Consider the following 115,343-nt stretch of genomic DNA (forward strand, 5'->3'; position numbering starts at 1 on the left):
TACGGCGCGGACACCCTGCGCATGTACGAGATGTTCATGGGGCCGCTGGAAGCCACCAAGCCTTGGAACGTAAGCGGCGTAGAGGGGATCTACCGCTTCTTGAGCCGGGTATGGCGCCTCTTCGTGGGCGAGAACGGCGAGCTCTCCGCCAAGATCGTCCGGGACGGGGAGACGACCGACTCCTTCAACCGCACGCTGCATAAGACGATCAAAAAGATTACGGAGGACTACGAAGCCCTCCGCTTCAATACGGCGATCAGCCAGATGATGATCTTCGTCAACGAGGCGTACAAGACCGAGGTGCTGCCGTTCGGGGCCATGGCCAGCTTCGTGCAGATGCTGTCTCCGATTGCACCGCACATCGCCGAGGAGCTGTGGGAGAAGCTGGGCAACAGCGGAGGCATCTCCTACGCCGCATGGCCCGTATATGATCCCGCCCTTACTGTGGACAACGAGGTGGAGATCGTGGTCCAGGTCAACGGCAAGATCGTCGAGCGCATTATGATCGGGAACGGCTTGGATGAGGCCGCCATGCAGGAGACCGCCTTCGCCCTCGACAAGGTGAAGGAAGCGACGGCAGGCAAGACCGTCCGCAAGGTCATTGCGGTTAAGGGCAAGCTGGTCAATATCGTAGTGGGCTAACCCTTTCGGGGTTATGACCACAAACAAAGCCTGCGAAGAACCCGTCCGTTTCGGGCGCTTCGCAGGCTTTTTTGCCGCGGCGGTGCGGCATCTCAATCAATGGGCTTCAGGAACATGGCCCCAACCTTCTCCAGATCCTCCTCGTACTTCGCATGGGTGATCCGGATGAGCCGGTTGAACATGCCGTCCAGCTCTCTCTCCATCAACCGGAGGCCTTCGGCGGTGATCCCTCCGGGCACGGCCACCCGCTTCTGGAGCGCCTCGGGGCTGAAGCCACCCTCGGTCAGCAGCTTGCCGGTGCCGAGCAGCATGTGGGAGGCCAGCTTGGTGGCCTGCTCATAAGGAATGCCGGTTTCGGCGACGGCGGAATCGATGAATTTCTGCAGCAGATGGGCGAAGAAGGCCGGCCCGCAGCTGGATATATCCGAGGTAATCCGGGTATGCGACTCGGAGATTCGGATGGGCTCGCTGATGGTGGAGAGAAGGGCCTCCAATGCCTCCTTATCTTCCTCGTCCATCCTCTCCCCGTACATGCACAGGGTGGCTCCGCCCAGCATGTAGTTGGTGATGCTCGGAATAACCTTGGCGATCCTGCAATTCAGCTGCTCCTCCAAATGCTGGATGAGCACCGGGGAAGTGATGGAGACCACGACCTGACTGGGCAAGGTCACCTTGCGGATCTCGTCGATGACCCGCTTGAATTCGACAGGCTTGACACACAGGAAGACCAGATCCGCTTCGAGAACGACTTCAATATTGGATCTGGCGGCCTGAAGGCCGGGGTGTTTCTCGGCCAATAGCTCCACTTTCGCGGCGGTCCGGTTGGCTGCCGTAATCTGCTCCGGACGGAGCGCTCCCGAACGGAGCAAGGAATCGATCAGGATGCTGCCCATACTGCCTGTTCCGATAAATCCCACCTTCATGGTAGAATGCCTCCTTAAAATATCTTTTTCATGTATATGAGGAATTTCAACGAATCATGACGGACTTTTTGGGGTTGATGCTCCATCCGATATGGAGTATACTGGGAATCAGCATACGAGCGGAAGCGCCGCCGTTTTCCTTGCCTAGGGCAGGGAGAACGGCTTTTTTTGCGGCTTAAGACGGGAGGAGAAGCGGGATGGAGCGGTGGAGGTGGCTCAGGCAGGCGGCCGTGCTGGCGGCCGTGCTGCTGCTATTGGGTGCCGCATGGTGGGGGATGCGGGTCGTGAAGGAGCGGGAGCCGTCAGCGGACTGGATCCCTGTGAACCGGGAGGTGGAGGCTCTCCTGAAGGAGGCGGAGGGGGAGGAGGACGGCTCGCCGGCCGTTATGCCATCCGCCGGTCCCTCTGCAGGGAAGCTGTCTGCCGGTGCGCCAGCAGGCAAGGGGCGGACGGAGGCCGATTCCGGCTTGATCGATCTCAATCATGCGGCGGTCTCCCGGTTGGAGGATCTGCCCGGGATCGGTCCGGGCAAGGCGAAGGCCATCGCCGAGTACCGGGAGCAGAACGGCCCTTTTCAGCAGCCGGAGGAGCTTATGAAGGTGAAGGGGATCGGACCCAAGACGTATGAAGCGTTGAAGGACCGGATCAGCGTCATGCCTTAGGATAAAGCATTAATCCGACTAAACATATAGATTTACAGAAATACATTTTTGTGAGAAAATAATACCAATCCAATTGACGAGGAGGAATCATTTTCCAATGTCCCAAGAGCGCAAGCTAGCCCCCGAAACCTTGGCCGTACACGCCGGCCAGCAGATCGACCCCACCACGCTTTCCCGCGCGGTACCGATCTACCAGACGACCTCCTACGGCTTCCGGGACGCGGACCATGCGGCCAACCTGTTCGCACTGAAGGAATTCGGCAATATCTACACGCGGATCATGAACCCGACTCAGGATGTGTTCGAGACACGCGTAGCGGCATTGGAAGGCGGCGCCGCAGCGCTGGCCACTTCCTCCGGCCAATCGGCCATCACCTTCTCGATCCTGAATATCGCCGGCGCCGGCGACGAGATCGTATCCGCTTCCAGCCTGTACGGCGGAACCTACAACCTGTTCGCGAATACCCTTCTCAAGCTGGGCATCACCGTGAAGTTCGTAGATCCGAGCAACCCGGAGAACTTCCGTGCCGCCATCACAGAGAAGACCAAAGCGCTGTATGCGGAGACCATCGGCAATCCGAAAGGCGACGTTCTCGACATCGAGGCCGTGGCGGCCATCGCCCATGAGAACGGCATTCCGCTGATCGTGGACAACACCTTCCCAAGCCCGTATCTGCTCCGTCCTATCGAGCATGGAGCAGACATCGTGGTGCATTCCGCCACCAAGTTTATCGGCGGCCACGGCACCTCCATCGGCGGCGTCATCGTTGACGGCGGCAAGTTCGACTGGGCGGCCAGCGGCAAATTCCCGGGCCTGACCGAGCCGGACCCGAGCTACCACGGCGTGGTCTACACGGAGGCCGTCGGACCGGTCGCTTATATCATCAAGGCGCGGGTCCAACTCCTCAGGGATATCGGCGCAGCCATTTCTCCCTTCAACTCCTTCCTGCTGCTTCAAGGCCTGGAAACCCTTCATCTGCGGATGGAGCGCCACAGCTCCAATGCGCTGAAGGTGGCCCAATATCTGGAGAAGCATGAAGCGGTGGAGTGGGTCAGCTATGCCGGCCTTCCGAGCCATCCTTCCTATGACTTGGCCCAGAAGTATCTGCCTAAGGGGCAGGGTGCCATCCTGACCTTCGGTATTAAGGGCGGCGTTGCGGCCGGCCGCAAGGTCATCGAGAACGTAAAGCTGTTCTCCCATCTGGCCAACGTAGGCGATTCCAAGTCGCTGATCATCCACCCGGCCAGCACGACTCACCAGCAGCTGAACGAAGCGGAGCAGGCGGCGGCTGGCGTATCGCCGGGCATGATCCGACTCTCCATCGGGACGGAAGCCATCGAGGATATTCTGTTCGATCTGGGACAAGCCATCGATGCGAGCCAAGGATAAGACATCATGCGAAAAGATTGGGATACCTACTTTATGGACATCGCCTTTATGGCTTCCACCCGCTCCCAGTGTCCACGGAGACACGTCGGGGCCGTCCTTGTGCAGGGCAAGAAGCTGCTGGGAAGCGCCTATAACGGCGCTCCCATGGGCGTAGCCGATTGTGCGGACGCCGGCTGCATGCTGGTCGAGGAGTACGAGGTGAAGCTGGTGGAGGGCAAGGAGGAGCTTGTCAAGAAGCAGCGCTGCATCCGGACCATCCACGCCGAGCAGAATCTGCTGCTCTTCACGGACCGCAAAGACCGGGAGGGCTCCACCGTCTATGTGACGGACCAGCCCTGCTGGACCTGCGCCAACATGCTGGCGAACAGCGGGATCGTGGAGATTGTCTACCATCGTTCCTACCCGAAGGACAGTGAGAAGGTCCGGAGGATGATGGAGGAGCGGGGGATCGTATTCCGGCATCTGGAGGAGTATACGCCTCCGGCCGGAAGCGTGGAGGAAGTTCAGAATTAATACGGAACGGATCAGGGAAGCCCCCTGCACGTGCTTAACGGCGCATGCGGGAGGCTTTTTTGGCTTCTACCGGGGAGGTTGATCGCGATGAAACGGCCGGCTGTATGGGCGGCATGTTGGTGGGCGGCGGGATGTGCGGCGGCCGCATGGGGAGTCGCACTGCAGGGCTTCTGGCTGTGGGGCTCCGTAGGTGCGGCGTTGATTGCGGGCATAGGGGCACAACGCGGCAGGAGAGGACGTGGTCCGGTGGCAGTACCTCTTCCCTATCCGGTATGTTCTTGGGGTTGGATCACGGCTGCGATTCTCCTCTTCGCAGGAGGGAACGGTCTCTATGTATGGACGGACGCAGCGAATGTGTCGGATGCGGCCCCGCCGGCCCTTCTTGCGGAGGCGGTGGCCAACGGTGAATACCCGGTTAAGATATCCGGTATGATCGGAACCCTTCCCGAGATGGATGGAGACCGGGTGACCTTCCGATTGGACTCGGATCATTGGAGCTGGGGAGAAGGAGGGGAGGAGGATGCGGATGAGTGGGTTGCGGTTACAGTCCGGCTTCAGGAGCAGGAGGAACTGGAGATGGCGTCTCGGTGGAAGAGAGGCGACCGGATCCGGTTGGAGGGGATCGTTCGGACTCCGGAACCGGCATCGAATTACGGCGGCTTCGATTATCGGGAATACCTGCACCGTCTGAAGATCCATTGGACCTTTACGGTCAAAGGGCTGGGTTCCGTCGAGACTGCATCCGCAAACCCGGATCCTTGGGAACGGCTGCTGCAGTGGAACGACCGGATCCGCTTGGCGGCGGGGAACCGGATCAGCCGATTGTTCCCTGCAGAAGAGGCGGGGTATATGAAGGGATTGCTGATCGGTACCCGGGAAGAGCTGGACCCGGAGCGCTTCCGGGAATTTTCCGGATTGGGGCTGACCCACATCCTTGCCATATCAGGCCTGCATATCACGGTGTTCGCGTGGGCCGCCGCCGGGCTACTCCGTCTGGCCGGAGCCACGAGGGAGACGGCAGGGCGAGCCCTGCTGCTGACCATTCCGCTGTATGTCTTGTTTACGGGTGCCTCGCCTTCCGTCATCCGCGCCGGTCTGACGGCCATGGCGGCGGTATGGTCCGGCGGCAGAGGGTGGAACAAGGACGCCTTGTCTTTTTTGGGCGCTGCGGCCCTGGCTATGCTGATCTGGAATCCGTACTCGGTCCGGGACGTGGGCTTTCAGCTATCGTTTCTCGTGACGGCGGGACTGATCGCAGCCGTGCCAAGGGTAACGGAGCTGCTGCCTGCAGGACCGCAGCTGGTCCGAAGCAGCTTTGCGGTGGCGTGGACCTCCCAAATAGTCTCGTTTCCTCTAACGGTCTTCTACTTTAACCAGTTTTCCCTGCTTTCACTCCCGGCCAATCTGATTCTGGTCCCTGTCATCAGCTTTGCGGTGACACCTCTGGGTTATGGGGCTCTGCTTGCGGGAAGCTTATGGACTCCGGTGGGACAAGTTCTGGCCAAGCCGGTTTCCTGGATGAACCGGTCTACCTTTGCGATTATCGGCCGACTGGACGGCTGGGAATGGGGAAAGCTGATCTGGCCCAGTCCGCAGGTGTGGTGGATCGGGATGTTCTACTTGTCGGCTGCCGCCGCCCTCTATTGTGCTTGGAGAAGGATGCATTGGAGCAAGCTGGAGAAGAGGGGGATCTGTCTGGCCATTGACGGTCCGCGCCTTGTTCGGCGGTACGGGATAGCGGCAGGAGCTTGCTTGATGCTCTGGACCGGCCTGCTCATATACGGGTATGCCCCGGACTGGATGTCCGGAAGCGGGGAGGGAACCGTGGCTTTTCTGGATGTCGGTCAGGGGGATTCCGCCTTGATCCGGAGTCCGGACGGCCGGACAATCCTGATCGATGGAGGCGGCACCGTAACCTTCCGGAAATTGGGGGAGGAATGGAAGGAGCGGCAGGACCCCTTCGAGGTGGGGCGTAAGACGGTCGTACCACTCTTGAAGAAGAGAGGGGTGCACCAGCTGGACTATATTGTAGTGTCCCACGAGGACACGGACCATATCGGCGGTCTCGCTGCCGTACTGGAAGAGATACCGGTGGGAGCCCTGCTGTTTAACGGAACCTTGAAGTCGAGCCCCTCCGCAAGCGCTCTGTTCCGCTTGGCCTTGGAGCATGGGGTGCGGCTGCTGCCCGTCCATGAAGGAGATACGCTCTCCATCGACCGGCGGACCCAGCTGTCCATCCTGAGCCCTCCGAAGCCGGATGGCGCACCGGGCATCATATGGGAGGAGGAGCAGAATGACGTCACGGTTGTCGCGTTGCTTCGAATGAATGGCGTCCGCTTTTTATTCGCGGGGGATATCGGCAGCGACGAGGAATCAAGCCTGCTAGAGCGTCTTCGGACGGCTGGCCCATCATCGGCAGTTGCTGCATTCTCTCCTGCAGATGTTCTGAAAGTCGGCCATCACGGGAGCAAGAACTCCTCCTCCGAGGAATGGCTGGCCTATTGGAGGCCTGCCCTGGCCGTCATCTCCGCAGGACGCAAGAATGTATACGGACATCCTCATGCCTCCGCCCTGGAGCGGCTGACGGCTGCGGGCGCTTCCATCCTCCGCACGGATCTGCATGGCGAAATCCAAGTGGCTGCCGATAGGGATGGAAGGATCCGAATTAGAACTAAGAGGACTTCCGTGCTTGCAGGGAATGCGGCTGGGTTACCGGTCCCGTCTACTGGCAGTACTCATACAGCAACTGTACCATAAGCTCCGGGCAGCGCGGGAACCCCTCCCGCCTCCTATCGCTCATCCCCCCTCCCTCCCCTAGTACTTCCCCATGCCCTGATTCTTGAGCTCCACACCTGATTCACCCTCTCCAGCAGAACGATCAACCGGTCTTTCTCTTCTTCTTCCAGAACGCGGACGAAGACGCTGTCCCGAAGGCTGCAGGTTATGGTACATCTCAATGAGTCTGGAAGGACTTGGTGATGCCGAATGCGCCAAAATGCTTTACAATAGAAGGGATAGTGTATAGATCCGTTATTTATTTACATTCGAAGACGGAACTTTCCAGACGGAACCGCGTATAAACTTTTTTCTAGGTGGAACTGCAACATTTCAGAACCCTGCACCGTTTATAAGGTTGCAAGAGAGGGGGACCCTGTGGTAGCCATAGACACGATAAAAGCCGCACAGGCCGGTGATCGGGAAGCGCTACTTACCCTTTTGCGAGAGATAGAGCCCCATGTATACAAGACGGCTTATTACATGCTGAATAATGAGCAGGATGCTTTGGATGTCTCCCAGGAGGCGCTGATCCGGATCTACACCAAGATCAACTCCTACGAGGAGAAGGCCCAGTTCAAGACCTGGGTGCAGCGGATCGTGACCAACATCTGCATCGATAAATTCCGCAGAGCCAAGCCCTCGGTATCCATCGACGAGCACGAGATGGTGTTCCGTGCGGACCATAATGTGGAGGATGAGGTGTTATCCGCTTACGTGGCCAAGGATATACAAGCGGCGATTGACCGCCTTCCGGAGCACCACCGGTCGGTGGTGGTGTTACGGTATTTGCAGGATTTTTCGTATAATGAGATTGCTGAAACGCTGGGACTGCCCATCAATACGGTGAAGTCGTATCTGTTCAGGGCCAGGCACCAGCTGCAGGGTATGCTCCAAGATTATCAGAAGGGCGGTGTGCGGGGATGACATGTCACGATATGATGGATCTGATGCAGCGTGATCTGGATTCGGACCTTACGTCCGGAGAACAAGAGACCATGCGCTCTCATCTACAAGGTTGCCCCGAGTGCGCTGACCTGTATGAGCGCTTGCGGCTGCTGTCCGACGAGCTGGCCCAGCTGCCGCAGGTGACGCCGCCGTACAGCATTGTGGATTCCATTCTTCCCCAGCTCGAAGGGGCGGGAGGGTTCGCAGAGCCGGGTGCGGCTGCGGAGCCGCCGATTCGCCAGGAGCCGGTTGCTGCCGAGCTGATCGCATACCGCAAGAGAAGGGGAATCATCTCTTGGAAGATCGTCACCGGTGTCGCCGCGGCCGGCATTGTGCTGGGCATGTTCATCTTCAACGGAATTCCGGGCCAGGTGAACGAGAAGACGGCTTCCGATCTGCTGGATCCCAAGAAGACGACTTCGGGGGCAGCCAGCGGCGGAGCGTTCAAGGAATCCCAGATAGGAGTCACTGTGGAGGGGGCTGCTCCTGCTGCGAGCACGGCGAATCAGGATGCGATCCAACCGAAGGTGTCTTCGGCACCGGCAGCAGAAGCGCCAGTGGAGAAGGGCAACGGTTCGTCTGCGGCGCCTTCTCCAACTGCAAGCTCAACGACCCATCCGGCCCGGGAGGTTACCATGGCGTCGCCAAATGAGAAGCCGGAGTCTTTCCCTTCCGCTCCTGCCGGGGCGTCCGAACCCTCCGTCGGACAGACAGGTCCCGCAGTGGACTCGAAGCAGTCGTACGGCGCACGTCAAGAATCCGCTGCAGCTCCCGCTTCAGAGACATCGCCTCCCTCTGCGGACCAGCATGAGGATACTTCCGCCCCGCAGGTTCGAACGGACCCGGATGCAGCCAAGAATGAGGCCAAGGCCAAGACGCTTAGCCCGACGCCGAGCCCGACTACTCCCAGCGAGATGTCTCTTATGGCGAAGAGCCAGATCCTGTTGGAGCCCATGGCTTCGGCAGACGGACGGTTCACCGCGCGGCTGGACCGGGATGTGGTTGTGGTAACGGCCAAGGATGGCTCGGAGTGGTTCCGTTCCAAGAACAAGCTGGAGCCCGGGGATATCCTGGCCTTCCAAGGCTGGACGGAGAGTGTGTTCCATTACTCCATCACGAAGCCGGACGGCAAGGAAACCGCCTATTCGATCACGGCTGAAGCCAAGACGGAGTCGACGCCTTGACCTGCTGCAGTTCCGCACCCACCGGTGTAGCCGGACCGATTCAATCCAAGGGATGAACCCGCAGATGCTGCGAGATCATCCCTTTGTTTGTGTGCCGGTCCGGAAATATTTTCGACAATCCGGCTTAAGATTTGGTAAGATGGAGTCCGAGGTGTTGCGAATTGGATTTGAAGTCGATCGTAAAGGAACTGGACAAGGGGACTCCCCGTCCGGTGTATGTCTGCTGCGGAACCGAGAAGTTCCGAATGCAGGAATTTCTTCAATTTGTGCTGAACAAATGTGTGCCCGAGGAGAACCGGGATTTCGCCGTCAGCCGCTATGATCTCACGGAAACCCCGCTGGATGACGTGCTGGAGGACGCGGGGACGATGCCTTTTATGGCAGAACGCAAGGTAGTGATTGCTAGCAACGCCTTGTTCTTGACCGGGGCGAAGGAATCCGGCAAGATCGAGCACCGGACGGAGAAGCTGCTGGAGTATATGAAGTTTCCAGCCGAATTCTCCGTGCTGGTGCTGACTGTGGATGCGGACAAGCTGGACGAACGGAAGAAGATCGTAAAGACGCTGAAGGATGCCGGGGTGGTCCTGACCTTCTCTCCGCTGACGGCGGAGGATCTGGCTCAATGGGTGAAGCGGAGGGCGGATTCGTTAGGAGTTACGTTCGGGCCCGGCGCCGTTGAAGCGTTCCTCCTGTCGGGGGGAACCAATCTGCAGTCTCTGTCCTCCGAGCTGGAGAAGCTGTCGCTCTACGCAGGCCGGGGCGGAACCATTACGGCAGAGACGGTGGAGCAGCTTGTGGTCCGGTCGACGGAGCAGGACGTATTCGTCCTGATCGATGACATCGTGCGGCTTCGCAAAGACCGGGCGCTGACGATCCTGTACGAGCTGTTGAAGCGGAGGGAGGAGCCGATCAAGATCGCCATGCTGATGACCCGGCAGTTCCGGATGATGCTGCAGGTGAAGGAATTGGAGCGGCAAGGCTACTCCCAGCAGCAGATGGCCGGGACGGTAGGCGCCCATCCGTACGCGGTGAAGATAGCGGCGGAGCAATCGAGACGGTTCAGCTTCCAGCAGCTGGCGGAGATCTTGTCCCAGTTGGGGGATATGGACTACGGCATGAAGAGCGGCAAGGTGGATAAGGTATTGGGCCTGGAGATGTTCATCTTGAAGCTGGCGGTATAAGGGGAAGAAAAAAAGTCCATGCGGCTTCAAGGAAGCGCATGGACTTTATTATGGCTGACGGAACCGCACGATCCAAGCTTACGCTTGGGTCAGGGCGTTCAGCTTCTTGGCCAAACGGGACTTCTTGCGGTTCGCAGCGTTCTTGTGAATCAGGCCCTTCGTTACAGCTTTGTCTAATTTCTTGGTTGCTGCAACCAGTGCGTCTTTTGCAGAATCAACGTTCTGGCTATTCAGAGCACTTTCTGCGGTTTTAACCGCGGTGCGAAGTGCGGATTTTTGGGAAGCGTTTTGCAGACGACGCTTTTCACTGACTTTCACGCGCTTAATAGCGGACTTAATGTTCGGCATTTCATTCACCTCCTACACGGCTATGCATCCTTGTTGGTTATTTCCCCTGGAAAAACCGACAGGGAAGCATCAACTATAGACAACTTTAAACATTCTACCATGAGGGTTGCCAAAATGCAATAGTGCTTGTTGGACTGTATAAGCGGTTCTTATCCTCCGCACACTATATCCGGATAAACCTGCAAATGGAAGGGAGACGTCTATGGATAAGCGTTGGGAGCTGCGCAAGAGCAGGTCCGGCCTGGACTGGGATCTGGATATAGATGAAGCGGCGGAAGAGAAGGCCATGTCCTCGACCCATACGGACCTGGCCCTTGAGGCCCGGGACCTGGCATCGAGAAGGTTGGGAACGGAGAACATTCCCGGCTTAATGTCGGAGGTGGACGAGGACGGGGACATCAAGGTGACCAAGATCCATGTGGACACGCCGGAGGCCGGCCAGAGAATCGGGAAGCTGCCGGGCCATTACGTCACCATCGAGGTGCCGGGTCTGCGGAACAAGGATACGGACCTGCAGGACCGGGTTGCGACGAAATTCGCCCAGGTGTTCGAGAGGTTTCTGGAGCACCTCCGGATTTCGAAGGACGCCAAGGTGCTGGTCATCGGGCTGGGCAACTGGAACGTCACCCCGGACGCATTGGGACCCTTGGTGGTCGAGAATGTGATGGTGACCCGGCATTATTTCGAGCTGATGCCGGACCATGTGAGTCCGGGCTACCGGGCGGTCAGCGCCGTAGCTCCGGGTGTGCTCGGCACCACCGGGATCGAGAGCAGCGAGATCGTGCAGGGCATCGTAGAGAAATCGAAGCCCGACCTGGTCATCGCCATCGATGCGCTGGCGTCTCGCTCGCTGGACCGGGTGAATTCCACGATCCAGATTGCCGACACGGGGATCCATCCGGGCTCCGGCATCGGCAACAAACGGAAGGGCTTGACCCGCGAGATTCTGGGCGTGCCCGTCATCGCCATCGGCGTCCCGACGGTGGTGTACGCTTCCACCATCGTGAACAACGCCATCGATATGATGCACCATCACTTCGCCCAGCAGACCTCCAACACCAAGGAGATTCTGGGCCTCCTCGACAACATGCAGGAGCAGGAGCGTCTCGCGCTGGTGAAGGAGGTCTTGAACCCGGTGGGGCACGATTTGCTCGTAACGCCGAAGGAGATCGACCAATTCATCGAGGATATTGCCAATATCATCGCCAGCGGTCTGAATGCAGCACTCCACGATGCCGTCGACAAGGATAATGTAGCGGCCTATACCCATTGAACGGTTCGAGAAAGCGTCAACCGACGTGAAACACACGCCGCCCCTCCAATCCGGAGCGGAGCGGCTTTTTTACGTCCTGCTTCCCCCATAAGCCTCGCATTAGGTCTTTCATTCTATCGCTTTCTTTTTACTTTCATCTCCAAATCGGCTATGATACTTGTTATATATTAGACAATCCATATGACACATACAGGTGGGGAGAACAGATGATGCCGCAAACGATCCTATTCGACTTGGATGATACGCTGATTCACTGCAACAAATATTTCGACGCCGTCCTGGACCAATTTGCGGATCTCTTGTCCGTCTGGTTCGGTGCCCATCGCCTCGGGCTGGAGGACATTAAGAAGAAGCAGCTGGAGATCGATATTGCCGGGGTGAACATCCATGGGTTCACGACCGATCATTTTCCCGTCTCGCTTGTGAAGACCTACGAGTATTTCTCCAACCTCTACGGCCGCGAGAGATCACAGGCGGAGGAAGAGGAGCTGCTGGCGCTGGGCAAATCCGTCTACGACCTGGAGGTAGAGCCGTATCCTTCCATGGTGGAAACGCTGGACCGACTTCAGGCGGACGGGCATCGTCTCTATCTCTATACCGGAGGCGTCACCGCACACCAGCATAAGAAGATCAAGTCCGTTCAACTTGAAAAATACTTCGGCGACCGTATCTTCGTCCGCCAGCACAAGACGGCCGAGGCCTTGGAGGAGATCGTCCGCGAGATGAGCTTCGACCGGAGCAGCACCTGGATGATCGGCAATTCCATCCGGACGGATGTGGTTCCGGCGCTGAAGGCCGGACTGAATTGCATTCACATTCCCGCGATCCAGGAATGGGAGTATAACAACGTGGAGATTACCGAGGAGCCGAAGGGCGTATTCCTCCGACTCCAAGCGCTGTCCGAGGTGCCGGACGCCATCTCCCATTCTATCGTCCGTTAATAAGACCGGGCGGCAGAGATTGCTAGCTTCGAAGAGGATCACTATCATGTAACGGCCGAGAAGTCTGTGAGAGAATCCGCAGGCTTCTTTTTTTATCGGTTCTATTCTTCCGAATGGATTCATAGATTGGTAGTGAACCAGTTGGAGGAGGAATCGACGATGAAACGGACGACGTTCACATTGGACCTGAGCAAATACCGCAAACTCACCCAAGCATTGGGAACCATGGGGAGAACCTATGCCCTGCTGTCGGCGACGACCCTTGCCGCCTTTCTGTTGGTGGTGGCCGTAGGCTATGGGCAGACCCGGATGAATGCCTCCCCCGCCTCCTCCATGAAGGGGCTGGCCGCTTCGGTATCCAACGAGTTTTTCCTCGATATGATGGGGCTGGAGGTCCCGCATCTGGCGGAGCAGAAGGACGCCGCCTCCACCTTTTCCCAGAAAAATGTGTTCGGCTTCATGTTCCGCATGCTGACGGATATTAACCTGAACGATCCCAAAACGCTGCTGGCCCGGGAAATTCCTGGGCTGGGCCTGGACAACTCCTACCTGCTGCGCAAGCCCAACGGTGCAGAGGTCGGCGAAGGTCCGGTGGAATACGCTCCGGCTAACACGCAGAACGGCGGGCAGCCGCAGGGCCCTGCGGGGCAGGGAGGTGTTTCGCCTGCCGCCACCGGCTCACCGGCCCCCTCCGCCACACCGTCGCCCGCAGCAAGCGGGGCGGCCACCGCTTCCCCGTCCCCGGCGCCTGCATCGCATCCGACGACCGACGGCAAGAAGGTGGTGCTGATCTACCACTCCCATAACCGCGAGTCCTGGGTGCCGGAGCTGGGGCTGTCCGACAAGGACATGAACAAGGCGCAGGATTCCAAGAAGAACATCACTCTGGTGGGCAAGGAGCTGGCTGACCGGCTGGAGGACAAGGGCATCGGAGCAGTCCACTACAATACCGACTATGCCACCGCCATCGACCAATACAACTGGTACTATTCCTACAAATACTCGTCGAAGACCGTCAAGGAAGCCTTCGCCGCCAACCCGGACATCCAATTCGTCTTCGACCTGCACCGGGATGACTCGACGAAGGATAAATCGACGCTGACTGTCGACGGCAAGAGCTATGCCAAGGTCTTCTTCATCATCGGGCAGAAGAACCCTAACTGGGAGAAGAACGAAGCCTTCGCCACTCAACTGCAGGAGAAGCTGGAGAAGAAGATGAAGGGCCTCTCCCGCGGCATCTGGGCCAAGAGCGCCCATGACGGCAATGCGGAGTATAACCAGTCGCTGTCCCCGAACAGCATCCTGATCGAGATCGGCGGAGTCTTCAACACGCTGGAGGAATGCAAGAGAACCGCAGGCGTTCTGGCAGACGTCATCTCCGACATGTATTGGGATGCAACCAAGGTGAACGCTCCTGCTCCGGCAGGAGCCAAAACGAATTGATCACGGGAGGATCCGATCATGAGAAGAATCCGGCCGGGCAGGCTGCTGCTGACGATCTTCCTATTGGCCTTCGCGGTGTTCTTCGGGCTGGATCTGGCAACCCGGGGGATGGAACGGGTGCAGGGCCCCGCCGAGCAGGTGGGCAAGCCGGCCGTCGTGGCGCACCAGCCCGAAACCCGGCCTGCTGCCGTGAAGCCGGCTGCCGCCAGCCCGTCTGCTGCGGCCGGAACTGCCGGTTCAGGCACCACGGGCAAGACGGCCTCCGCCGGAGCCGGTGCCGCATCCGGCCAGAAGGTGCAGGCGGCCTCCGCCCAGCCGGGGGCAAAGTCGCAAGCCGAACCGCCGAAGATCGAGGTGAAGGAGTCCTTCCTGAACCATCTGAGCAACCGGGTGGGCGACGCGCTTCACCATATCGCCAAGGCCATCATGGGGATGATCGTCTCCCTCTTCGACGCCCTGGTAACATGACCCGACGGGAAAACAGGCCCGCTTCCATTGATGACAATCCTTCGAACTGATATAATGATACATTGAATCATTTGTCGGGCATTTTTAGGAGGGTCACATGAAAGACATTCGGGCAAGACAGGAAAAAATCCGCAACTTCTCGATCATCGCGCACATCGACCACGGCAAGTCGACGCTGGCGGATCGGATACTTGAATATACGGGAGCCCTGACTCAGCGGGAGATGCAGGAGCAGGTGCTCGATCAGATGGATCTGGAACGGGAGCGCGGCATCACCATCAAGCTGCAGGCCGTGCGGCTCCAATACCGTGCCGATGACGGCGAGACATACATTCTGAATCTGATCGACACCCCGGGACACGTCGACTTCACGTATGAGGTCTCCCGGAGCTTGGCCGCCTGCGAGGGCGCCCTTCTGGTGGTGGACGCAGCCCAGGGCATCGAAGCCCAGACGCTGGCCAACGTCTATCTGGCCCTGGACAACAACCTGGAGATCATCCCCGTTATTAACAAAATCGATCTTCCGAGCGCCGAGCCGGAACGGGTAAAGGGCGAGATCGAGGACGTCATCGGCCTCGATTGCAGCGATGCCGTCCTGGCCTCCGCCAAGGCGGGCATCGGCATCAAGGAAATTCTGGAGCAGGTGGTCCAGAAGGTCCCCGCCCCAACGGGAGATCCGGACAAGCCGCTGAAAGCCTTGATCTTCGACTCTCACTATGACCCGTACAAGGGCGTCATCGTGTATGTCCGGGTGGTGGACGGTTCCATTCGCTCGGGCTCCAAGATCAAATTCATGGCCACGGACGCCGTGTTCGAGGTCATCGAGGTCGGAGCGTTCATGCCGCGCATGGGCATTGTGGATGAGCTCTCCGTAGGCGACGTAGGCTTCGTAGTGGCAGGCATCAAGAACGTGAAAGACACCCGAGTGGGCGATACGGTGACGGATGCGAAGAATCCGGCCGCCGAGCCGCTGCCCGGTTACCGGAAGATCAACCCGATGGTGTACTGCGGCTTGTATCCGATCGAGACCTCGGAGTACAATGACCTCCGCGACGCGCTGGAGAAGCTGGTGCTGAACGATGCGTCTCTGAAGTTCGAGCCGGAGAGCTCCACGGCGCTTGGCTTCGGCTTCCGCTGCGGCTTCCTGGGTCTGCTGCACATGGAGATCATCCAAGAACGGATCGAGCGTGAGTTCAACATTCCGCTGATCACGACCGCTCCTAGCGTAGTGTTCCGCGTGACGCAGACCAACGGCGAGGTGCTCATGATCGACAACCCGTCCAACTATCCGGAGACGGGCAAGATCGAATTCGTGGAAGAGCCGTACGTGAAGGCCTCGATCATCGTGCCGAAGGACTACGTCGGCACCGTCATGGAGCTCTGCCAGAACAAGCGCGGCGACTTCGTCAACATGGAATACCTGGATGCCAACCGGGTGACGCTGGTATACGACATGCCGCTGTCCGAGATCGTCTACGACTTCTTCGACCAGCTGAAGTCCAGCACCAAGGGCTATGCTTCCTTCGATTACGAGGTATCCGGCTACAAGCAGTCCAATCTGGTGAAGATGGACATTCTTCTGAACAACGACAAGGTGGACGCCCTGTCCGTCATCGTGCATCGGGACAAAGCCTATCAGCGCGGCAAGATCATCTGCGAGAAGCTGAAGGAGCTGATCCCGCAGCAGATGTTCGAAGTGCCGGTCCAGGCCGCCATCGGGCAGAAGATCATCTCCCGCGAAACCATCAAGGCCATGCGCAAAAACGTGCTCGCCAAGTGTTACGGCGGCGACATCTCGCGGAAGCGGAAGCTGCTCGAGAAGCAGAAGGAAGGCAAGAAGCGCATGAAACAGGTCGGCAACGTTGAAGTTCCGCAGGAAGCCTTCATGGCTGTCCTGAAGATCGACGAGTAAGAGAGACGAGAGACAGGAGTATCCCCGGGATACTCCTTTTCCATTAGAGGAGGACCCCCTGTGAGCGACTATAAGATGAAGCCGCCGACGGCGGTCTATATCCACATTCCGTTCTGCACGAACAAGTGCCATTACTGCGACTTCAACTCCTACGTCCTGAAGGGCCAGCCCGTCGGCGAGTACCTCGACGCGCTGGAGCGCGAGATGGAGGCTACCGTGAAGCGGCTGCCCCCGCGGCGGATCGAGACGATCTTCGTCGGAGGCGGCACGCCGACGGTGCTGACACCGTCTCAGATGGAGCGGTTCCTGCGGCTGACCGCCGACTATTTTGCAGACCGGGTAGACGATCTGGAATTCACCATGGAGGCCAACCCCGGGACCACGGATCCGGACAAGCTGGCCGTTATGCGGGAGGGCGGGGTCAACCGGATCAGCTTCGGCGTTCAGTCGTTCCACGACCCCCTCTTGGAGAGAATCGGGCGCATCCATCAGTCGGAGGACGTGTACCGCAGCCTGGAATATGCCCGAGCCGCAGGCTTCGGCAACCTGACGATCGATCTCATGTTCGGCCTGCCGGGCCAGACCATGGAGCTCTTGGAGGATTCCCTCGACCAAGCGCTGAAGCTGGACTTGCAGCACTATTCCATCTACGGGCTGAAGGTGGAGGAGAATACCCTGTTCCACGCCTTGTATCAAAAAAATCAACTCGTCCTCCCCGAAGAAGAAGTGGAGGCTTCCATGTTCGAGCGTATAATGGAACGGTTGGAGCGGGCGGGATACCGGCAGTATGAGATCAGCAACTTCGCCCGGCCGGGCTACGAGAGCCGGCATAATACGATGTACTGGCGCAACCGGGCGTATTACGGCCTTGGTGCGGGAGCGCACGGATACGCCGATGCGGAGCGCCACGTCAACATCAAGGGGATCCAACCCTACAACCAGGCGGCGATGCATAAGCTGCCCCGGCTGGAGGTCCATCCGGTGTCCCGGGAGGAGGCTATGGAGGACTTCATGATGGTGGGCCTGCGGCTCTTGGAGGGGGTCCGCCGGAACGATTTTGAAGACCAGTTCGGCGTCCCGATGGAAGCGGTGTTCGGCGGCATTATTCAGGATTTGACGGGCAAGGGACTGTTGGAGAAGACCGGGGTCGGCTACCGGATGACCCGTGAGGCCGTTCCCCTGGCCAATGTGGTGTTCGGCGCGTTCATCGGCTTATTGACCGGTTGAAATTTTGCTTGTAGGTTTATACGTCATGTTGTATATTTATTCATATCACAAATCGAGGACCAGGTGGGATGATAGATGACGACGATGGCGGTACTGTGCCGGCGGGCTACGCAAGAGGATGTGGAAGCCCTCTACTTGCTGATTCAGAAGTATGCGGAGAAAGGAATTATGCTTCCCCGCAGCCGCGAGACGCTTCTCGCCATCATCGATACCTTCGTGATCGCGGAGGCCGACGGCAAGCTGATCGGGTGCGGCTCCTTGAGCCGGCTGGGCAAGGATCTCGTAGAGATCCGCTCGCTGGGGATCACGGAAGGGTTCAAGGGACAGGGCATCGGCTCCCAGCTGGTGGACCGGCTTCTCGAAGAAGCCAGGCAGATGGGGGTTCCGACCGTCATGGCGCTCACTTATGAAGTGAAATTTTTCGAGCGGAACGGCTTCGAGGTCGTGCCGAAGGAGATTTTTCCGGAGAAGGTCTGGAAGGACTGCATCCACTGCAAAAAGCAGCATTGCTGCGATGAAATCGCCGTTCAGAAACGCCTGTGATCACTTGACACAGGCGTTTTTCTTTGCTATTTTTGTAGTATTGATTAGCACTCATATCGAGCGAGTGCTAACGACCCGAAGGTGACGGTCATGCAGGAGTCCATGCTGAAGGGGAGGCTGAAGCAGATGTTATCGGACCGACAGAAGATGATTTTGAGCGCCATTGTAGATGATTATATCCGTTCCGCCGAGCCCGTGGGTTCCCGCAGCATCTCCAAGCGGGGAGACGTGGGCTTCAGTCCCGCCACCATCCGCAACGAGATGTCGGATCTGGAGGAGCTGGGCTTCCTGGAGCAGCCCCATACCTCCGCAGGCCGCATTCCTTCCGAGAAGGGCTACCGCTATTACGTGGACCATCTGCTGCAGCTGTCCAAGGTAACGGCTCCGGATTACAATATGCTCCGGAGTTATTTTGCCGAACGGCTCCAGGAGGTGGAGCAGGTCATCCAGCAGGTGGCGACCATGCTGTCCGGATTGACCAATTATACGTCCATCGTCATGGGACCCGAGGTGTTCAATACCACGCTCCGGCTTCTTCAGGTGGTGCCGCTCAGCGATACCAGCGCCGTGGCCATCATTGTCACCAGCACCGGACAGGTGGAGAACAAGGTGTTCCAGATTCCCCAAGGTGTGCCCATGGGGGAGATCGAGAAGTTCGTGAACATTCTGAATGCGCGGCTGGCGGGAGTGCCGCTCCTGCATCTGCGTTCGAAGATGTATAACGAGATCGGGGAAGAGCTCTCCAAGCACGTCTCCGGCTACGAGGACCTGCTGAAGGTGTTCGAGGGCGTGGTGGACGACGACAAGGAAGACCGGATCTTCCTCTCCGGCGCCACCAAGATGCTGGCCCAGCCAGAATTCAAGGACGTGGAGAAGGTCAAGACGTTCCTGGAGCTTCTCGACGAGACACCGACCCTCGTCAAGCTGATCTCGTCCGCGCCCGATGGGCTGCAGGTCCGGATCGGCAGCGAGAATACGCTGGAAGCGATCAACAATTGCAGCTTGATTACCGCCACCTATGCCGTGGACGGCAAGACGCTCGGCACTATCGGGATTCTGGGGCCGACACGGATGGAGTACGGGAGGGTCATCGGCCTCCTGGAGCATTTCTCCAAGGATATGGCGGTTATGATGCAGCGTTGGTACAAATAAGCTTGGCGTTGTCCCCCGGGAGGGAGCCGTTTTGGCTTCCTTCCGATTTGGGCACAATGGGTAAGGTTGGCGCGGCAGCGCCCAAGCGACGGAATTTTTAAGGAGGTGAACACTTAGGTGAGCGATTCAATGAAAGAGGAAGTGGCCCAAGCGCAAGAGACGGAGAATGAAGCCGTTGACCATACAGAGGCTACATACGATGACCAGGAAGGCAAGACCGAGTCCGGCATCGGAAGCACCGAGCTGGAGGCGCTCCGCAAGCTTGCGGAGGAGAACCAGGAGCGTTATCTGCGGGCGCAAGCGGACTTCGACAACTTCCGGCGGCGTACTCGTCAAGAGAAGGAAGATTTCGCCAAATATGCGTCTTCCAAGCTGGTAGAGCAGCTTCTGCCCGTATTGGACAATTTCGAGCGGGCGATTCAGTCCAGCAGGGATTCGAAGGATTTTGATTCCCTTCTGAAGGGCATCGAGATGACCTTCCGCCAGTTGGACCAGACGCTGGAGCAGGAAGGCCTGAAGCGGATGGATGCCGCAGGACAGCCGTTCAACCCGGATTATCACCAGGCGATCATGCAGGTGGAGTCCGACGAGTACGAGGATGGCACTGTCGTCGAGGAAGTTCAACGTGGTTATATGTTCAAGGATCGAGTGCTTCGGCCGGCCATGGTCAAAGTGAAAGGATAATCGGGCAACCAACATTCGAAGGAGGACTTGAATCATGGGTAAAGTCATCGGTATTGACCTCGGTACGACGAACTCCTGCGTAGCCGTGATGGAAGGCGGCGAGGCAGTAGTTATCCCTAACCCGGAAGGCGCGCGCACTACGCCGTCCGTCGTGGGCTTCAAGAAGGACGGAGAGCGCACGGTAGGCGAAACCGCGAAGCGGCAAGCCATCACCAATCCGGACCGTACCATCATCTCCATCAAGCGCCATATGGGCACGAACCATAAAACGCAAATCGACAGCAACAGCTATACGCCGCAGGAAATCTCCGCGATGATCCTGCAGAAGCTGAAGGCGGACGCCGAGGCTTATCTGGGCCAGCCGGTTACCCAAGCGGTTATCACCGTGCCGGCTTACTTCAACGACAGCCAGCGTCAAGCCACCAAGGACGCCGGCAAGATCGCCGGTCTCGAAGTGCTCCGGATCGTCAACGAGCCGACCGCTGCAGCTCTGGCTTATGGCCTCGAGAAGGACAAGGACGAGATCATCCTGGTTTATGACCTGGGCGGCGGCACCTTCGACGTCTCCATCCTGGAGCTGGGCGACGGCACCTTCGAGGTACTGGCTACCAGCGGCGACAACCATCTGGGCGGAGACGACTTCGACCAGAAGATCATCGACTGGCTGGTAACCGAGTTCAAGAAGGAGCAGGGCATCGACCTGTCCAAGGACAAGGCGGCCGTTCAGCGTCTGAAGGATGCGGCCGAGAAGGCGAAGAAGGAGCTTTCCGGCGTCTTGACCTCCACCATTTCCCTGCCCTTCATCACGATGGTAGATGGCGTACCTCAGCACTTGGAGATGAACCTGACCCGCGCCAAGTTCGAAGAGCTGACCGCAGATCTGGTGGAGCGCACCATGGGCCCGACCCGTCAAGCCATGAGCGATGCGGGCATGAGCGCCAACGACATTCATAAGGTCGTGCTGGTCGGCGGCTCCACCCGGATTCCGGCCGTTCAGGAAGCCATCAAGAAGCTGCTGGGCAAAGAGCCGCATAAGGGCGTGAACCCGGATGAAGTGGTCGCTCTTGGCGCTGCCATCCAAGCGGGCGTCTTGACCGGTGACGTCAAGGACGTCGTACTGCTCGACGTCACTCCGCTGTCTCTCGGCATCGAAACCGCCGGCGGCGTATTCACGAAGATGATCGACCGCAACACCACGATCCCGACCAGCAAGTCCCAAGTCTTCTCCACCTATGCCGACATGCAGACCAGCGTCGAGATCCACGTCCTGCAGGGTGAGCGCTCCATGGCGTCGGACAACAAGACCCTGGGCCGGTTCATGCTGGGCGACATTCCGCCGGCACCGCGCGGCGTACCGCAGATCGAGGTGACCTTCAACATCGACTCCAACGGTATCGTCAACGTATCCGCTACGGATAAGGGCACCGGCAAGAGCCAGAAGATCACCATCACCTCCTCCAGCGGCCTGTCCGACGAGGAGATCGACAAGATGATGAAGGATGCCGAGGCTCACGCCGAAGAGGACCGCAAGCGCAAGGAGCTGGTGGAAGCCCGCAACAACGCGGACCAGCTGGTCTACACCGTCGAGAAGACCATCAAGGATCTGGGCGACAAGGTGGATGCCGGCGAGATCGAGAAAGCGAACGCTGCCAAGGACGCCGTCAAGAAGGCGCTGGAGGGCAACGATCTCGAAGACATCACCAAGGCAACCGAGGAATTGTCCCAAGTGGTGCAGCAGCTCTCCGTTAAGCTCTATGAGCAGATGGGAGCCCAGCAGCAAGCCGGCGAAGCCGGTTCCGCAGGCGCAGATGCCGGCGCGGCCCGCAAGGACAACGTGGTTGACGCGGATTACACCGTCGTGGACGAAGACAAGAAATAAGCCATGGGTTGACGGCCTGCCGTCTTAGCCTATAGGATGGATACAGCAAGGGCTTAAGACCAAAGCCGGGTTCACCCGGCTTTGGTTTTGCCATGCACGATGAGAGGAAGAAACCGGCGTTCTCCCGTTTCATCCGGCCGGCAAGAGCGGTTGGGCAGGAGGACTTTGGGGCGAGGTGAAAACGTGAGCAAACGCGATTATTATGAAGTGCTGGGAGTCGAGAAGGACGCAGGCGCGGACGAGATCAAAAAAGCGTTCCGCAAGGCCGCGCGGCAGTACCATCCCGATGTAAACAAAGCTCCCGATGCGGAAGAAAAGTTCAAGGAAGTGAAGGAAGCCTACGATGTGCTGAGCGATGACCAGAAACGCTCCACCTATGACCGGTTCGGCCATGTGGACCCGAATCAGGGTATGGGCGGAGGCGGCTTCAACGGTCAGGATTTCGGCGGCTTCGGCGACATCTTCGACATGTTCTTCGGCGGAGGCGGCCAACGGCGGAACCCGAACGCGCCTCAACGGGGCAGCGACCTCCAATACACGATGACGATTGAGTTCAAGGAGGCCGTATTCGGCAAGGAGATGGACATTACCATCCCCCGGACCGAGAACTGCGAGACCTGCCGCGGTACGGGCGCCAAGCCCGGAACCAAGCCGGATACCTGCGCTACGTGTAAAGGGAGCGGACAGCAGGAGGTCATCCAGAACACTGCCTTCGGCCGCATCGTGAACCGCCGTGTCTGCTCCGCTTGTAACGGACAAGGCACTACGGTGAAGGACCGCTGTACCGACTGTCACGGCGCAGGCAAGGTGAAGAAGCAGCGCAAGATTCATGTGAAGATTCCGGCCGGCGTCGATGACGGCGCCCAGCTCCGGGTATCCGGCGAAGGGGAAGCCGGATCCAAGGGCGGTCCTCCGGGGGATCTGTACATTGTGATCCGCGTCAAGACCCATGAATTCTTCGAGCGGGAAGGCGACGATATCTACTGCGAGATCCCGTTAACCTTCGCCCAAGCGGCGTTGGGAGACGAGATCGAGATCCCGACGCTGACCGAGAAGGTGAAGCTGAAGATTCCGTCGGGCACCCAGACCGGAACCTACTTCCGCCTGAAGGGCAAGGGAGTTCCGCGCCTCCGCGGCTATGGCCAAGGCGACCAGCATGTGAAGGTGGTCGTGGTCACCCCGACCAACCTGAACGACGAGCAGAGAGAGCTGCTGCGGCAGTTCGCCGGCATGAGCGGTGAGCACACCCACGACAAGCAGCAATCCTTGTTCGAGCGGATGAAGAAGGCCTTCCTGGGCGAATAGGGAGGATTAAGAGAGAGCCGTCTTCCGGTAATGCGGGAGGCGGCTTTCTCTGTTGGGCCGCGCCCTCTCCGCCGCATAACCCGTTCCGATTCAGCGAACCCTATCAGGGATCACGATAAGGAGGGATGCGCGAATGGCAAACGACAAGCAGATGAGCGAGCGGAGGAAACTTCCCATCACCAGAAGCGAAGATGTGGAGTTCTCCATGGAGCAGGCCGACGAGGACGATCTGGAGGCCATGGAGCGGATGGAGGCTGCCGACAAAAGGCAGGAGAATGACTGATGGAAAAGAACATTCTCGCTTACTTCAAAACGCCGGATGAAGCCGAAGAGGTGCTTCATAAGCTCCAAGCGCTGCGGGTCATCGACGCCCGGATCGACCGGGTGGCCCGGTATCCGGGAGACTCCCCGGCGGTGCCGCGGAATCCTTCCCAAGGCCAAATGACGGGCCTGGCCGGCTTGACCCAAGGCGCGACGGAGTCCAATGACAGCGTCGGAATTCTCATTGCGGCCGATCCGGCCGCAAGCGGCATGAGCGACGGGGGCGGAGGGGGTGTGACCGGCCGCGACATCCTCCTGACCGCGGTGGTGGACGAGTCCGTACACCACAAGGCACTCCGGCTCGTGGAAGAGGCCGGAGGTCTGGTGTAAGGCAGGATCCGGTGAAGGATCCTGCAAGGGCTCAGCAGCAAAGAAACCTTCTCCAGGTGAATCGGCGGGCGTGCCGGTCCCGGGAGAAGGTTTCTTTTTTTGGTGCGGTGAGGAGCAAGCCTCCCCTTAACCGGCCTGTTCCACCAGGCTGCGGTATTCCCGGTCCAGCGATGCGGCATCCGCCTCGCAGCGGCGGACCTCCTCCTCCAGCCGCTGGAGCATGACGGCGAGACGGCTCATCTGGTCCCGAAGCTGGGCCAGCGCATCCTTGATGCGGCCTTGGACGGCCAGGTCCACCAGGAAGCCGTCGAAGAAATAATCGGAGAACCGGAGCAATCCGCCGAGATCCAGCGTTTCCGCCGCATAGACCAGCTGGACGTCCCGCAGCTCCTCCTGGAACCGCATCAGCCGGTGCTGAGTGTTGTGGAGCTGGGCGATGCAGTCATCGATGCGCGAATGTTTCATGGAGGTGGAGAGAAGGCCGCCTCCCAGAAGGTCCCAAGTGCCCCAGCCTTCCGCTGACTCCAAGTACCGGATGGCCTGCATCAAGGCCTGGGAGGCTGAGCAGCCTTCCCGGTAGGCCTCCCTCCATTCCTTGAGCTCTAGTGTGGCGCGGCTTCTGCGCTCGGACAGGCCGTTCAGCTCCGTGGCCAGAGCGGGATCCAGCTGCAGGATGGCCGCTTCCTTATCGGCCAGGACCGCCTTCAGATCCCCCTCCGCGAAGCGTACGAAGCTCCATTCGATCCGGACGGACGACAGCTCCTGTTCGGCATCCTTCCATGCGGCCAGCACCTGATCCAGCTTCAGCTTGGCTTCCAGCATCTCGGTGCGTTCCTTCGCGAGCCGTTCTTCCTTGCGCCCGGTGAGGGATGCCCAGAAGGCGGTGAAGGTCATCCCGGTCAGCTCCTCCACATCGGCGGTTTCCAGGGCCAGATGATTCTTCCAATGCTCCGCCTTCTCCTCCAGCTCCGCCATCCGCGCTTCCAAGAGCCGAATCCGGTCCCCCAGCTTCTCCTTGGTCCGCAGCCGTTCCCTGCACTGCTCCAGCTTGCCGTTCCATTCCTCCAGCATAGGCTCACCTCTAATTCCAATTTTTTCAAGAATGATGGAATATACGCTTTTTTGCCACCGGGGTTTCGGTTGTAGTAAAATAAGGGAACGTGCGGCCAAAAAGGGCGCCTGTGAGAGAACGAGGGAGGAAACCTGATCTTATGCGTTGGCATGAAGTGACCGTCCACACGACGGAAGAAGCGATAGAAATGATATCCAATTTCCTGCATGAATTGGGCGCCGGCGGCGTCACCATCGAGGAGTCCGGCACGCTGAACAAGGAGCGCGACACCTCTCTGGGACAGTGGTACGAGAAGCCGCTGAACGACATTCCCGAGGGACGGGCCGTTATTCAGGGCTACTTCCCCGAGGGCACCGGGATGGAGGCCATCGTGGAGAACCTGAAGGAGCGGGTCGAAGAGTTGAAGGAGTACGACATCGACACCGGCAATCCGACCTACGCCATGCGTGAAGTGGACGACGAGGACTGGGCCAACGCCTGGAAGCAGTATTTCAAGCCGCTCCGCGTATCCGACCGTCTGACCATCAAACCGACCTGGGAAGAATACGAGGCCTCTCCGGGAGAGATCATCCTGGAGCTGGATCCGGGCATGGCCTTCGGCACCGGTACACACGCCACCACCGCGCTGTGCCTCCGTACTTTGGAAAAGGTCATTCAGCCCGGCGACGAGGTGATCGACGTCGGCACAGGCTCCGGCATTCTGTCCATTGCGGCGGCTAAGCTGGGGGCCAAGCATGTGCTGGCCTTGGACCTGGACCCGGTGGCTGTGTCCAGCGCGACGGAGAACACCAGACTGAACGGACTCGAAGAGCAGATAACCGTCGTGCTGAGCGATCTGCTCCAGGCGATCCGGACCCAGGAGAAGGAAGGCGCCGTTATCCATGGCGTCACGCTGCCGGTACGTGTGGTCGTGGCGAATATTCTGGCGGAGATCATCCTGCTGTTCGTCGACGACGTGTACCAAGCGCTCCAGTCCGGCGGCGTATATATCGCCTCCGGCATCATCAAGCAGAAGCAGGACGTGGTGGAGGAAGCCCTGGTAAAGGCGGGATTCGCCATCGAGCAGCGCTACGAAGAAACCGACTGGGTGGCGTTGGTCGCCCGGAAACGGTAGGTGAGCGATGACCAATCTGTTCGGATTTCCTCTGGATGAGCTTCCATTCCTGTTCCTGGTCGTCGTCATCGCCTTCACGCTCCATGAGTTTGCCCATGCCTTTACGGCGGACCGGTTCGGGGATCCCACTCCCCGGTCCATGGGCCGCGTGACGCTGAACCCCCGTCCCCACATGGACGTGCTCGGCGTCATCATGATTTTCCTGGCGGGCTTCGGCTGGGCTCGGCCCGTGCTGGTGAATACGAGCTTTTTCAAGAAACGCCGGCTCATGAGCATCATCGTCTCCCTGGTCGGGCCGCTGTCCAACCTGCTGCTGGCGCTGATCGGGGTGCTCGCGGCCTTCCTGCTTCATCAGATGCACGTGTACGACGGGCTCTCCCATGGCGCCGAGCTGGCCATCGTGACCTTCCTGCGCCTGCATATTACGATCAACCTGGTGCTCTTCCTGTTCAATCTGCTGCCGCTGCCTCCGCTGGACGGCTACCGGATTCTGTATGATTTCCTGCCGGCTTCGGCCCGGGCCAAGCTTCAAGGCGTCGAGCAGTGGGCCGTGTTCATCTTCCTGCTCCTGGTCTTCATCCGTCCGTTGAACGCGGTGACCATCGGACCCTACTTGGGCCTCAGCAACGATATCCTCATCAGCATGAATGACCTGTTCACGGGCATCTTCGGGGATCACGGGCAGCTGTTCCGGATTTTCCGCTGACATGCCAACAATCGGTTCTGGTCAATCCTCGGAAGAACGTGTATATTGTAATGTGGAGTTTTGGCGAATTACGGCGTTTGGTGCGCCGGCGAGAGAAAGGCGGCAATGAGCCATGCAGCGATATTTTGTGGCGCCGGAGGAGCTGGCGGGGGACCGGGTCCGGATCACGGGGGATGACGCCCACCATCTGGTCAAGGTGATGAGGGCGGAGCCGGGGGAGGAAATCATCTGCTCCAACGGGCTGGACCGGGAGGTGCTGGCGCGGATCGCGTCGGTGGACCGGAATCTGGTGGAGGCGCAGGTGGTCTCCGAGCTTCCCATGGACCGCGAGGCCGGAGTGGAGGTCTGGATCGCCCAGAGCCTTCCCAAGGGTGACAAGCTGGAAACCGTCATCCAGAAGTGCACGGAGCTGGGGGCGGACCGCTTCTTGCCGTTCGTCTCGGAGCGCACCGTCGTCCAATACGATGAGAAAAAAGAAGGCAAGCGGCTCGAGCGCTGGCGCAAAATCGCCAAGGAGGCCGCCGAGCAGGCCCACCGCAACCGGATTCCGGACATCGGACAGCCGGTCTCCTGGAAGCAGCTCTTGAAGCTGCTTCCGGAAGCGGACCTCTCCTTGATCTGCTATGAGAAGGAGAGCGGGCTGTCCTTCCGCCCGCTTCTGGCGGAGGCCCGGAGCCGGGGACCGGAGGGGCGGCGCCCGCGCATCCTGGTGCTGGTCGGGCCGGAGGGCGGATTGACCGAGAAGGAAGTGTCGGAGGCCGTCCAAGCCGGCTGTCACAGCGTGAGCTTGGGGCGGAGAATCCTTAGGACCGAGACCGCCGCCATGGCCGCGCTCGGATGTATTATGTACGAATATGGAGAGATGGGGGGCTAGGTGCTTATGGCAACAGTAGCGTTTCATACGCTGGGATGCAAAGTCAACTTTTACGAAACCGAAGGCATCTGGCAGCTCTTCAAGAACGAAGGGTATGAACAGACCGACTTCGAGAAGGCGGCGGATGTGTACGTCATCAACACCTGCACCGTCACCAACACCGGGGACAAGAAGAGCCGGCAGGTGATCCGCCGGGCGATCCGGCGCAATCCGGAGGCCATTATCGCCGTGACGGGCTGCTACGCCCAGACGGCCCCGATGGAGGTCGCCGCCATTCCGGGCGTCGACATCGTCATCGGCACCCAGGACCGGGACAAGATCATTCCGCTGGTGAAGCAGTACCAGGCGGAGCGGCAGCCCATCAATGCGGTCCGCAATATTATGAAAACCCGCGAATTCGAGGAGCTGGACGTTCCCGAATTCACCGACCATACACGCGCATTCCTGAAAATTCAGGAGGGCTGCAACAATTTCTGCACCTTCTGCATCATTCCCTGGTCCCGCGGACTGCTCCGCAGCCGCAAGCCGGAGAGCGTGCTGGCCCAGGCCCGCCAGCTGGTGGCGTCCGGTTACAAGGAGATCGTGCTGACCGGGATCCACACCGGAGGCTACGGCGAGGATCTGGACGGCTACAACCTGGCGAAGCTTCTGCGTGACCTGGAGCAGGTAGACGGACTGCGCCGTATCCGGATCAGCTCCATTGAAGCAAGCCAGATCACCGAAGAGGTCATCGAGGCGCTCAAGAGCTCCGAGAAGCTGTGCCGCCATCTGCACATCCCGTTGCAGGCAGGTGATGATACTGTGCTGAAGGCCATGCGGCGGAAGTACACCACCGAGGAATACGGCCGCAAGATCGAGCAGCTTCATGAAGCCATGCCGCAGGTGGCTATCACCACCGACGTCATCGTCGGCTTCCCCGGCGAGACGGAGGAGATGTTCGAGAACAGCTACCGGTTCATGGAGCGGATGGGCTTCGCCGAGATGCACGTATTCCCTTACTCCAAGCGGACCGGAACGCCGGCAGCGCGAATGGAGAACCAGGTGGAGGAGGACGTGAAGAACGAGCGGGTCCACCGCCTGATCGCCCTGTCCGAGCGGATGCAGCTGAAGTACGCCCAGCCGTTCGTCGGCCAGGTACTGGAGGTCATTCCCGAACGCGAGAGCAAGGAAAACTCAAGCAGCGGCATGCTGATCGGGCACACCGACAACTATATGAAGGTGGCGTTCGAAGGGCCGGAGGAGCTGTACGGCCGTCTGGTCAAGGTGAAGCTTACGGAAGCCGAAGCCGGCCTGTGCAAGGGCGTCTATGTCCGTACGGTCGACGAGGAGGAGCTGGCTGCAGTGGCGAACAACTAGGGGGCTGCCTAAGCCTATGCCGACTGGAAACGGCTGCATTGACGATCCAATCTTTTCTCGCTATGATGAATGGACAGCGTTGATAGGATTTCATTTCCGGTTCCGGGGATGAGATCCTTATTGTTTAGAGGAAGACAATAATGCCGCATACTACAATGGAGAGGATGGGGAGAAGTGAAAGAGATATCCGCCGGAGGCGTGGTGTACCGGATACATGAAGGGCGTCTCCAGGTGCAGCTCATCCAAGACCGGTACGGAAAAATTACGCTTCCCAAAGGCAAGATGGAAGAAGGGGAAACCATTCCTGAGACGGCGCTCCGGGAGATCCGGGAGGAGACCGGGATCGTGGGGAGGATCACCGCGCCTTTGGAGGTTATAAAGTATCAATACCAGCTGCCCCAGGTAGGACTTGTGAACAAGGAGGTTCATTACTTCCTGGTGGAGGCGGTGGGAGGCAAGCTGCAGCCCCAGGTGGAGGAGATCCGGGGCGTGGAATGGCTGGAGCCGGGCGATGCCTGGCGCAAGCAGAAGAAAAGCGGTTACGCAAATAACGATTCCGTGCTTCACAAAGCACTGATCGAATTAGGATACGAGGTGGATCCGGCATGAACGCCATGGACAAAAAAGAAATCGCATCATTTATCGACCACACGCTGCTGAAGCCTGACGCAGGACGGCAGGGGATCGAAAAGCTGTGCGCGGAGGCCCGGGAGCATGGGTTCTTCAGCGTTTGCGTCAACGGCATATGGGTGCCGGCCTGCAAGGACCTTCTCAAGGGGTCGGACGTGAAGATCAGTGTGGTGTGCGGCTTCCCGCTGGGAGCCAATGACCCGGATGTCAAAGCCTTCGAGGCGGCGAAAGCGGTGGAGCAGGGCGCCAACGAGATCGACATGGTGCTGCAGATCGGGCTTCTGCTCGAGGGGCGCCATGGGGAGGTGGAGGAGGATATCCGCCGGGTCGTAAAGGCTGTAGAAGGCGGGGCCATCGTCAAGGTGATCTTCGAGACCGGGTTCCTGAACGAGGAGCAAAAGGTGACCGCTTGCAAGCTTTCCGAGCAGGCGGGGGCCCATTACGTGAAGACCTCCACCGGCTTCGGTCCGGGAGGGGCCACCGTCGAGGATATCCGCCTGATGCGGGCATCGGTGTCCTCCACGATCGGCGTGAAAGCTTCCGGCGGTGTCCGCGATCTGGAAACCGCTCGGAAGATGATCGAAGCGGGAGCCACCCGGCTGGGCACCAGCTCCGGCGTTGCGATCGTGAACGGTCTGGCAGGAGCCGGAGGGTACTAAAGCCGGATTAAAGGCGAGTGGCGGAATGCGTTGCGGCGCCTGCCACAGTGCCGCCGCTTACGCGGCCGGAGGTGGAGCCTCCTTCAGTTGAATGCGGTGCAGGGCGGGCAGGTAGCAGACGGGCAGGGCCAGGATGGAGCAGACGATGTTGAAGACCGTCTGGGCATGAGCCACTTGGCCTCCCGCATTCTCTGCAAAATGCCGCGTGAATCCCTCCAGCAGATCGATGAACGGATAGAACAGCAGAGCCCCGCCCACATTCAGCAGAATGTGGGACCATGCCACGTAGACCCCGAATCGGGTTCCGCCGATGCTGGCGATCAGGGCGGTGACGCAGGTGCCGACATTGGCGCCGATAACGATGGCGATGCCCAGCTGGGGGCTGATGGCGGAGATGCTGGCCAAGCCCATGGCCATGGCGATGGTGACCGCTCCGCTGTGTAGGATGGCCGTGAGCACGGCGCCGGCCACGATGCCCCACAGCAGGCTGCGCTGGGCGTGCTGGACGAACCAGGCCAGGAATCCCCGGGATTGCAGCTCCGGGAGGATGCTCTGCATGACCTGCATCCCCAGCAGGATGCAGGCGAAGCCGAAGAAGGCGATGGGCAGAAGCCGGAACGGACGGAGCTTCTCCGGTCCGGAGCGGCTGTCGGGAATGCCCATGGCGATGAACCATACCGCGGCGGAGATCAGCATCAGCGGCAGAGCCAGCTTGTTCAGGTTCAGGCCCACCAGCTCCGTGGTGATGCAGGTGCCGATATTGGAGCCCAGGATGATGCCTAGCGTCTGTGGGAACCGCATGACGCCCGCATTGACGAGGCCGATGGTGATGACAGTGACGGCGGTGCTGCTCTGCAGGACGGCCGTAATTCCGGTGGAAGTCAGCATTCCCCGGGCAGGGGTCCGGGTGAAGCGCTCCAAGGCTGTCTCCAGATAACGGCCTGCCCAGCTGTGAAGCGCCCATTCCATGGCCTTCATGCCGAAGAGGAAGATGGCCAGCCCCACCGTCATCGGGATCAGAATATGGTTCAGCATGTACGGCAGCTCCTTTACGGTGGCTTGTGGGATAACAGGTTGTACTACATATGTATGTCAAGCTTCGTCCGGACATGTTCCCGCCCGGATGCGGCGCGGAATGAAAATCCTATGGGGGAACCGAGCAGGGGAGTCGTGAACCATGGCAACGGTTGTGTTGGAGAAGAAGCGCAAGAAGCGGCTGGAGGAGGGGCATCCCTGGATCTACGCCAATGAGATCGAACGGGTGGAGGGGGAGCCTGCGCCGGGCGGCCTGGTTCAGGTGAACAGCCACTCGGGCCAGTTTTTGGCTGTGGGGTATTATAACGAAGCGTCCCAGATCCGCGTCCGGGTCGTCTCCTACGAGCCGCTGGAGGAAATGTCGAAGGCGTTCTTTGTGGAGCGGTTTGCGCGGTGCAAGGAGCTGCGCGGGCGTTTTTTGGGGGAGGCGACGGCTTACCGTGCAGTGTACGGGGAGGCGGACTTCCTGCCCGGCCTGGTGGTGGACCGGTTCGGGGACGTGCTGGTGGTCCAGATTCTCTCTCTGGGCATGGACCGGTGCCGGGAGCAGCTGGTGGAGGCGCTGGTGGAGGTCTTCCGTCCATCGGGCATCTATGAGCGCAGCGATGTGCCTGTCCGGGAGCTGGAAGGTTTGGAGCAGCGGAAGGGGCCTCTGTACGGGGAATGTCCCCGTCACGTTACCATTCGGGAGAATGGGCTGTTGTTCGAGGTGGATATCGTCGAGGGTCAGAAGACGGGGTATTTCTTCGATCAGATGGTGAACCGGTCGCTCTTGGAGCCGCTTATGAAGGGCTGGGGCCGGCGGAGCGGGATCACCCTGCAGGAGGCGGAGGTCGACGGCGTCCGGGGGCTCCATCCGGTCAACGCCAACGGCAAGGTGGTCCAGTTCCCTTACTGGGACGGAGCCTCGGTGCTGGAGTGCTTCTCCCATACGGGGAGCTTCACGCTGAACGCCTGCAAGTACGGCGCCAAGAAGGTCACCTGCCTCGACATCTCCGAGCACGCCATCGAGTCGGCGCGCCGGAACGTGGCGCTGAACGGTTTTGAAGACAGGGTGGAGTTCGTGGTGGCGGATGCCTTCGAATATCTGCGGTCCCAGTCCAAGGGTGTGGACGAGCGCAAAGCCCGGGCCGCCGTCGGTTCGGGAGGCCAGAAGGTGGATACCTCGAAGAAGCTGGAGGGCGGCCGGACCTGGGATGTGGTCATCCTGGACCCGCCGGCCTTCGCCAAGACCCGGGGAGCCGTGGAGGGCGCCTGCCGCGGATACAAGGACATCAACCTGCACGGGCTGAAGCTGGTCAACGAGGGCGGATTCCTGGTCACGGCCAGCTGCTCGTTCCACGTCCGGCCGGACCTGTTCCTGGCGACGATCCAGGAGGCGGCCAAGGATGCGGGGAAGATTCTCCGTCTCTTGGAATTCCGCGGCGCTGGCAAGGATCATCCGCAAATTCTCGGGGTGGAGGAAGGGAACTACCTGAAATTTGCCATCTTCGAGGTGCGGACGAGAAAGGGGTAAGCGGACTGGCGTCCGTTCCATTCCCTGGATTCGGTGTTGACAAGCCCTGCGGTGAGGGTATGATAGAAGAAAAGATTGGAAAGGGGACTTGAGACATGTTAAGCGATAACCTGTTGAAGGAATTAAACGAGCAGATGAACTTCGAGTTCTACTCGTCCCACGTGTATCTGGCCATGGCTGCTTACTGCTCCTCTGAGAGCTTGGACGGCTTCGCCAACTTCTTCATCGTGCAGGCGGAGGAGGAACGCTTCCACGCCATGAAGATCTACCGCTACATCAACACGGTCGGCAAGCGCGCCGTCATCGCCGGCATGGAGCAGCTCCACAACGACTATGAGTCGGTGCTGGACTGCTACAAGAAGGGCCTGAAGCACGAGAAGGAAGTGACCAAGCGCTTCTACAAGCTGATGGACATCGCCATGGAAGAGCGCGAGCATGCCACCATCAACTTCCTGAAGTGGTTCATTGACGAGCAGGTGGAGGAAGAAGCCAACTTCGACAACATCATTCAGAAGCTGAAGCGCATCGAGAAGGACAGCAACGCCTTCTACATGCTGGAATCCGAAATGGCTCAGCGGACCTTCGTGCCGCCGGCAGAATAAACCGCGAACATGCAGCAGCCCTCTCTACCGGTCGGATGATCGGATGGAGAGGGCTGTTTCGTTATGCCTCGTACTTCTTCAGCACGAGAACGGCATTGTGGCCGCCGAAGCCGAAGGAATTGGACAAGCCGGTGCGCAGGCCGGGAGCGGGGCGCGGAGAGGGGCCTACCACATCCAAGCCGATGGTGGGATCCGGGTGTTCCAGGTTCAAGGTGGGCGGCAGGAGGCCTTCCTGGAGCGACTTGATGAGCACCACGGCCTCCACCGCGCCTGTCGCACCCAGCATGTGGCCGAAGGACGACTTGTTGGCCGTTACGGGCAGCCGGCCGACATGGGACCCGAACAGCCGCCGGAGGGCGGAGGCTTCGGCCGCGTCCCCCACATCCGTGCTGGTGGCATGGGCGCTGACCGTGTCGATCTCTTCCGGCCGCAGCCCGGCGTCAGCCAGTGCGGCGGCCATGGCACGGTAAGCCCCTTCGCCGTCGGGGTGGGGCGCCACCATGTGGTACGCGTCGGAGGAGGCGCCGTAGCCGATGACCTCCGCATGGATGCGGGCGCCCCGGCGGCGGGCGTGGTCCAGACCCTCAACCACCAGGATTCCAGCGCCCTCCGACATGATGAAGCCGTCGCGGTCCGTATCGAAGGGGCGGCTGGCCCGGTGGGGCTCGTCATTGCGGCGGGAGAGCGCCGTGGCGTTGCCGAAGCCCGCCAGGGCCAGCTCCGACAACGCCGCCTCCGCTCCGCCGGCTACCACCACATCGGCGCCGCCCCGCTGGATCAGCTTGAAGGCTTCGCCGATGGCCGTATTGCCGATGGAGCAGGCCGTTACCGGCGACATGGTCGGCCCCATGGCGCCCAAGAGAATGCTCACCTGGGCGGCGGCCATGTTCGTGATCATCAGCGGCACCATGGTGGGACTGACCCGTCCGGGACCACGCTCCAGCATGGTCCGGTGGTTCTCCAGCAGAGTGCCGATGCCGCCGATGCCGGAGCCGATGTAGACCCCTACACGGCCGGGATCCAACGAATCTCCGACGCTCTCACCGAGGTCCGCATCCCGCCACGCATCGTAAGCCGCCGCCACGGCGAACTGGCAGAACCGGTCCATCCGGCGGAGCTCCTTCGGTCCGAACCGCCCGATCGAAGCGGGCTGGAAGTCCCGCACGATGCCGCCGATCCTGGTTTTGTAGGCGGGGTCGCCGAGCTCCTCCCAGGCGGTGATGCCGCTTCGGCCCTCCAGCATATGCCGCCACAAGGTCTCGGGCTTGTCGCCAAGAGGAGTGACGATGCCCATACCCGTAATGACCACTCGTTCCATATAGATAACCTCCCTATTGTTCCTGCTCGTGATATTCCATAGAATGCCATGAATCATATCCTATTACAAGTTGTTGTTTATCCTGGTATAATAGGTGCCAGGATACATAGAGCTCGTCAGATAGAATGAACCGAAGGCAGGAGATCCTTATGAGCACGGACGCCGCGCGGTTATCCGCATTATCGGAATTTCTAAAGATTCACCGGGCCAAGCTTCAGCCGAACGCCGTCGGTTTGCCCCCCGGATTGCGGCGCAGGACGCCGGGGCTCCGGCGGGAGGAGGTGGCCCTGATCGCAGGGGTCAGCACCACCTGGTATACCTGGCTGGAGCAGGGGCGGGACATTCAGATGTCGCTCCAAGTGCTGGAGCGGATTGCTTATGCGCTGCAGCTGAATGAGGAAGAGAAGAAATATATGCTGCAGCTGGCCGCAAGCCCCCGGGCTGAAACCCAGCCGGATGCCGCGGAGGAGCCTACGGGCATGACGGAGGCGCTGGAGAGCATTGTGGCGGGGATGAACTTTCCGGTCATCGTGTCGGACCGCAGATGCCATATTGTCGGCTGGAATAGGGCGGCTTCCGCCGTTTTTCTGGATTTTGGGCAGGTGCCGCCCGAGAGCCGGAACATGATCCGGCTCTTGTTCAGCAGAAAGGAGCTCAAGGCGCTGGCCGTGAACTGGGAGGATTTCGCAAGAGGATATATCTCGATGTTCCGGTCTTATTACGGCAAGTATGTAGGGGATGACTGGTACGGCGGCTTCATCGGGGCGCTGTGCGGAGAAAGCCAGGAATTCGAGCGTCTCTGGAGGGAATATGACGTGAACTCCGCTCCAGAGGTCAGTCTGGAGTTCCGGCACGCCAAGGCGGGGAGGATGCTCTTCGAGCTGACCTCCCTGCAGGTGCAGGGAGGCTCGGATCTCCGGTTCAGCATCTACACCCCCGCCCCCGGTACGGACACCGGCAGGAAGATGGACTATCTCTTGCGCCGCTTCTCCAAAGCGTAGAGGTCGTCGTCCAGATTCTGGACGCGCTCGGCCAGCAGGGCGCGGGCATCCGTAATGGCTTGGTTGTACACGGCGGGTCCCACAGCGGTAATCATAAAATCCAGCAGCTGCTCGGCTGCCAGCTGTCCCAGGGTTTCGCCGCGCTCCTGCTCGAAGTGGCGGATGATGTCATCGACAATGAACTCCCGGGCTTCCCGGGGCAAACGGATATTTAACATGCAGGCAAGGCCTCCTATCAGGATCTTCCTTGATTCTAGCACACATGTGTTCGTATGGAAACGGTTGTGGTACAATACGGCTATCGATCGGCATCGGATAGGAAGACCGGAGGCGAAGGACGCCGCCGGATCGCGTCAACAGAGAGGGGAAGGTCCCATTGGGCATACGGTATTTGATCGGCCGGGCGGGCAGCGGCAAGAGCACCCGGTGTTTGGAGGAGCTGCGGGAGCGGCTTCTCCGGGAGCCGGACGGACCTCCGCTGGTGCTGCTGGTTCCCGAGCAGGCCACCTTCCAGGCGGAGTTCGCCCTGGTCACGACGCCGGGCATTCATGGGCTGCTGCGGGCGCAGGTGCTGAGCTTCCGGCGGTTGGCCTGGCGCGTCATGCAGGAAACGGGAGGAACCGCTGGCACCCCCATCGACGACCTTGGCAAAAAGATGCTGCTCCACAAGCTTCTGCACCAGCATAACGGAAATCTCCGGATGTTCCGGGGAGCCCACGAGAAGATGGGCTTCGTCGAGAATCTCCATGCGCTGTTCAGCGAGCTGCAGCGCTACCGGGTGGGGCCGTCGGATCTGGAGGCCCATGCTTCCAAGCTGGAGGGCAAGGTGCCGGAGCATGCCACGGCCGTGGCGGACAAGCTGGAGGAGCTGCTGCCCGTGTACCGGGACTACGAGGAGATTCTGACCCAAGAGTACCTGGACGGGGACCGGTTCTTGACGCTGTTGGCGGAGCGGGCGGGCGACTGCCCCTGGATCCGGGAGGCAGAGGTCTGGATCGACGGCTTCAACGGTTTTACCCCCCAGGAGCAGGCTGTGGTGGAGTCCCTGATGGAGCATGCGGCCCGCACGACCTTGACGCTGACTCTGAACCGGCCCTATGCCGCCGGGGAAGAGCCGCACGAGCTGGACTTGTTCCATCCGACGGCGACGACCATGAGGAAGCTTCAGGAGACCGTCCGGGACCGGAATCTGCCTGAGCCGGAGGTGGAGATTCTGAAGGAGCCCGTGCCGCCCCGGTTCCTTGCCAATCCGATGCTGGGGCACCTGGAGCGGCAGTATGAATACCGGCTGACCGCAGCACGGAAAGGCTATCTGCCCGCCGGGGGAGAGGTTCCAGCCGTCGCCATCCATGCCGCAGCCAACCGTCGCGCCGAGGTGGAAGGGGCAGCAAGGGAGATCGTGGGCCTGGTTCGAGACGGTGGCTTGCGGTACCGTGACATCGCCCTTAGGGTCCGCAACATCGAGGACTACGGCGATCTTCTGGAGACCGTGTTCGCCGACTACGGGATCCCCTATTTTATGGACCAGAAGCGGTCGGTGCTGAATCATCCGCTGGTGGAGCTGATCCGGTCGGCGCTGGAGGCCGTCATCCGGAACTGGCCTTACGATGCCGTATTCCGCTGTGTGAAGACGGAGTTTTTCCTTCCGGTGGAAGAGGAGGCGGAAGCCTCCGGTGCCGTGGAGAGAGCGGATCTGGACCGGCTGGAGAATTATGTGCTGCAATATGGCATCCACGGCCACCGGTGGCTGGATCCCCGGAGCTGGGAGCTTCGTCGCCAGGTGTCCTTGGAGGAGGACGGGACCGGCGAGGGGGCGTTGACCGCTGCCGAGCGGGAGGCTTCCCGCCGGCTGACAGCTGCGGCGACCGCCGTGACGGAACCGTTGAAGCGCCTGCAGGACGGTCTCCGCCGGGCCGGGACGCTGACGGAGATGGCAGAGGCGCTGTTCGCCATGCTGGAGGAGCTTCGGGTGCCGGAGAAGCTGGACCGCTGGAGCGCCGCCTGCATTGCCTCCGGACGGCCGGAGAAGGCTCGGGAGCACGCCCAGATGTGGGAGCTGGTCATGGAGGTTCTGGATCAGATGACCGGACTTCTGGGCGGCGAGGACGTGAAGCCGGAGCTGTTCGCCAAGCTGATGGACACGGGGCTGGAGAGTCTCCGGCTGGGGCTGGTGCCTCCGGCGATGGACCAGGTGCTCATCGGCAGCATCGACCGGACCCGCTCGGCTCAGGTGAAGGTGGCTTATGTGCTGGGCGTGAATGACGGCGTGCTGCCCAAGAAGATGAAGGACGACGGCATCATTGCGGAGAATGAGCGGGAGTTCCTTCTCGCGCAAGGGGTGCCGATGGCGGACAGCAGCCGCAGGAAGCTGCTGGACGAGCAGTACCTGATCTATACGGTGCTGTGCGCCCCGTCGGATAGACTATGGATCAGCTACCCGCTGGCGGATGAAGAGGGCAAGACCCTGCTCCCCTCGGAGGTCGTGAAGCAGGTGAAGTCGCTGCTGCCCACCTTGAAGGAAGGGATGCTGCTTCAGGAGCCGGATCCGGGAGCTCCGGATGCGGAGCAGAAGGAATACGTCGTACGTCCCGGCCGGACCGTCTCCCGGCTGGTGGTGCAGCTGAAGCATCTGCTGAAGGGCACTGCCGTGTCGCCCGTCTGGACGGACGTCTATCAATGGTTCGTGACCCGTCCGGCCATGCGGGAGCTCCTATGGACGCCCTCACGTTCCCTGTTCTACTCCAACGCGGAGGCGCCGCTCACGGATGAGGTATCGCTGAAGCTCTACGGAGAGCGCCTGCGGGCCAGCGTATCCCGGATGGAGCGTTATGTGGCCTGCCCATTTTCCCAGTTTGCCTCCCATGGGCTGAAGCTGGCGGAGCGGCGGATCTACCGTCTGGAGGCGCCGGACATCGGGCAGCTGTACCATGCGGCCTTAAGCGGGCTGGCCAAGCAGCTGTCGGAGGAGGGACGCCATTGGGGCAGTGTGACCGAGGAAGAGTGGATGATGCGCGTGAACCGTATCGTGGATGAGCTCTCGCCCAGACTGCAGCACGAGATCCTGTCCAGCACTCCCCGCTATCAGTACATGGCCCACAAGCTGAAGGGCATTATCGGCAAAACCTCCGCCGTGCTGGCCGAGCACGCCCGGAAGGGCGAGTTCGTGCCCGTCGGCCTGGAGGTGGGCTTCGGACCGGGCGAGGCGTTGCCCTCGCTGACTCTGCCGCTGCCCAACGGACGCACGATGGAGCTTATCGGCCGGATCGACCGGGTGGACCGGGCTTACGGCGACAAGGGCATGCTGCTGCGGATTATCGACTACAAGTCCAGTCCTACGGCCCTGCGGCTGGCCGAGCTGTACCACGGCTTGTCTCTGCAGATGCTCACTTACCTGGACGTGGTGCTGACCCATGCCGTCCGCTGGCTGGGGGAGCCTGCCAAACCGGCAGGCGTGCTCTATTTTCATGTTCACAACCCGCTCTTGAGTGTCAAAAACAAGCCTGACCCCCTTCAGGCCCAGGCCGCGGTCCGCAAGCAGTTCAAGACCAAGGGCCTCGTCTCGTCGGACCTGGAGACCGTGCTCCTGATGGACGGCTCCCTGAAGGAGAAGGGGGGCCATTCGGAGCTGATCCCCGTCTCGGTCAAGAACGACGGAACGTTCTACAAGAGCGCCTCCGTGGCCACGGACGGCCAGTGGGACCGCCTGCGGAGCCATGTCCGCGGAGCGGTGAAGCAGATCGGCACCGAGATTACCGGCGGGCGCGTGGCGGTGGAGCCGTACCGCATGGGCAAGAAGACCGCCTGCACCTTCTGCTCCTACAAGGCCGTCTGCCAATATGACCCGCTCTTCGACGGGAATGCTCCGCGTCCGATGCGGGCTTACGGCAAGGATGAGGTCTGGCTGGCGCTGGACGAAGCGGCGTCGGAAGCGGAAGGAGCACGGAAGGATGGAGGAACGGACGATGAACCCGACGGGAGGCGATAAGAGGATGAACGAAGAACCACGGAGCTATGACGCGGAGGCGGCATCTGCCCCGGCCGGCGGGCTCCTGGCAGGGATTCCTCCGAAGCCGGAGGACAGCACCTGGACGGACGGCCAATGGCGGGCCATCGTGCGCGAAGGGACCAACCTGCTGGTAGCGGCCGCTGCCGGCTCCGGCAAAACGGCGGTGCTGGTGCAGCGCATCATCCGCCGGATCTCCAACGAGTCGGACCCGGTGGACGTGGACCGTCTGCTGGTGGCCACCTTCACCAAGGCGGCGGCCAGCGAGATGAGGCACCGGATCGGTGCGGCGCTGGAGGATGCCCTCTTCAAGCGGCCCGACTCCGATCATCTGAAGAAGCAGCTGGCGCTCTTGAACAAAGCGTCCATCACGACGCTTCATTCGTTCTGTATGGAGGTTATTCAGCGCTACTTCCAGATGATCGATCTGGATCCGGGCTTCCGCATCGCCGATGAGACAGAAGCCGACATTATGCGGCAGGAGCAGCTGGAGGCGCTTCTAGAGGAGCGTTACGGCGAGTCGCCGGACGGTCACCCCTTCTGGCGACTCACCGAATGGTTTGGCGGCGACCGATCCGATGCGCCGCTTATGGGCTTGCTGCTGCGCTTGTATGACGCCTCCCGAAGCCATCCGTTTCCGGAGAGGTGGCTAAACCGGCAGGCGGAGCTCTTCGAGGCGGCCGGCTTGGCCGGCGAGTCCGCCGAGTCCGAAGAGGCTGGCGGCATCCCGGAGCAGGAGCTGCTGCGGAACCCGTGGTTCATGAGCCTGATTCGAGACGTCAGGCTGGAGCTGGAGGGGGCTGCTGCTCTCCTGCTGGAGGGCCAGCGCATCTGCGGCGAGCCCCTCGGGCCGGCTCCTTATGCTGCCAATCTGGAGGAGGACCTGACCATGGTCCGGGAGCTGTTGGAGGCATCCGGGCAGGGGTGGAGAGCGCTGCATGAGGCTTTTCAGCGATTGGCCTTCGGCAAGCTGAAGGCCTGCAAGGCCGATTCCTGCGATAAGGAGCTTCAGGAGCAGGTCAAGGAGCTGCGCAAGGGAGCCAAGGACAAGCTGGAGAAGCTCCGGGAGGAGCTGTTCGTGCGCACGCCGGAGGAGTACTTCCGGGAGCTGGCGGAGACGGCCCCTCTCCTTAGAGAGCTGGCCGTCCTGACGGAGGATTTTGCGGAGCGCTACCAGGCGGCCAAGACGGACAAGGGCCTGGTTGATTTCACGGATCTCGAGCATTACTGCCTGCGCATTCTGGGCGAGCCTGATGGGGAGGGAGGGCTGCGGCCGACCGCCGCCGCCCTGGCCTACCGGGAAGCCTTCGTGGAGATCATGCTGGACGAATACCAGGACACCAACCTGGTTCAGGAGACGATCGTGTCCCTCATCTCGAGGAAGACCCCGGGCAACCGCTTCATCGTCGGCGACGTGAAGCAGAGCATCTACCGGTTCCGGCTGGCCGAGCCGGGGCTGTTCCTGGAGAAGTACCGGAGCTATGCCGGACCGGGGCAGCAAGGAAAGGCGGAAGGCGAGCGGATCGATCTTGCCCGGAACTTCCGCAGCCGGCGGCAGGTGGTGGACGGCGTCAATTTCCTGTTCCGGCAGATCATGCGCGAGACGGTGGGCGAGATGGAGTACGACGCCGATGCGGAGCTGGTCTGCGGCGCCAGGTATCCCGAGGCCGGGGACGGGGAGGATCCGTTCCTTCCAGAGCTGGTGCTGATCGACCGGGATACACCGGGCGGCTCCAGGGGAGATTGGACCGAGGACGGCGGGGAGTCCGGTGACGATGATGCTTCGGGAGCGGGCTTCGATGCCGCCGAGGAAACGGAGGAGCCGGAGGCCGCCCAAGCGGAAGCCCGTTATATAGGGGAACGAATACGAGAGATGATGGGATTGGACGGAGGCGTGCCGTTCCTCGTTGCCGAGAAAAACGGCACGCAGCGTCCGGCTCAATTCCGGGACTTCGTCATCCTGCTGCGTGCAACCCGGGCGATGGGACCGGTGCTGATCGAGGAGCTGGGGCTCCTGGGCATCCCCGCCTATGCGGACGTCAGCTCCGGATATTTCGCCGCCACGGAAGTGGAGACGGTCCTGTCGCTCTTGAAGATCATCGACAATCCGCAGCAGGATATCCCCCTGGCGGCGGTGCTGCGGTCCCCGATCGTGGGCTTGAATGCCGACGAGCTGGCGCGGGTCCGCCTGGCGGACCGGAACGGCAGCTTTTATGATGCGCTGCAGGCTTGGGTCCGGGAGGCGGGCAACCGACTGCAACTGCAGGAGCAGGGTCTTCTGCATCCGGTCCCGGGCCAGGAAGCCGGCGGGGGGATGACAACCGGCGGCGTAGTCCTGCCCTTCGGGCAGCTGGAGCTGTTCCCGCCCGGCGGAGAGGCTTGGGACGAGGTGGCGGCAGCATCGGCGCCTGAAGTCCCCGAGCCTTTGACCCCGGAAGAGGCGGTCATGGCCGATAAGCTGCTCCAATTCGAGCGGAGGCTGTCGGTTTGGCGGGGGGAAGCCCGCCAAGGCTCCCTTTCGGAGCTGATCTGGAGCGTGTATCGGGAGACCGGATATTTCGATTATGCGGGAGGGCTTCCGGGAGGCGTCCAGCGACAGGCCAATCTGCGCGCGCTGTATGACCGGGCCCGCCAGTACGAATCCACCTCCTTCCGGGGATTGTTCCGGTTCCTCCGCTTCGTGGACCGGCTCCGGGAAGGCGGCGGGGACCTGGGTACAGCAAGGGCGCTGGGCGAACAGGAGGACGTGGTGCGGATCATGTCCATCCACAAGAGCAAGGGCTTGGAGTTTCCCGTGGTCTTCGTGGCGGGTATGGGCAAGATGTTCAACCTCATGGATCTGAACGGGTCGTTCCTGATCCACAAGGAGCTGGGCTTCGGGCCGAAGTATACGGACACGGAGCTTCGCGCCGTCTATCCCATGCTTCCACAGCTGGCGATACGCCGCCGCATGCGCATGGAGACGCTGGCGGAGGAAATGCGCATTCTGTACGTGGCCCTGACGAGACCGAAGGAGAAGATGATCCTTCTAGGGGCGGTGGTCTCCTTGGAGAACAAGCTGAAGAAGTGGGCGCGGTCCCTCGGCAGCGAATCGGCCTTCCTGCCGGATTATATGCTGGCGGAGGCGAAGAGCTACCTGGACTGGGTCGTACCCGCGGCCATGAGGCATCCGGGAGCGGATTTCCTGCGGGAATGTGCGGGAGATCCGGTCCATATGGGACGCCGCCTGTTCGCCGGCGAGACGTCTGCCTGGAGCTTCCGGATCCTAAGCGCGATGGCATTTACCGGCAAGGCCGGAGTTGAATCGGTGGAAGGCAGCGCTGCACCGGTGGATGCCCCAGCAGATGGGGATGCGCTTGCGGAGGCCGTTCGACGGTTGGTACCGCTGGAGAGGGCAGCCTCCGGCTTCGCGGATGAGCTGGACCGGCGGTTGTCCTGGAGCTATCCGTATGCCGCCGCCTCCGCCATGCTGACCAAAACCTCGGTGTCGGAGCTGAAGCGGCTTGACGCCGCCAAGGTGTGGAGGCTGTCGGAGGATTCCGCGGAATGGGAGACGCCGCTGCATCCTGCCCTGGAGCATGCGGCAGGCGAAGCGCGCCGGAAGCAGCCGGACGTCTTGTACCGGCTGCCAAGGTTCCGGAGCGGCCGCAAGCTGTCGCCGGCGGAGATCGGGACCTTGTACCATACCGTGATGCAGCAGGTGCCGGCCGGTGAGATTCTGGATGAGAACCGCGTCGAAGAGCTGCTGCATCGTCTGGAGGGGAGCCGGATTCTAACGGCTGCGGAACGGGAGGCCATTGATCCTGCCGTTATCGCGGCCTTCTTCCGGACGGAGCTGGGACGGCGGCTGGCCGCCTCGCGCAAGGTGCAGCGGGAGCTTCCCTTCAGCTTCGGCCTCCGTGCCGGGGATGTCTACCCGGATTGCGAGGCGTCCGCAGCAGAGGAGACCCTGCTCATCCAAGGGGTCATCGACTGCCTGTTCGAGGATCCGGAGGGGCGGCTCGTGCTGCTGGATTACAAGACGGACCGGGTCGGAGCGCTGGATGACGAGGCTCTGGCAGACCGGTACCGGATTCAGCTGGAGCTGTACGCCCGGGCAATTGAACGGATCTGGAAGCGCCGGGTGGATGAGAAGGCGGTCTATTACTTTGACGGGGCCCGGATCATCCGGTATTGACATATGCCGCCTCCGTAGGGATCACCCGCCGGAGAGGGCTAGCTTGGGGGAACAAGGATAAAGGGGGAACTGCGGTGCGTATTCTGCATACGGCCGATTGGCATTTGGGAAGAACCTTGGAGGGACGAAGCCGCCAGGCCGAGCAGGAGGCGTTCCTGGACGAGCTGGCGGAGATCGTGCGCCGGGAATCCATCGATCTGGTCCTGCTCGCCGGGGATATCTATGACAGCGTGAATCCGCCTTCCATGGCGGAGAAGCTGTTCTATGACAGCCTCTCCCGGCTGGCGGAAGGAGGCAAGCGGCATGTGGCCGTCATTGCCGGCAATCATGACAGCCCGGAGAGGCTGGCGGCCGCCGATCCATTGGCGGAGCGGCATGGGATCCGGCTGTGGGGGCTTCCCTTGACCGGCACCGTGGAATACGGGATCCCGAGAACGGGGGAGCGGGCGGTACTCTATCCGCTTCCGTATCCGTCCGAATCCAGACTCGGGGAGCTGCTGGCCGACGAAGCGGACGAAGCCGTGCTCCGGAGCGCTTATTCGGACCGGATCCGATCCGTGGTACAGCGTGCGTCCCTCCGGTTCCGACCGGACACGGTCAATCTGATCATGAGCCATCTGTACGTGCTGGGCGGCTCCGAAACCACCGAGGTGGAACGCCCCATCCAGGTGGGGGGCGCTTATACGGTAGACCCGTCCGCCTTGTGCGCAGGTGCCCATTATACGGCCTTGGGCCACCTGCACCGTCCCCAGTATGTCAAGGCGGACAGCCTGATCCGGTACTCCGGCTCCCCCTTGGCTTACAGCTTCTCCGAAGCGGGCCAGGCCAAGTCGGTGACGATTCTGGATGCGGCTCCCGGATCGGACTCGCTTCCTCTGCTGACGGAGCTGCCCTTAAGCTCCGGCCGTCCTTTGGTGGAGTGGAAGGCAGCGGAAGGGATCGAGCAGGTGCACCGCTGGCTGGACGAAGGCCGGGACAGCCGGGCCTGGATCGATCTCACCGTACGGCTGACGGAGACCTTGTCTATGGATCAGCTGCAGGAGCTCCGCAAGCGGCATGAGGGGATTATTCACATCCGGCCGGTGTACCCGGAGATGGAAGCGGAGGAGCTGGGCGCCGTGCGCTCGCTTCCGCTGAACGAGCTGTTCCGGCGCTTCTACAGCCGGCAGACCGGGGGAGCCGAGCCGGATGAAGAGCTGGTGCGCCTGTTCCTGACGCTTCTTCACCCGGAGGAGCGGGAGGCGGCCGCAGGAAGGGAGGAGACGCCATGAAGCCGGTCCATCTGACTTTGGCGGGATTGCAGAGCTACCGGGAGAAGCAGGAGGTGGATTTCCTCCGGCTGTCCGACGCGGGCGTATTCGGCATCTTCGGGCCGACCGGCAGCGGCAAGTCCTCCATTCTGGATGCCATAACCCTCGCCTTGTACGGCAAGGTGGAGCGTGCACCCGGCGGAACGCAGGGAATCATTAACCAGGTGGAGAACGTCTGTACGGTAAGCTTCACCTTCGAGCTGAACGGAGCGGGAGGCTCGGAGCGGTACCGGGTGGAACGCCAATACAAGCGGACGGGTGACGTCTCCGCCAACCAGAGCATGTCCCGGCTGATCCGTCTGGAGAACGGGGGGCAGACGGTTCTCGCCGATAAGGCCAAGGATGTGGACAACCGGGTCCAGGAGATCCTGGGGCTGTCCATGCAGGATTTTACCCGGGCGGTGGTGCTGCCCCAAGGGAAATTCGCCGAGTTTCTGTCGCTCAAGGGCGTGGAAAGACGCCACATGCTGGAGCGTCTGTTCCATCTGGAGTCGTACGGGGATGCGCTTGGAGCCCGAGTCAGCGCCCGGCTCCGGGAGACGGACATGGCCGTCAAGAGAGCCGAGGCGGAGCAGCTGGGCTTGGGCGACGCTTCGGCGGAGGCTCTGGAGGCAGCGGCACTCCGGCTCTCGGAGGCGGAGGCGGCTTTTCAGCGGCAGCGCACCGCGCTGGAAGCTGCCGAGCGGGAGGCGGAGGAGCGCCGGCGCTTGTGGAAGCTGGAGCAGGAGAAGGCGCAGCTCACCGAAGACGGGAGGATATTGGAGGAACGGGAGCCGGAAATGGCAGCTCTCCAGGAGAGGCTGCGGCTGTCCGTCTCGGCGGGCCGGGTCGGGCATTTCTTAAACGAGTGGGACGCGGCCCGGTTGGCGATGGAGGAAGCGGATTCCCGGCTGTTGGCGGCGCAGTCCGCTTACGCGGAGACACAAGCGGCCTATGCCGCCAGACAAGCGGATTACCAGGCTGCCAAGGAGGCGCTGGAGCAGCAGGAGGAGCCGCTGCAGCGGCAGATCGAGAGCTTAAAGCGCTCGCTGGAGCTGCATGCGGAGATCCGGTCGCTCGGTCAGGAGACCGTGGAGCGTACAGCCCGGGAAGCGTCTCTCCGCGCTGCAGGGGAAGAAGCGGAGGCCGCCGCTTTGAAGGAGCAGCAGCAGCTTCAGAAGGGGCAGGCTCTGCAGTCGGAGCTGAAGCTTCGATTGGCGGCGCTGGAGCTTCCAGGCGGCCGCAGAGAAGAGCTTCAGGAGGCTCGAATGGGCCTGCAGAAGACGGAGCATCTCCGCAGCCAGCTGCGGGAGGCGGAGACGGAGCTGCGGGAGGCGGCAGCCAAGCTGGAGCCCGTCAGGGCAGAAGCTGCCGGTTTGGAAGCCCGTTCGGAGGAGCTGGGCCGGGAGGACGCCCTGCTTCGGGAGTCCGGGCTAGCCTTGCATGGCAGCATCACGGAGAGCATCCGCGCAGCGGAGGCTTTGCAGATGGCCTGCGGCTTGGCGGAGGCGGAGGAGCGGCGGCAGGAGCAGGAACGGTACCGTGCAGCGCTGGCCGCCAATCTGGCGGCGGCGCTGGCGGACGGGGAGCCCTGCCCGGTTTGCGGCTCCTCCCATCACCCCGTTCCGGCGGTGCATAAGGGTTCCGCAGGCCCATCGGAGGCCGGAAGCGTCCGCACGGAGGAGTGGAAGCAGCTCCAGAATACCGCTGCCGGCAAGGTGCTGGCGCTGAAGCAGCTGCTCGGCACGATGACCGGTGATTGGAGCCGCATGGAAGAGCCCGCCGGGCAGACGGAGTTGGAGTCCGCTTTCCGAGAGGCTGCAGCCGCATCCGCCCTGGAGCCTTCCGCTCTCCGGTATGAAGATGCAGCCGTCCTGGCCGCCTCGATGGAGGACAGGGAGGAGCAGCTCCGGCGTCAAGCCGGAGAATGGAGCCAGAGGGTCCGGGAAGCCGGGAGCGCCAAGCAAGTTCATCAGAACCGCAGGGCGGAGCTAGGCGCCAAGCGTGCTGCCATGGAGTCGGCGTTGCAGGCTCAGGAGGCCAAAACGAAGACGCAGCGGCAGCAATTGGAGCAGCATCAGACGGAATGGAGCCGGCGTTACCCCGACCGGAGTGAGGATACGCTTCAGGAGGAATGGGAGAAGCTTCAGGGGATTCTACGGGAGCAGGAGGAGCTTCGGAGCCGGTTGGACAAAGCGGAGCCCTACTTGACCGCCCAACAGGAGAAGCTCAACCGGCTGAAGGAGGATTCCTACCGCTTGGAGCGGGAGCTGGTGCAAGCCGCGACGGAGCGGCGGGAACGGGAAGCCCTCTTGGAGCAGAAGCAGATGCGGTTGACGGCGGAGCTCGGCGAGCCGCTGTCGGAGGAGGAGACCCGGTCCCGCTGGAGCCTTGCAGGCGACCGTCTCTTGCAGCTGAAGCGGGCGGAAGAGGAGGGGCGCCAGCACATCGGCCGGCTCCAGGAAACGCTGCTTCAGATTTCAACCGGCCTCGCAGCGGCTCAGCAGGCCCAGACCTCTTGCAGAAGCGCCTTGGAGCGGGCGGAGGCCAATGGCCGCCGGGAGCTGGCGGAGGCCGGCTTCGGCAGCGGAGAAGAGGCTCGTGCGGCGCTGTTGACACCGGAAGCAGCCGTCCGGTATGAAGAGCAGGTTCGGCTCCACCGGGAGCGTATGCTGGAGATCCGGACCCGGCTTCAACGGCTGGAATCGGATTTGGCCGGCAAGACCGTGACGGAGGAAGCGTGGAGGTCCGGCGAGGATCGGCTTGCAGCCGAGAGACAGAAGCACGAGGAGGATTTGGCTGCCAAAGCCAAGGCAGAGCGGGACATGGAGGAGCTTCAAGAGAAGCACGCCCGATGGGAATTGCTGGAGAAGGAGCGGGCGGAGGCCCAGACTGTTCTGACGCGGCTGCAAAAGCTGCAGTCCGTGCTCCGAGGCAACGCCTTTGTGGAATTCATGGCAGAGGAACAGCTGTCCCAAGTCAGCCGGGCCGCCTCCGAACGGCTGGGTCAGCTGACCCGCCGCCGGTATGCGCTGGAGACTGACTCTAACGGTGGATTTGTTATCCGTGATGACGCCAACGGCGGTCTGAAGAGACCGGTAAGCACCTTGTCCGGCGGCGAAACCTTCTTGACCTCGCTGTCCTTAGCGCTGGCTCTCTCCGCTCAAATTCAGCTGAACGGCAAGTATCCCTTGGAATTCTTCTTCCTGGATGAAGGCTTCGGAACGCTGGACCCGGATCTGCTGGAGACCGTGGTGCATGCGCTGGAGAAGCTTCATATGGAGCAGCTGACGGTCGGTGTGATCAGCCACGTGCCTGAGCTCAAGTCCCGGCTTCCCCGCAGGCTGGTGGTGGCGTCTTCATCCACCGGAACGGGCAGCCAGATCCGGTTCGAATCGCTGTAGCCCGTCACGTCAACTGTGTCTCCATAACGCAAAAAGCTCCAATCCCTTCTTGCTGGGATTGGAGCTTTTGTTATGCCGGGGTAGAGATTCCGTCAGGCTCGGTATAGGTAATGCGGATCCATTGCTCCAGGATATCCGCTGCCATTGGCTTGCCGACCAGGTAGCCTTGGATCTCGTCGCAGCCCTGCTCCTCCAGATAATGGAGCTGCTCAGAGGTCTCGACGCCTTCGGCGGTAATCTTGAGCTTCAGGGAATGGCCCATGGCGATAATGGCGCGGACGATGGCGTCATCGTCAGTGTCTGCGTGGATGCCACTGATGAAGGACTTGTCGATCTTCAGGACGTCCAACGGGAACCGCTTCAGATAGCTCAGGGAGGAATAGCCGGTGCCGAAGTCGTCAATGGCGATGGTCATCCCCATTTCCTTCAGCACCTTCAGCATCAGGATGGCATAATTGACGTCCTGCATGGCCGCGCTCTCCGTCAGTTCCAGCTCCAGGAGATCGGCGGTCATGCCGGTGGAGCGGAGCGCATTCTGGATGATCTCGGGCAGCTCGGTCTGACGGAACTGGCGGGCTGACAGATTGACGCTGACCTTGAAGAACGGAACGCCCTGGTCCGTCCACCGCTGACGTTGGGCGCATACCTTGCGGAGCACCCGTTCCCCGATGGGGACGATCAGACCGGTCTCCTCCGCCAGAGGAATAAAGTCCACCGGGGAAATCATCCCACGCTCCGGATGAATCCAGCGGACGAGGGCTTCCACACATTCCAGCCGTCCGGTGGACGTATCCACCCGGGGCTGGTAGTAGACCACGAACTCGTCCCGGTCCAAGGCATGGCGGAGCATGGTTTCCATCTTGATCCGCTCCATACCGTCGTTGCGGGAGGGAGCGGCGTAGAATTGATAATTGTTGCGGCCATGATCCTTGGCCAGATACATGGCGGCGTCCGCATTCCGCATCAAGGTGTCTCCGTCATAACCGTTATCCGGGGCGATGGAGATGCCGATGCTGGCGGTCACATACACTTCATGCAGCCCTAGCGAAAATGAGGGAATGAACTGCTTCAGCAGCTGTTCGGCCAGCTCGGCGGCTTCGTCGGTGGTCTTCATCTTGGGGATGAAGAGAGCGAATTCGTCGCCGCCCATCCGGGCCAGCATGACATGCTTGGGAAGAATCGAGCGCATTCGGCTCGTGATGCCCTGCAGCAGCTGGTCGCCGAGCATATGGCCCATGGTATCGTTGATATACTTGAAGCCGTCCAGGTCCAGGAACATGACGGCCAGCATGTTGGATTGGCGGTGGAGATCCGACAGGCTGCCTTGAAGCTTCTCGGTGAACATGCGCCGGTTGGGCAATCCCGTCAGGAGATCGTAGAAGGCCATCCGGTTCAACCGGTCCGCCGTCGGTCCGATAAAGCTGATACAGAAGATGATGCCCAGAAGATTGAGCCAGGATTCTAGAGACCAGAAGGACTTCGTCTGCTGGAAGACCCCGAATAGAAGCAAATCCGCAAGACACAGTAAGCTGAACAGAAGCGACCGTCTCATTCCAAGCTCGAACGCATACAAGGAAACCAGGGGCAGGATCAGCCAGGTCGGCGAAACCGGCCCGTCCCATACGGGAAGGGTAAAAGCGGCTCCTAGCAGCATAAAATCCACGAGCGAGAAAAGAACGGGCGTGGCCCTGCCGGCCAAGCTGAAATACGGCTTGCCGGAGGCGGATAACCAGATCAGCATGAGGGACCATAGCAATGCGATGCCGGAGATGGTCAATAGAATCGTGTCTCGGTTGCTATGTATGTACAACGCGGCTAGAATGCCGGGCAGCAGAACATGGCCCACGGAGAACACTTTACCGTTTTTGAAACTCATGGATGCACCTCGCCGGTAAGGTTCATAGTGCTTAGGACTCAAAACCCAGTATACCCGATAATTCGACGTAAGACTACGAAATTCCTGTGTAAGCGTTCTTTTATTTATAGAATTTATGAACGTTTGTCCTGCAAGAAAGCGATTACAGGTCGTGTTAAAGAAATGTTCACTAACTAATGAAAAGTCCCCGGGGGTACAATGAAGTTAATTAGAATGACTGCAAGCAAGGGAACGTCATCATCCAGACATGCTTTCTTTTAAGGAGGAAATTATCATGGCCGCTTACTTAACACCCCAAGAAATCGCCGAGTACACAACGGAAGCCGGTTATAGAAAAGCTACATTGCCGCTTCACACCACCCTGGCACTGGGCTTCGCAGCCGGAGCTTTCATCGCCCTCGGATTCCTGCTCGATATCCGCGTGATCGCCAGCGCGCCGGCCGCGTGGGGCAGCTTCGCCAACTTCATCGGAGCCGCCGTGTTCCCAGTGGGGCTTATTCTGGTCCTGATCGGAGGCGGGGAGCTCTTGACCGGCAACATGATGGCAGTGCCGCTGTCCCGGTTCTCCGGCAAGATCAAGACGTATATGTGCCTCCGCAACCTGATTCTGATTACACTCAGCAACTTTGCCGGCGCCATGTTCGTCGCTTACTTCTTCGGACACGTGGTGGGGCTGACGGAAACCGGGGCCTTCCTGGCCAAGACCGTAGACATCGCGGAGCATAAGGTCCATGATTCGTTCCTGCAGGCCTTCATCTCCGGCATCGGCTGTAACTGGCTGGTGGCGCTGGCGGTGTGGCTCTCTTACGGGGCCAAGGACATCACCGGCAAAATCTTCGCCATCTGGTTCCCGACCATGGCCTTCGTGGCCATTGGCTTCCAGCACGTTGTCGCCAACATGTTCGTCATCCCGGCGGCGATCTTCGCCGGCCATCTGACCTGGGCCGACTACTTCACCAACTTCGTGCCGGTATGGCTCGGCAACCTGGTGGGCGGGGCCATCTTCGTAGGCGGTATTTACTACCTGGCCTATCTGAAGAAGTTCGAAGCTCCGGTTCAATCCCATGCCGTATCCCGGGAGCCGAATCCCGCGCTGAAATAACAAACGCATCCCAAAAAGCCTCCAACCGCGAACAGCGGCTGGAGGCTTTTTGATGTGTCTTTATTTCACTTTGGCCGTATCTTCAAGGAGAAGCTTCGCTGCGTTGCGCGCGCTGGAGAAGGCCCGTTCGGCCAGCTCGCCCTTACCTATGCAGCCATCGCCGCAGAAGAAGAACGGCACGTTCTCGACGCGGACGGGGAGAAGCTCGTTGCCGTCTATATTTTTGACGCTGGAGACCATGGCCTTCTTGGATACCCGCTTGACGGTCAGAGCCTCCCGCCAACCCGGATAATACTTGTCGAACAGAGCCTCCATCGCTTCCTGCTTGTGGTCCAGATACATCTTGCGGGCCTGGTCGTTATCGAATTCATCGTTGAGATAAGCGATACCTTGCAGCAGCTGCCCATTCTCGGGAACGAGAGAGTGGTCCGTAGCGGACACGTCGGTAATGAACATCTTCTCGTCCATATCGCTGATGTAGTTGAAGGGGCGGGCCACCACCTGGTTCAAGCCCACGTCGTACACCATGACTTCCGTCGGCTTGCTGTCTTGGTATTTGTCCATGAACGGCTCCCATGGGGTGCCGCGGAGGAGCTTGACGACCTGCTGGACCGGCATGGCGAAGACGACTTTGTCGAATGCTTCCTCGCGCTTCTTGGTCTTCAGCACGAATTTGCGGTTCTCGTAGCGGATGCTGTCGACGCCTTCCTGGAGGGAGATGTCCCAGCGTCCGGAATCCAGGATCTTCTGCTGGAGCTGGTTGGTGATGACCGCCCAGCTGCCGATGACGTAGTTCACGGGACGGTTGGAGAGGAACAGGTTATGGTAATATTCGCTGATGACCGTCCCCGGCACCTTGCGGGCATCCTCCGGCGAGATGAAGAAATTGGAGCAGACCAGGTGCTCCCACAGCTCCTTCAGGTCCTCGTCGGCATCGGATTGGTCCAGGTAGTCCCCGAGCGTCTCGTAGCTCTTGATATTATGGATCTGGGCGATGATGGCGGCCACTTCGCCGACGAAGCGAACCTTCTGTACGGGAGTCAGGAGATCGGTCTTCACAATGTTCACAAAATCCAGCGGAGCCGGCGTCAGCTGCCCGTTCTTGGAATATACGACGCGGCGTTTATCCACCTGCTTGCTGCTGAAGCTCATCTGGAGCTCCTTCTCCATCACGCTGATGTTATGCCGGTCGATGCCGTAAATGGCGTGGGCCCCGTAGTTCAGGGTGAAGCCTTCCTTCTCGTAGGTGAAGGCGCGGCCTCCCAGCTGCGGACTGCGTTCGAACAGAATTCCTTCCACTTTCTCGCTGTCGGACAGGTAAGCGGCGGCGGTCAAGCCGGCCAGGCCTCCTCCAATAATGGCAACTCTCATTTTCGGTTCCTCCCGTATGCTTCCGTGAAGCTTATATAGTGTTGCAGGGGCGATCATGAATGGGCTAGGGCCGCTCTCATCCACGTTGCGGAGTCCGGCCCATAGAAGAGCCAGGTTGCTCTGCAGCAGCGCGGCCAAGTCCGCATGCTCCGTGGTGCACCAGCCGAACAAGGTGCCCGCATAGACGGAGACGAGAAGCTCCACCTTGCGCGGGTCCGGCAGCCAGACCAGGAGATGCTTGCGGAGCAGCTCGAAGGGCTGCACCCGGAGCGGGTCTGCACCGGTCTGAAGGGACAAGGTGGTCAGGGAACGGATCAAGCTCCGGTACCCCGACAAATTAGACGCCAAGTCTAAAAAGAGGCGGTTGATGTGCCCTTCCAGGGAAGGGACCTTCGTCACAGGCAGCTGGGACCATTCCTGGATCAGCTCCGCCTGGCGGTTCGACATCTCTTGAAGAATCTCGTCCTTGCCCTTGAAATAGTGGTAAAAAGTTCCCTTGGACGTTCCGGTGGCCGCGATCACTTCATCGACGGATACGTTCTCGTACCCCTTCTCCATAAACAGCCGGAGGGCGGTCTCGATCACGGCGTCCCGCTTCCTTCGTGTGCTCTCTCTCATGAATGATATAGGAATCCCACCCATATTCGTGACGTTCCGACTCTATTATAGAACGGCTCCCCGACCCGCGTCCAGCCGATATTAGACTGACGGTCTAATTTATTCTGCAGCTGGGCGAGAGCCCTTTTTTTCCTAACCGCGTACTGTAAAAAAATGGCCGCATATCATGGTGGTAGATGGGCGGAAAGCCCGATTCGGGGAGGAATTCCAACATGATGGTACACGAGGCTCATGCCATGTGCATGGAGCATATGGGACGGTATGTGCGGATTCAGATGCATGACGGGATGGTATTCGACGGGGTCGTGGAAAAGGTGGACGAGGAGCATGTCTATATCGCATGTCCGGAGACGGAGGCCGGAGGAGAGGAGGAACGTTATCTGCCTTATCCCGGCTATGGTCCGGGTTTCGGGCCGTTCCTGCCGCCGTATCCCGGCTATGCGGGTTACCCGTATGGCTACTACCCCCGCTTCCGCCGCTATGCCCTTCCCTTGGCCGGGCTGCTGGCATTGTCCCTCCTGCCCTACGGCTACTATTACTGACCGGTGCCGAACCGGTCCGCACAAGCCCGGCGGCCGAACCGCCGGGCCGTTTTGGGGCCCGGGTTGGACGGGCCCGGCTTTTTTCGATATGATGGGGATATTCCAATCATACGGAGGTACCAGGACCATGGATTGCATATTCTGCAAGATCGTGGAGGGTGCGATTCCCTCGAAGAAAGTTTACGAGAACGAGCATGTGCTGGCGTTCCACGATATTCAGCCGGCTGCGGCGGTGCATGTCTTGATCATCCCCAAGAAGCATATCCCCACCATGAATGACGCGGCGGGAGAGGACTTTGCGCTGATCGGCGAGATCCACAAGGCGGCTCAGATTGTCGCCAAGGAGCTGGGAATCGCGGACAGCGGATACCGGCTTGTGAACAACTGCGGCAAGGACGGCGGTCAAGTGGTTTTCCATATCCATTACCACCTGCTGGGCGGCGAGAAGCTGTCAGCTTTGAACGTTCGAGACTAGGCAGTTCATGGTATTTCAGATGTTAGGTTGACACCCGGAATACCCTTCATCTATAATGTAGTTTGATAACCGTCTGCTTTTTGGACACGGTCTGTTCGGAGGGAGGGAAATCTGGTGTCAGAAACTCGAGTACGCAAGAATGAAACAATTGATGCAGCACTCCGTCGCTTTAAGAAATCCATCGCGAAGGACGGCGTGTTAGCAGAGGTGAAGAAGCGTAAGCACTATGAGAAGCCTAGCGTTAAGCGCAAGCTGAAGTCCGAGGCGGCTCGTAAGCGGAAGTTCTAGGAGGAGCCTTCTTTCATGAGCTTAAACGACCGATTGAACGAAGATATGAAGCAGGCGATGAGGAGCCAGGATAAGTTCAGGCTTTCCGTAATCCGAATGGTTCGTTCGTCGATTAAGAATATAGAAATCGATCAGCGAAAATCTTTGGATGACCAAGAAGTCCTTGACGTTCTGAATCGTGAGATCAAACAGCGCAGAGATTCCCTCCAGGAATTCGAGAAAGCAGGCCGGGACGACCTGGCTGACCAATTGAAGCAGGAACTCGCTATTCTTGCCGATTACATGCCGCAGCAACTGAGTGAAGATGAAGTCAAAGAGATTGTACAACAGACCATCCATGAAGTCGGTGCTTCCTCAAAAGCGGACATGGGCAAAGTAATGAGCGCGTTAATGCCTAAAGTGAAAGGGCGTGCCGATGGCAAGCTCGTCAACCAGATTGTGCAGCAATCCTTGGCTTAACTCCAATTTTCCAAACAACGAACGCTCCGGTATTATGCCGGGGCGTTTTTTGTTTTTGGGTCCTTCGGTGAAACGAAGCGGGTTATGCTACGTATGTAGAAGCATGAGTACCATCCCATTAGAGAAAGGGAGGATGCCGATGGGAATCGGACGCGGATTGATCCGCGGGGTGCTGCTCCTGTTCGCCGCGGCGGCGGGACTGCTGCCGGCGGCCCAAGCAGGCGCGGAATCCGGCAGCATGGCACAGCCGGTGTATGTCATTCCGGCGAAGCAGACCATCGAAAACGGACTTCAGCAATTTTTGGAACGGGCATACAAGGAAGCGGAGGAAGCCAAGGCCTCCTACGTGATCCTGGAGCTGGATACGCTCGGAGGACGTGTGGATTCGGCGCTGGGTATCGGTCAGCTGATCCGGAACAGTACGGTGCCAACGGCAGCCTACGTGCGGGGGAAGGCCATCTCCGCCGGCAGCTACATCGCGCTGAACGCCAACCGCATCTACATGGAGCAGGGCAGCTCCATTGGGGCGGCCGCCGTGGTGGATCCCTCCGGCAAAGAGGTGGACAGCGCCAAGGTCATCGCCTTCTGGTCCGCTGAGATGCGAAGCGCCGCCGAACTGCGCGGCCGGAATCCGGACATTGCGGTCGGCATGGTCGATAAGAGCCGTGAGGTCCAGGTGCCCCAGCTGGGCAAGACGTACGCGAAAGGCGAGATCATCTCCCTGACGGCGGAGGAAGCATTGAAGACCGGATATTCGGACGGTACCGCAGGCTCACGGGAGGAGATTCTGAAGCTGCTCAAGCTGGACGGAGCCCCGGTCGTAGAGATTCATCCGACCTTCGCGGAGAAGGCGGCCGGATTCTTGACCCAGCCAGCCGTCATGACGCTGCTCTTCATGTTGGGCCTGGCCGGCATCGCCATCGAATTGTTCGTCCCCGGCTTCGGCTTGCCGGGTATTATCGGGGTCGGCAGCTTCGTGTTGTACTTCTTCGGGCATTATGCCGCCGGCTTTGCGGGGGTGGAGGATGTGGCCTTGTTCGTCATCGGCCTGGTGCTGCTGGTGGTGGAGATCTTCGTGCCGGGCTTCGGGATATGGGCGATCGCAGGAATCATTGCCTTGATGACCGGAGTCCTGATGGCGGCGTACGATTCTTCAGAAGCGGCCAAATCGTTGGGCATCGGCTTCGTACTGGCTCTGGTGCTGGCCGGAATCGTCATCTACGCCTTCCGTAAGAGAGGAGTGTGGAACCGGTTCATCCTCCGGGAGGCGCTCACCTCGGATCAGGGCTTCGTATCCCAGCCCGTCAGAGAGGATCTGGTCGGAAGGACGGGACGCACCCTGACGCCCCTGCGTCCGGCCGGTACCGCCGCCATCGGGGGAGAACGGATCGACGTGGTGACCCTTGGCGGCTTTATTCCGCAAGGGGCTTCCATCCGAGTGGTCAAAGTAGAAGGCGGCCGGATCGTGGTCGGCGAAGCGGAGAATTCCTAAACAACCGTTTTACAGATGAGAAGGAGGAGTTTGTCAGCTTATGGAACCTATGGTGATGTTCTTCGTTATCGCGGCACTTGCTCTTGTTGTGCTGTCCGTGTTTTTCAGCTTCTTCCCGGTGATGCTGTGGATATCCGCCCTGGCATCGGGTGTCCGGGTCGGTATTATCACGCTGGTGGCTATGCGGCTGCGCCGGGTTATCCCGAGCCGGATCGTCAATCCCCAGATCAAGGCGACCAAGGCAGGACTGGGGCTTAATATCAACCAGCTCGAAAGCCATTATCTGGCCGGCGGCAATGTGGACCGGGTCGTCAACGCTCTGATCGCGGCCCAGCGTGCCGATATCCCTCTGGGCTTCGAGCGGGCTGCTGCCATCGATCTGGCAGGCCGGGACGTTCTCTTGGCCGTTCAGATGAGCGTCAACCCGAGGGTTATCGAGACTCCCATCGTAGCGGCAGTTGCCAAGGACGGCATTGAGGTCAAAGTCAAGGCGCGGGTCACGGTACGCGCCAATATCGACCGACTGGTCGGCGGCGCCGGTGAAGAGACCATCATCGCGCGGGTTGGCGAGGGTATCGTCACAACCGTAGGCTCCAGCAGCTCCCATAAGGATGTGCTGGAGAATCCGGACTCCATCTCCCGCACGGTACTGGGCAAAGGACTTGATGCGGGCACGGCCTTCGAGATTCTCTCCATCGATATCGCGGACGTTGACGTGGGCAAGAACATCGGCGCCCATCTGCAGACGGAGCAGGCCGAGGCGGATAAGCGCATCGCCCAGGCGAAGGCGGAGGAGCGCCGCGCGATGGCGGTCGCCCATGAGCAGGAGATGAAGGCCAAGGTCGTGGAGATGAGGGCCCGGGTGGTGGAATCCGAATCCCAGGTGCCGCTGGCTATGGCGGAAGCCCTTCGCCAGGGCAAGATCGGGGTCATGGACTACATGAACCTGAAGAACATCGATGCCGACACTCAGATGCGGAGCTCCATCGGCAAGGTGAATGATCCTGCCAAGCCCGAGAAGGAATGAGCATGACGGCGAAGACGGGCAGGAGGTGACGGCATGGAGAGCTTGCTGCAGTGGATCGGCAAAAATCCGGGGGTCCTGGTGATCCTCTTCGCTTTGGCAGGACCCTTGTGGGGCTATATCCGCCAGTCGTCGCGGGGCGGAGCGGGCCGGGGGCCCGCTCCTATGCCCAGCTTCGGGGGAGGACCCGGCGAACGGAAGCCGCCGGAGGCCGCCCCTTCGATGGGAAGCGGGCAGCAGGAGCCGGAGGTGTGGGCTGAGAAGGCACTCCGCCGTTATCAAGAAACGGCGGGTGCCGGGGAAGGAATTACCATGGAGGGGGAGGAGAGTCCCTCTTCCCGAAGGGCACCGGTGACCAGCACCGCATCGACCCCTCCAAGGCCCGCAGGACCGGCACAGCCGACGCCGGCGGCTGCCGGAGGCGTTCCCGCGCCGGCAGGAGAGGAAATGGTCCGCGCCGTGGTCTGGGCGGAAATTCTGGGACCGCCAAGAGCGAAGAAGCCCTACGGGCGGCCATAAAACGATTTAAACACAACCATCGGTCAGCTTTCGAGCTGAGCCGGTGGTTTTTTGTTTTGGGGGACAACCATTTCCGTTCGGGGCCGGGACGCTCATATTTGGGCCTGCAGCCGCATAGTGTGTAAGGATACGAGGTCTCTCTTTGTGTTCCAACCAGGCGTCAGTCCGGGCAGGAACGGGTTAATCGAGCTTGGGAGGTAGAGCCGACGCATGCGCCGTTTCCGGAAAAAGATCAACCACTGGACCACCAAAATCTTGGACGTACCGCCTGATATCACCATGGACCTGCCCCGGCTGACCATGATCGGCAATATGAGGCTGTACATCGAGAATCATCGGGGTGTGCTGCATTTTTCTGACCAGCACTTGAAGCTGGCCTTATCGAAAGGATCCTTGGAGATCCGCGGAGCCAATCTGGTGATCCGGACGATCATGCCGGAAGAGGTGCTGGTGGAGGGCGCCATACTGGAGCTGAAATATATCCAATAGAAGGGTGATGAACATGCAGCCACATTTCGTCAGATCCATAAGGGGATATGTTACGGTCACGGTTCGGGGCAAGGAGCTGGAGAGCTTCTTGAACCGCGCCGTCACCCAGGGCTATACCCTGTGGGACATTCGTCGGACAGGCCTGAAGGAAGCCCGGACCAATATTCTGATCCGTGACTTTTTCCGGCTTCGCGCGCTCTTGAAGGAGACAGGCTGTCGGGTCCACGTGGAGAAGCGCCGGGGCTTCCCCTTTTTTCTCGGCAAGCTGGAGAAGCGGAAGTTTTTCGTGGCGGGACTGGTCGGCTTCTTCGCCGGCATCTATTTGCTCTCGTCGGTCATCTGGCAGGTCCGGGTGGAAGGCAATGAGACGATTGCGACGCATGAAATTCTGCAGGCGGCGGCGACGCAGGGGATCAAGCCGTATCAGTGGAAGTTCCGGCTGAAGCCGATGGAGGAGCTGGCCCGCGGGCTCCATGGACAGCTTCCCAGCGTCTCCTGGGTCGGCGTCGAGCGGCAGGGGACCCGGATTACCATCCGCATCGTGGAATCGGCCCGTCCCGAGCAGCGCGAGCTGTTGAATCCCCGCCATCTGGTGGCGTCCAAGAGCGCCGTGGTGACCCAGGTGACCTCTACCAAGGGCAAGCCGGTGGTGGAGCCGAACCGGTATGTCCGCAAAGGGGACGTGCTGATCTCCGGCATCATCGGCGATGAGACGAACAACCAGATCGTTCCGGCGGAAGGAAAGGTCAAGGGGATCGTCTGGTACGAATCGAAGCTGGAGATTCCGTTGACCCAGCAGTTCAAGACGTATACCGGGGAGAGCTACAGCAAGCAATATGTCGTGTTCGGAGGCCGCGCGCTGCAGCTCACGGGCTACGGCCAAGAGGGGTACGGCACCTCCGAATCCGAATCCGACCGCAAAACGCTGGGCTGGAGGCAGTATGTTCTGCCCGTAGGGTGGCTGAAGGAGACGATCCGGGAAACCAAGGAGGAGTCGGTTCCGCTGGACGAGTCCGCCGCCCGTTCCGCCGGCATCGAGAGAGCCAAGGCCGACATCCTGATGAAAGCCGGGCAGGAGGCCCGGTTCGTCTCGTACCACGTGCTGCAGGACAAGGTGGAGAACGGGAAGATCAGCATGCAGGTGCTCTTCCAGGTGGAGGAGAACATATCGGAGGAGCTGGCCATCGTGCCGGGGCAATAAAAAGCGAGAGACCCATGCCGGACAGGCATGGGTTCGTCCGTTGTCTCCAGCCCTTCAAATCCTACCAAAATTTGCGTACAAGCACACATATACGCTACAATTTAACGTATACTTAAAGGGAATCTTTCACCTGGAAGCAGGCGTACAACAAGGAGACTGAGGCCATTTGACTGACAACAAGCTGGAGCAAACGATCAAGATTCAAGTGAAGGACACGAAGGAAGCCATGGCCCTGTTCGGGCCTCAGGATAAATTCCTCCATATGATCGAAGAGGAATACACCTCGCGGATCTACTCCCGTGACGAGGAGATTGCGGTTCAGGGCCCTGCCAAGGAGACCGAGTCTCTGAAGCAGCTGTTCGAGGTGCTGCTGGCTCTCGTCCGCAACAACTATCCGTTGTCGGAGCGCGATGTGTCCTATGCCGTCGAGTTGGCCAAGCAGATGAAGGCGGATCAGCTTCTGGAGCTGTTCAAGGGCGAGATCGCCGTTACCCACCGGGGCAAGCCCATCCGCGTCAAGACCATCGGCCAGAAGCGGTACGTGAATCAGATCAAGAAGCAGGATATCGTGTTCGGCATCGGCCCGGCCGGTACGGGCAAGACGTATCTGGCCGTTGTTCTTGCTGTCGTGGCTCTGAAGGAAGGCTCGGTGAAGCGGATCGTGCTGACCCGGCCGGCTGTAGAGGCGGGAGAGAATCTGGGCTTCCTGCCAGGGGACCTGCAGGAGAAGGTTGACCCTTATCTAAGGCCATTGTATGATGCACTTAACGACGTGCTGGGCCCGGAGCAGGTGGCCAAGTCCTTGGAGCGCGGCCTTCTGGAGATCGCTCCGCTGGCCTATATGAGGGGCCGGACTCTGGACGATTCCTTCATCATCATGGACGAGGCTCAGAACTCGACTCCCGAGCAGATGAAGATGTTCCTGACCCGATTGGGCTTCGGCTCCAAGATGGTCATTACGGGAGATGTGACCCAGATCGACCTGCCCAAGGGCAAAAAATCAGGCTTGGTGGAAGCCAGCCGGATTCTGAAGAATGTGGAGGAAATCGGATTCGTTCATTTCGACGAGCAGGATGTGGTGCGCCACTCCCTCGTTCAGAAGATTATCGTCGCCTATACGGAAGACGCAGAGCGGAACGGATGAGCTGAGCCGGTCCTACCGGTCCGGAAGGCTGCAGCGTAGAGAGAAAGGCTGGGGGCAGTCGCAGGTATGGGAAGGGAATGACGTTCCATGGTCCGTAACGAAGTGTCGGTAAAGGGGAAACTCAGTTATTGGCAGGGGGGATGGAGGTACTCCGGCACCGTGCGGCTATTGCTGTTCGTGTTGCTTGGGGTGCTGTTTTACATTTCCCTCTCCGGCAAGCTGGTACCCGAGACGTATGATATTGAGCCGAATACGGTGGCCGAATCCACCATCCGGTCTCCGGTCCAGCTTCAGCTGGAGAAGGAGACACTGAAGGCGCGGGAGGATGCCGCCGCCAAGGTGCCGCCGGTCTATCAAGCGGTATCCTTGAAGAACGAGACCCTCATCGACAGCCTGTATGAGAAGCTGCTCCAGAACAACGCCGACACCAGTCTGGCTCTGGAGCTGAAGGTTAGTCTGTACAAGGACTTATTTCCTTCCTTATTGAAAGATTTCATCCGCCAGACCTCGACCGGACTGTCCCGCAACAGCTTGAATACCGGGAAGCTGGCCACGGAAGCCGAGGCGCGGATGACGGAGCAGATCTACAAGCTGCCGGAGGAGTCCTATTACAAGCTGCCGAGACTTACGAAGGAAGATCTGGCGGCCATGCAGCTGGTCACGGTGGAGATCGTCCAGAAGCTGACCACGGAGCAGATCCGGGACGCCGCCTCGGCTAGGACCAAGGTGACGGAGCTGGTGAATTCCTCCAATCTCACGAAGAATACCCAGCGGGAGCTGGTTCAGGAAATCGCCCGCTTCGCCATTATGCCGAATACGTTCTATAACGAGGCGGCCACCGAGGAAGCGAAGACCAAGGCCCGGGAAGACACTCCGCCGGTCTACATCAACAAGAACGACGTGGTGGTGGAGAAGGGCGCGCTGATAACCGAGGAGATCTATCAGCGGCTGGAGAAGCTCGATCTCTTGAAGGACAAGCGCAATTATTGGCCCCAATTAGGCTTGGTTCTGATGACGGCGCTGTTCGTGGTAGGCTTCCTGATCAATATCCGTCAGGGCAGTTCCCAGGTCAGCACCACCAACAATGCGCAGATGCTGCTTCTGCTGGTGGTGCTGGCGGCGCATCTGCTGGTGCTGAATCTGGTATCCATGGCGCAGTCGCTGGAGTATCCGTTCATCGGATATCTGGCCCCCGTATCGATGGGCACCATGATGATCGCGCTCCTGATGAACACCCGGCTGGCTTTCCTGACGGGGGTGCTGACGAGCGTCGTATCCAGCATCATCTTCAATAACCAGACGGATATGCTGTTCGATTTCCGGTACGGATTCGTGGCGATGGTGATGAACTTTACCGCGGTGCATTCGCTGCATCGTGCAAGCCAGCGTTCCTCGATTCTCCGGGCGGGGATCATGGTGTCCCTGTTCGGTCTCTTGTCCATGCTGGTTCTGTTCCTCCTGGATATTCACTACACCGTGAAGGACATCACGTTCGCCAGCTTCTTCATGTTGGGAGGCGGCCTGCTGACGGCGGTTCTGGTCATCGGGCTGATGCCGTTTTTCGAAACCGCATTCGGGATCCTGTCCCCGCTCAAGCTGGTGGAGCTGTCGAATCCGAACCATCCTCTGCTGCGCAAGCTGCTGACGGAGACGCCGGGGACGTACCATCACAGCGTCATGGTGGGCAACCTGTCCGAGGCGGCGGCGGAGGCGGTGGGGGCCGACGGCCTGCTCTGCCGGGTCGGGTCCTATTACCACGATATCGGCAAGACGAAGCGGCCCAGCTATTTTATCGAGAACCAGCAGAATATCGAGAATCCTCACGACAGCATCGACCCGTCGCTCAGCAAGTCCATCATTGTGGCTCACGCACGGGACGGGGTGGAGATGCTGAAGGAGTACAAGATTCCGAAGCAGATCCGGGATATTACAGAGCAGCATCACGGCACGACGCTCCTGAAGTATTTCTACATCAAGGCCGTACAGCAGCTGGGTGAGGATTCGGACAAAAAGGTGCCCGAGGAAGATTACCGTTACCCGGGGCCCAAAGCCCAGACCAAGGAAGCGGCTATCGTCGGCATCGCTGACAGCGTGGAGGCCGCCGTCCGCTCCCTCCGGAATCCGACCATTGAGCAGATCGACTCCATCGTCCAGAAGATCATCAAGAGCCGCCTGGATGACGGACAGTTCAACGAGTGCGACCTGACTCTGAAGGAGCTGGATACGGTTGCGAAGGCACTGAAGGAAACGCTGCTCGGCATCTTTCATTCCCGGATCGAATATCCCAGCGATTTGCCCAAAAACCATGAGAACAAAGGATGATCCCATTGAATCTGTATTTGGAATGCGTCAACGATCAGGAAGCCTACGAGATCGGCGAGGTGCTGCTCGGCAAGCTGAAGCAGCTTCTGGCTCTGGCCGGCGAGCAGGAGGGCGTGGATTCCGGTGAGTTGGCCTTGAGCTTCGTGGATGACGAGACCATCCACCAGCTGAATAAGGAGTACCGGGGCATGGATAAGCCCACGGACGTGCTCTCCTTCGCCATGACGGAGCGCGGCGACGACGAGCTGGAGATCCACTACGGCGACATGGAAGTGGAGACCGTGGAGCTGGAAGGGCTCGAAGGCGAGGAGCTGGACGAAGGCACTCCCGTGTTGGCCGAGCCCCTAGGGGACATCATCATCTCCGTGCCGCGGGCCATCGCCCAGGCCGAGGATTACGGGCATTCGGTGGAGCGGGAGATCGCCTTCCTGTTCGTTCACGGCTTCCTTCACCTGATCGGGTACGACCACGAGACCGAAGAGGACGAGAAGAACATGTTTGCGAAGCAGGAGCAGATCCTCTCGAAGGCGGGGATCACCCGTTGAATCCCTTGGTCCGCTGGTTAAAAAGCATGCGCTATGCCTACGAAGGACTCCAATACGCGCTGACGACGCAGCCGAACATGAAATTCCACTTCTTCGCGTCCTTCGCCGTGCTGGTATCCGCTCTGTTCTTTCGCTTGCCGCGGACCGACATTCTGCTCTTGCTCCTGGCGATCACCTTGGTCATCGTAACGGAATTGATTAACACCGGGATTGAGAAAACCGTCGATCTCGCCATGCCCGAACGGCACCCGCTCGCCAAGATCGCAAAGGACACGGCGGCTGCCGCGGTACTGGTGACGGCGGTTTTTGCGGTAGCGGTGGGCATCGCGGTCTTCTACGGTCCGGTGGAGCGATGGATCCGGCACCGGGAGCATCCCGAGGTTCCGCTGTCCATCGGGTCGGTCTGGCTCTATCTTACGCTCGTCGTACTGGCGGTGATCGTGGCGGAGACCCGGTTCCGGAACAGCGACCGGCTGCGGCCCAGCTTATGGATGGCCGTCTCCGTGTCCGTCAGTATGCTGATCACGCTCAAAAGCGGGGACACGTTGGTGGGGCTCTTAGCCTTCGGCATGTCGGGCATGTTCTTGGTCATGCTGTACGAGAAGCAAAGCCGGTCGCTGCCGGGCTTGGTCTTCGGCGGACTGATCGGCGCGGCGCTGACGGTGCTGTCGTATTATTTGGGCCGGTAGGTCCGGGAACGTCATAAGAAGCACGCCTGACAAGGTTACCTATTCGGAGGGGACGAACATGGTGAATCCGGAGCTCGTATCGGAGCTGCTGAAGCAAGCCAAGCTAGCAAGAGAGAAAGCATATGTGCCTTATTCGCGGTTTAAGGTGGGCTGCGCCCTGATGGATACGGAGGGACGGATCCATCACGGCTGCAATATCGAGAACGCCGCCTTCGGACCGACCAACTGTGCGGAGCGGACGGCTCTCTTCCGCGCCGTGGCGGACGGGCATACGCCCCGTTCGTTCTTGGCCTTGGCCGTAGTTGGGGATACCGACGGGCCCATCTCGCCCTGCGGCGTCTGCCGTCAGGTGATGAGCGAGCTGTGCGCTCCGGATATGCCCGTCTATCTGACGAATCTGAAGGGTGACGTGCAGGAGACCACCGTGTCGGCGCTGCTGCCGGGAGCCTTCAGCCCCAGTGATTTGACGTAATGAAATGCCCATACAGAAAGGAACGACACCATGTCCAAGAGCTTTAAATCCGGCTTCGTCTCCATCATCGGCCGCCCCAATGTGGGCAAATCCACTCTGCTGAACCAAGTGATCGGGCAGAAGGTTGCCATCATGTCAGACAAGCCCCAAACCACGCGCAACAAGATCCATGGCGTATACACGACGGAGCAGTCCCAGATCGTATTCCTGGATACGCCGGGTATCCATAAGCCGCAGTCCAAGCTGGGCAACTATATGATGCAGGTGGCGGAGGGCACGCTGAACGAGGTGGACGCCATCCTGTTTCTGGTGGACGTCAGCGAAGGCATCGGCGGCGGGGACCGGTTTATTATCGAGCGCCTGAAACCCGTCAAGACGCCCGTGATCCTGGTGCTGAACAAGATCGATACGATCCATCCCGAGAAGCTGCTTGAGATCATCGTGCAGTACAAGGACCTCTACAGCTTTGCGGAGATTATCCCGATCTCGGCCAAGACGGGAAGCAACGTAAACACGCTCCTGGAGCAGACGGTGAAATATTTGGATGAAGGCCCTATGTATTACCCGGCCGACCAGGTGACGGATCATCCGGAGCAATTCGTATGCGCCGAGCTAATCCGGGAGAAGATTCTGCACCTGACCCGGGAGGAGATCCCGCACTCCATCGCGGTGCAGATCGAGGATATGAAGGTGCAGGAGAACGGATTGGTGCACATCATGGCCGTCATCTTCGTCGAGCGGGATTCGCAGAAGGGCATCGTCATCGGCAAGCAGGGCGCTCTTCTGAAGGAGATCGGCAAGCTGGCCCGCAAGGACATCGAGACCCTGCTGGGCTCCAAGTGCTTCCTGGAGCTGTGGGTCAAGGTCAAGAGGGACTGGCGGAACCAGGAGCGGGTCCTGAAGGATCTGGGCTTCCGGCACGATTAACCAAAAACAAAATATGCCAGAACTTGCTTCGGATACGCCGAAGGGATTCCTCCCATCCTATTCTCGAGGGTAACACTTCACCGACCGCGAAGAGAGGATGGTACAAATGAGAGACTTCACTTGGAACTATTTTTCGATGACGGGAGATGTGAATGCTTACCTGCTCTACAAAGAAATGTCCCCCACCATGGTTCAGGAAGATCTCACTGAAGAGGAACCCGAGCCCGAACAGGCGGAAAGCGCAGTATGAAGCGGGTCCTGCACACGGGAGCGGATCCGGATGCTGTACAAAGTGGAAGGTATCGTGATCCGGAGCATGGATTACGGAGAAGGGCATAAAATCATATCCGTTTATACCCGGGAAGCCGGAAAAATGAGCGTGATGGTCCGCGGAGCGAAAAAGCTGAACAGCCGCTTCGGAGCCATCACGCAGCTTTTTACATACGGACAATTCGTCTTCTATAAAGGGAACTCCGCCATGGGCAATCTGAATGCGGGGGAAATCATCGACTCCCATCAGAAGCTCCGGGAGGATCTGATGAAGGGTGCGTACGCCGCGTACATCGCCGAGATGGTGGAGAAGCTGACGGGGGAGAATGAGCCCAACGGCATGCTCTTCACCCAGTTGGAGGCCGCGTTCGGCGGAATCGGCGAAGGAAAGCCGCCGGCCTTCATCGCTCATGTGATGGAGATGAAGATGCTGGGGCTCTCGGGCTACCTGCCGGAGCTGGACCAATGCGTCTCCTGCGGACGGACTGAGGGGGACATGGCGCTGAGCTTCCAGGGCGGAGGCCTCCTGTGCCCCTCCTGCAGAGGCCGGGATCCTCAAGCTCTGCTGCCGGGACCGGGCACATTGAAGCTGCTGCGCCTGCTCCGCCATGTGGATCTCCGGCGCCTAGGCCAGGTGGAAATGAAGCCGGCCACCGAACGGCAATTGAAGCAATGCATGCGGGGATTGACTGATATGTACCTGGATTCTCGATGGAAGTCCCGTTCCTTCTTGGATCAGATGGAGAAATACGGAATGGGCGATTAGCCTTGGGCTTGTTGAAGACCTGCCGGAAGCGAACCGGGATTTGACATCGGGATAGGAATTTGTTACTATCTGGGGGAATGAATCGAACTTTATGCGTTGATGGAATCAGTAGCCGACCAAGGTTGGATCTCAGCGAACCGGGAACAGTGGAAGCCCGGCATCCGGCAGGACGGCGAACGGCACTCCGGAGCATATTTTCCCCAAAAGCGGGCCGGCAAGCAGCCGGTCAAGTAGGGTGGAACCGCGGGAACTGTCCAACCAGCTCTCGTCCCTACGTCCAGCCGATCGGCGGGCGTAGAGGCGGGAGCTTTTTTGCGTTCATCCGGAGATCATCCCCTATCCGGCCGAACCTCTAAGCAGGGGAGAATCCAATCGGGAGGTAGAAGCATGAACTTTCAGAACATCATTCTGACCTTGCAGCAGTTCTGGTCGGAGCAAAACTGTATTCTCGTCAACCCGTACGACGTGGAGAAGGGGGCAGGAACCTTCAACCCCATGACCTTCCTGCGGGCCATCGGCCCAGAGCCGTGGAACGTGGCGTATGTCGAGCCTTCCCGCCGTCCGACGGACGGCCGTTACGGAGAGAACCCGAACCGCCTGTACCAGCATCATCAATTCCAAGTAATCATGAAGCCCTCTCCGGATAATATCCAGGAGCTCTACCTGGAGAGCTTGAAGCGTCTGGGCGTCGATCCGCTGGAGCACGATATCCGCTTCGTTGAGGACAACTGGGAAGGCCCGACACTCGGAGCCTGGGGACTGGGCTGGGAGGTATGGCTGAACGGCATGGAGGTCACCCAGTTTACCTACTTCCAGCAGGTGGGCGGCATCGATGCGAATCCGGTGGCCGTAGAGATCACTTATGGTCTGGAGCGTCTGGCGTCCTACATTCAGAACAAGGAAAACGTGTTCGACCTGGAGTGGGTGGACGGCGTGACCTACCGCGATGTGTTCCACCAGCAGGAATACGAGCATTCCAAATACACCTTCGAGGTGTCCGACACGAAGATGCTTTTCACCCTCTACAACATGTATGAGGAGGAGTCCAAGCGGGCGCTGGAGCAAAAGCTGGTGTACCCGGCCTATGATTACGTTCTGAAGTGCTCCCATACCTTCAATCTGCTGGATGCCCGCGGAGCAATCAGCGTGACGGAGCGGACCGGCTACATCATGCGCGTGCGGAATCTGGCGCGGCAATGCGCGCAGACTTATCTGGAGGAGAGGGAACGCCTCGGCTTCCCGATGCTGAAGAAAGGAGTGGTGAGCAATGGCTAAGGACTTGCTGCTAGAGATCGGGATGGAGGAGATTCCTTCCCGCTTTATCCGTGCCGCTGTGGAGCAGCTGGCCGACAAAACCTCCAAGTGGCTCTTGGAGTCCCGCATCGACTTCGGCGCCGTCCGTCTCTATGCCACTCCCCGCCGCATCACCGTATTGGTGGAAGAGGTGGCCGAGAAGCAGAAGGATGTCTCCGAAGAGGCCAAAGGGCCTTCCCGGAAGATCGCGCAGGACGAGAGCGGACAGTGGACCAAAGCGGCTTTGGGCTTCGCCAAGAGCCAAGGCGTCCTTCCGGAGCAGCTGTACTTCAAGGAGCTGGGCGGCGTCGAATACGTCCATGCGGTGAAGAGCAGCTTGGGTGTGGAAACCGCAGGCGTGCTGACCGAAGGGTTGACCACCATCATCCAGTCCTTGAATTTCCCCAAGAATATGCGCTGGGGCAGCTATGACATGCGCTTCGTCCGTCCGATCCGCTGGATGGTGGCGCTGTTCGGCCAAGACATCATCCCGATCACTCTGGCAGGCGTAACGGCCGGGCGCGTGACCAAGGGACACCGGTTCCTGGGCACGGATACGGAGATCGGAGCCCCTTCCGAATATGTGGCTAAGCTGAAGGAGCAATATGTGTTCGCGGACATCTTCGAGCGGGAGACCCTTATCCGCAACCAACTGGCTGCTCTTGCTGCCGATAAAGGCTGGACCATCCCGATCAAGGAGGACCTGCTGGAGGAGGTACTGTTCCTGGTGGAATTCCCCACCATCCTGTTCGGCACCTTCAACCCGGACTTCTTGAACATTCCGCAGGAGGTGCTCATCACCTCCATGCGTGAGCATCAGCGCTACTTCCCGGTGCTGAACGCCGAAGGAAAGCTGCAGCCGTTCTTCGTCACCTTCCGCAACGGCAACTCCAATGCCCTCGAGCAGATCGCCAAGGGCAACGAGAAGGTGCTCCGTGCCCGTCTGTCCGACGCCAAGTTCTTCTATGAGGAAGACCAGAAGCTGCCGATCGCCACCGCCCTCTCCAAGCTGGAGACCGTTGTCTTCCACGAAGAGCTGGGAACCGTGGGCGACAAGGTCCGCCGGATCGTCAAGGCAGCCGACGGCTTGGCCCGGCTGGCCGGAGCCGATCAAGGAACCGCTGCATCGACCCATCGGGCGGCCGAAATCTGCAAGTTCGACTTGGTCACCAACATGGTCTATGAATTCCCTGAGCTGCAGGGCTTGATGGGCGAAGATTACGCTCGGAAGGCCGGCGAGCAGGAAGCCGTGGCCAAAGCAGTGAACGAGCACTACCAGCCGCGCTTCTCCGGCGACGCTTCCCCCGCATCCTTGACGGGAGCACTCGTCAGCATCGCGGACAAGATCGACACCATCGCGGGCTGCTTCTCCATCGGCATCGTGCCGACCGGCTCCCAGGACCCATACGCGCTGCGCCGCCAAGCGGCCGGCATCATCCAGATCCTGCTGGACCACAAGCTGCCGGTTAAGCTGTCCCAGCTGTTCGAGCTGGCCATCGGCATCCATGAGGAGGCCCATCCGCTGAAGCGCTCCAAGGATGAGATCAAGAAGGATCTGGCGGACTTCTTCCTGCTCCGGATTAAGAACGTGCTGAACGAGAAGCAGGTCAGATACGACATTACCGACGCCGTAACCGCTGCCGGCATCGATGACGTGAACGGTCTGGTGCGCCGCGCCTCCGTCATCCGTGACGCCGTCACGCTTCCGGATTTCAAATCCGCCGTCGACGCCTTCAACCGGGTGTCCAACCTGGCCGCCAAGGCGGAATCGGATCAAGTCGATCCGTCCGTGTTCGCCGACCCGACGGAGAAGAGCCTTTACGCAGCATGGCAAAGCGCACACAGCGAATTCGTCAAGCAGCTGGACGCCGGGGACGAGCAGGAAGCGCTCCGCACGCTGGCGGGACTGAAGGAGCCGATCAACGCCTTTTTCGACGCCGTGATGGTCATGGCCGAGGATCTGAAGGTGCGCAGCAACCGGCTGGGACTCCTGTCTCTCCTGGCTTCAGACGTGAAGCGTCTGGCTGATTTCTCCAAGCTGGTATGGTAGGGGGCACCCGAAGTTGACGTCCATTCATAGGAACCAAACCGTGTATGTCGTCTCCGACTCCGCGGGTGAAACGGGCGAGGCCGTCGTGAAGGCGGCCATCGTCCAGTTTTTGCCGGCCACGGTGGACATCAGGAGATCTCCCTTCATTCATGACCGGGAAGGCATCGACCAAGTGGTGGAATCGGCCCTGGCGAGCGGAGGGGTTATCGTCTTCACCCTTGTCATTCCGGAGCTTCGCGATTACTTATTGGAAAAAGCGTTATCCTGCCAAGTCATCTGCATCGACCTCCTGGGTCCCATCATCTCCAGCCTGGAGAAGGCGCTGAATCAGCAAGCCAGGCACGAGCCCGGTATGATCCACAAGCTGGACGAGGGTTACTTCCGCAAGGTGGAAGCAGTTGAATTCGCCGTAAAATATGATGACGGCCGGGACCCGAACGGCGTCCTGAAGGCGGACATCATCCTGACCGGCGTATCCCGCACCTCGAAGACCCCTTTATCCATGTACTTGGCTCACAAAAGCTACAAGGTCGCTAACGTGCCCCTTGTTCCGGAGCTGGTGCCTCCGAAGGAGCTGTTCACGGTCAATAAGAGCAAGATAATCGGATTGACTATCAATCCAGACAAGCTGAATGAAATCCGGGTGGAACGCCTGAAGGCTCTGGGACTGGCCGAGAATGCCAACTACGCCAAGGTTCAGAGAATCCGGGAGGAGCTGGCCTATGCGGAGAGCGTCATGAAGAAGCTGGGCTGCGTCGTGATCGACGTATCCAGCAAGGCTGTGGAGGAAACCGCCAGCCTCATCATGGAACGAATCGGGCTCAAATAGTCAAGCTTTTTTTGGACAGGAGCAGGATTTTTTATTTCCCCATCGTATATAATATTACGGTAGTGCAAAAGAAGGAAAAACGGAGAGATTCCATTGGCCGAAACCCCAAGGATCATCGTGGACGCCGATGCATGTCCGGTGAAAACGGAAATTGTCGATGCCGCAAGGCGCTTCGGCGTGCAGGTGCTGATGGTGGCCTCCTTCGACCATCGCCTGCAGGAGCAGGACGGCGTTACGGTCGTGCAGGTGGACCGTTCCGATCAATCCGCCGATTTATACATCGCCAATCACATCGCCCGTCAGGATATCCTGGTTACCCAGGATTTTGGTCTTGCCACCATCGGCTTGGCCAAACGGGCGGTTGTTTTGTCCAACAGGGGGCAGGTGTATTCGGACCGTACCATCGGGTTTCTTCTGGAGACCCGGCACGAGCAGGCGAAGAGAAGGCGGAGCGGACATTACGGCAAAGGCCCCAAGCCCTTTACAGACGAAGACCGGCGGGCATTTCTACAAACTTTGACAAAAGTTTTATCCGCTTTGCAGGAGAATTCTCCGGAAGAGCGAATAAGTAATACTGGTCAAACGGATTGAAGGTGACAACGCTTTGAGCCGACGGATTCCGGATGCTGTCATTGAAGGCATACTGAAGCATTATGATATCGTGGACGTGGTGGGGCGATATGTGCACCTGTCCAAGCAGGGCCACTATATGAAGGGGCTGTGCCCTTTCCATTCGGAGAAATCCCCGTCCTTCACCGTAACGCCCGAGAAGCAGATTTACCATTGCTTCGGCTGCCATGCCGGAGGCAATGTCATTCATTTCATCATGGGAGTCGAGACGCTGTCCTTCACCGAGGCCGTGCGCCAGCTGGCGGAAGAGGCCTCCATCCCGGTGGACTGGGAGCCGGTGTCGGAGCAGCAGACCGAACAGCAGCGTGAAGCCAAGTCGCTGTATGAGGCGTACGAATTCAGCGCCAAGTTCTACAATTATATTCTTCTGAACACGGAACAGGGCAAGACGGCCCTCGACTATCTGCGAAGCCGGGGAATGAATGACCGCCTGATCGAAGCCTTCCAGCTGGGGTACTCCCCCAACATGCGCAACAAGCTTGCGGAGATTCTGGAGAAGCGCGGTTACGACCTAATCTTGATGGAGCGCGGAGGCCTTCTCTCCAGAAGGGATGACGGCTCCTATGCGGATAAGTTCCGGGACCGGGTCATGTTTCCCATCCATGATCAGAAGGGGAGGATCATCGCTTTCGGCGGAAGAGCCATGGGCGATATCCAGCCCAAGTATATGAACAGCCCCGAAACGATGCTCTTCAACAAGAGCCGCAACATGTACAACTTTCATCAAGCAAGGGCCGCCATCCGCAAGACCCGATCCGTAGTTCTGCTGGAAGGGTATGTGGACGTGATCAAGACCTGGGAAGCCGGAATCGTCAACGGCGTAGCCTCTATGGGCACAGCGCTGACGAGGGAACACGCTTCTTTGCTCCGCCGCAATGCAGAGCAGGCCATCATTTGTTACGACGGCGACAATGCCGGACAGAGTGCCGCCTACAAGAGCATTGATCTGCTTGAGAAGGAAGGCATGCACGTGAAAGTGGCCTATATTCCGGGCGGTCAGGATCCTGATGAGTATATCAGCCAGTACGGCGGAGAGCGATTCAGGAGAGAGATCATTGAAGGGGCATATACATCATTGAAGTTCAAGCTCCTGTACATTCGGCGGCATTATAACCTGCAGGATGTGGACGGCAAGTTCCGGTATATCGAAGCGGCGCTCAAGCTGGTGGCCGAGCTGGAATCTCCGGTGGAACGCGAACATTATGTGAAGGAATTGGCCTCGGAATTCCCCTACGCATCGGATAACTTCATGCAGCAGTTGAACGGATACCGCCAGGACCTGCTCAAAAAACGGCAGCCGGGGGATAATCCAGACATTTCGTGGAATAATGTTATAAATAATGGGAATCCCAAGGAAAAAATCAAAGCCGTTCCCGCTCACCTGAAGGCCGAAGCAGCCCTGATCGCGGCTATGCTGCATGATCGGGAGGCTGCCGAGCAGGTTCAGGATCAGTTGGGGGAGCAATTCTCATCCGAGCTTCACGCGGCGCTTGCCGCTTACTTATATGCTTATTACGCCCAAGGCTTCGACCCGGACGTAAGCCGGTTTGTCGCAACGCTTCAGGATGAACGGCTGGAGCAGGCCGCTACCTCCCTATCGATGGAGGATTATACGCCTGTCCTGAGTGCTCTGGAGCATTACATCCTAACCGTGAAGCTATATCCGCAGCTGAAGCAGTTGAAGCATCTGGAGGCGGAAGCCGGCCGTATCGCCGACCCTTTGGAGGCTGCGAGACGCATACAAGAAATCAGGAAAGAAATTCAGGCCCTAGAAAAGCAGTTGAAATCGTTGTAGGTTATCGAGACCAATGATTCTAGGGGGGAGGGAGTAGGAGAAATGGCGAACGATCAACACACGGAGCTAGAGACAGAACTCACATTGGACCAGGTGAAGGAACAACTGATTGAAATCGGCAAAAAACGCTCCTCGCTGACTTATAAGGACATCATGGAACGGCTTGCACCCTTCGATCAGGACCCGGAACAAATCGACGATTTCTTTGAGCAGCTTTCCGAGCTCGGCATAGAAGTAGGGAACGAATCCGAAGAGGATGACATGCCTTCCATGTCCGCGGATGATCAGGAGCACGACGAATTCAATTTCGACGATGACCTGTCCCTTCCCCCGGGCATCAAGATTAACGATCCCGTTCGGATGTATCTGAAGGAAATCGGTCGTGTTCCTCTGCTCTCGGCTGAGGATGAGGTGGGGTTGGCCAAGCGGATCGAGAACGGGGACGAGGAAGCGAAGCGCCGTTTGGCGGAAGCTAACCTGCGGCTCGTGGTCAGCATCGCCAAACGGTATGTGGGACGCGGCATGCTGTTCCTGGATCTGATTCAGGAAGGCAATATGGGCCTTATCAAGGCTGTCGAGAAATTCGACCATACCAAGGGCTACAAGTTCAGTACCTACGCCACTTGGTGGATCCGTCAGGCCATTACCCGTGCTATTGCGGACCAGGCCCGTACCATCCGGATCCCGGTGCATATGGTAGAGACGATCAACAAGCTGATCCGGGTTTCCCGCCAGCTGCTCCAAGAGCTGGGACGCGAACCCACGCCTGAGGAGATTGCCAAGGAGATGGATCTCAGCACCGATAAGGTGCGTGAGATTATGAAGATTGCTCAGGAGCCGGTCTCCCTCGAGACCCCGATCGGGGAAGAGGACGATTCGCACCTGGGAGATTTTATCGAGGATCAGGAAGCGCTGGCTCCTGCGGATGCTGCAGCCTACGAGCTTCTGAAGGAACAGCTGGAAGATGTGCTTGATACGCTTACCGAGAGGGAAGAGAACGTGCTTCGCCTGAGATTCGGACTGGATGATGGCAGAACGCGCACTCTGGAAGAGGTTGGCAAAGTGTTCGGGGTTACGCGGGAGCGGATCCGCCAGATCGAAGCCAAGGCTCTGCGTAAGCTTCGTCATCCTAGCCGGAGCAAGCGGCTCAAGGATTTCTTGGAATAAAACGGTGTTACATGGACAGCCTTGCCGAACCGGCGGGGCTTTCTTTTTTGTCCGGATCGTTAACAAATCCGCCATGATATTCCGATATAAGGTCTGAAGATGGTGATGAACAGTTCGGGGTGAAGGGTAAGCATGGATCAGGAGAAACGCAGGATCATCGTGTCCGAGATTGAGCATTGGCGCCGCAGCAAGCTGCTGCCGGGGCAATACTGCGATTTTTTATTAAATTTATATCTGGATGGAGAGAATGAAAAGGATAAGGAAAAGTCCGTCTTGGGCATATCCAGCGGCTCCGTTAAGAACAGCAGCGCCAAGGTGTGGTTAACAATATTCGGAATTTTGGGGCTGATTTCCTTTCTTGGATTACATTTTACATCTTTTCATTTTTGGATGCAAACCGGGATTGCGGCGGGCTTGATCTCCATTCTGTACATGATCGGCGGCGTGCAGCGTAACAAGCAGCCGGGCTTGTCGTATCTGGCCTTCGGGGCGGGCTCCATCCTTCTGCTCCTGGCAGGAATCTATCTCCTGTCCGACAAGGGCTATGACGGGACGCCGGTGATGCTGTATGTGGGCTTCTGCAGCATGATCTGGATTCTGACCGGGATATTAGGGCGCATGCCCGTCTTTCATTTTGCCGGTTGGGTCGTATTGTTCTTGATTTATGCCCTGGTTTTAAGGCACAATATAACGGATATCGATTGGATCGGACTGGAGCTCAGCTGGGTGCCGGTCAGCCTGGTGCTCGTCTGGCTCGGCTGGCTGTTCCATCATGTCAACAAGCAGATCGCCGCGGTCCTGCTCCTTACCGGAGCACTGGGATGGTTCGGTGCCGAAATCTACGGATTCGGCGTGACGGAGCTGCCCGGCAATCTGCTGCAGCTGCTGCTTCTGGCGAAGCTGGCCGTAATCTGCGGCGTCTTGTTCGGTTTGCGAAAAAAATGGATAGAGTGGGTAATGTAAATGATTCCATTGTCGAGAAGGCTCCGGGCCATAGCGGAGCGGATTGAATCGGGGAGCAGGTTGGCCGACATCGGGTCGGACCATGCGCTGCTTCCTGCTTTTTTGGCACAGAGGGGAACGGTTTCGTTCGCCGTGGCGGGAGAGCTGAACCCCGGTCCCTTGGAGGCCGCCCGGAAGCAGATCCGGGATTCGGGACTGGAACGGATGGTGTCGGTTCGCAAGGGCAACGGGCTGGAGGTGATCTCCCCCGGTGAGGTGGATACCATCAGTATCGCCGGCATGGGCGGCAATCTGATCGTGGAGATCTTGTCCGCCGGCCGAGAGAATGGCAAGCTGGAGGGAATCCGGAGGCTGGTGCTGCAGCCCAACGTCGGAGAGGACACGCTTCGCCGCTGGCTGCGTGCGAACGGCTGGAGTCTCCGCTCCGAGGAGATTCTCGAGGAAGACGGCAAGATCTATGAGATTCTGGTGGCGGAGCGGGCGGCAGAGGAATCGGACCGTACGGATATGGACCTGTACGGCGAACGCCCCTGGGAGGGCTTCGGATCCTTAACCGAGCAGGACCTGTACCGGTTCGGTCCGTATCTGGTGGAGAGCGGGAATTCCGTCTTCCGGGAGAAGTGGCTTCGCGAGATCGCCAAGCTGGAGCGGATCGCCGATTCGCTGGGCCAATCGGAGCTGGAAGAATCGAGGACCAAGCGTCAAGCCGTGGTGGAGGATATCAACCGTTTGAAGGAGCTGATCGCATGCTGGCCAAAGGGCAAACCGTCATCCAATTGATGGAGGAGCTGGCTCCCAAGCATTATGCCGTTCCCGATGATAAGATCGGTCTGCAGCTCGGAAGTCTGCGGCAGGAGGTCCGCAAGGTGCTGGTCACCTTGGACGTGACGGAGGAAGTGGCCGAGGAGGCCATTCGGGAAGGAGCGGAGCTCATTATCGCTCACCACCCCATCATCTACCGTCCCTTGTCCCACCTCCAGTCCGATACGCCGGCCGGGAGGTTGTACACGAAACTCATCAAGCACGACATTGCCGTCTATATCGCGCACACGAACCTGGATGTGGCGGAGGGCGGGGTGAACGATCTTATGGCGGAAGCCCTGGAGCTCACGGACCTGCGGCCGCTGGAGGAGATACATACGGAGAAGCTGAAGAAGCTGGTCGTCTTCGTGCCGGAGACTCATCATGCGCAGGTGCAGCAGGCGGTATTCGCCGCGGGAGCCGGCTGGATCGGGCGGTACAGCCACTGCTCCTTCAATATCGAAGGGAAAGGAACCTTCCTGCCCCAGGAAGGCACAGACCCCTACATCGGGCGGCAGGGCCGATTCGAGCAGGTGGCTGAGATCCGCTTGGAAACCATCGTTCCCGAAAGTGCGGAAAAGCGAGTGGTTCAAGCCATGCTCAAAGCCCACCCCTACGAGGAGGTGGCCTATGATCTGTATCCCATGGATCTGAAGGGCCGAACCTTCGGACTCGGGAGGGTCGGCAAGCTGACGGAGGCCGTTACGCTGCGGGAAATGGCGGAGCAGGTGAAGACCGCCTTCGGCGTGCCGTTCCTGCGGATGGTGGGGAGCCCGGACCGTCCGGTGCGCAAGGTGGCGGTCTTGGGCGGTTCCGGCAGCAGGTATACGCGTCACGCTATCTTTGCCGGAGCCGATGTATTGGTGACGGGAGATATCGATTACCACACGGCCCATGACGCCTTGGCGGCGGGGCTGGCCATCCTGGATCCGGGACACAACGTGGAGAAAATCATGCGCGGCGGCGTAGCGGAGTATCTGAACAAGCGGCTGTCCGAAAAAGGCTACGAAACTGTGGCTTGCCCCTCCCGGGTGGATACGGAGGTATTCCGGTTCCTGTAGAGGCAGCGGAATCCGGGACTGGCAGCATCCGAGGGGTTGTGTTTGGCTGCGAATGACGGTATACTAACTGATGTCACAGGGAAGTTTGACAGACAATCGCCGGCGGCTTCATGCCGCGGGAGGAAAGTCCGGGCTCCACAGGGCAGGATGCTGGATAACGTCCAGTCAGCGCGAGCTGAAGGATAGTGCCACAGAAACGGACCGCCGATGGCCCTTCGGGGATCAGGCAAGGGTGGAACCGTGGTGTAAGAGACCACGAGGAGATATGGTGACATATGTCCTGGTAAACCCCATCTGGAGCAAGACCTAGAGGAACGCAGGGGCTTCGCGCCCCAGCCTTAGCCCGAGGCGCGTTCGGGTTGGTCGCTGGAGCCGTGCAGCAATGTACGGCCTAGATAGATGATTGTCACTTCAACGGTGGGAGGGTAGCTCCCGTTTCGACCACTGGAAGTACAGAACCCGGCTTACGGCAAACTTTCCTTAGCTGTTACGAGAGAACCCCCATTTCCGCATATGCGGAGATGGGGGTTTTTTAGTTGGTTGGAGTTCTTTATGATTCTTTATTTTTTCTTCACGAGGGCTTTAGATCCCTCCCTTATGCTCTTAACCATACGGATGAGAGATATGAAGGAGGACACGGATGATGAAAAAGAACCTTGCTCCCCATACCTTGTGGAGTGTGACGGCAATCCTGGGTCTGGCTATCGCGAGCGGCTGCGGGAACGAAAGAGAAGGGGTGGAACTTCCTTCGGCGTCCCCGATAGGTTCGGCCGCAACAGCTTCCACACCAGCGGCACAGACAACCACCAGCCCCTCGCAGGCCGCGCAGACGAGTCCCGGAGCCGCGGCGGCAGGGCAAGTCAGCCCTAGCGTCCCGGCCGGCACACAAGCGTCTCCAAGCGCCACCCCCGCAGCGTCTGGCAGCAGCTCGACCCTGGCTGCCGCTCCGGGCTGGCCAGCTTATGAGCCGTCCGACGCCATCCGGAAGGAAATCGGACAGGCGGCTCATGACAGCGGCCTCTCCACCGTTTGGTTCCCCGGACATATTCCGGCAGAAGCGGGAGAGGCGAAGGTGAAGACGGGGCCTAACAGCTTGATGATGCTGAATTACGAAGGCTTCACCGTGATCGAATGCCCCAAGGAATTCAAGGGTGTGGCCTTTGCGTTATCCTTCTCCTTCGAAGGGAAGGCAGGAGATGAGCCCATTCCGATCAAGGTGAAATTTCCCAAGGGCGAGCAAACCGGGCTATACATGAAGAAGGATGATACTTATCTGGCCGTCGTCAGCAAGGAGATGGGAACCGAGGATATCCGCAAGCTGCTGGAAGGCATGAAGAAGCTCTAACCCCAAGGAGGCCCGACATCATGAATGAGACCAAGGTGACACGTGTTGCTGCTCCGCGTACGCGTTTTCTGGCAGCCCTCCTGGCGGCCGGACTCATGCTTGTGCCGCTGACCGGCTGCGGTCTGGGCGGCGGCAAAAAGAAGGAAGCATCCGCTCCGGCCGAGCCGAAGGTGGTCGCGGTGGAGACCGCCACGGTGGCGGAGGGTGAATTTGCGAACAGCGCTGCATACAGCGGTATCCTAACGGCGGCCTCGACCAGCCAGGTATCCTCCAAGATTGCGGGCCGCGTGGTCCAAACGATGGTGAATCCCGGCGATCGCGTGAAGGTGGGCCAGCCCCTCGCACGGATCGATACATCGGCCCTTCAGCAGCAGTTGACTCTGGCGGAGGCGGCGGCCCAAGTGACGGAGGCTCAGGCGGAGAAGGTGCGGCAGGACCTGGAGAACGGCCGGCTGACCGCCGAGAAGACGCTTCAGTTGCAGGATGCGCAGACGTTCAAGACCCAGTCGGAGCTTGCGAATGCCGTCGCTTCCGCCAAGCAAGCTGTGGCGGTGTCGGAGGCCCAGCTCGCCAAAGCGAGGAGGGACCGGGAGAATGCCATCACCTCCGCCAAGGAAGCGGTGGAAGCGGCGGAGCTCCAGCTGGCCAAAACCGCCGCGGATGTGGAGAATGCCATTGCCGCCGCGCAGATGAATACCGGCGGTCTCATCCAGACGATGTCGGCGGCTCAAGCCGCGGCTTCCAATGCGGCGGCCCAGCTTCAGCTGCAGGTAACCCAGGCCTCCAATGCCTACACAGCGGCCTCGGAAGCCTATGAGAAGGCGGTAAGCGAGCATAACGCGGCAGCCCTCCCCACCTTACAGGCGAATATGGATTCCGCCAAAAACAAACTGGAGCTCCTTCAGCTCCAGCTCCAACAGGCCCAATCCACCGTTGCTCCGGCTGTGGCCCAGGCCAATGCCCAGTATATGGCCGCCTACGCCCAGCTGGAGAACGCCCAGAAATCCCAGGCCGTCAAGCTGGCCGAAGAACAGGTGGAGATCCAGAAGCTGCAGCTGGCCACCGTGGAGTCCGCAACGGTGGAGGTGGCGGAGCGGCAGGTGGACCAGGCGCGGACGGCCCTGGACAACGCCATCAAGTCGCAGCCTGCTGCGGATAAGCTGACGGCGGCCCAGAAGGCCCAGGCGGAGCAGGCTTACGCCAATACGGGATCCACCGGCGCCCTTCAGGTGGTGGAAGCGCAGAAGAACCAAGCCGGCGCCAACGTCCAGGTCCTTCAAGAGCAGCTGAAGGACGGGGTCCTGCTCTCTCCGGTGGAGGGGATCGTCCAGGCGGTCCTAACGCCGGCCGGACAGAACGCCACCGCGCAGAGCCCGGTGGTCAGCATCGTCTCGATGAAGCCGGTCCAGGCGACGGTTAACGTGCCGGAAACCGATATCGGCACCCTTCAGCCGGGAGCGCCCGTTCTGGTATCCGTTCCCGCCGTGAACGGCGAATATCAAGGAAAAGTGATGGGAATCAAGCCAGGCATGGATACCGCCACCAAAACCTACGGGGTCATCGTGAAGCTGGAGGCCGAATCGCCTCTATTGCTGCCGGGCATGTACGTTCAGGTCAACCGGCCGTCGGCTCCCCACAAGGCGGTGCGGATTCCGGCGGATGCCGTCCTCCGGCAGGGGGAGAGCGGTGCCGTCTATGTGGTGGAGAACGGGAAAGCCGTCAAGCGCAAGGTTCAGACCGGCGTATTAACCGGCAGTGCCTATGAAATTACCGAAGGTCTGAAGCCCGGGGAGCAGCTGATCGTCAAGGGACAAACCTTCGTGACGGACGGCAGTCCGGTTCAAGTCATCCCCGCGGGAACGGAGGGGCAGAAGCCATGAATATCGCCCGTATCTCCATCCAGCGTCCCGTAACGCTTCTGATGCTGATGGCCGCCGTGCTGCTGGCCGGTACCTTGGCCATACTGGGCCTGCCCGTGGATTTCTATCCCAAGCTGGACATCCCGACCGCCAACATCAGCGTAGCTTGGACCGGCGCTTCTCCGGCCCAGGTCGAAAGCCAGATCACGGAGAAGGTGGAAGCGGCGGTAGCTGCCGTGCCGGATGTGACCTCCGTGACGTCCATCTCCCGTACCGGAACCAGCGTGGTCACCGTGCAGTTCGGATACGGAACGGATATGGACCAAGCGGCCTTGGCCATCCGGGATAAGATGGACCGCGTCCGGAGGCAGCTGCCTTCCGATGCGGAAGCGCCCATCGTCACGAAGGCCGACCCGTCCAGCCTTCCGGTGATGACGCTGGCGCTGCACGGTGAGGTGGGCGTGGCGGAGCTCCGCCAGCTGGCCGAAACGGCGGTGGCGCCGGCTATTCAACGGGCGGACGGAGTCGCTTCGGTTCAGGTGAACGGCGGAGTTGCCCGTCAGATTCTCGTTGAGGCCAACCCGGAGCAGCTGGCGGCTTACAGCATTCCGATCACTACGCTCGTCACGGCGCTCGGCAACGAGAATCTGTCCTTGGACGCCGGAACGGTGGACAAGGGGAGCCTGTCGGTTCCTCTTCATTTCAGCGGCGAGTACCAGTCCGTGGAAGAGATCGGGGAGACCCGCATCCCGGTCGGCAAGGGACAGTTTGTTCCGCTGAAGGAGCTGGCCACTGTGCAGGATACCTTCCAGGAGACAACCCAGGCCGTCCGTTTCAACGGAGAACCGGGCGTCAGCCTGGCGGTGATGAAGCAGTCCGACGGCAATACGGTAGAAGTCTCGAAGCAGGTGCAGCAGGCCGTAACGGAGCTTGCAGGCGACCTGCCGCCGGGTGTCCGCATCAGCACCGTGTCCGATCAATCGGTATTCATCGGACAGTCCATCTCGACGGTCATTGAGCATACGGTGCTGGGCGGCGCCTTCGCCGTGGTCATCCTGCTGCTCTTTCTGGGCCACTTCCGGGCTACCTTGATCATCAGTCTGGTCATACCGGTCTCCGTCATGGGAACCTTCGGACTCATGTCCGTCTCGGAACAGACGCTGAACACCATTACGCTGGGCGGACTTGCATTGGGGCTCGGTTCCTTAGTGGACTTTGCGGTGGTGGTGCTGGAGAGCATCTTCCGCAAGCGGAGCCAAGGCTATTCGGCCAAGGAAGCGGCGGAGCTGGGAACCAAGGAGGTCGGTCTTGCGGTAACCGCTTCGGCCCTCGCGCAGATCATCGTGTTCCTTCCGACCCTCTTCATTGCGGGTTTGGTCAAGCAGATCTTCATGCCGTTAGCGCTGGTCGTCATCTTCAGCCACATTGCGGCTCTGGCCGGAGCCGTTACCCTGGTGCCCATGCTGGCGGTATACCTGCTCCGTAAGGACCTGGATCACGGCTCCTCCAAGGGCTTCAGCCTGAATCCTCTGGTTTGGTTCGGCCGCCTGATGAACGGAGTGACACTCGTCTATGCCTGGATTCTGAAGGGGGCGCTGAAGCAGAGATGGGTGGTATATCTCTTGACCGGCGTCATTCTGGCGGCATCGGTACCGCTGCTCCGCCACGTGGACCGGGAGATGCTGCCGAAGACGGATGACGGCCAGATCCAGATCTCCGTTCAGGCTCCGGCGGGAACGGCGTTCGAGGTAACGGACGCTCTGGTGAAAAAGGTCGAGGATCGGGTGGAGCAAGTGCCGGAGCTGGAGCGGCTCTCGGTCACCGTCGGATCCTCCGGAGGAAACAACCAGAACGTCTCCGCAACTGCAGGCGGCGCTTCCGTTCAGATACAGCTGCTCCCCTTGGCGGAGCGCTCCCGGAGTACGGAAGCCGTTGCGGAGGAAGTGCGCAAGAAGCTGTCGGACATCCCCGGTGCGAATATCCGGGTGTCCGTATCCTCCTCGCTGAAGCTAGGCGGCGGAGGCGGAGGCGGGGCAGACCTCCAGGTCAATCTGTACGGTCCGGACATGACGGTGCTGAAGACCCTGGGCGAGCAGGTAGCTGCCGCCGTATCGGAGGTGCCGGGCACCCGCGACGTAGTGAATACCCTTGGCAACGGACTTCCGGAATACGAGCTCCGCATCGACAGGGAGGCAGCGGCCTTCTATGGCGTCACCACCAAGGAGGTGGCCGCCGCCCTGCGTACCGCCTACCAAGGAGCCGTCTCCACGCAATATAAGGCGGGAGACGATCAGATCTCCGTCCTGGTGCGCTATCCCAAGACGTACACGGAAGAGGTAGAGAACCTGAACCGGCTGACCCTGATCTCAGCTTCGGGCACGCAGGTGCCGCTGAGCCGGGTTGCCAGCGTGGAGGTTGGAGAGGGACCGGTCCAGATCAAGCGGGAGGATCAGGAGCGTACCGCATCCGTCCAGGCATCGGTGTTCGGCAGCGCGTCCGGAACCGTGGCCAAGGACGTGAAGGCGAAGCTTCAGGAGGTGGCTCTCCCGGAAGGATACCGGGCGGAGCTGGGAGGCGAGCAGAGCCAGATGGCCTCCTCCTTCAAAAGCCTCGGTTACATGCTGATCCTGTCCGTCGTTCTGGTCTATATGGTAATGGCCGGGCAATTCGAGTCCATGTCCAGTCCCTTCGTCATTCTCTTCTCGCTGCCTCCGACCATGACGGGCGCCTTGCTGGGCTTGTATCTGACCGACAGAACGCTGAATATGAGCTCTCTGATCGGCATGGTCATGCTGGTGGGCTTGGTGGTGAACAACGCCATCGTACTGATCGATTGTACGATCGAGAGGCGCAAGGAGGGCATGGACATCAAGGAGGCGCTGGTGGAAGCCGGCAAGGTCCGGCTGAGACCGATTCTGATGACCGCCGGCGCTACGGTGCTCGCCATGCTCCCGCTGGTCATCGGCGGAGGCGAGGGCAGCGAGAGCCAGGCTTCCATGGCGACAGTCGTATCCTTCGGCTTGACCCTCTCCACCCTCGTTACCTTGATCCTGGTGCCGGTAACCTACAGCTTGCTGCACAGCATCGGCTCTCTCTTCCGCTTCCGGAGCCGCACCGGCTCCGTTCCCGGAGGCCATGGCTCTGCGGCGGGCCTCTAGCGGCAGGCTTCTTCCGAAAGGTATAATAGGTGCATCCAAGAAATCGGAACGGGACTGCAGGGAAGAAGGGAGCCGCCTATCATGCATAAGGTGCTTATAGCCGACGATGACCGGGACATTGTCCGCTTGATCGCAGACAGTCTCCAGGAAGAAGGCATCGACACGGTGCTGGCCTACTCGGGGACCGAGGTGGTGGCCTTGGCAGAGGAGCCGGGCCTGTCCCTGCTCATTCTGGACATCATGATGCCCGGAATGAACGGGCTGGAGGTATGCAAGAGGCTTCGGGAGAAGCTGAGGATCCCGATCCTGCTCCTGAGCGCCAAGGACCGGGACCTGGACAAGGTCGTGGGCTTGGAGGTCGGGGCGGACGATTATATGACGAAGCCCTTCAGCATCGATGTGCTGGTCGCGAAGGTCAAGGCCCATCTCCGGCGGGAGGAGCGCAGCCGGGCCGCCGATGATCCGGAGGCGCCTCTCCGATGGGGCGAGCTGGAGATCAGGCCTTCGACCTTCGAGGTCTTCAAGAACGGCAGCCGGATCGAATGCTCCACCAAGGAGTTCCAGATCCTGATCTTTCTGGCATCCCACCCTAATCAGGTGCTGAGCCGGGAGCAGATCTACGATGCGGTCTGGGGCTTCGGCGAATACGGGGAGCTGAATACCGTTACGGTCCATATCAAGAATCTGCGTGCGAAGCTGGACCCGGACAACCGGTACATCGTCACTGTCTGGGGAGTAGGGTATAAGTTTACGGGAGGCCGGATCGTGTGAAAATCAGTCTGAAATACCGGATATCCCTGGTTTTCCTGGCCGTAATGGCCCTGTACACCCTATCGATTCTTCTCTATTACCGGATGGTGATCATGGAGCAGGCGGCAGTGGATATCCGCAACTTCCGCGATCACTTCGCGGCGGGGAACGCCGCGGTATCGGAGGCGGCGGGCCGTCTGTGGAACGACAAGGCGGCCTTGGGAGCCAAGCTGGAGGAAGCCTCCAGAGCCAACGGCGTGTCCTTGAAGGTCTATGACCTGACGGGAGCGGAGGTGTTCCGGTATGACTATGACAAAAGCGGCATTTGGACCTTCACGGCCAAAGAAATCGTCAAGCGGGAAGACAAGGCCGTCGCCTTCCTGGAGGTGCGATATCCCATCCAGATCCGGGACATTGTGGCCCACGTGCATTCCATCGCCAATCTGCTGACGGTGTCGCTTACGGGCATGGGAGTTTCCTTCCTGGTCCTGGTCATCTACATCCACTTCGAAGTGGTGAAGCCGCTTATGAGGCTGCACGGCAGCATGAAGCTTGCCAGGATCGGGGACATTAACCCTCCGGATGGGGGAGGGCGGAAGGATGAGATCGGCGATCTCATGGCTAATTTCCGAAGCATGGGCGAACGGCTGGAGAGCACCCACAAGGAGCAGACGGATATGATCGCGGCGATCTCCCACGATCTGCGGACCCCTCTAACCTCGATCATCGGATATGTTGAGCGCTTGGGCTCCGGGAAGATCCGGGCCGATGAACGAAGGCAGGAATACTATGCGGTTATCCGGCAGAAGGCTAAGGATATGGAGAGGCTGATCGTGGATTTCGCTTCCTTCTCGCGGAGCGAAGCCGAAGCGGCCCGGCCGTCCGCAGAGCGGGTTCACGTCAAGCCGTTCTTCGACAGCCTCTTTAAGGAGTATGCCATGGAGCTGGAGTCCAATCATGCCGAGTTCACGTCGGATTCCCGTCTGCCGGAAGGAATCGTGGCGGAATGGGATGTGAAGGGACTCCGGAGAATCGTGGCCAATCTGGTGAACAACGCTATGGCCTACACCAAGCCTCCGGTCCGGATTCATATGACGGTCAAGATGGGGGAGAACCGGCTCCTATTCACGGTGGAGGACAATGGTCCGGGAGTGCCCGAAGCCGAGAGGCAGCACATTTTCCGGCGGTTCTACCGGGTGGATCCGTCCCGTTCCCGGGAGAACGGAGGCACCGGGTTGGGCCTGGCCATCTGCAAGAGCATCGCAGAGGCCCATGGCGGTTCCATCACCGCCTTCGACAGTCCCCTGGGGGGCTTGGGCATCCGGGTAGCTCTGCCGCTCTCTTGACAAAAAGCCGGCTTCGAAACGCCAGCATGCGGCGTTTCGAAACCGGCTTTTTTGGGGTACAGGGACGAAACAGCGGTCAGCTGCCGTATTTTTGTGCGATCCGGTCCATTTCACGCTCCAGCCATTCCGGCCAATAGCTGAGCGCGTTCCTGCTCTGCTCCGCCATCTGGAGCGCCCTCACCACATCGATCTGGCCGTAGCCGAAGTGCTTGTCCTTGCCCGGAGTGCCGATATCCTCCGCGGAACGGCGCATGATGTCCATGACCTCCGTGTTCTTCAAGAGGGGATTGACCGAGCGGATCAAGGCAGCCAGCGCCGCCACATGGGGGCTGGCCATGGAGGTGCCGGACAGCGCCGCGTACTGGTTCTGCGGATAGGTGCTCGGGATGCTGACCCCCGGCGCAGCGACGTCGATGTAATCCCCGTAATTCGAGAAGGAAGCCTTATTCTTCTTCGAATCCGTGGCGGCCACGGCGAATACCTCCGGATAGGCGGCCGGATAGCCCGGACGTTCCGTATTGTCGTTGCCGCTGGCTGCGATCAGGACCACATCCTTGTCGTAGGCGTATCTCACGGCATCATGGAGGAACTGGGCGTCCGCATAGTTGCCCAGACTCATGTTGATGACCTTGGCCCCATGGTCCGCCGCCCAGATGACGCCCTGGGCTACGGCATAGGTGCTCCCTGACCCGGAGGAATCCAGCACCTTCACGGGCAGGATCGGGTTGTACCAGGACATCCCCGCCACACCCTCGTTATTGTTCACGAGAGCCGAGATCACACCGGCCACGTGTGTACCGTGGCCAACGTCATCATCGGGGTCGGAGCGGCCCTGCGACACGACGTTCACACCCGGCAGAAGCCGGTCCTTCAGGTCCGGATGATCCAGATCGACGCCCGTATCCACCACCGCCACCTTCACGTCCTCGCTGCCCTTGCCAATGCCCCAGCCCTGCAGGGTTTCGATGATGGGCAGGTTCCATTGGTAGCGGGAATACAGCACGTCGTTCGGGCTGGCGCCGGCATTGGCGCTGCTCTCCGTTTGGCCGTATCCGCCTGCGGCACCCGATCCCCCGGCGCCGTTGGATTGGGCGACCGCCTTATCGTTGGTCAGATACAAGTAGTGGGGCTCAGCATACTCCACATTCCATTTTTTGAAATAATCCATCATCTGCTGGGCTTCCATACGGGCGGATTCGAACACGTAGGTGTAGCCCAGCTTCACGGCCGGTCCGGCGCCGATCTCCGATTGGATGCGGCGCAGGTCTTCATCGGAAGGCGGAGCCGAAAACTTCACGACCACCTGGTTCTTGTGGTAATGGCTCGTTCCTTCGTTCTCCTCCGGATGGTCCACCGTCACGTCCCGAAGGGTGTCCGTATCAACGGATTCGATCTTGAAGTGGCCCTCGGCCGGGTAGGGAACCACCCGCAAATTCTTCATCTGGTGCTCCCGGACCTGGTCCAGAATCTGCTGGTGTACGACGCCTACCAGGGCGCCCTTGCCGTCATCCGTTGGAACGCCCATGACGAAGTAGGTTCCGGTACCGGTGGCGAGTGGAGGGGATTGGACCACCTTGCCGGCAGGCGCCTCCGTCAGCGCACGCTGGAGATCAACAGCTGCCGCCTTGTCCGCTTCGTCCGTCACCTGTCCGACCTCGACCCGCCGGCGGTCGGAGGAGCCATCCCCGGAGCGGAGGTAGATCAGCTTCTTCATATGGGGATGCTCGGCCTGAAGCGCCTGAAGAGTCATCTTGATCTCGGCTTCCCCGGAGTGGGGGGCGATCCGGCCCGACACGGTCTTCAAATCCAGGAAGCACTGGTTGCGGCACAGCTCATCCGTCGCAGCCATATCGTCGGTTACCAGCGCTTCCTTCATCTTCACTTCCTGCTTGGGCGTCACATTCCGCTCATCCGGCTGGCCCGACTTGTCTCCATCTCCCCGCGGGAGCAGGAGAAACGCCAGCAGGACCAAGCCGGCAATGATTCCAAATCGCTTCAACATCCGTCATTCCCTCCCGATTTCGGTTCCCGGCAGTTTGCCATTCAGGTGTAGGGTTGGAACGGCCCCTTCTTTTTATGCAGAGGCAGGCCTTATTTTCATGTTACCTTTCCAATAGGTTTGTGGTACGATAGTGATATCCATCATGGCTCTAATCATGCCGTTCATTGTTTAAGGAGGACTTTATTTTCTATGGCTAACCATAATGTCAAGAACCTGTGCGAAACCACACGTATGAAGCTGAAGGAAGTCATCGCCAAGACCGAGCTGTTCCTGAACCACAACTCCCTGGAGCAGCTGAACAACGAGGGCGACCAAGCCATGGAAGAGTTCTACCGGGCCTATCTGCAAGACACCCGCCATCTGCTGGTATTTTCCGAAGTGGCCTATGAGAAGCTGGGCGTCAGCCTCCGCCGTCCGCAGTTCAACGTGGATTATTCCGAGAAGGTTCTTTATGACGTATACCACAATTGCGTGAATAACTTCTTCTATCCGAAGAACGAGTGCTATTCCGAGGACGGCCGTTATGCGTACACAGGCCAGGACGCCATCCGCTTCCGCAAGAAGCCGAGCCGGACGGTCCGGGACCTGACCATCGAGCTGTCCAAGATATTCGAAGAGCTGCGCGAGGACCTCTCGTACTACGAGACGGATTACATTACCCAGCGCCGTATGCAAGGCGAGAAGATCTGATTGAATTCCACAAGGGGATGCCGGAAGCGGCATCCTTTTTCTTTTGTCAGGAACGGGTATATATTCATGGCGCGTCAGGCGCATAGCAAGGGGGGGTTGGGGCAACAATGGGTAATGGAGGTGATAATCATGCCTGAAGTAAAATGCTCAGTTTCCAACTGCTCTTATTGGGACAAAGGCAACATCTGCGGCGCAGACCTGATCATGATCGAAGTGGACAAGCACGCCAACGCGAAATTCGATGCCGAATTCGCCGGCGAAAGCTTCGACAGCGAGCACAAGGATGCAGCCAATGCCTCCAAGGAAACGTGCTGCCACACCTTCAAACCAAAAAATGCGTAACACCAGGTAAGCGAAGAAAGCTTCCTGCCGGCCTTAGCGGGTACGGAAGGGAGCTTTCGTCTATTATTCGTTTATTCGAAGGAGGATCGCCATGGACGAGCACAACGCAGAGCACGATGCTTTTCCTTCGGAGAACCGAACACCGGGGGCCGGAGGTGCGGAGCTAAGGGCGGACGGCAACACAAGCGAGGCCGAAGCATTCGCTTTCGAGCAGCCTGATCATGAAGAAGCTTGGGAAGAGGAGAGCATTCCTCTGTCCGGTGAGATCAACGCAACCGACACTTTCATCACGGGCGAATCGTTCCGGGCCGATCCGTTCCAGGACCTGGAGGAATTCTCGGAGCCCTTGGATCTGTCCGCTGACGACCCGTTCGATCCGTACCGCAAGGACGAGGAGATGCGGGAGAACGCCCTTTCCCGGAAAATCGCAGGGGCCAGCACGGAATTCGCCGGAGAGCTGAGTCCTTCGCCAGGGTATCACCCGTCCCTGATGATCAACCGGCAGGAACGGGACGGCCGCTTCCAGGCTGCGGACAACGGCGGGATCCAGGAGGATGTGCCGGAAGGGAACAAGACCTTCGGCTGGATCTCCATCATCCTCGCCATCGCCTCCTTGTTCTACTGGCCGATGGTATTGGGACCAGCCGCAGCCGTGGTGGGCGTGATCGCCTACTTCAGCGGCAACCGGGCGTTGGGCGTGTGGTCCGTTGTACTGGGTCTGGTAGCCATCGCCGCCGCTATGTTCCTAATTCCGTATTATTCGTAATTGAAGGTCCAAACAGCTCCCATCCCCTGTCAGGTCCGGGGAATTGGGGGCTTTTTATTATGCAGAGGCAAGGCGACTTCAAGCATTTCCATGATTTTTAGCGCTTCTAACAAAAATATAGCCGAACATTTGTGATTGTGCATGTTCATAAAGTTTTGTATTGACATTGTTTCTAACTTAAAGCACAATGAAAACTATGAAAACACCCGATAAATCCGAACGAAACCGATAAAAACTCGAGTTTTGTCCGTAATGTTCGGATTTAGGCCCAGGGTGCAGCGACTTAAAGACGCACGATCGGCTGCCCGCCGCGTGAACCGTCGCTCATACCAAGGAGGAGAGTCATGAATCGGAAGAGTGGAGTAGTCAAGTTAAGTCTGGCGCTGTTGTTTGGAATGAGCACGCTGTTGTCTGGCTGCGGAGACAAGAAGGAAGAGAGCGGTGCAGCAAGTTCTTCGCCGGCAGCTTCCGCCGGAGCGGCAACTGCGGATGCGGCCAAAAAGCCCCGCGTGGCTTTCGTTTACATCGGGCCTCCTGGCGACGGCGGCTATACGTACCAGCACGACCAAGGCCGGCTGGCTCTGGAGAAGGAGCTGGGCATCAAAGCGACCTTCGTCGAGAACGTTCCGGAGAGCGCGGACGCGGAGCGCATCATTACCGAGCTGGCTCAGAAGAATGACATCATCTTCACCACCAGCTTCGGTTACATGGATTACACCGTGAATGTGGCCAAAAAGTTCCCGAAGGTCAAGTTCTTCCACTGCTCCGGCTATAAGACCGCCGAGAACATGGGCACTTACTTCGGCAAGAACTATCAAGCCAGCTACCTGTCCGGCATCGCAGCCGGCAAGATGACCAAGAAGAACGTCATCGGCTACGTTGGCGCCTTCCCGATTCCGGAGGTTATCTACAACATCAACGCCTTCACCCTGGGCGTACAGAGCGTGAACAAGGATGCGAAAGTCAACGTCGTATGGTCCAACACCTGGTTTGACCCGACCACCGAGCGTCAAGCGGCCGTGAGCTTGCTGGACAAAGGCGCCGACGTGCTGATGGCTTACCAGGATTCCCCGGCAACCCTGCAGGCGGCTGCAGAGCGCGGCGCCTTCGCAGGCGGCAACGACTCCGATATGACCCGCTTCGCACCGGACGCATACCTGACCAACCCCGTATGGAACTGGGGTCCGTACTATGTGAAGACCGTCAAAGCCGTTATGGACGGCACTTGGAAGACCGAGCAGTTCTCCGGCGATATGAAGGACGGTACCGTTTCCTTGGCGCCGTTCGGCAAGAAGGTTCCGGATGACGTGAAGAAGCTGGTGGAAGACGCCAAAGCGAAGATCGTCAGCGGCGAGCTGGATGTCTTCACTGGCCCGATCCTGGATCAGTCCGGCAAAGAGAAGATCGCTTCCGGCAAGAAGATGACCCTGGAGGAAGTTCTGGGCACCAATTGGTTCGTCAAAGGCGTGGAAGGCACTATTCCGAAGTGATGAAATTCGTGATATAACAAGGTTAGGACAAGTGGGGAGGGCCCTGGAACAGGGTCTTCCCCATACGCGTTCAACACCGGGACACCGTTTAATACAGGACAGGGAGGAACATGATACCATGCAGGGCCATGCAGTCGAGATGAAGGGGATTGTAAAGCGGTTCGGTCCGGTGCTTGCCAACGACCATGTGGACTTCGAAGCCGCTCCGGGCGAGATTCACGCGCTGTTGGGCGAGAACGGAGCGGGTAAGAGCACGGTGATGAGCATGCTGTCGGGCGTGTACAAGGCGGATGAAGGGGAGATCATCATCCACGGGAAGCCTGCGCGGATCCGCTCGCCTAAGGATGCCACCGCTTTGGGAATCGGGATGGTGTTCCAGAATTTCAGGCTCGTGCAGAACCTGACCGCTGCAGAGAATATCGTCCTGGGGGAAAAATCCTCCTTCTGGCGCGGCAAAGCCTGGATGAAGGCCAAGTGCGCCGAAATCGAAAGGCTTGCCGGGCATTTCGGCTTGTCCTTCCCGGTGGATCGTCCGGTCTGGCAGCTGTCGGTAGGCGAGCAGCAGCGGGTGGAAATTGTGAAGACCTTGTACCGCGGGGCGGATATCATCATTCTGGATGAGCCGACCTCGGTATTGACTCCCGGCGAGGTGGAGCAGCTGTTCCAAACCTTGGACCGGATGAAGCAGGAAGGCAAGACGGTCATCATGACCACCCATAAGATGAAAGAGGTTATGGCCTCTTCGGACCGGATCTCCGTCATGCGCAAGGGCCGGATGATCACCACGCTGAACACGGCCGATACCAGCGAGAGGGAGCTGGCCCGCCTCATGGTGGGACGCGAGGTGGAGATTACCCGGCAGGAGCGGAGCAAATCCGAAGGAGAGCCTCTCTTGGTCGTAAGCAGCCTGGACGTGTACGCCGATCACGGCCGCAAAGCTCTGGACGGCTTGAATCTCACCGTTCGCGAGCATGAGATCGTCGGCGTGGCGGGTGTGGCGGGCAACGGGCAGAAGGAGCTGGCCGAGGTGCTGACCGGATTACGCACGTGGAAGAGCGGCAGCATCGTATTCGACGGAACCGAGGTAAGGACCGCATCGGTGCGCGGCGCCATTGACGCCGGCATCTCCCACGTACCGGAGAACCGGATGAAGAGCGGTCTCGCAGGCAAGCTGGGCTCCGTGGATAATCTCTTGTTCAAGTCCTACCGGAAGGAGGAGCACTCCATCATGGGGTTCCTGCGTGCGGCGAAGAACCGGATCTGGTCCCAGAAGCTGGTGGAAGACTTCGATGTCGTCACGCCTTCGCTGGACGCACCGGTCCAGCAGCTGTCAGGCGGCAACCAGCAGAAGCTGCTGTTCGCCCGGGAGATTACCCATATGCCGAAGCTGATGGTTGCCGTCCATCCCACCCAGGGTCTGGACGTCGGCGCAACGGAGGGCGTGCACAAGCTGTTGATGGAGCTTCGGGAATCCGGAAGCGGAGTGCTCCTGATCTCGGAGGATCTGGATGAGCTTCTGCAGCTGTCCGACCGGATCCTCGTCATCTATAACGGACAATTTATCGGCGAGGAACGGTATGAGAGCGCCAACCGGGAACGGATCGGCATGCTGATGGCGGGAATCCGGGAAGAAGAGAGAGAGAAGGAGGTAGCCGTAAGATGAGCGGTAAAATCGATCACGGCGCCGGCGTCTTGACCGAGAAAAAACGGTTTTCGCTCCGGTTTGAATTTGATATGTCCCGCACGCGGACCCCTTGGTGGACTCCGGTCCTGTCCGTGCTGCTTGCGCTTGTATTCTGCGGCGTGTTCATCGCCGCCAACGGCATGAACCCGTTCACGGTCTACTATAAGATGCTGACGGGCGCATTCGGCTCCGAATACGGCATCACCGAAACGCTGGTGAAGTCCATCCCCCTGCTGCTGTGCGGTCTCGGCATCGCGATTGCCTACCGGATCTCGGTGTGGAATATCGGGGCGGAGGGACAATTCATCGCGGGGGCCATGGCTGCCACAGCAGTGACCGTCTACCTGCCGAACTTGCCCGGCTATGCGGCCATACCGGCCATGATGATAGCCAGCATTCTGGCCGGCGGATTCTGGGGCCTGCTCACCGCCATTCCGAAGACTCACTTCCAGGTGAATGAGCTGATCTCTTCCCTGATGCTGAATTATGTGGCGCTCTTGGCACTGGACTATGTGGTCTTCGGCCCTTGGAAGGATCCGAAGGGCTTCAACTTCCCGGGCTCGCCCATGTTTACGGATGCCCAGTCCCTGCCGGTCTTGGGCAGCACCCGGCTTCATATCGGCCTGTTGTTCGGGATTGCGGCCGTCATCATCTACTTCCTGATGGTCCAGTACACCCGGTGGGGCTACGAGCTCCGTCTGCTTGGAGCCAACCCCCATGCGGCCCGCTATTCCGGCATCCACATCAAGCGGCATATCATCATCGTCATGCTGATCAGCGGCGGCTTGGCCGGTCTGGCCGGCATGTCGGAGGTATCGGGTGTCACCCACAAGCTGATGCAGGGCGTATCTCCGGGCTACGGCTATACAGCCATCATCGTGGCCTGGCTGGCGAAGCTGAACCCGGTGGGCATCGTGGTCTCTGCCATCCTGTTCGGCGGACTGATCGTAGGCGGCTACAGCGTCCAGACCATCGGATTGCCGTCCTCCATCTCGGATATGCTGCAGGGCGCCATCCTATTTTTCCTGATTGCAGGCGATATGATCACTAAATTCCGGATGCGCCGGAGCTAGGAGGACCCACGGAAATGGACTTTACCACTCAACTTTTAATCGCCGCCATTTCGGCGGGCACTCCGCTGCTCTTGGCCACCTTGGGCGGCATTCTGAACGAACGGGCGGGCATCATCCAACTGGGCGCCGAGGGCATGATGCTTATGGGCGCCGTGACGACCTGTCTCGTTTATCTTGATACCGGAAGCCTCATCCTGGCTCTGTTAGCGGTCTTCCTCGTCACCGGCCTTCTCGGCTTGCTTCACGCTTTTCTGTGCGTCACCCTCCGGGCCAACCATACCATGTCCGGCTTGGCTATGACGCTGTTCGGCGGCGGACTCAGCGCTTACCTGGGAAAGTCCGTCAGCGGCCATCCGCTTCCGGGGGCTGCGCCTAAGGTGAACCTGGGCTTCCTGGAGCCGATTCCGCTTCTGGGCAAGGTGTTCGCCCATCTGGATATCCTCACATGGTTCAGCATCGTGCTGGTGATCCTCCTGCACCTGCTCATCCATCATACCTCCTGGGGCCTCCACCTGAAGGCCATCGGAGACAACCCGGCCACCGCCGACGTCATGGGAATCCGGGTCCAGGCTTCGCGTTATGCCTATGTCATCGCAGGCTCCATGCTGATCGGCCTTGCCGGAGCGGACATGATCCTGACCTTCACGCCCAGCTGGACCGAGGGGATGACGGCAGGCCGGGGCTGGATTGCCGTCGGACTCATCATCTTCGCCCGCTGGAACCCGATCCGGGCACTCCTGTGCGCTTACTTCTTCGGCGCCCTGGATTCGCTGGGATTCCGCATTCAACTGGCAGGCAGCCACATTCCCGTATATTTCCTGAAGATGATCCCTTACATCGTCACCATCCTGGTGCTGATGTATCTGGGCTGGCGCAACCGCAACAAGCCTTCCGGCACGCCGGAGGCTCTCGGTCTCCCCTATGTACGGGAGCAGCGCTTCTAAGCAGATACAGCTACTCGACGAAAACCTCCTGGCCGTTATCCGTTGCGGCAGGAGGTTTTTGATTTGGAAGGTTGGTCGGCAATAGGCCACATCTTATCGGGCGCGGCGACGGAAGCCGGCATAGAGCTGGAGGGCGGCGATGACGGCGGTCTCCACCAAAGCGGCGGATAAGGCGACCATAGGCCAATTGTCGGTCCCCAGGACGTAATACATCAGCAGGTGGCCGGCAAAAAGGATGATGAACGCAAAGAGCAGGTTGATCCGGCTGACAGCAGCGAAAAATCCGTTCATGGGCAGTGTTTTCCTCCCTAGGCATGATTTGGTTATCAGTATGGCCGGAGGTTCCGGGTTCTATTCTCCATTGCTTGGGAAATCGGGCAAATCGGACCTCCTCGGCCCAAAAGAAGCAATTTTCCTGTGGATTCGACAAGGAAAACCTTGTACAATAAGTGAAGTAAGCCGAGGATGTCAGGGGGATATTCATGAACATCGATCCATCCATCATCAAGCAGCTGCTTCAGCTCCAGATGCAGCAGGGGCTGGTTTCCTCCACGGAGACCGGGACGGGCTTCGGTTCGTCCGGAAGCGAGTTTGCGGACTTATTGGAATCCCTTCTTCATGAAGGCGCCTCTTACTCCGGATCCAAGGTGATTCCCGCCGCCGAGCTGTTGGCCCGGAATACGGGAGCCCTCACCCCTTTTTATAGCTCTCTACAGGCTTACGAGCCTATGGCTGCGGAGGCTTCGGCCGATTACAGCTCTTACGACGATTACATCCGGCATTCCAGCGCCAGGAATGGGGTGGAGCCGGCCCTCGTCAAGGCAGTCATCCAGGCGGAATCCGACTTTGACGCCAATGCGGTCTCCAAGGCCGGTGCCAAGGGTCTCATGCAGCTGATGGACGGCACGGGCCAAGGACTGGGTGTCCGGAACCCCTTCGATCCGCAGCAGAATATCGAGGGCGGGACCCGCTTTCTGTCCGGCCTCCTGAAGAAGTACAACGGCAACGAAGGTGTGGCGCTGGCCGCCTACAATGCAGGACCGTCTAGAGTCGACCGGCTCGGCATCAAGACCGACGAGGACCTTCGCGGGAAGCTGAGCCTTCTTCCGAGAGAGACGCAGAGATATGTCTCCAAGGTGCTGGGTTTCAAAGAACAATACCAGGCATAACATGGATGAAAAAGATCGGTGCCGATCTTTTTTCTTTTTGCTTGCAAAGGGGAATGAAGAATCATGCTGTATATGGATTACTGTGCGACGACGCCGCCCTATTCGGAAGTCATTGAAACCATCTCGGAATGTATGCGTATATTCTACGGGAACCCGAGCTCGCTGCACCGGGTGGGACTGGAAGCGGAGGACATGCTGAGGAAAGCCCGGCAGGTTACCGCTTCGGCGTTGGGTGTGAAGCCATCTGAAATCGTATTCACCTCAGGCGGCACCGAGAGCAACAATACGGCCCTAAAAGGGGTGTCGGCGGCTTACCGTAGCCGGGGACGCCATATCATAACCTCGGCCATCGAGCATGCGTCGGTATATGAGGCGGCACGCCAACTGGAAGCGGACGGCTATCGGGTGACGTTTCTTCCTGTGGATGAGACGGGGGCCGTCAGCGTCCGGGATGTGGAGCAAGCCATTACGAAGGATACGATTATGGTCAGCCTGATGGCTGTCAATAATGAGACGGGAAGGATTCAACCGGTTGAGGAAGTAGGCCGGATGCTCCTGCAGTATCCGAAGATCGTCTACCATGTGGATGCCGTTCAAGCGCTGGGCAAAATCCGGACGGACGTCAAAGCTTGGAACGCCGACCTGGCAAGCTTCTCGGCCCACAAATTCCGGGGCCCGAAGGGCGTAGGCTTTCTGTACCGCAGGGAGGGTGTGAACCTGGTTCCCCTCCTGGCCGGCGGCGGTCAGGAAATGGGCTTGCGCTCCGGTACGGAGAACGTGCCCGTCTTGGTCGGCATGGCCAAGGCCGTGCGGATGGCGGTGGAGAAGCAGCCTGAGGCGACGGCCAGAATGTACGGGCTTCGGTCCATCTTGACGGAGCGGCTTAAGCATTTGGAGAACGTGCTGCTTCATGGCTCTCCCGAAGCTGCCGGCATGGCGCCGCATGTCGTGCATTTCTCCTGCCCCGGCTACAAGCCGGAAGTGGTGATCCATGCGCTGGAGGAGCGGGGAATCTGCATCTCCACCCGATCCGCCTGCGCCTCCGGGGAGGAGACGCCAAGCCGGGTGCTGCAGGCCATGGGGCTGGGGCGGGAAGAAGCCGCGACCGGACTGCGCGTCAGCTTCTCCTCCGAGCATACGGAGCAGGATATGGAGCGTATGGCGGACGAATTGGAACGTGTCCTGAACACGATCTCACCGAAGACAGGAGGCAGAGGCCGATGAAGCCGGATGTGGTCATCGTCCGACTGGGAGAATTGACGCTTAAGGGCCGGAATCGGCACCGCTTCGAGCGGCGGGTGCTGGAGCAGCTGGAGCCGCTCCGGCTTGTTTACCCGTCCGTCCGGTTCGCGCTGGAATTCGGCCGCATTCATATCGAGCTGAACGAGGCGCCTTATGAGGCGGCGGTGGAATGCCTGAGCCATATCTTCGGGCTGGCATCGTACAGCCCGGCAATCCGGACAGAGCTGGATCTGGAGCTCATCCGCCAAGTGGCGCTGGAGCGGATGCAGGAGTTGGAGCCGGCAGAGGGCACGGCCACCTTCAAAGTAGCGGCCAAAAGGTCAAACAAGGCCTTTGCACACGATTCCAAAGAGCTGCCGCACCTGGTGGGCAGCCACATCCTTCGCAATACGGAGCGTTGGACCGTGGACGTGCATCATCCGGATACGACGCTGTGGGTGGATATCCGGGACAAGGAAGCCTTTGTCTATACCGACACGGTCCGGGGCTCCGGAGGGTTTCCGCTGGGCACTAACGGCAAGGGACTTCTTATGCTTTCCGGTGGGATCGACAGCCCCGTAGCGGGTTGGCTGGCCATGCGGATGGGCTTGGATATGGAAGCGATTCATTTCCACAGCTATCCCTATACCAGTGAGCGGGCCCAGCGGAAGGTGGAGGATCTGGCCAAGGTTCTTTCGCGGTACTCCGGGACCATGAAGCTGCACCTGGTGCCTTTTACGGATATCCAAGTGAAGCTGAAGGAGGAAGGACGGGAGAATCTACTGGTCATCTGCATGAAGCGGGCCATGCTGCGGATCGCCGAGAGAGTGGCGGCCAAACGACGCGCGGGTGCCATCATCACGGGCGAGAGCCTGGGGCAGGTGGCGAGCCAGACGCTGTCCAGCCTGGACGTCATCGGCCGTTCCGTGGAGATGCCTGTGCTGCGGCCTCTCATTGCCATGGACAAGGCCGAGATCGTGAAGGTCGCGGAGCAGATCAAGACCTTCGAGATTTCCATCCAGCCTTACGAGGATTGCTGCACGCTGTTCCACCCGGCCTCGGTGACGACCAATCCCAGCATCCGCACGGTGGAAGCCGTGGAACGGCACATCGAGGGGCTGGACGAGCTCATCGAATTAGCGGTGCAGGGCATCGAGACCAAGGTAATCGGCTGGAAGGAAAACGACGAAGCGGCAAAATATTTTTGATGGCAATCCGGCCAAGATTGGTATGGCAAGGAATCGGTTGGAATAGGGCAGTAGTGGGTAAACTACCCGGTATGACCAGCCGGTTTCTTCTGTAACGATAGATTAAGATTGGACATCCCAAGACGGAGGTAATTTCAAGATGTTGGAATGGTTGTGGCTCTTTATCCAGATTATGATTATCAATATCGTGCTCTCGGGCGACAATGCGGTCGTCATCGCTCTGGCCAGCCGAAAGCTGCCCCCTGAGCAGCGCCAGAAGGCCATATGGTGGGGAGCCATGGGTGCGATTCTGCTCCGCGTGATCCTGACGGTAGGGGCCGTTCTGGTACTGAAGGTCGCCTATATTCAGGCGGCGGGCTCTTTGCTGCTGATCTACATCGCCATCAAGCTTCTCCTGGACAACGAGGAAGGTCCGCAGGTTAACGAGGCAGCTACGCTGGGGAAAGCGATTTGGACCATCATCATGGCGGACTTCGTCATGAGCTTGGACAACGTTCTGGCGATCGCGGCCAAAGCGAACAATGATTTCCTCGTCATCGTTCTGGGTATTGGCCTTAGCGTTCCGATCATCATCTGGGGCAGCAACTTGGTGGTGAAGCTTCTGCATAAGTACCCGATCCTCGTGTATATCGGGGCGGGCATCCTGGGCTATACCGCCGGCGAAATGCTGGTGAAGGATCCCAAGATGCAGGAGATTCTGCACAGCCACCTCTGGCATACAAGCCTGCCGTGGGCCACGACGGCCATCGTCATCGGCGCGGGATTGCTGCGCAAATGGATGGGCAAGGACCAACACAAGCCTTCCGAGTAACGCCTCGGCCCCTTGCGGGCAGACGGAGGATCGAACCTTCAGATCAGCGGCAATTGTTGCCGCGGATCTGAAGGTTTTTGTTTATTGTGGAAAAGCGTTCCATTCAGGCGGAACTTTTGGGCCTGCCACAACGTCTTAACCTAAGACAGTATTTTCCCAGGAAGGAAGAGAGCGGTGGAGAGAACGTTCGAACCGGCGGCAGGCCGGTACAAGCGGGGATTCGTATGGAAAACGGCATCGTTGGCCGTTCTGGCGGCCGGATTGGCAGCAAGCTGGGCCGTTCCCGGTGTGGCCAAGGCAGAGACCGCCCCTCTGGAGCTGAAGGTGGAAGCCGGCTACCAGGGGAAGGCCAAGGAGGACCGGTGGTTCCCTGTTCAGATTACGGTGACCAATCCGGGGAGCGACTTGTCCGGTGAGCTGGCGGTGGAGCTGGCCTCCCCGTTCAACGGCAAGGACATCAGCTACCATGTTCATGTGGACTTGCCCAAGGGATCGACCAAGTCGGTGGAGCTGGCGCTTCCCGGCATGCATTTGAACGAGAAGAACAACCGGGTGGTGTTCTACGCCGGGGATGCGGACGGAGGCAAGCGGATACCGATCCAGGGCGGCAATCCGTCCATCACGGTTCAGCAGCTGCCTGTGGACAACTATCAGATCGGTATCTTGGCCCGGGATCCGGACACGATGAATTATATGGCGTTATTGAATCAGAGAGGCTATTCGCTGAGCACGGTTCCCCTTGGCTTGGGAGAGATGTTCAGCGATGCCCAACTGTTGGACGGGCTGGACGCTATCGTCGTCAACGACGTTGCGGCTGCAGATTGGAAGCCGGAGCAGACGGCGGCCGTGAAGAGCTGGGTCCAATCGGGCGGCACGCTGATTCTAGCAGGGGGCGCCGCTTATTCGAAGGCGCCGGCATCCTTGCTTGAGCTGTCTCCGGTTACCGTATCGGGAACCGGAGCGACGACTCATCTGGATGCCTTAGCCCAAGCCGCCGGCAAGCCGCTGAAGCTGGACAATGCGTTTACGGTTTCCTCCGGTACCTTAAAGAAGGAAGGGCGAGCCCTCTTCAAGGAAGGGAGTCTGCCCCTCATTGCAGAAGGGCGGGAGGGGCTTGGCCGGGTTCTCTATGTAGCCTATGACCTGTCGCAGCATCCCTTAGCCTCGTGGCAGGGCAATGCCGACCTGTGGGAGCAAGTGCTGCTGCAGGAGATTCGCGCAACCGGCACTTTCCGGAACGGCCCTGGCCCCGGAATTTTCGGTCCGGCCTACAACGAGATCAACCAGCAGCTGGAGAATTTTCCTTCCATGGTGCCGCCCTCCTACCGGGTGCTCATGATCGTGCTTCTGCTGTATGCCGGTTTGGCCGGACCCGTCATCTATTTCGTTCTGAAGCGGCTGGACAAGCGGGAGTGGTCCTGGGTGGCAATACCTGGACTGGCTATTCTGGTCAGCGGCGGCATCTATCTGTTCGGGGCGTCGGACCGGAGCTCCACGATGGTTCAAGCTCTGACTCTGTCCGAATTGAACGGCAAAGGCCAGGTCAGAGAAACGACGGCAGTAGGAGCTTTCGTTCCGAAGGGCGGCACCTACACCTTGACTGCCAATGGGTACGACCATGGCTCCCCGTTGGGTAGCGGATATAACGGAGGCGGAGCGGGGCTTACGGGTGATCCGGACATCTTCGTCACACGGAAGACGGAGGGCTCCGACATCAAGTTTACGGGAGTGCCTTATTGGTCCGTGCGCAAAGCATGGTTCTACGGAAGCAAGGAGCAGGAGGCCGGCAGCATCGGATATTCCCTGACCTTTGCAGGCGGTTCACCCAAGGGAGAATTCCGGAACGGGTTGAAGATGAACTTGAATGACGTCTATTTCTATTCGGGCAGCCAATGGTATGCCTTGGGAGACTTGAAGGCTGGAGACACCGCCGCCTTGGATAGCTCCAAGCTGGTTGGAGGACTGGCTGGCTCCCACATCTCCAATCTGGGCAACACGATCTTCCCGTTTCACGGATCGAACGACGAGAAGAGCCATCAGCGGGCGCTGCTTCAAGCCGTCATTGAGCGTCGTCAGCAGCAGATGGACGAATCGTTCATCCTTGGCTTCAGCCGGTCCGAGAACAAGACGAAGCTGGCGGTGAACGGATCGGAGCAGACTGCGGACGAGTGGAAGCTGTGGCTGCAGCCGGTTCAGCTGGACCGGGTTTCGGGAGGTACGGCCTATCTGCCTCTAGGCAAAATCAAGCCGGTGGTGATCACCCCCGGCACCAGTATGAAATCCCCCGATTGGGCGGGCAATCTGCCGATGAACCAAGGAGAAGCGGAGCTCGCCTACCGCATTCCGGCGATGGACGGCGTCGTCTACGAGCGTTTGACGGACAAGGCGGTATATGCCGTGTCCGGCCATGAACGTTATGAGATCTGGAATGAGAAGAAGCAGCAGTACGAGCCGCTCGACGCGCTCCCGGACGGGACGGAGCTGAAGAATTATTGGACGGGAGACGGGCGCACGCTGAAGGTGAAGCTGACGATGAGACAGAACGGCCTGACCCGGTTCCCGGACTTGGCCTTGGAAGGGAGGGCGGCCCCATGATCGAGACGCGCGGATTAACGAAGATGTACGGCAGCTTCACGGCACTGCATGAGCTGAATCTGACGGTGGACAAGGGGACGGTGTTCGGCTTCGTCGGACCGAACGGTGCCGGCAAGTCCACGACCATGTCCATTCTGGCCACCTTGCTGGCGCCGACATATGGGACGGCGGAGGTCGGAGGCTTCGAGGTCACCCGGCATCCGGGCGAGGTCCGCAAGCTGATCGGGTATATGCCGGATTTCTTCGGCGTGTACGACAGCTTCAAGACGGTGGAGTACCTGGATTTCTACGGGGCCAGCTACGGCATTCCCAGACAGGAGCGGCAGCAGATGATTCCCCAGCTGCTGGATCTGGTCAACCTGTCGGATAAGAAGGATTTCTACGTCGATTCCCTCTCCCGCGGCATGAAGCAGCGGCTGTGCTTGGCCCGCTGTCTGGTCCATGATCCGGAGCTCTTGATTCTGGACGAGCCGGCCTCCGGGATGGATCCCCGCGCCCGCATCGAGATGCGCGAGATCCTGAAGGAGCTGAAGGCCATGGGCAAAACCATCTTGATCTCCTCCCACATCCTGCCCGAGCTGGCGGAGATGGTGGATGAGATCGGCGTCATCGAGCAGGGCAAGCTCATCGCCAAAGGGCGGGTAGCCGACATTCAGAACCGCATGCGGGTCAACCGGGTGCTGCACATCCGCCTGTTGGAGAAGGAGGAAGCGGCCGTGGCGTTCCTGCGCGACGAGCCTCTCGTCACCATGGTGCTGCAGGACGAGAAGGGCATCCATGTCCACTTTACAGGTCAGGACGCCGATCAGACGGAGCTGCTCGTCCGCATGATTGGTTTGGGTTACCAGGTACTGACATTCCATGAGATGGAGACGAATCTGGAGGACGTCTTCCTGGAGATCACGAAGGGGGCGAAGGCATGATATCGCAGCAAAAATGGATCAACCCGGTCCTCGAGAAGGAGTTCCGGCTCCGGATGCGCACGCTTCGCTCACCGCTGTCGGTGCTCTTCTACGTCCTCGTGGTCGTCCTGCTGGCCATGGGCTTCATCTACATGAATATGAGCACTTCCGGGGCGGGCTACCCGTTTAACCCGAACCGAAGCCGCGAGCTCTTCTACTTTCTGTCCGGCGCCCAGCTTATCCTGATCGCCTTCATGACGCCGGGGTTGACGGCCGGAGTTGTCAGCGGGGAGCGGGAGAAGCAAACGCTGAACATTCTGCTTACGACCCAGCAGAGCTCCGTGACCATCGTGCTGAGCAAGCTGGTGTCGTCGTTAAGCTTCATGGTTCTCCTGATCATCGCCACCCTGCCGGTGTACAGTATCGTGTTCCTCTTCGGAGGCATCGCTCCCTCGCAGCTGCTGTGGGTATTTCTCTTCTATTTGTTCGTTATGTTCGTGCTGGGGTCCTTCGGGGTCTTCTTCTCCACCGTGCTGAAGAAAACCATGGTTTCCGTCATCGTGACCTACGGGGCCGCCCTCCTGATGTTCGGAGGGACCGGGCTTGCGGCCATTTTCCTCTACGCGACGTTCTTCCAAGGCGGCGGCTGGGGACCCGGATTCGTGCTGGGGCTCAATCCCATGGGGACGCTGATCAGCATCTTCAGTCCCGATTTCTCGAAGGAAATATTCGGCCGGGCCTCCGGCATGCAGCTGTGGTATGTGTTCGTTCCGTCCTACACCGTAGTCTCCTGCGCGCTGCTGTCACTTAGCGTGAGGTTCTTGAGACCGGTCTACCGGAACCAAAAGTAAGCCGGCTCGTGGCTGCAGGGGCCGGTTCCAAGCGATGATGACGAGGGAGGTGCCGGGAATGGCGAAACCCAGATTGGAGCAGCAGTTGGGCCGCACAAGAATGCGATTGATCCGGCTCCGGCTGTTTTCCGGCCTTCAGGCCGGACTGGCGGCTGGAATGGGCTCCGCTGTGTTGTGGGCGGGAGCGGCTTACCTGCTGCCGGTTCCAGGGTACCGGCTCCTCGTCCCAGCATGGATTGGAGCAGGTTTGGCGGCCGGTATGCTTTACGGATGGACCAAGCGGCCGGATCTGGCCGAGACCGCACGCGTGATGGATGCCTCCGGACTGGACGAGCGTCTCTCGACGGCGCTGGCCTATACGGGGACGGACACGCCCATAGCCCGGCTGCAGAAGGCGGATGCCGAAGAACATGCGGGCCGATATCTGGAGCGCTTGGAGGAGCACCTGCCCTATCATTGGAGACGCAGGGAGCTGTATGCCGCCGGAGCGGCGCTCGTGGTCCTGCTGCTGCTTCTGCTGCTGCCGAACCCGATGGATCGGGTGATTCAGGAACGGCGGGAAGGGCAGGCGATGATCACGGAGCAGCGGCATGAGACCCAGAAGCAGCTGGAGGCGCTGAAGAAGGAACGGCTTCCCGAAGCTGCATCCCAAGAGCTGGAAGCATCCCTGCGTGAGCTAGACGGGGAGCTTGCCGATTCCAAGGATGCGAAGATGGCCTTGGATGCGCTGGAGCAGAAGCTGAAGGAGCTGAAGCAGCTTCAGGAGCGGCAAGCCAAGGAGGCCATGCAGAACGGCAAAGCGGCTGATGCTTGGCGTCAAGCGGAGGAGCCGGCTCTGAAGGAGCTGGCTCAAGCCATGGCCGCCCGGGACCCGTCGAGGCTGGGCCGGGGGACGGAGTCGCTCCGTCAGTCGGCGGAAACGATGGATGCCGAAGCCAAGCGGAAGCTTGCGGAACGGCTGGACGCGCTGGCCCGCCAGGCGGCGGAAGCGGCGAAGCAGGCCGGTCCCGAAGCGGCTGCGGCGGCCGAAGCGCAAGCGCGTGCACTGAAGGCTCTGGCCGGTGAGCTCCAGACGGCCGCTGCGAAGCAGGCGGCTGGCGGAGCATCGGCTCCGCTTAGCCCGGAGGCGCTGGCCGCGCTGGAGCAGGCCCTGGCGGGCGGCCTTGCCGCCGCAGCCGCAAGTGACGGCGCCGCTGGGGCGTCGGCTCAAGCGGCGGCAGGGCTGGCCCGCTCGGGCCAGGCGCTGGCGGAGCAGCTGGCTGCCCGCGGCGAGGCCCTCTCGCCCGCATGGGACCCGCAGGGGCTCGCGGCTGCGTTGGCCTCGGCCGGCGCGGAAGCGGGCCAGGGCGGCGCAGGAGCGGGCCAGGGCGGCGCAGGAGCGGGCCAGGGCGGCGCAGGGGCGGGCCAAGGCGGCGCGGGAGCGGGCCAGGGCGGCGCGGGAGCGGGCCAGGGCGGCGCAGGAGCGGGCCAGGGCGGCGCAGGAGCGGGCCAGGGCGGCGCAGGAGCGGGCCAGGGCGGCGCAGGAGCGGGCCAGGGCGGCGCAGGAGCGGGCCAGGGCGGCGCAGGAGCGGGCCAAGGCGGCGCAGGAGCGGGCCAGGGCGGCGCAGGAGCGGGCCAAGGCGGCGCAGGAGCGGGCCAGGGCGGCGCAGGAGCGGGCCAGGGCGGCGCAGGAGCGGGGACCGGCAGCGGAAACCGCAGCCTCGTGACCGTGCCCGCGGAGTCCGCCGGAGGCGGCAAGCCCGTCGGGGATACGGGGCCACTCGGCCCCGGCCAGGGGGAGACCGGTCCTACCGGTCTCCCGGCGCCTGCCGCAGGCGGAGCAAGCCTCCCTTACCAGGAGGTTTACCGGCAGTACGAGTCCGAAGCGTCCCAATCGCTGAACCGGAGCGGCCTGCCGGACAAGATGAAGGATCTGGTAAGGAACTATTTTACAGAGATCAATCCCCAGTAACGATACGAGAGGAGTCTGCCTTCCATGTTGGAATCCAAGGAACAGCTGCAGGGCTGGGTGGATACGGTCCACCGTCTGAAGGAGGAGATCGGCCGGATCATCGTCGGGCAGCAGGAGGTGACGGAGCAGCTCTTATGGTGCATTCTGGCCGGGGGCCATGCTCTGCTGGAGGGAATACCCGGCTTGGGCAAGACCATGCTGGTCCGGACCCTGGCCGATGCGCTGGAGCTGCAGTTCTCCCGGATCCAGTTCACCCCGGATCTGATGCCGTCGGACATTACGGGCACGAACATTCTGCAGCCCTCGGATGGCGGGGGAAGCAGGTTCCGCTTCCAGCAGGGACCGTTATTCGGAAACTTGATCCTGGCGGACGAGATCAATAGAGCCACGCCCAAGACGCAGAGTGCTCTGCTGGAAGCCATGCAGGAGCAGACCGTCACTGCCGGCACCGAGACGTATCGGCTGCCCAGGCCCTTCTTCGTGCTGGCCACCCAGAACCCGCTGGAGCAGGAGGGGACGTATCCGCTGCCGGAGGCCCAGCTGGACCGGTTCCTGTTGAAGATCAACGTCTCTTTTCCGTCCAGGGAAGAGCTGAAGGAAATCGTCATCCGCACCACCTCGGCGTTCTCCGGTTCTCCGGATAAGGTTGCAGGCGGCGCATGGCTGGAAGAGGTACGGCAGGGGGCCAAGGAGATCCTGCTGGCGGAGGAAGTGCTGGATTATGCAGTACGCCTGCTGCTCATGACCCATCCAGAGGAGCCGGAAGCCCCCGGTTCCGTCAAGCAGTACGTCCGCTTCGGCTCCGGTCCCAGGGGGATCCAGTCCATCATCTCCACAGCCAAGGTGCGGGCCTTAATGGCGGGACGGCTGCAGGTCTCCTATGGAGATATCCGGGCAACGGCGGTTCCGGCGCTGCGCCACCGGCTAATCCTGAACTTCGAAGGGCAGGCCTCCGGGATCTCTCCCGACCTTCTGGTTCAAGACATTCTGGACCGGTTGGAAAGCAGCAGGTGAACAGATGATTCCTCCCTCCACAAGCGGACGTCCGGCGCTGGTGCCCCCGGAGCTGCTCCTGAAGGTCGAGCGGATGGCTCTCTTGGCCCGGAGCCGGGTCCGGGGCTCCATCCAGGGGAAGCGGCGTTCCGGACGAACCGGCAGCTCCATGGAATTCGCCGATTACCGGGCTTATGCCCCGGGCGACGAGCTTCGCAAGCTGGATTGGCATGCCTACGCCAAGACCGGCCGCCCCTACATCAAGGTGTATATGGATGAACAGGAGCTGCCTGTATCCCTGTATGTGGATGCCTCGGCATCGATGGGCTTCACCGGTGCAGATCCGGCGGGGGACCGGACCGTGAGCAAGGATCTGTATGCACGCCGGCTGGCGGCCTGCGTCGGGTATGCGGCGCTGTGCGGGTACGACAGCGTGAACGTCCAAGTATTCGGCGAGTCCGTAACGGCTCGACAGCCGGTTCTGAGGGGCAAGGGCTCCCTGCACCGGCTGCTGGAGTTTCTGTCTCAAGACCGGCTGGAGCCCAGAGGGGATCTGGCATCCGTCTTTATGAAGCCGGCTTACCTTCCTTCCCGGCCGGGCCAGGCTTGGATCTTCTCCGATTTTCTGTTTCCGTCGGGCGTGGAGGAGTCGATTCTGGCTCTCTTGGCGGCCCGTCAGGAGGTTCGGGTCGTTCAGGTGCTGTCCCAAGAGGAGTGGGAGCCTAGCTTGGCCGGGGATCTCAGGCTTATCGACGTCGAATCCGGAGAGGGCAAGGAGGTGGCCGTTAGTGCGGGTGTTCTGGGAGCTTACCGCGAAGCCTTGCGGCGGTATACGGCCGGGCTTGAAGCGTTCTGCCGGGAGAGGGGCGTCGCTTACGCGCTGGTCCTGACCTCCACACCTTTGGAGGAAACGTTGCTGAAGAGCTTGCGGCACGAAGGTTTTTTCCAATCCTGAAGGCTTCGCTTATTCTCGAATCTGCATTCCATACAAGGAGGTGGCCGCATCATGGGCTTTGAATCGGTGTCGGGTCTCTGGCTGGGACTCAGCCTTCCGGTCATTCTATTGTTCTACCTGCTGAAGCGGAAGTACGCCGACACCCCCGTGTCCAGCCACCTGCTGTGGAACCGCGTGCTGAAGGAAATGGAAGCCAACCGTCCCTGGCAAAAGCTGCGGAGCCGCCTCTTGATGCTCCTCCAGTTGTTGGCGGCCCTCTTGGCCGTTCTTGGAGTGGCCGGATGGTTTATTCGGCTGGAGGGAGCGGCAGGAGGGTCGGCCGTGTACGTGTTGGACGCATCTGCCAGTATGGCGGCTGTGGCCTCGGTGGAATCTTCAGGAAACGCTACAAGCCCTCTCACCCGGCTCGAAGCAGCCAAACATGCGATTCTCCGCCATGCGGAACGCAGCGGATCCGATTCCTTTTCCTTGGTCCTGCTGGGGGAGGAGCCGGAGGTTCTGCTGTCCCGGGAGACGGAACGAAAGAAACTGGAGACGGCTATGGCAGGCATTGAGCCTGTTCCCGGCAAGCCGGCGTACAAGGAAGCACTGTCGTTAGGAGCTTCATTGGCGGCGGAGAGCGGAGGCCGGCTCTATTTTGCTACGGATGGGCAGTGGGCCGAAGGGACGGAGTCCCTGGGCCTTCAAGTGCCGCCCGCTGTGCTGAGGGTACAGGGAAAAGGCGACGCCAGCGTGGGGATTGTCCGCTTCAGTGCAGCGCGCGCTGCTTTAGGCGCTTCCGGCGCATCCGGTCCGGAGGCCGGCTCTCAAGCTATGGCGACCGTACGCAACTGGGGCAGCGAGCCTGCCACGGCGGAGGCCTCGATCTATGCGGAGAACCGGCTGGTCTCGGTGGAGAAAACCGCATTGTCTCCCGGCGAGGATCGGGTTCTGACCTTCCCGGCGCTTCCCGCTGCCAGCTGGTACCGGCTTTCCCTTCGCGCAGAGCCCGATGGACTCAACACAGATAATGAAGCCTTCGCCTTCCCTCCTGGAGGAGCGAAGCGAACCGTATGGCTGGTCAGCCCGGGCAATCTGTTCCTGGAGAAGGCGCTTCTGTTGGCCGGGGCCGACGTCGTGAAGCTCCAGCGTACGGAAACGGGCTACGCCCAACCCCGGACTCCGGCGGATCTGGTCGTATTGGACGGCATTTCCCCGGAAGATTCGTCTTTGTCAGGGATACGCAAGCTGCTGGAGGAGAAGCCGGTCTGGTCTATTGGAGCAGAACGAGGGAAGGCGGGCAGCGCCAAGGCGGGAAGCGCTCCCCGCATCCGCCAGCACCCGGTTCTCAGGTATGTCGGATGGGACCAGGTGCACGTGGCCGAAGCGGTCCCCCTCAGTGATACGGCCGGATTGGAGCCGGTGGTGTCGTCAGGGGAAGTACCCTTGGTGCTGGCGGGAGGAGATTCGGGTAAACGGAGACTGGTCTTTACCTTTGCTTTGGAAGAGAGCGATCTGGCGCTGCGACCGGATTTTCCTATTCTGACCCGGAATGCGGTGGAATGGATGACAGCCGAAGCCGGCGACGTGCTGGGCAGCGGCGTGGCGGGGGAAGCGGTGGAGGCCTCCTGGTCGCCCAGGTCGTCCTCCGCACGGTGGGAGCTCGTAGAGGGGGCGGGCACGGACGCCGCCATGCCGGAGACCCTTCCCGGAACGGAGATGACGGTCAAGCTCCCTGACCGGCCTGGTCTATATCGGCTGACAGAGTCCGATGCCGAAGGCCGGACCGTCCGGTCCAGACTGGCTGCCGTTGCTGCGGATCTGAAGGAATCGGACCTCCGGCTGGCGCCGGAGCTGGATTTTTGGACAGGGAATCAGGGAAATTCGTCCCTTGGGAATACGGAAGGAACGGGACCCGAAGATGCAGCCCGCCGGCGGATCCCCATGACCGCATGGCTGGCGGCTGCCATGCTGGCGGTACTGTTCTGGGAATGGGAGGTGTACCGGCGTGGGCATACAGGTTAAGGAGCCATGGCTGCTACTAATGCTTCCGCTTCTCGGACTCTACAGCTGGTGGCTTCTCCGGGAGCAGACCCGGCTTGCCGGCGTTCGGCGGATCATAGCCGTGACGCTTCGGCTTACCGTCATGGGTCTGTTGATTCTGGCGATAGCCGGTGTGGAATGGTTCACTTCCGTGGACCGGACCACGGTCGTCTTCCTGGCGGACCGGTCGGACAGCATGCCAGACGCCGGCCAGGCGGAGGACTTTATCCAGAAGGCTGCCGCATCTAAACAACCGGATGACCGGACAGGGGTTCTTTCCTTTGGCGCGGCACCGGCAGGGGAGCGCTCCGTCTCGGTGGAGCCGCTGGACCGATTCACCCTCGGAGCGAAGCTCAATACGCAGTGGACGGACCTGTCCTCTGCGCTTCGGCTTGGAGCCGGTTTGGTGCCGCCCCGAGAAGGCGGAAGACTGGTTTTGATGACCGACGGGCGGGAGAATGCGGGCCGTGCGCTTCAGGAGGGCAAGCTCCTGAAAAACCGGGGGATGCCGGTGGATGTGCTCTATATGCCGGAGCGAAGCGTGCCTGATGCGGCGGTGGACAGCCTGAAGGTGCCGGAGAAGCTGTACCGGGGCGAGGCCTATGACGTAGAGACGACGGTCATGAGCACGGTCCAGTCCGATGCGGTGCTGCGCCTCTATGAAGATCAGACCGAGCTGGCCGCTCTGCAGGTTCGTCTGGAGAAGGGCGAGAACCGCTTTGCGTTTCCCGCACTGGCCAGGGAGGCAGGGCTTCACCGTTACCGGGCCGAGATCTTCCTTTCCTCCGACGGCATGCCGGCCAACAATGCGGGGTATGCTTTTGCACGGGTGGAGGGGCAGTCGAAGGTGCTGATCGTAGAGGGGGAGTCCGGTTCCTCGAAAAATCTCGAATCGGCCTTCGCCTCTGCATTTATGGCTTATGAGACGGTGCCGCCGGAGATGCTGCCCCAGGAGCTGCCGGATTACAGCCGGTACGAGAGCATTCTCTTGAACAATGTGCCGGCCACCCGTCTGTCCCAAGGGCAGATGGAGCGGCTGGAGCAGGCGGTGAAGGAATACGGCACCGGTCTCGTCATGCTGGGCGGTGACCAGTCCTATGGTCTGGGCGGGTATTTTCAGACGCCGGTGGAGCGGGCGCTTCCGGTCGATATGGAGCTGAAGGGGAAGCGGGAGATTCCGTCGCTCGCCCTCATGCTGGTCATCGACAAGTCCGGCAGCATGGAGGGGGAGAAGATCCGTCTCGCCCAAGAGGCAGCCGTTCGGAGCGTGGATCTGCTGCGGCCGAAGGATACGGTGGGCGTCCTGGCTTTCGACGGCTCTCCCTGGTGGGTGGTGAAGCCCGGGAAGCTGGAGGATAAGGAGAAGGTCAAGCGGGACATTCTGTCGATCCGGGCGGATGGCGGGACCGAAATCTATCCTGCGCTGAAGGAGGCTTACGACCGCCTGGCGGAGACCGAAGCGCAGCGCAAGCACATCATTCTGCTGACGGACGGACAGTCCTCCGGTCCGGAGAGCTACGAAGCCCTGGCCGGCCGAATGGCGGAGCAGAACATCACCGTCTCCACAGTGGGCATCGGCGACGGAGCCGACGTCGGGCTGCTGGAACGGATTGCCCGGCTGGCCAAGGGCCGGTATTACTTTGCCTCGGACATCAGCACCGTGCCGGCAATCTTCAGCCGGGAGGCTGTGCTGATGACCCGCACCTATGCGGTGGAGAAGCCCTTCGTGCCTGCCGCCGGGCAGGGGGCGGACTGGGCGGGGCTGCTGGCGGGCGGGCTGCCTCCGTTGACCGGCTACGTGGCGGCTACGCCCAAGGAAACGGCGGAGGTCGCCTTATGGTCGCCGGAGCCGGACCCGGTCCTGGCCCGCTGGCGGTACGGGGCGGGCAAAGCCGTGGCATGGACCAGCGACGTGACGGGCAAGTGGTCCAAGGAATGGACCGCCTGGTCGCGGTTCCCCGACTTCGTGACCGGCGTGGTGAAGTGGACCTTCTCCGAGTTCCAGGCTCAGCCCTATGAGCTGTCGGTCCGAACGGAAGGCGGGGAAGCAGCGGTTACCGTCAAGACCAAAGCGGAGACGGTGGAAACCGCCATGAAGCTGGAGGTCACTGATGAGCGCCTGAACAAGACGGAAACGGTGCTGACTCCGGAAGGTCCGGGGGAATACAGCGCCAAGCTGTCCCGGAATCAGGCGGGGGTGTATATGGCCCGCATCACCGCTTCGAATGGCGCCTCTCTTGGAGCTGCAACAGGCTTCGTCATCCCCTATTCGCAGGAATACCGGCTGCAGGTGTCGTCCGGCGGAGAAGAGCTGCTCCGGCAGCTGGCCGCAATGACCGGAGGCCGGCTGCTGAGCATGGAGAAGCCGGAGGACGTGTTCCGCCTGCCTCCGAGCGGGCAGAAGGAGCGGACGGATCTGGCCCAACTGCTGTTGGCCGCAGCCCTGCTGCTGTTCCTGGCGGACATTGCTGTCCGGCGGATTACGCTGCCTTGGGAGAAATGGACCGCTGCAGTGATCCGCCTGCTGCGCCCCTTGCAGCCACGTACTGGGGAGAGCGGGCAGGCATCGGCGGCAGGTCCGACGACCTTCGACCGGCTGGGCCGGCGGAAGGAGAAGCTGGCCCCCCGCTTCCGGAAGGAGGAGCCCGCCGGCAGCCGGGATACACCGGCAGCTGGTTCAGCGCCGCCGGGTGCCGCGACGGCTTCGTCTGATTCCGGCGATGCTTTACCGCGGTCGGGCAGCGGCACGCCTTCCGGCGGTTCAGCCGGCCGATCGGCTAAGCCGCAGCTGGGCTCGAACGGCCCGGCCACGCCCCGTGCGGCTGCTGCACCTGAGGAGGGTACAGGCACCGACCGTCCCCCGGAGCAGGCAGAAGAGGCTTCCGGCGGCGACCGTATGAGCCGTCTTCTGGAAGCGAAGCGGCGCAAGAACCGGTAGCTCCTGTTAAGGCGATGGAAGCCTTAAATGGGGCGCGGATCGCTCCGCCGAAGCCAGCCGCCTTATATCGGCGCACCAGTCGCGCAGGTTCCGGGCTCCGAAGCGATAAGGCGGAGGGAAACCTTAAATGGGGCGCGAATCGATGCGCCGACCCAATAAGGCTTCCAGCCGCCTTAAAGCGGCGAAACAAGCCTGCGGGCTCCTGCAGCCGCAGTTACAAATCAGAAACCAAGGAGCTAAGCGATCATTCCGCGCTCAGCTCCTTGGTTTTTTTATCCTCAGCTCCGCGTTACGGACGGCCTTTACAAAAAAAACATAACCCGTTAACAATTCCCGAACAGTCCCCGGACAGGCGTTGACGTGAATTTAACAGTGCTCCCTTATGATGGGAACTAGCGTCAGACAGACGCATGCGACTACACACCCATAGGGAGGAAACAAAATTGAAGAAGCTTGCACAAACGATGCTGGCCGGCGGTTTGGCACTGACTCTGATCCCGGTGGCACAAGCGCCGGTATTCGCGGCAGATACGGCTAAGCCCGCCCCCGCATCCCAAAACCTGATCGTCCTGATCGGCGACGGCATGGGACCCGCCCAGGTGACGGCAGGGCGCAATTATCTGAAATACATGAAGGGCATTGACCACCTGGAGCTCGACAGCTACTATGTCGGCCAGGCGACTACATACGCGGACAAAGGAGAAGACGGCGGCGTGGTGGTCTCCGGGATCGTGACCGACTCCGCATCGGCGGGAACCGCTTTTGCGACCGGGCACAAAACCTATAACGCGGGCATCAGCATTTCCAACGAAGACGTCTCCGTGCCTTACGCCTCCGTCATCGAAGCGGCCGAGAAAGCAGGCAAAGCGACCGGCCTGGTCACCACCGCGCGGATCACCCACGCAACACCGGCCGTATATGCCTCCCACGTGCGCAGCCGGGACAATGAGAACGCCATCGCCACCCAATACCTGGCCAGCGGCGTAGACGTGCTCTTCGGCGGCGGCAAGCAGTTCTTCGTCACGAAGGACGAGAAGGGCAAGCGTCCGGACAAAAACATCATCGGCGAATTCCAGTCCAAGGGCTACGAGGTGGCCTACGATGCCAAGGGTCTTGACGCCATCAAGGGCTCCAAGGCGCTGGGGCTGTTCAACAGCTCCCACGTGGACTATACCCTGGACCGGTCTGAAGCGGTTCCGAGCCTGGCCAAAATGACCCAGAAGGCCCTCGACCTTCTGTCCACGGACAAGAACGGCTTCGCCATCATGATTGAGGGCGGCCGGATCGACCACGCGTCCCATGCCAACGACTTCCCGACCACCGTCCAGGAGGTGCTGGATTTCGACGCAGCCGTGAAGGTGGCCATGGACTTCGCCAAGAAGAACGGCAACACCTCCGTCGTTATCACGGCGGACCACGAGACCGGGGGCCTGTCCCTGTCCCGCGACAATATCTACGAGATAAACTTCGACCTGTGGGATAAGCAGAAGAAGTCCTCTGAGACCATCGGCACCGCTCTGAAGGCGGCCAAAACCACGGATGACGTGAAGAAGATCGTGACCGACAACACTTGGATCACGGACCTCTCCGATGCGGAAGCGGCAGCCATTCTCGCCGGCGACGGCTCCTCCTACGGCCGCGAAGGCGGCTTCAACGCGGTGGTATCCAAGCGCCTCCTGGTGGGCTGGTCCGGCCATGGCCACTCCGCAGTGGATGTGGGCGTATGGGCATACGGTCCCATCGCCTCCAAGGTCACCGGCCAGGTGGACAACACCGACATCGCCAAAGCTTCCGCCTCGATTATCGGCGTAGATCTGGAAGCCGCCACGAAGGAGATGCAGTCCAAGTACCTGTACCCGAAATTCAAGATCACCCGCAGCAACGAGGTGCTCTTCCCCGCCAAAGCGCTGGCCGCCAAACTGGGCGTGACGGTAGCTTACAACGAAGCGGAACGCAGCGTAATCTTGTCCTCCGGCGCCAATAAGCTGTCCGTCCATGTGGACACCAAGGCGGTAGCCTGGAACGGTGCCGCATCCAGCCTGACGGCGGACATCGACAACGATAAGCTGTACCTGCCCCTGAGTGCCTTCAACCAACTGACCGGCAAGACCATGACCTGGGATGGGCTGTCCGAACGGATCAACTTGCAATAATCGTAAGCCATAGGCTGTCGGACAGGGGAACCGCGCGTTCCCCTGTCTCTTTTTCCAATGTCAGGAGGTTCATGCTTATGATCAGGCTACAACAGGTCGTCAAGACCTATACCCATACACAGACCCGGCTTCCCATCCTGCACAT

General features: G+C 60.0%; 97 protein-coding genes and 1 other RNA gene (2 of these 98 cut by a window edge). 88 read left to right on the forward strand and 10 right to left on the reverse strand.

Annotated elements, in window-relative coordinates; all coding sequences use genetic code 11:
- Window positions 1-642, forward strand: partial view of a leucine--tRNA ligase gene (gene leuS / locus ACSEXW_RS10945; protein ID WP_438446186.1) — the final stretch only. It extends 1,803 nt beyond the left edge of the window; only the last 642 of its 2,445 coding nucleotides appear in the window; its start codon lies beyond the left edge, outside the window; the stop codon is at window positions 640-642.
- Between the two features lie 92 nt (window positions 643-734).
- Here the strand turns inward: leuS and comER are convergent, their stop codons facing one another.
- Window positions 735-1,586, reverse strand: a complete 852-nt coding sequence (comER, locus tag ACSEXW_RS10950; protein ID WP_438446380.1) for a late competence protein ComER — start codon at window positions 1,584-1,586, stop codon at window positions 735-737.
- A 176-nt stretch (window positions 1,587-1,762) separates the two neighbouring features.
- On the opposite strand from comER, the gene ACSEXW_RS10955 reads away from it, so the two are divergent.
- The 7 genes from ACSEXW_RS10955 (at window position 1,763) to holA (ending at window position 10,218) form a co-directional block, all read left to right on the forward strand.
- Complete coding sequence (locus ACSEXW_RS10955) at window positions 1,763-2,227, forward strand: ComEA family DNA-binding protein (RefSeq protein WP_438446187.1); 465 nt, start codon at window positions 1,763-1,765, stop codon at window positions 2,225-2,227.
- A gap of 97 nt (window positions 2,228-2,324) precedes the next feature.
- Window positions 2,325-3,617, forward strand: coding sequence for a homocysteine synthase (locus tag ACSEXW_RS10960; RefSeq protein WP_438446188.1), 1,293 nt, complete (start codon window positions 2,325-2,327; stop codon window positions 3,615-3,617).
- Window positions 3,618-3,623: 6 nt separating this feature from the next.
- Window positions 3,624-4,130 carry a deoxycytidylate deaminase gene (locus ACSEXW_RS10965; RefSeq protein ID WP_438446189.1) on the forward strand — a complete coding sequence of 169 codons (507 nt, stop codon included), beginning with the start codon at window positions 3,624-3,626 and terminating at the stop codon, window positions 4,128-4,130.
- Window positions 4,131-4,217: 87 nt separating this feature from the next.
- Window positions 4,218-6,887, forward strand: a complete 2,670-nt coding sequence (locus ACSEXW_RS10970; RefSeq protein WP_438446190.1) for a DNA internalization-related competence protein ComEC/Rec2 — start codon at window positions 4,218-4,220, stop codon at window positions 6,885-6,887.
- 396 nt (window positions 6,888-7,283) lie between these two features.
- The gene (locus tag ACSEXW_RS10975) at window positions 7,284-7,832 is read left to right on the forward strand and encodes an RNA polymerase sigma factor (RefSeq protein WP_438446191.1); all 549 of its coding nucleotides are present in this window, start codon (window positions 7,284-7,286) and stop codon (window positions 7,830-7,832) included.
- Window positions 7,829-9,037 (forward strand): anti-sigma factor family protein, encoded by a 1,209-nt coding sequence (locus ACSEXW_RS10980; RefSeq protein WP_438446192.1) that lies wholly within the window; start codon window positions 7,829-7,831, stop codon window positions 9,035-9,037. The genes ACSEXW_RS10975 and ACSEXW_RS10980 overlap by 4 nt, the downstream gene beginning before the upstream one ends.
- Window positions 9,038-9,198: 161 nt before the next feature.
- Window positions 9,199-10,218, forward strand: a complete 1,020-nt coding sequence (holA, locus tag ACSEXW_RS10985; RefSeq protein ID WP_438446193.1) for a DNA polymerase III subunit delta — start codon at window positions 9,199-9,201, stop codon at window positions 10,216-10,218.
- 78 nt (window positions 10,219-10,296) lie between these two features.
- Here the strand turns inward: holA and rpsT are convergent, their stop codons facing one another.
- On the reverse strand, window positions 10,297-10,566 hold the full coding sequence (rpsT, locus tag ACSEXW_RS10990; RefSeq protein ID WP_438446194.1) for a 30S ribosomal protein S20: 270 nt from the start codon (window positions 10,564-10,566) through the stop codon (window positions 10,297-10,299).
- A 286-nt stretch (window positions 10,567-10,852) separates the two neighbouring features.
- On the opposite strand from rpsT, the gene gpr reads away from it, so the two are divergent.
- The 13 genes from gpr to ACSEXW_RS11055 all read left to right on the forward strand — a co-directional run bounded on the left by gpr (window position 10,853) and on the right by ACSEXW_RS11055 (window position 24,044).
- On the forward strand, window positions 10,853-11,839 hold the full coding sequence (gpr, locus tag ACSEXW_RS10995) for a GPR endopeptidase (RefSeq protein ID WP_438446381.1): 987 nt from the start codon (window positions 10,853-10,855) through the stop codon (window positions 11,837-11,839).
- A 206-nt stretch (window positions 11,840-12,045) separates the two neighbouring features.
- Entirely contained in the window at window positions 12,046-12,780 is a 735-nt protein-coding gene (locus tag ACSEXW_RS11000) for an HAD family hydrolase (RefSeq protein ID WP_438446195.1), read from the forward strand.
- Between the two features lie 159 nt (window positions 12,781-12,939).
- The gene (gene spoIIP / locus ACSEXW_RS11005) at window positions 12,940-14,223 is read left to right on the forward strand and encodes a stage II sporulation protein P (RefSeq protein ID WP_438446196.1); all 1,284 of its coding nucleotides are present in this window, start codon (window positions 12,940-12,942) and stop codon (window positions 14,221-14,223) included.
- 18 nt (window positions 14,224-14,241) lie between these two features.
- Complete coding sequence (locus tag ACSEXW_RS11010; RefSeq protein WP_438446197.1) at window positions 14,242-14,691, forward strand: hypothetical protein; 450 nt, start codon at window positions 14,242-14,244, stop codon at window positions 14,689-14,691.
- 97 nt (window positions 14,692-14,788) lie between these two features.
- Entirely contained in the window at window positions 14,789-16,603 is a 1,815-nt protein-coding gene (gene lepA, locus ACSEXW_RS11015) for a translation elongation factor 4 (RefSeq protein WP_438446198.1), read from the forward strand.
- Between the two features lie 75 nt (window positions 16,604-16,678).
- Window positions 16,679-17,830 (forward strand): radical SAM family heme chaperone HemW, encoded by a 1,152-nt coding sequence (hemW, locus tag ACSEXW_RS11020; protein WP_438446382.1) that lies wholly within the window; start codon window positions 16,679-16,681, stop codon window positions 17,828-17,830.
- An 84-nt stretch (window positions 17,831-17,914) separates the two neighbouring features.
- The gene (locus ACSEXW_RS11025; protein WP_438446383.1) at window positions 17,915-18,373 is read left to right on the forward strand and encodes an N-acetyltransferase; all 459 of its coding nucleotides are present in this window, start codon (window positions 17,915-17,917) and stop codon (window positions 18,371-18,373) included.
- Window positions 18,374-18,499: 126 nt separating this feature from the next.
- Window positions 18,500-19,525 (forward strand): heat-inducible transcriptional repressor HrcA, encoded by a 1,026-nt coding sequence (hrcA, locus tag ACSEXW_RS11030; protein ID WP_438446384.1) that lies wholly within the window; start codon window positions 18,500-18,502, stop codon window positions 19,523-19,525.
- A 117-nt stretch (window positions 19,526-19,642) separates the two neighbouring features.
- Window positions 19,643-20,209 carry a nucleotide exchange factor GrpE gene (grpE, locus tag ACSEXW_RS11035; protein ID WP_438446199.1) on the forward strand — a complete coding sequence of 189 codons (567 nt, stop codon included), beginning with the start codon at window positions 19,643-19,645 and terminating at the stop codon, window positions 20,207-20,209.
- Between the two features lie 34 nt (window positions 20,210-20,243).
- Window positions 20,244-22,088, forward strand: a complete 1,845-nt coding sequence (dnaK, locus tag ACSEXW_RS11040) for a molecular chaperone DnaK (protein ID WP_438446200.1) — start codon at window positions 20,244-20,246, stop codon at window positions 22,086-22,088.
- A gap of 183 nt (window positions 22,089-22,271) precedes the next feature.
- On the forward strand, window positions 22,272-23,393 hold the full coding sequence (dnaJ, locus tag ACSEXW_RS11045; RefSeq protein ID WP_438446201.1) for a molecular chaperone DnaJ: 1,122 nt from the start codon (window positions 22,272-22,274) through the stop codon (window positions 23,391-23,393).
- Between the two features lie 133 nt (window positions 23,394-23,526).
- Window positions 23,527-23,676, forward strand: a complete 150-nt coding sequence (locus tag ACSEXW_RS11050; RefSeq protein ID WP_438446202.1) for a YfhD family protein — start codon at window positions 23,527-23,529, stop codon at window positions 23,674-23,676.
- Complete coding sequence (locus ACSEXW_RS11055) at window positions 23,673-24,044, forward strand: hypothetical protein (RefSeq protein WP_438446385.1); 372 nt, start codon at window positions 23,673-23,675, stop codon at window positions 24,042-24,044. The genes ACSEXW_RS11050 and ACSEXW_RS11055 overlap by 4 nt, the downstream gene beginning before the upstream one ends.
- A 126-nt stretch (window positions 24,045-24,170) precedes the next feature.
- Here ACSEXW_RS11055 and ACSEXW_RS11060 read toward each other — a convergent pair whose 3' ends face one another.
- Complete coding sequence (locus ACSEXW_RS11060) at window positions 24,171-25,115, reverse strand: hypothetical protein (protein WP_438446203.1); 945 nt, start codon at window positions 25,113-25,115, stop codon at window positions 24,171-24,173.
- 140 nt (window positions 25,116-25,255) lie between these two features.
- Here ACSEXW_RS11060 and prmA point away from each other — a divergent pair, with 140 nt between their 5' ends.
- From prmA to deoC, 6 genes are all read left to right on the forward strand, one after another.
- Window positions 25,256-26,230 carry a 50S ribosomal protein L11 methyltransferase gene (prmA, locus tag ACSEXW_RS11065; protein ID WP_438446204.1) on the forward strand — a complete coding sequence of 325 codons (975 nt, stop codon included), beginning with the start codon at window positions 25,256-25,258 and terminating at the stop codon, window positions 26,228-26,230.
- A 7-nt stretch (window positions 26,231-26,237) separates the two neighbouring features.
- On the forward strand, window positions 26,238-26,936 hold the full coding sequence (locus ACSEXW_RS11070; protein WP_438446205.1) for a site-2 protease family protein: 699 nt from the start codon (window positions 26,238-26,240) through the stop codon (window positions 26,934-26,936).
- Between the two features lie 112 nt (window positions 26,937-27,048).
- A complete protein-coding gene (locus ACSEXW_RS11075; protein ID WP_438446206.1) occupies window positions 27,049-27,810 on the forward strand; it encodes a 16S rRNA (uracil(1498)-N(3))-methyltransferase in 762 nt (253 codons plus the stop codon).
- 6 nt (window positions 27,811-27,816) lie between these two features.
- Entirely contained in the window at window positions 27,817-29,166 is a 1,350-nt protein-coding gene (gene mtaB / locus ACSEXW_RS11080; protein ID WP_438446207.1) for a tRNA (N(6)-L-threonylcarbamoyladenosine(37)-C(2))-methylthiotransferase MtaB, read from the forward strand.
- Between the two features lie 174 nt (window positions 29,167-29,340).
- Entirely contained in the window at window positions 29,341-29,775 is a 435-nt protein-coding gene (locus tag ACSEXW_RS11085) for an NUDIX hydrolase (protein WP_438446208.1), read from the forward strand.
- A complete protein-coding gene (gene deoC, locus ACSEXW_RS11090; RefSeq protein ID WP_438446209.1) occupies window positions 29,772-30,455 on the forward strand; it encodes a deoxyribose-phosphate aldolase in 684 nt (227 codons plus the stop codon). Before ACSEXW_RS11085 ends, deoC begins: the two co-directional genes overlap by 4 nt.
- A gap of 57 nt (window positions 30,456-30,512) precedes the next feature.
- Here deoC and ACSEXW_RS11095 read toward each other — a convergent pair whose 3' ends face one another.
- Complete coding sequence (locus ACSEXW_RS11095) at window positions 30,513-31,490, reverse strand: Na/Pi cotransporter family protein (protein WP_438446210.1); 978 nt, start codon at window positions 31,488-31,490, stop codon at window positions 30,513-30,515.
- 142 nt (window positions 31,491-31,632) lie between these two features.
- Between ACSEXW_RS11095 and ACSEXW_RS11100 the strand changes: the two genes are divergently transcribed.
- Both ACSEXW_RS11100 and ACSEXW_RS11105 read left to right on the forward strand, forming a co-directional pair.
- Entirely contained in the window at window positions 31,633-33,006 is a 1,374-nt protein-coding gene (locus tag ACSEXW_RS11100; RefSeq protein ID WP_438446211.1) for a class I SAM-dependent rRNA methyltransferase, read from the forward strand.
- A 95-nt stretch (window positions 33,007-33,101) separates the two neighbouring features.
- Window positions 33,102-33,608 (forward strand): ferritin, encoded by a 507-nt coding sequence (locus ACSEXW_RS11105; RefSeq protein WP_438446212.1) that lies wholly within the window; start codon window positions 33,102-33,104, stop codon window positions 33,606-33,608.
- A gap of 61 nt (window positions 33,609-33,669) precedes the next feature.
- Here the strand turns inward: ACSEXW_RS11105 and fabF are convergent, their stop codons facing one another.
- Window positions 33,670-34,926 (reverse strand): beta-ketoacyl-ACP synthase II, encoded by a 1,257-nt coding sequence (gene fabF / locus ACSEXW_RS11110; RefSeq protein ID WP_438446213.1) that lies wholly within the window; start codon window positions 34,924-34,926, stop codon window positions 33,670-33,672.
- Window positions 34,927-35,075: 149 nt separating this feature from the next.
- Here fabF and ACSEXW_RS11115 point away from each other — a divergent pair, with 149 nt between their 5' ends.
- A complete protein-coding gene (locus ACSEXW_RS11115) occupies window positions 35,076-35,927 on the forward strand; it encodes a helix-turn-helix transcriptional regulator (RefSeq protein WP_438446214.1) in 852 nt (283 codons plus the stop codon).
- Here ACSEXW_RS11115 and ACSEXW_RS11120 read toward each other — a convergent pair.
- Window positions 35,897-36,145 carry a DUF2164 domain-containing protein gene (locus ACSEXW_RS11120; RefSeq protein WP_438446215.1) on the reverse strand — a complete coding sequence of 83 codons (249 nt, stop codon included), beginning with the start codon at window positions 36,143-36,145 and terminating at the stop codon, window positions 35,897-35,899. The two genes, ACSEXW_RS11115 and ACSEXW_RS11120, sit on opposite strands and share 31 nt — an antisense overlap.
- 158 nt (window positions 36,146-36,303) lie before the next feature.
- Between ACSEXW_RS11120 and addB the strand changes: the two genes are divergently transcribed.
- From addB to ACSEXW_RS11140, 4 genes are all read left to right on the forward strand, one after another.
- Window positions 36,304-39,912 carry a helicase-exonuclease AddAB subunit AddB gene (gene addB, locus ACSEXW_RS11125; protein ID WP_438446216.1) on the forward strand — a complete coding sequence of 1,203 codons (3,609 nt, stop codon included), beginning with the start codon at window positions 36,304-36,306 and terminating at the stop codon, window positions 39,910-39,912.
- A gap of 4 nt (window positions 39,913-39,916) precedes the next feature.
- Window positions 39,917-44,107, forward strand: a complete 4,191-nt coding sequence (locus ACSEXW_RS11130; RefSeq protein ID WP_438446217.1) for a UvrD-helicase domain-containing protein — start codon at window positions 39,917-39,919, stop codon at window positions 44,105-44,107.
- 74 nt (window positions 44,108-44,181) lie between these two features.
- Window positions 44,182-45,378: an exonuclease SbcCD subunit D gene (locus tag ACSEXW_RS11135; protein ID WP_438446218.1), complete on the forward strand. Its 1,197-nt coding sequence runs from the start codon at window positions 44,182-44,184 to the stop codon at window positions 45,376-45,378.
- Window positions 45,375-48,800, forward strand: coding sequence for an AAA family ATPase (locus ACSEXW_RS11140; RefSeq protein ID WP_438446219.1), 3,426 nt, complete (start codon window positions 45,375-45,377; stop codon window positions 48,798-48,800). The genes ACSEXW_RS11135 and ACSEXW_RS11140 overlap by 4 nt, the downstream gene beginning before the upstream one ends.
- Before the next feature lie 70 nt (window positions 48,801-48,870).
- Here the strand turns inward: ACSEXW_RS11140 and ACSEXW_RS11145 are convergent, their stop codons facing one another.
- Window positions 48,871-50,676 (reverse strand): putative bifunctional diguanylate cyclase/phosphodiesterase, encoded by a 1,806-nt coding sequence (locus tag ACSEXW_RS11145; RefSeq protein ID WP_438446220.1) that lies wholly within the window; start codon window positions 50,674-50,676, stop codon window positions 48,871-48,873.
- 274 nt (window positions 50,677-50,950) lie between these two features.
- On the opposite strand from ACSEXW_RS11145, the gene ACSEXW_RS11150 reads away from it, so the two are divergent.
- Entirely contained in the window at window positions 50,951-51,778 is an 828-nt protein-coding gene (locus ACSEXW_RS11150) for a formate/nitrite transporter family protein (protein WP_438446221.1), read from the forward strand.
- 60 nt (window positions 51,779-51,838) lie between these two features.
- On the opposite strand, the gene ACSEXW_RS11155 is transcribed toward ACSEXW_RS11150, so the two are convergent.
- Window positions 51,839-53,767 (reverse strand): FAD-dependent oxidoreductase, encoded by a 1,929-nt coding sequence (locus ACSEXW_RS11155; protein WP_438446222.1) that lies wholly within the window; start codon window positions 53,765-53,767, stop codon window positions 51,839-51,841.
- Window positions 53,768-53,979: 212 nt separating this feature from the next.
- Between ACSEXW_RS11155 and ACSEXW_RS11160 the strand changes: the two genes are divergently transcribed.
- From ACSEXW_RS11160 to ACSEXW_RS11315, 32 genes are all read left to right on the forward strand, one after another.
- On the forward strand, window positions 53,980-54,309 hold the full coding sequence (locus ACSEXW_RS11160) for a hypothetical protein (RefSeq protein WP_438446223.1): 330 nt from the start codon (window positions 53,980-53,982) through the stop codon (window positions 54,307-54,309).
- A gap of 127 nt (window positions 54,310-54,436) precedes the next feature.
- Window positions 54,437-54,784, forward strand: coding sequence for a histidine triad nucleotide-binding protein (locus ACSEXW_RS11165; protein WP_438446224.1), 348 nt, complete (start codon window positions 54,437-54,439; stop codon window positions 54,782-54,784).
- A 114-nt stretch (window positions 54,785-54,898) separates the two neighbouring features.
- The gene (gene rpsU / locus ACSEXW_RS11170; RefSeq protein WP_113020895.1) at window positions 54,899-55,072 is read left to right on the forward strand and encodes a 30S ribosomal protein S21; all 174 of its coding nucleotides are present in this window, start codon (window positions 54,899-54,901) and stop codon (window positions 55,070-55,072) included.
- A 15-nt stretch (window positions 55,073-55,087) separates the two neighbouring features.
- The gene (locus ACSEXW_RS11175) at window positions 55,088-55,531 is read left to right on the forward strand and encodes a GatB/YqeY domain-containing protein (RefSeq protein WP_438446225.1); all 444 of its coding nucleotides are present in this window, start codon (window positions 55,088-55,090) and stop codon (window positions 55,529-55,531) included.
- Between the two features lie 139 nt (window positions 55,532-55,670).
- On the forward strand, window positions 55,671-57,023 hold the full coding sequence (locus ACSEXW_RS11180) for an NfeD family protein (RefSeq protein WP_438446226.1): 1,353 nt from the start codon (window positions 55,671-55,673) through the stop codon (window positions 57,021-57,023).
- A 40-nt stretch (window positions 57,024-57,063) separates the two neighbouring features.
- On the forward strand, window positions 57,064-58,050 hold the full coding sequence (floA, locus tag ACSEXW_RS11185) for a flotillin-like protein FloA (RefSeq protein WP_438446227.1): 987 nt from the start codon (window positions 57,064-57,066) through the stop codon (window positions 58,048-58,050).
- Between the two features lie 33 nt (window positions 58,051-58,083).
- Window positions 58,084-58,566 carry a hypothetical protein gene (locus tag ACSEXW_RS11190; RefSeq protein ID WP_438446228.1) on the forward strand — a complete coding sequence of 161 codons (483 nt, stop codon included), beginning with the start codon at window positions 58,084-58,086 and terminating at the stop codon, window positions 58,564-58,566.
- Window positions 58,567-58,776: 210 nt separating this feature from the next.
- A complete protein-coding gene (gene yqfC, locus ACSEXW_RS11195; protein WP_438446229.1) occupies window positions 58,777-59,055 on the forward strand; it encodes a sporulation protein YqfC in 279 nt (92 codons plus the stop codon).
- Between the two features lie 13 nt (window positions 59,056-59,068).
- Window positions 59,069-60,256 carry a sporulation protein YqfD gene (gene yqfD / locus ACSEXW_RS11200; protein WP_438446230.1) on the forward strand — a complete coding sequence of 396 codons (1,188 nt, stop codon included), beginning with the start codon at window positions 59,069-59,071 and terminating at the stop codon, window positions 60,254-60,256.
- Window positions 60,257-60,482: 226 nt separating this feature from the next.
- Window positions 60,483-61,400, forward strand: coding sequence for a PhoH family protein (locus tag ACSEXW_RS11205; RefSeq protein ID WP_438446386.1), 918 nt, complete (start codon window positions 60,483-60,485; stop codon window positions 61,398-61,400).
- Between the two features lie 159 nt (window positions 61,401-61,559).
- Window positions 61,560-63,722, forward strand: a complete 2,163-nt coding sequence (locus tag ACSEXW_RS11210) for an HD family phosphohydrolase (RefSeq protein WP_438446231.1) — start codon at window positions 61,560-61,562, stop codon at window positions 63,720-63,722.
- 5 nt (window positions 63,723-63,727) lie between these two features.
- A complete protein-coding gene (gene ybeY, locus ACSEXW_RS11215; protein WP_438446387.1) occupies window positions 63,728-64,267 on the forward strand; it encodes an rRNA maturation RNase YbeY in 540 nt (179 codons plus the stop codon).
- Complete coding sequence (locus ACSEXW_RS11220; protein WP_438446232.1) at window positions 64,264-64,956, forward strand: diacylglycerol kinase family protein; 693 nt, start codon at window positions 64,264-64,266, stop codon at window positions 64,954-64,956. The genes ybeY and ACSEXW_RS11220 overlap by 4 nt, the downstream gene beginning before the upstream one ends.
- 13 nt (window positions 64,957-64,969) lie before the next feature.
- Complete coding sequence (gene cdd / locus ACSEXW_RS11225) at window positions 64,970-65,428, forward strand: cytidine deaminase (RefSeq protein ID WP_438446388.1); 459 nt, start codon at window positions 64,970-64,972, stop codon at window positions 65,426-65,428.
- 30 nt (window positions 65,429-65,458) lie between these two features.
- Window positions 65,459-66,355, forward strand: coding sequence for a GTPase Era (gene era, locus ACSEXW_RS11230; RefSeq protein WP_438446233.1), 897 nt, complete (start codon window positions 65,459-65,461; stop codon window positions 66,353-66,355).
- 106 nt (window positions 66,356-66,461) lie between these two features.
- Window positions 66,462-66,605: a YqzL family protein gene (locus ACSEXW_RS11235; protein ID WP_438446234.1), complete on the forward strand. Its 144-nt coding sequence runs from the start codon at window positions 66,462-66,464 to the stop codon at window positions 66,603-66,605.
- Window positions 66,606-66,635: 30 nt separating this feature from the next.
- Window positions 66,636-67,391, forward strand: a complete 756-nt coding sequence (gene recO / locus ACSEXW_RS11240) for a DNA repair protein RecO (protein WP_438446235.1) — start codon at window positions 66,636-66,638, stop codon at window positions 67,389-67,391.
- A 387-nt stretch (window positions 67,392-67,778) separates the two neighbouring features.
- A complete protein-coding gene (gene glyQ / locus ACSEXW_RS11245) occupies window positions 67,779-68,666 on the forward strand; it encodes a glycine--tRNA ligase subunit alpha (RefSeq protein WP_438446236.1) in 888 nt (295 codons plus the stop codon).
- Window positions 68,659-70,734: a glycine--tRNA ligase subunit beta gene (gene glyS / locus ACSEXW_RS11250; protein WP_438446237.1), complete on the forward strand. Its 2,076-nt coding sequence runs from the start codon at window positions 68,659-68,661 to the stop codon at window positions 70,732-70,734. Before glyQ ends, glyS begins: the two co-directional genes overlap by 8 nt.
- Window positions 70,735-70,747: 13 nt before the next feature.
- On the forward strand, window positions 70,748-71,563 hold the full coding sequence (locus tag ACSEXW_RS11255; RefSeq protein WP_438446238.1) for a pyruvate, water dikinase regulatory protein: 816 nt from the start codon (window positions 70,748-70,750) through the stop codon (window positions 71,561-71,563).
- Between the two features lie 93 nt (window positions 71,564-71,656).
- The gene (locus ACSEXW_RS11260; RefSeq protein ID WP_438446239.1) at window positions 71,657-72,154 is read left to right on the forward strand and encodes a YaiI/YqxD family protein; all 498 of its coding nucleotides are present in this window, start codon (window positions 71,657-71,659) and stop codon (window positions 72,152-72,154) included.
- A gap of 13 nt (window positions 72,155-72,167) precedes the next feature.
- Entirely contained in the window at window positions 72,168-73,988 is a 1,821-nt protein-coding gene (gene dnaG / locus ACSEXW_RS11265; RefSeq protein ID WP_438446240.1) for a DNA primase, read from the forward strand.
- A 42-nt stretch (window positions 73,989-74,030) separates the two neighbouring features.
- Window positions 74,031-75,155: an RNA polymerase sigma factor RpoD gene (gene rpoD / locus ACSEXW_RS11270; protein ID WP_438446241.1), complete on the forward strand. Its 1,125-nt coding sequence runs from the start codon at window positions 74,031-74,033 to the stop codon at window positions 75,153-75,155.
- Window positions 75,156-75,287: 132 nt separating this feature from the next.
- Window positions 75,288-76,118 (forward strand): hypothetical protein, encoded by an 831-nt coding sequence (locus tag ACSEXW_RS11275; protein WP_438446242.1) that lies wholly within the window; start codon window positions 75,288-75,290, stop codon window positions 76,116-76,118.
- Window positions 76,119-76,898: a tRNA (adenine(22)-N(1))-methyltransferase gene (locus tag ACSEXW_RS11280; RefSeq protein WP_438446243.1), complete on the forward strand. Its 780-nt coding sequence runs from the start codon at window positions 76,119-76,121 to the stop codon at window positions 76,896-76,898. It begins immediately after the preceding gene.
- Complete coding sequence (locus ACSEXW_RS11285; protein ID WP_438446244.1) at window positions 76,865-77,980, forward strand: Nif3-like dinuclear metal center hexameric protein; 1,116 nt, start codon at window positions 76,865-76,867, stop codon at window positions 77,978-77,980. The genes ACSEXW_RS11280 and ACSEXW_RS11285 overlap by 34 nt, the downstream gene beginning before the upstream one ends.
- An 80-nt stretch (window positions 77,981-78,060) precedes the next feature.
- Window positions 78,061-78,462, forward strand: an RNA gene (gene rnpB, locus ACSEXW_RS11290) — RNase P RNA component class A.
- Between the two features lie 158 nt (window positions 78,463-78,620).
- Window positions 78,621-79,325 (forward strand): hypothetical protein, encoded by a 705-nt coding sequence (locus ACSEXW_RS11295; RefSeq protein ID WP_438446245.1) that lies wholly within the window; start codon window positions 78,621-78,623, stop codon window positions 79,323-79,325.
- A gap of 20 nt (window positions 79,326-79,345) precedes the next feature.
- Complete coding sequence (locus ACSEXW_RS11300; RefSeq protein ID WP_438446246.1) at window positions 79,346-81,205, forward strand: efflux RND transporter periplasmic adaptor subunit; 1,860 nt, start codon at window positions 79,346-79,348, stop codon at window positions 81,203-81,205.
- On the forward strand, window positions 81,202-84,342 hold the full coding sequence (locus ACSEXW_RS11305) for an efflux RND transporter permease subunit (protein ID WP_438446247.1): 3,141 nt from the start codon (window positions 81,202-81,204) through the stop codon (window positions 84,340-84,342). Before ACSEXW_RS11300 ends, ACSEXW_RS11305 begins: the two co-directional genes overlap by 4 nt.
- A 78-nt stretch (window positions 84,343-84,420) precedes the next feature.
- Window positions 84,421-85,113 (forward strand): response regulator transcription factor, encoded by a 693-nt coding sequence (locus ACSEXW_RS11310; protein WP_438446389.1) that lies wholly within the window; start codon window positions 84,421-84,423, stop codon window positions 85,111-85,113.
- Window positions 85,110-86,438 (forward strand): HAMP domain-containing sensor histidine kinase, encoded by a 1,329-nt coding sequence (locus tag ACSEXW_RS11315; protein WP_438446248.1) that lies wholly within the window; start codon window positions 85,110-85,112, stop codon window positions 86,436-86,438. Before ACSEXW_RS11310 ends, ACSEXW_RS11315 begins: the two co-directional genes overlap by 4 nt.
- 76 nt (window positions 86,439-86,514) lie before the next feature.
- Here ACSEXW_RS11315 and ACSEXW_RS11320 read toward each other — a convergent pair whose 3' ends face one another.
- The gene (locus ACSEXW_RS11320; RefSeq protein ID WP_438446249.1) at window positions 86,515-88,440 is read right to left on the reverse strand and encodes a S8 family peptidase; all 1,926 of its coding nucleotides are present in this window, start codon (window positions 88,438-88,440) and stop codon (window positions 86,515-86,517) included.
- A 189-nt stretch (window positions 88,441-88,629) separates the two neighbouring features.
- Between ACSEXW_RS11320 and ACSEXW_RS11325 the strand changes: the two genes are divergently transcribed.
- The 7 genes from ACSEXW_RS11325 to ACSEXW_RS11355 all read left to right on the forward strand — a co-directional run bounded on the left by ACSEXW_RS11325 (window position 88,630) and on the right by ACSEXW_RS11355 (window position 95,429).
- Window positions 88,630-89,130: a DUF3907 family protein gene (locus ACSEXW_RS11325; RefSeq protein ID WP_438446250.1), complete on the forward strand. Its 501-nt coding sequence runs from the start codon at window positions 88,630-88,632 to the stop codon at window positions 89,128-89,130.
- Window positions 89,131-89,259: 129 nt separating this feature from the next.
- Window positions 89,260-89,472: a DUF1540 domain-containing protein gene (locus tag ACSEXW_RS11330; protein WP_438446251.1), complete on the forward strand. Its 213-nt coding sequence runs from the start codon at window positions 89,260-89,262 to the stop codon at window positions 89,470-89,472.
- A gap of 91 nt (window positions 89,473-89,563) precedes the next feature.
- Window positions 89,564-90,238 carry a hypothetical protein gene (locus tag ACSEXW_RS11335; protein WP_438446252.1) on the forward strand — a complete coding sequence of 225 codons (675 nt, stop codon included), beginning with the start codon at window positions 89,564-89,566 and terminating at the stop codon, window positions 90,236-90,238.
- A 344-nt stretch (window positions 90,239-90,582) separates the two neighbouring features.
- Window positions 90,583-91,728 carry a BMP family ABC transporter substrate-binding protein gene (locus ACSEXW_RS11340; RefSeq protein ID WP_438446253.1) on the forward strand — a complete coding sequence of 382 codons (1,146 nt, stop codon included), beginning with the start codon at window positions 90,583-90,585 and terminating at the stop codon, window positions 91,726-91,728.
- 118 nt (window positions 91,729-91,846) lie between these two features.
- Window positions 91,847-93,391, forward strand: a complete 1,545-nt coding sequence (locus ACSEXW_RS11345; protein ID WP_438446254.1) for an ABC transporter ATP-binding protein — start codon at window positions 91,847-91,849, stop codon at window positions 93,389-93,391.
- Window positions 93,388-94,485 carry an ABC transporter permease gene (locus tag ACSEXW_RS11350; protein ID WP_438446255.1) on the forward strand — a complete coding sequence of 366 codons (1,098 nt, stop codon included), beginning with the start codon at window positions 93,388-93,390 and terminating at the stop codon, window positions 94,483-94,485. The genes ACSEXW_RS11345 and ACSEXW_RS11350 overlap by 4 nt, the downstream gene beginning before the upstream one ends.
- Before the next feature lie 14 nt (window positions 94,486-94,499).
- On the forward strand, window positions 94,500-95,429 hold the full coding sequence (locus ACSEXW_RS11355; RefSeq protein WP_438446256.1) for an ABC transporter permease: 930 nt from the start codon (window positions 94,500-94,502) through the stop codon (window positions 95,427-95,429).
- Between the two features lie 93 nt (window positions 95,430-95,522).
- On the opposite strand, the gene ACSEXW_RS11360 is transcribed toward ACSEXW_RS11355, so the two are convergent.
- On the reverse strand, window positions 95,523-95,720 hold the full coding sequence (locus tag ACSEXW_RS11360; RefSeq protein WP_438446257.1) for a hypothetical protein: 198 nt from the start codon (window positions 95,718-95,720) through the stop codon (window positions 95,523-95,525).
- 191 nt (window positions 95,721-95,911) lie between these two features.
- On the opposite strand from ACSEXW_RS11360, the gene ACSEXW_RS11365 reads away from it, so the two are divergent.
- The 14 genes from ACSEXW_RS11365 to ACSEXW_RS11430 all read left to right on the forward strand — a co-directional run.
- Window positions 95,912-96,598, forward strand: coding sequence for a lytic transglycosylase domain-containing protein (locus ACSEXW_RS11365; RefSeq protein ID WP_438446258.1), 687 nt, complete (start codon window positions 95,912-95,914; stop codon window positions 96,596-96,598).
- 63 nt (window positions 96,599-96,661) lie between these two features.
- The gene (locus ACSEXW_RS11370) at window positions 96,662-97,822 is read left to right on the forward strand and encodes a cysteine desulfurase family protein (RefSeq protein WP_438446259.1); all 1,161 of its coding nucleotides are present in this window, start codon (window positions 96,662-96,664) and stop codon (window positions 97,820-97,822) included.
- Window positions 97,819-99,027 carry a tRNA uracil 4-sulfurtransferase ThiI gene (thiI, locus tag ACSEXW_RS11375; RefSeq protein WP_438446260.1) on the forward strand — a complete coding sequence of 403 codons (1,209 nt, stop codon included), beginning with the start codon at window positions 97,819-97,821 and terminating at the stop codon, window positions 99,025-99,027. Before ACSEXW_RS11370 ends, thiI begins: the two co-directional genes overlap by 4 nt.
- 139 nt (window positions 99,028-99,166) lie before the next feature.
- Window positions 99,167-99,838, forward strand: a complete 672-nt coding sequence (locus tag ACSEXW_RS11380; protein ID WP_438446261.1) for a TerC family protein — start codon at window positions 99,167-99,169, stop codon at window positions 99,836-99,838.
- A 174-nt stretch (window positions 99,839-100,012) separates the two neighbouring features.
- A complete protein-coding gene (locus ACSEXW_RS11385; protein ID WP_438446262.1) occupies window positions 100,013-102,433 on the forward strand; it encodes a DUF8726 domain-containing protein in 2,421 nt (806 codons plus the stop codon).
- The gene (locus tag ACSEXW_RS11390; RefSeq protein ID WP_438446263.1) at window positions 102,430-103,356 is read left to right on the forward strand and encodes an ABC transporter ATP-binding protein; all 927 of its coding nucleotides are present in this window, start codon (window positions 102,430-102,432) and stop codon (window positions 103,354-103,356) included. The genes ACSEXW_RS11385 and ACSEXW_RS11390 overlap by 4 nt, the downstream gene beginning before the upstream one ends.
- Window positions 103,353-104,186, forward strand: a complete 834-nt coding sequence (locus tag ACSEXW_RS11395) for an ABC transporter permease (protein WP_438446264.1) — start codon at window positions 103,353-103,355, stop codon at window positions 104,184-104,186. The genes ACSEXW_RS11390 and ACSEXW_RS11395 overlap by 4 nt, the downstream gene beginning before the upstream one ends.
- 58 nt (window positions 104,187-104,244) lie before the next feature.
- Window positions 104,245-106,137, forward strand: coding sequence for a DUF8809 domain-containing protein (locus tag ACSEXW_RS11400; RefSeq protein WP_438446265.1), 1,893 nt, complete (start codon window positions 104,245-104,247; stop codon window positions 106,135-106,137).
- Window positions 106,138-106,161: 24 nt separating this feature from the next.
- Complete coding sequence (locus ACSEXW_RS11405; RefSeq protein ID WP_438446266.1) at window positions 106,162-107,151, forward strand: AAA family ATPase; 990 nt, start codon at window positions 106,162-106,164, stop codon at window positions 107,149-107,151.
- Between the two features lie 4 nt (window positions 107,152-107,155).
- Window positions 107,156-108,085 carry a DUF58 domain-containing protein gene (locus ACSEXW_RS11410; protein WP_438446267.1) on the forward strand — a complete coding sequence of 310 codons (930 nt, stop codon included), beginning with the start codon at window positions 107,156-107,158 and terminating at the stop codon, window positions 108,083-108,085.
- Between the two features lie 51 nt (window positions 108,086-108,136).
- Window positions 108,137-110,089 (forward strand): vWA domain-containing protein, encoded by a 1,953-nt coding sequence (locus ACSEXW_RS11415; protein ID WP_438446268.1) that lies wholly within the window; start codon window positions 108,137-108,139, stop codon window positions 110,087-110,089.
- Window positions 110,073-113,045: a VWA domain-containing protein gene (locus tag ACSEXW_RS11420; protein WP_438446269.1), complete on the forward strand. Its 2,973-nt coding sequence runs from the start codon at window positions 110,073-110,075 to the stop codon at window positions 113,043-113,045. Before ACSEXW_RS11415 ends, ACSEXW_RS11420 begins: the two co-directional genes overlap by 17 nt.
- A gap of 410 nt (window positions 113,046-113,455) precedes the next feature.
- Window positions 113,456-115,198, forward strand: a complete 1,743-nt coding sequence (locus ACSEXW_RS11425; protein WP_438446270.1) for an alkaline phosphatase — start codon at window positions 113,456-113,458, stop codon at window positions 115,196-115,198.
- A gap of 77 nt (window positions 115,199-115,275) precedes the next feature.
- Window positions 115,276-115,343, forward strand: partial view of an ABC transporter ATP-binding protein gene (locus ACSEXW_RS11430; RefSeq protein WP_438446271.1) — the start only. 649 nt of this gene lie beyond the right edge of the window; 68 of the gene's 717 nt are visible here — the first part of the coding sequence; the start codon lies at window positions 115,276-115,278; its stop codon lies beyond the right edge, outside the window.

Origin of the sequence: Oryzibacillus soli (assembly GCF_051594765.1) — a bacterium.
In the GTDB taxonomy this organism is placed as follows: domain Bacteria; phylum Bacillota; class Bacilli; order Paenibacillales; family NBRC-103111; genus Paenibacillus_AR.

What these genes read in the sequence shown, in the direction of transcription:
- ACSEXW_RS10955 (WP_438446187.1), top strand. Translation starts at nt 1,763, where the DNA reads ATGGAGCGGTGGAGGTGGCTCAGGCAGGCGGCCGTGCTGGCGGCCGTG.
- ACSEXW_RS10960 (WP_438446188.1), top strand. Translation starts at nt 2,325, where the DNA reads ATGTCCCAAGAGCGCAAGCTAGCCCCCGAAACCTTGGCCGTACACGCC.
- ACSEXW_RS10965 (WP_438446189.1), top strand. Translation starts at nt 3,624, where the DNA reads ATGCGAAAAGATTGGGATACCTACTTTATGGACATCGCCTTTATGGCT.
- ACSEXW_RS10970 (WP_438446190.1), top strand. Translation starts at nt 4,218, where the DNA reads ATGAAACGGCCGGCTGTATGGGCGGCATGTTGGTGGGCGGCGGGATGT.
- ACSEXW_RS10980 (WP_438446192.1), top strand. Translation starts at nt 7,829, where the DNA reads ATGACATGTCACGATATGATGGATCTGATGCAGCGTGATCTGGATTCG.
- rpsT (WP_438446194.1), bottom strand. Translation starts at nt 10,566, where the DNA reads ATGCCGAACATTAAGTCCGCTATTAAGCGCGTGAAAGTCAGTGAAAAG.
- gpr (WP_438446381.1), top strand. Translation starts at nt 10,853, where the DNA reads ATGTCCTCGACCCATACGGACCTGGCCCTTGAGGCCCGGGACCTGGCA.
- ACSEXW_RS11000 (WP_438446195.1), top strand. Translation starts at nt 12,046, where the DNA reads ATGATGCCGCAAACGATCCTATTCGACTTGGATGATACGCTGATTCAC.
- spoIIP (WP_438446196.1), top strand. Translation starts at nt 12,940, where the DNA reads ATGAAACGGACGACGTTCACATTGGACCTGAGCAAATACCGCAAACTC.
- ACSEXW_RS11010 (WP_438446197.1), top strand. Translation starts at nt 14,242, where the DNA reads ATGAGAAGAATCCGGCCGGGCAGGCTGCTGCTGACGATCTTCCTATTG.
- lepA (WP_438446198.1), top strand. Translation starts at nt 14,789, where the DNA reads ATGAAAGACATTCGGGCAAGACAGGAAAAAATCCGCAACTTCTCGATC.
- hemW (WP_438446382.1), top strand. Translation starts at nt 16,679, where the DNA reads ATGAAGCCGCCGACGGCGGTCTATATCCACATTCCGTTCTGCACGAAC.
- ACSEXW_RS11025 (WP_438446383.1), top strand. Translation starts at nt 17,915, where the DNA reads ATGGCGGTACTGTGCCGGCGGGCTACGCAAGAGGATGTGGAAGCCCTC.
- hrcA (WP_438446384.1), top strand. Translation starts at nt 18,500, where the DNA reads ATGTTATCGGACCGACAGAAGATGATTTTGAGCGCCATTGTAGATGAT.
- dnaK (WP_438446200.1), top strand. Translation starts at nt 20,244, where the DNA reads ATGGGTAAAGTCATCGGTATTGACCTCGGTACGACGAACTCCTGCGTA.
- ACSEXW_RS11050 (WP_438446202.1), top strand. Translation starts at nt 23,527, where the DNA reads ATGGCAAACGACAAGCAGATGAGCGAGCGGAGGAAACTTCCCATCACC.
- ACSEXW_RS11060 (WP_438446203.1), bottom strand. Translation starts at nt 25,115, where the DNA reads ATGCTGGAGGAATGGAACGGCAAGCTGGAGCAGTGCAGGGAACGGCTG.
- prmA (WP_438446204.1), top strand. Translation starts at nt 25,256, where the DNA reads ATGCGTTGGCATGAAGTGACCGTCCACACGACGGAAGAAGCGATAGAA.
- ACSEXW_RS11070 (WP_438446205.1), top strand. Translation starts at nt 26,238, where the DNA reads ATGACCAATCTGTTCGGATTTCCTCTGGATGAGCTTCCATTCCTGTTC.
- ACSEXW_RS11075 (WP_438446206.1), top strand. Translation starts at nt 27,049, where the DNA reads ATGCAGCGATATTTTGTGGCGCCGGAGGAGCTGGCGGGGGACCGGGTC.
- mtaB (WP_438446207.1), top strand. Translation starts at nt 27,817, where the DNA reads ATGGCAACAGTAGCGTTTCATACGCTGGGATGCAAAGTCAACTTTTAC.
- deoC (WP_438446209.1), top strand. Translation starts at nt 29,772, where the DNA reads ATGAACGCCATGGACAAAAAAGAAATCGCATCATTTATCGACCACACG.
- ACSEXW_RS11095 (WP_438446210.1), bottom strand. Translation starts at nt 31,490, where the DNA reads ATGCTGAACCATATTCTGATCCCGATGACGGTGGGGCTGGCCATCTTC.
- ACSEXW_RS11100 (WP_438446211.1), top strand. Translation starts at nt 31,633, where the DNA reads ATGGCAACGGTTGTGTTGGAGAAGAAGCGCAAGAAGCGGCTGGAGGAG.
- ACSEXW_RS11105 (WP_438446212.1), top strand. Translation starts at nt 33,102, where the DNA reads ATGTTAAGCGATAACCTGTTGAAGGAATTAAACGAGCAGATGAACTTC.
- fabF (WP_438446213.1), bottom strand. Translation starts at nt 34,926, where the DNA reads ATGGAACGAGTGGTCATTACGGGTATGGGCATCGTCACTCCTCTTGGC.
- ACSEXW_RS11115 (WP_438446214.1), top strand. Translation starts at nt 35,076, where the DNA reads ATGAGCACGGACGCCGCGCGGTTATCCGCATTATCGGAATTTCTAAAG.
- ACSEXW_RS11120 (WP_438446215.1), bottom strand. Translation starts at nt 36,145, where the DNA reads ATGTTAAATATCCGTTTGCCCCGGGAAGCCCGGGAGTTCATTGTCGAT.
- ACSEXW_RS11130 (WP_438446217.1), top strand. Translation starts at nt 39,917, where the DNA reads ATGAACGAAGAACCACGGAGCTATGACGCGGAGGCGGCATCTGCCCCG.
- ACSEXW_RS11140 (WP_438446219.1), top strand. Translation starts at nt 45,375, where the DNA reads ATGAAGCCGGTCCATCTGACTTTGGCGGGATTGCAGAGCTACCGGGAG.
- ACSEXW_RS11145 (WP_438446220.1), bottom strand. Translation starts at nt 50,676, where the DNA reads ATGAGTTTCAAAAACGGTAAAGTGTTCTCCGTGGGCCATGTTCTGCTG.
- ACSEXW_RS11150 (WP_438446221.1), top strand. Translation starts at nt 50,951, where the DNA reads ATGGCCGCTTACTTAACACCCCAAGAAATCGCCGAGTACACAACGGAA.
- ACSEXW_RS11155 (WP_438446222.1), bottom strand. Translation starts at nt 53,767, where the DNA reads ATGAGAGAGAGCACACGAAGGAAGCGGGACGCCGTGATCGAGACCGCC.
- ACSEXW_RS11160 (WP_438446223.1), top strand. Translation starts at nt 53,980, where the DNA reads ATGATGGTACACGAGGCTCATGCCATGTGCATGGAGCATATGGGACGG.
- ACSEXW_RS11165 (WP_438446224.1), top strand. Translation starts at nt 54,437, where the DNA reads ATGGATTGCATATTCTGCAAGATCGTGGAGGGTGCGATTCCCTCGAAG.
- ACSEXW_RS11175 (WP_438446225.1), top strand. Translation starts at nt 55,088, where the DNA reads ATGAGCTTAAACGACCGATTGAACGAAGATATGAAGCAGGCGATGAGG.
- ACSEXW_RS11180 (WP_438446226.1), top strand. Translation starts at nt 55,671, where the DNA reads ATGGGAATCGGACGCGGATTGATCCGCGGGGTGCTGCTCCTGTTCGCC.
- floA (WP_438446227.1), top strand. Translation starts at nt 57,064, where the DNA reads ATGGAACCTATGGTGATGTTCTTCGTTATCGCGGCACTTGCTCTTGTT.
- ACSEXW_RS11190 (WP_438446228.1), top strand. Translation starts at nt 58,084, where the DNA reads ATGGAGAGCTTGCTGCAGTGGATCGGCAAAAATCCGGGGGTCCTGGTG.
- yqfC (WP_438446229.1), top strand. Translation starts at nt 58,777, where the DNA reads ATGCGCCGTTTCCGGAAAAAGATCAACCACTGGACCACCAAAATCTTG.
- yqfD (WP_438446230.1), top strand. Translation starts at nt 59,069, where the DNA reads ATGCAGCCACATTTCGTCAGATCCATAAGGGGATATGTTACGGTCACG.
- ACSEXW_RS11205 (WP_438446386.1), top strand. Translation starts at nt 60,483, where the DNA reads ATGGCCCTGTTCGGGCCTCAGGATAAATTCCTCCATATGATCGAAGAG.
- era (WP_438446233.1), top strand. Translation starts at nt 65,459, where the DNA reads ATGTCCAAGAGCTTTAAATCCGGCTTCGTCTCCATCATCGGCCGCCCC.
- ACSEXW_RS11235 (WP_438446234.1), top strand. Translation starts at nt 66,462, where the DNA reads ATGAGAGACTTCACTTGGAACTATTTTTCGATGACGGGAGATGTGAAT.
- recO (WP_438446235.1), top strand. Translation starts at nt 66,636, where the DNA reads ATGCTGTACAAAGTGGAAGGTATCGTGATCCGGAGCATGGATTACGGA.
- glyQ (WP_438446236.1), top strand. Translation starts at nt 67,779, where the DNA reads ATGAACTTTCAGAACATCATTCTGACCTTGCAGCAGTTCTGGTCGGAG.
- glyS (WP_438446237.1), top strand. Translation starts at nt 68,659, where the DNA reads ATGGCTAAGGACTTGCTGCTAGAGATCGGGATGGAGGAGATTCCTTCC.
- rpoD (WP_438446241.1), top strand. Translation starts at nt 74,031, where the DNA reads ATGGCGAACGATCAACACACGGAGCTAGAGACAGAACTCACATTGGAC.
- ACSEXW_RS11275 (WP_438446242.1), top strand. Translation starts at nt 75,288, where the DNA reads ATGGATCAGGAGAAACGCAGGATCATCGTGTCCGAGATTGAGCATTGG.
- ACSEXW_RS11280 (WP_438446243.1), top strand. Translation starts at nt 76,119, where the DNA reads ATGATTCCATTGTCGAGAAGGCTCCGGGCCATAGCGGAGCGGATTGAA.
- ACSEXW_RS11285 (WP_438446244.1), top strand. Translation starts at nt 76,865, where the DNA reads ATGCTGGCCAAAGGGCAAACCGTCATCCAATTGATGGAGGAGCTGGCT.
- ACSEXW_RS11295 (WP_438446245.1), top strand. Translation starts at nt 78,621, where the DNA reads ATGATGAAAAAGAACCTTGCTCCCCATACCTTGTGGAGTGTGACGGCA.
- ACSEXW_RS11300 (WP_438446246.1), top strand. Translation starts at nt 79,346, where the DNA reads ATGAATGAGACCAAGGTGACACGTGTTGCTGCTCCGCGTACGCGTTTT.
- ACSEXW_RS11305 (WP_438446247.1), top strand. Translation starts at nt 81,202, where the DNA reads ATGAATATCGCCCGTATCTCCATCCAGCGTCCCGTAACGCTTCTGATG.
- ACSEXW_RS11320 (WP_438446249.1), bottom strand. Translation starts at nt 88,440, where the DNA reads ATGTTGAAGCGATTTGGAATCATTGCCGGCTTGGTCCTGCTGGCGTTT.
- ACSEXW_RS11325 (WP_438446250.1), top strand. Translation starts at nt 88,630, where the DNA reads ATGGCTAACCATAATGTCAAGAACCTGTGCGAAACCACACGTATGAAG.
- ACSEXW_RS11330 (WP_438446251.1), top strand. Translation starts at nt 89,260, where the DNA reads ATGCCTGAAGTAAAATGCTCAGTTTCCAACTGCTCTTATTGGGACAAA.
- ACSEXW_RS11335 (WP_438446252.1), top strand. Translation starts at nt 89,564, where the DNA reads ATGGACGAGCACAACGCAGAGCACGATGCTTTTCCTTCGGAGAACCGA.
- ACSEXW_RS11340 (WP_438446253.1), top strand. Translation starts at nt 90,583, where the DNA reads ATGAATCGGAAGAGTGGAGTAGTCAAGTTAAGTCTGGCGCTGTTGTTT.
- ACSEXW_RS11345 (WP_438446254.1), top strand. Translation starts at nt 91,847, where the DNA reads ATGCAGGGCCATGCAGTCGAGATGAAGGGGATTGTAAAGCGGTTCGGT.
- ACSEXW_RS11350 (WP_438446255.1), top strand. Translation starts at nt 93,388, where the DNA reads ATGAGCGGTAAAATCGATCACGGCGCCGGCGTCTTGACCGAGAAAAAA.
- ACSEXW_RS11355 (WP_438446256.1), top strand. Translation starts at nt 94,500, where the DNA reads ATGGACTTTACCACTCAACTTTTAATCGCCGCCATTTCGGCGGGCACT.
- ACSEXW_RS11360 (WP_438446257.1), bottom strand. Translation starts at nt 95,720, where the DNA reads ATGAACGGATTTTTCGCTGCTGTCAGCCGGATCAACCTGCTCTTTGCG.
- ACSEXW_RS11365 (WP_438446258.1), top strand. Translation starts at nt 95,912, where the DNA reads ATGAACATCGATCCATCCATCATCAAGCAGCTGCTTCAGCTCCAGATG.
- ACSEXW_RS11370 (WP_438446259.1), top strand. Translation starts at nt 96,662, where the DNA reads ATGCTGTATATGGATTACTGTGCGACGACGCCGCCCTATTCGGAAGTC.
- thiI (WP_438446260.1), top strand. Translation starts at nt 97,819, where the DNA reads ATGAAGCCGGATGTGGTCATCGTCCGACTGGGAGAATTGACGCTTAAG.
- ACSEXW_RS11380 (WP_438446261.1), top strand. Translation starts at nt 99,167, where the DNA reads ATGTTGGAATGGTTGTGGCTCTTTATCCAGATTATGATTATCAATATC.
- ACSEXW_RS11390 (WP_438446263.1), top strand. Translation starts at nt 102,430, where the DNA reads ATGATCGAGACGCGCGGATTAACGAAGATGTACGGCAGCTTCACGGCA.
- ACSEXW_RS11395 (WP_438446264.1), top strand. Translation starts at nt 103,353, where the DNA reads ATGATATCGCAGCAAAAATGGATCAACCCGGTCCTCGAGAAGGAGTTC.
- ACSEXW_RS11400 (WP_438446265.1), top strand. Translation starts at nt 104,245, where the DNA reads ATGGCGAAACCCAGATTGGAGCAGCAGTTGGGCCGCACAAGAATGCGA.
- ACSEXW_RS11405 (WP_438446266.1), top strand. Translation starts at nt 106,162, where the DNA reads ATGTTGGAATCCAAGGAACAGCTGCAGGGCTGGGTGGATACGGTCCAC.
- ACSEXW_RS11410 (WP_438446267.1), top strand. Translation starts at nt 107,156, where the DNA reads ATGATTCCTCCCTCCACAAGCGGACGTCCGGCGCTGGTGCCCCCGGAG.
- ACSEXW_RS11415 (WP_438446268.1), top strand. Translation starts at nt 108,137, where the DNA reads ATGGGCTTTGAATCGGTGTCGGGTCTCTGGCTGGGACTCAGCCTTCCG.
- ACSEXW_RS11425 (WP_438446270.1), top strand. Translation starts at nt 113,456, where the DNA reads ATGCGACTACACACCCATAGGGAGGAAACAAAATTGAAGAAGCTTGCA.